The sequence below is a fragment of the Leisingera sp. G5_S3_59_S7 genome (genome assembly GCF_054968485.1).
In genome coordinates this window covers 1-112,584 of sequence record NZ_JBQKUH010000001.1, presented here as the reverse complement: position 1 = coordinate 112,584, position 112,584 = coordinate 1, and the positions used below count along the sequence as shown (strand labels likewise).

General features: G+C 61.3%; 104 protein-coding genes, 2 tRNA genes and 1 pseudogene (1 of these 107 only partly in view). 51 read left to right on the top strand and 56 right to left on the bottom strand.

The features are described 5' to 3' along the window. The 3 genes in view from ACTRWG_RS00535 to ACTRWG_RS00525 are tightly spaced (at most 23 nt apart) and all read left to right on the top strand, a layout consistent with a single transcriptional unit that may run on beyond the window. Window positions 1–113, top strand: partial view of a branched-chain amino acid ABC transporter permease gene (locus ACTRWG_RS00535; protein WP_027237603.1) — the end only. 898 nt of this gene lie to the left of the window's left edge; only the last 113 of its 1,011 coding nucleotides appear in the window; the start codon falls outside the window, past its left edge; it ends in the stop codon at window positions 111–113. Continuing rightward, a complete protein-coding gene (locus ACTRWG_RS00530; protein ID WP_462828820.1) occupies window positions 110–1,432 on the top strand; it encodes a branched-chain amino acid ABC transporter permease in 1,323 nt (440 codons plus the stop codon). The genes ACTRWG_RS00535 and ACTRWG_RS00530 overlap by 4 nt, the downstream gene beginning before the upstream one ends. Before the next feature lie 23 nt (window positions 1,433–1,455). Next, on the top strand, window positions 1,456–2,133 hold the full coding sequence (locus tag ACTRWG_RS00525) for a DUF2306 domain-containing protein (protein ID WP_027237601.1): 678 nt from the start codon (window positions 1,456–1,458) through the stop codon (window positions 2,131–2,133). Here ACTRWG_RS00525 and ACTRWG_RS00520 read toward each other — a convergent pair. Beyond that, window positions 2,120–3,664, bottom strand: coding sequence for a helicase HerA-like domain-containing protein (locus tag ACTRWG_RS00520; protein WP_027237600.1), 1,545 nt, complete (start codon window positions 3,662–3,664; stop codon window positions 2,120–2,122). The genes ACTRWG_RS00525 and ACTRWG_RS00520 overlap by 14 nt on opposite strands. Window positions 3,665–4,160: 496 nt before the next feature. On the opposite strand from ACTRWG_RS00520, the gene ACTRWG_RS00515 reads away from it, so the two are divergent. Beyond that, entirely contained in the window at window positions 4,161–4,811 is a 651-nt protein-coding gene (locus ACTRWG_RS00515) for an invasion associated locus B family protein (RefSeq protein WP_027237599.1), read from the top strand. A gap of 71 nt (window positions 4,812–4,882) precedes the next feature. On the opposite strand, the gene ACTRWG_RS00510 is transcribed toward ACTRWG_RS00515, so the two are convergent. From ACTRWG_RS00510 to ACTRWG_RS00495, 4 genes are read right to left on the bottom strand one after another with little or no spacing between them, the layout of a single operon-like run. Next, window positions 4,883–6,091 (bottom strand): beta-ketoacyl-[acyl-carrier-protein] synthase family protein, encoded by a 1,209-nt coding sequence (locus ACTRWG_RS00510; RefSeq protein WP_259969526.1) that lies wholly within the window; start codon window positions 6,089–6,091, stop codon window positions 4,883–4,885. A gap of 8 nt (window positions 6,092–6,099) precedes the next feature. Then, the gene (locus ACTRWG_RS00505) at window positions 6,100–6,357 is read right to left on the bottom strand and encodes an acyl carrier protein (RefSeq protein WP_027237597.1); all 258 of its coding nucleotides are present in this window, start codon (window positions 6,355–6,357) and stop codon (window positions 6,100–6,102) included. Window positions 6,358–6,405: 48 nt separating this feature from the next. Further along, complete coding sequence (gene lpxD, locus ACTRWG_RS00500) at window positions 6,406–7,479, bottom strand: UDP-3-O-(3-hydroxymyristoyl)glucosamine N-acyltransferase (protein ID WP_462828818.1); 1,074 nt, start codon at window positions 7,477–7,479, stop codon at window positions 6,406–6,408. A gap of 39 nt (window positions 7,480–7,518) precedes the next feature. Then, window positions 7,519–9,147, bottom strand: a complete 1,629-nt coding sequence (locus ACTRWG_RS00495) for a L,D-transpeptidase family protein (protein ID WP_027237595.1) — start codon at window positions 9,145–9,147, stop codon at window positions 7,519–7,521. A gap of 347 nt (window positions 9,148–9,494) precedes the next feature. On the opposite strand from ACTRWG_RS00495, the gene ACTRWG_RS00490 reads away from it, so the two are divergent. Together ACTRWG_RS00490 and ACTRWG_RS00485 are read left to right on the top strand one after the other, a co-directional pair. Next, window positions 9,495–10,064 carry a YcbK family protein gene (locus ACTRWG_RS00490; protein ID WP_027237594.1) on the top strand — a complete coding sequence of 190 codons (570 nt, stop codon included), beginning with the start codon at window positions 9,495–9,497 and terminating at the stop codon, window positions 10,062–10,064. 157 nt (window positions 10,065–10,221) lie between these two features. Beyond that, window positions 10,222–10,298 (top strand) — tRNA-Arg (locus tag ACTRWG_RS00485). Window positions 10,299–10,836: 538 nt separating this feature from the next. On the opposite strand, the pseudogene ACTRWG_RS00480 reads toward ACTRWG_RS00485, so the two are convergent. The 5 genes and pseudogenes from ACTRWG_RS00480 to ACTRWG_RS00460 form a co-directional block, all read right to left on the bottom strand. Further along, a pseudogene (locus ACTRWG_RS00480) lies at window positions 10,837–11,835 on the bottom strand (recombinase family protein); the annotation flags it as partial. 2 nt (window positions 11,836–11,837) lie between these two features. Beyond that, window positions 11,838–12,143: a hypothetical protein gene (locus ACTRWG_RS00475; protein WP_462828817.1), complete on the bottom strand. Its 306-nt coding sequence runs from the start codon at window positions 12,141–12,143 to the stop codon at window positions 11,838–11,840. A gap of 306 nt (window positions 12,144–12,449) precedes the next feature. Continuing rightward, window positions 12,450–14,000 carry a type IV secretory system conjugative DNA transfer family protein gene (locus tag ACTRWG_RS00470; RefSeq protein WP_462828850.1) on the bottom strand — a complete coding sequence of 517 codons (1,551 nt, stop codon included), beginning with the start codon at window positions 13,998–14,000 and terminating at the stop codon, window positions 12,450–12,452. Window positions 14,001–14,159: 159 nt separating this feature from the next. Continuing rightward, window positions 14,160–14,315, bottom strand: a complete 156-nt coding sequence (locus ACTRWG_RS00465) for a hypothetical protein (RefSeq protein ID WP_462828816.1) — start codon at window positions 14,313–14,315, stop codon at window positions 14,160–14,162. A gap of 28 nt (window positions 14,316–14,343) precedes the next feature. Then, window positions 14,344–14,649, bottom strand: coding sequence for a hypothetical protein (locus ACTRWG_RS00460; RefSeq protein ID WP_462828815.1), 306 nt, complete (start codon window positions 14,647–14,649; stop codon window positions 14,344–14,346). Window positions 14,650–15,311: 662 nt separating this feature from the next. Between ACTRWG_RS00460 and ACTRWG_RS00455 the strand changes: the two genes are divergently transcribed. After that, on the top strand, window positions 15,312–16,010 hold the full coding sequence (locus ACTRWG_RS00455; protein WP_462828814.1) for a hypothetical protein: 699 nt from the start codon (window positions 15,312–15,314) through the stop codon (window positions 16,008–16,010). Window positions 16,011–16,012: 2 nt separating this feature from the next. On the opposite strand, the gene ACTRWG_RS00450 is transcribed toward ACTRWG_RS00455, so the two are convergent. Continuing rightward, window positions 16,013–16,471, bottom strand: a complete 459-nt coding sequence (locus ACTRWG_RS00450) for a hypothetical protein (RefSeq protein ID WP_462828813.1) — start codon at window positions 16,469–16,471, stop codon at window positions 16,013–16,015. A gap of 153 nt (window positions 16,472–16,624) precedes the next feature. Between ACTRWG_RS00450 and ACTRWG_RS00445 the strand changes: the two genes are divergently transcribed. Next, window positions 16,625–17,194 carry a recombinase family protein gene (locus tag ACTRWG_RS00445; RefSeq protein WP_462828812.1) on the top strand — a complete coding sequence of 190 codons (570 nt, stop codon included), beginning with the start codon at window positions 16,625–16,627 and terminating at the stop codon, window positions 17,192–17,194. A gap of 31 nt (window positions 17,195–17,225) precedes the next feature. Continuing rightward, a complete protein-coding gene (locus tag ACTRWG_RS00440) occupies window positions 17,226–17,375 on the top strand; it encodes a hypothetical protein (RefSeq protein ID WP_462828811.1) in 150 nt (49 codons plus the stop codon). A gap of 22 nt (window positions 17,376–17,397) precedes the next feature. Here ACTRWG_RS00440 and ACTRWG_RS00435 read toward each other — a convergent pair whose 3' ends face one another. Then, window positions 17,398–17,772 (bottom strand): hypothetical protein, encoded by a 375-nt coding sequence (locus tag ACTRWG_RS00435; RefSeq protein ID WP_462828810.1) that lies wholly within the window; start codon window positions 17,770–17,772, stop codon window positions 17,398–17,400. Beyond that, window positions 17,769–18,326, bottom strand: a complete 558-nt coding sequence (locus ACTRWG_RS00430; RefSeq protein ID WP_462828809.1) for a hypothetical protein — start codon at window positions 18,324–18,326, stop codon at window positions 17,769–17,771. Before ACTRWG_RS00430 ends, ACTRWG_RS00435 begins: the two co-directional genes overlap by 4 nt. 1,075 nt (window positions 18,327–19,401) lie before the next feature. Here ACTRWG_RS00430 and ACTRWG_RS00425 point away from each other — a divergent pair. From ACTRWG_RS00425 to ACTRWG_RS00405, 5 genes are all read left to right on the top strand, one after another. Further along, window positions 19,402–20,451, top strand: a complete 1,050-nt coding sequence (locus tag ACTRWG_RS00425; RefSeq protein WP_462828808.1) for a DNA cytosine methyltransferase — start codon at window positions 19,402–19,404, stop codon at window positions 20,449–20,451. Between the two features lie 3 nt (window positions 20,452–20,454). Beyond that, the gene (locus ACTRWG_RS00420) at window positions 20,455–23,424 is read left to right on the top strand and encodes an ATP-binding protein (protein WP_462828807.1); all 2,970 of its coding nucleotides are present in this window, start codon (window positions 20,455–20,457) and stop codon (window positions 23,422–23,424) included. Further along, window positions 23,411–25,099, top strand: coding sequence for a response regulator receiver domain (locus ACTRWG_RS00415; RefSeq protein WP_462828806.1), 1,689 nt, complete (start codon window positions 23,411–23,413; stop codon window positions 25,097–25,099). The genes ACTRWG_RS00420 and ACTRWG_RS00415 overlap by 14 nt, the downstream gene beginning before the upstream one ends. A 322-nt stretch (window positions 25,100–25,421) precedes the next feature. Next, window positions 25,422–25,919 carry an antirestriction protein ArdA gene (locus ACTRWG_RS00410; RefSeq protein WP_462828805.1) on the top strand — a complete coding sequence of 166 codons (498 nt, stop codon included), beginning with the start codon at window positions 25,422–25,424 and terminating at the stop codon, window positions 25,917–25,919. Window positions 25,920–25,933: 14 nt separating this feature from the next. Further along, a complete protein-coding gene (locus tag ACTRWG_RS00405; RefSeq protein WP_462828804.1) occupies window positions 25,934–26,194 on the top strand; it encodes a hypothetical protein in 261 nt (86 codons plus the stop codon). Window positions 26,195–26,431: 237 nt separating this feature from the next. Here ACTRWG_RS00405 and ACTRWG_RS00400 read toward each other — a convergent pair whose 3' ends face one another. Further along, window positions 26,432–27,211: a hypothetical protein gene (locus ACTRWG_RS00400; RefSeq protein ID WP_462828803.1), complete on the bottom strand. Its 780-nt coding sequence runs from the start codon at window positions 27,209–27,211 to the stop codon at window positions 26,432–26,434. A gap of 136 nt (window positions 27,212–27,347) precedes the next feature. Continuing rightward, window positions 27,348–27,533 (bottom strand): hypothetical protein, encoded by a 186-nt coding sequence (locus tag ACTRWG_RS00395; protein ID WP_462828802.1) that lies wholly within the window; start codon window positions 27,531–27,533, stop codon window positions 27,348–27,350. Between the two features lie 231 nt (window positions 27,534–27,764). Between ACTRWG_RS00395 and ACTRWG_RS00390 the strand changes: the two genes are divergently transcribed. After that, complete coding sequence (locus ACTRWG_RS00390; RefSeq protein ID WP_462828801.1) at window positions 27,765–28,088, top strand: H-NS histone family protein; 324 nt, start codon at window positions 27,765–27,767, stop codon at window positions 28,086–28,088. A gap of 95 nt (window positions 28,089–28,183) precedes the next feature. Here ACTRWG_RS00390 and ACTRWG_RS00385 read toward each other — a convergent pair whose 3' ends face one another. Further along, window positions 28,184–28,405, bottom strand: coding sequence for a hypothetical protein (locus ACTRWG_RS00385; protein ID WP_462828800.1), 222 nt, complete (start codon window positions 28,403–28,405; stop codon window positions 28,184–28,186). A 33-nt stretch (window positions 28,406–28,438) separates the two neighbouring features. On the opposite strand from ACTRWG_RS00385, the gene ACTRWG_RS00380 reads away from it, so the two are divergent. After that, window positions 28,439–29,155 carry a hypothetical protein gene (locus ACTRWG_RS00380; protein WP_462828799.1) on the top strand — a complete coding sequence of 239 codons (717 nt, stop codon included), beginning with the start codon at window positions 28,439–28,441 and terminating at the stop codon, window positions 29,153–29,155. 249 nt (window positions 29,156–29,404) lie between these two features. On the opposite strand, the gene ACTRWG_RS00375 is transcribed toward ACTRWG_RS00380, so the two are convergent. The 4 genes from ACTRWG_RS00375 to ACTRWG_RS00360 form a co-directional block, all read right to left on the bottom strand. Beyond that, window positions 29,405–29,626 (bottom strand): hypothetical protein, encoded by a 222-nt coding sequence (locus ACTRWG_RS00375; protein ID WP_462828798.1) that lies wholly within the window; start codon window positions 29,624–29,626, stop codon window positions 29,405–29,407. A gap of 15 nt (window positions 29,627–29,641) precedes the next feature. Then, window positions 29,642–30,961 (bottom strand): relaxase/mobilization nuclease domain-containing protein, encoded by a 1,320-nt coding sequence (locus ACTRWG_RS00370; RefSeq protein ID WP_462828797.1) that lies wholly within the window; start codon window positions 30,959–30,961, stop codon window positions 29,642–29,644. Then, window positions 30,958–31,380: a hypothetical protein gene (locus ACTRWG_RS00365; RefSeq protein WP_462828796.1), complete on the bottom strand. Its 423-nt coding sequence runs from the start codon at window positions 31,378–31,380 to the stop codon at window positions 30,958–30,960. The genes ACTRWG_RS00370 and ACTRWG_RS00365 overlap by 4 nt, the downstream gene beginning before the upstream one ends. 149 nt (window positions 31,381–31,529) lie before the next feature. Then, the gene (locus ACTRWG_RS00360; protein WP_027237575.1) at window positions 31,530–32,399 is read right to left on the bottom strand and encodes a LysR family transcriptional regulator; all 870 of its coding nucleotides are present in this window, start codon (window positions 32,397–32,399) and stop codon (window positions 31,530–31,532) included. Between the two features lie 98 nt (window positions 32,400–32,497). Here ACTRWG_RS00360 and tmpA point away from each other — a divergent pair, with 98 nt between their 5' ends. From tmpA to ACTRWG_RS00345, 3 genes are read left to right on the top strand one after another with little or no spacing between them, the layout of a single operon-like run. Next, window positions 32,498–33,631, top strand: coding sequence for a 2-trimethylaminoethylphosphonate dioxygenase (gene tmpA / locus ACTRWG_RS00355; RefSeq protein WP_027237574.1), 1,134 nt, complete (start codon window positions 32,498–32,500; stop codon window positions 33,629–33,631). 3 nt (window positions 33,632–33,634) lie between these two features. Then, window positions 33,635–34,225, top strand: a complete 591-nt coding sequence (tmpB, locus tag ACTRWG_RS00350; protein WP_027237573.1) for a (R)-1-hydroxy-2-trimethylaminoethylphosphonate oxygenase — start codon at window positions 33,635–33,637, stop codon at window positions 34,223–34,225. Between the two features lie 11 nt (window positions 34,226–34,236). Then, window positions 34,237–34,902, top strand: coding sequence for an ureidoglycolate lyase (locus tag ACTRWG_RS00345; protein ID WP_027237572.1), 666 nt, complete (start codon window positions 34,237–34,239; stop codon window positions 34,900–34,902). A 66-nt stretch (window positions 34,903–34,968) separates the two neighbouring features. On the opposite strand, the gene ACTRWG_RS00340 is transcribed toward ACTRWG_RS00345, so the two are convergent. The 10 genes from ACTRWG_RS00340 to iscR all read right to left on the bottom strand — a co-directional run bounded on the left by ACTRWG_RS00340 (window position 34,969) and on the right by iscR (window position 43,468). Continuing rightward, window positions 34,969–36,189: a cysteine desulfurase gene (locus ACTRWG_RS00340; protein WP_259959261.1), complete on the bottom strand. Its 1,221-nt coding sequence runs from the start codon at window positions 36,187–36,189 to the stop codon at window positions 34,969–34,971. Continuing rightward, entirely contained in the window at window positions 36,182–36,766 is a 585-nt protein-coding gene (locus ACTRWG_RS00335) for a YIP1 family protein (protein WP_027237570.1), read from the bottom strand. Before ACTRWG_RS00335 ends, ACTRWG_RS00340 begins: the two co-directional genes overlap by 8 nt. Continuing rightward, a complete protein-coding gene (locus ACTRWG_RS00330) occupies window positions 36,763–37,248 on the bottom strand; it encodes a YIP1 family protein (protein WP_027237569.1) in 486 nt (161 codons plus the stop codon). Before ACTRWG_RS00330 ends, ACTRWG_RS00335 begins: the two co-directional genes overlap by 4 nt. Continuing rightward, complete coding sequence (gene sufD, locus ACTRWG_RS00325; RefSeq protein WP_259972550.1) at window positions 37,248–38,528, bottom strand: Fe-S cluster assembly protein SufD; 1,281 nt, start codon at window positions 38,526–38,528, stop codon at window positions 37,248–37,250. Before sufD ends, ACTRWG_RS00330 begins: the two co-directional genes overlap by 1 nt. Then, the gene (gene sufC / locus ACTRWG_RS00320) at window positions 38,529–39,284 is read right to left on the bottom strand and encodes a Fe-S cluster assembly ATPase SufC (RefSeq protein WP_462828795.1); all 756 of its coding nucleotides are present in this window, start codon (window positions 39,282–39,284) and stop codon (window positions 38,529–38,531) included. Window positions 39,285–39,325: 41 nt separating this feature from the next. Next, the gene (locus tag ACTRWG_RS00315; RefSeq protein ID WP_036797543.1) at window positions 39,326–39,928 is read right to left on the bottom strand and encodes a hypothetical protein; all 603 of its coding nucleotides are present in this window, start codon (window positions 39,926–39,928) and stop codon (window positions 39,326–39,328) included. A gap of 17 nt (window positions 39,929–39,945) precedes the next feature. Continuing rightward, window positions 39,946–40,260: a YbjQ family protein gene (locus tag ACTRWG_RS00310; RefSeq protein WP_027237565.1), complete on the bottom strand. Its 315-nt coding sequence runs from the start codon at window positions 40,258–40,260 to the stop codon at window positions 39,946–39,948. A gap of 38 nt (window positions 40,261–40,298) precedes the next feature. Further along, the gene (sufB, locus tag ACTRWG_RS00305; RefSeq protein WP_027237564.1) at window positions 40,299–41,822 is read right to left on the bottom strand and encodes a Fe-S cluster assembly protein SufB; all 1,524 of its coding nucleotides are present in this window, start codon (window positions 41,820–41,822) and stop codon (window positions 40,299–40,301) included. A 14-nt stretch (window positions 41,823–41,836) separates the two neighbouring features. Beyond that, a complete protein-coding gene (locus tag ACTRWG_RS00300; RefSeq protein WP_462828794.1) occupies window positions 41,837–42,880 on the bottom strand; it encodes a cysteine desulfurase family protein in 1,044 nt (347 codons plus the stop codon). Window positions 42,881–43,009: 129 nt separating this feature from the next. Then, entirely contained in the window at window positions 43,010–43,468 is a 459-nt protein-coding gene (gene iscR, locus ACTRWG_RS00295; RefSeq protein WP_027237562.1) for a Fe-S cluster assembly transcriptional regulator IscR, read from the bottom strand. Between the two features lie 187 nt (window positions 43,469–43,655). Between iscR and ACTRWG_RS00290 the strand changes: the two genes are divergently transcribed. Genes ACTRWG_RS00290 through ACTRWG_RS00280 form a run of 3 tightly spaced genes read left to right on the top strand, consistent with a single transcriptional unit; the run spans window position 43,656 to window position 45,717 of the window. Beyond that, complete coding sequence (locus ACTRWG_RS00290; protein ID WP_027237561.1) at window positions 43,656–44,309, top strand: alpha/beta hydrolase; 654 nt, start codon at window positions 43,656–43,658, stop codon at window positions 44,307–44,309. Beyond that, window positions 44,309–44,551 carry a hypothetical protein gene (locus ACTRWG_RS00285; protein ID WP_027237560.1) on the top strand — a complete coding sequence of 81 codons (243 nt, stop codon included), beginning with the start codon at window positions 44,309–44,311 and terminating at the stop codon, window positions 44,549–44,551. Before ACTRWG_RS00290 ends, ACTRWG_RS00285 begins: the two co-directional genes overlap by 1 nt. Continuing rightward, a complete protein-coding gene (locus ACTRWG_RS00280) occupies window positions 44,548–45,717 on the top strand; it encodes an HD domain-containing protein (RefSeq protein ID WP_027237559.1) in 1,170 nt (389 codons plus the stop codon). The genes ACTRWG_RS00285 and ACTRWG_RS00280 overlap by 4 nt, the downstream gene beginning before the upstream one ends. Before the next feature lie 24 nt (window positions 45,718–45,741). Here ACTRWG_RS00280 and ACTRWG_RS00275 read toward each other — a convergent pair whose 3' ends face one another. Continuing rightward, window positions 45,742–46,524, bottom strand: a complete 783-nt coding sequence (locus ACTRWG_RS00275; protein WP_027237558.1) for a class II glutamine amidotransferase — start codon at window positions 46,522–46,524, stop codon at window positions 45,742–45,744. Window positions 46,525–46,773: 249 nt separating this feature from the next. Here ACTRWG_RS00275 and ACTRWG_RS00270 point away from each other — a divergent pair, with 249 nt between their 5' ends. Together ACTRWG_RS00270 and typA are read left to right on the top strand one after the other, a co-directional pair. Beyond that, window positions 46,774–47,109 (top strand): DMT family transporter, encoded by a 336-nt coding sequence (locus ACTRWG_RS00270; protein WP_027237557.1) that lies wholly within the window; start codon window positions 46,774–46,776, stop codon window positions 47,107–47,109. Between the two features lie 94 nt (window positions 47,110–47,203). Continuing rightward, entirely contained in the window at window positions 47,204–49,024 is a 1,821-nt protein-coding gene (gene typA, locus ACTRWG_RS00265) for a translational GTPase TypA (protein WP_027237556.1), read from the top strand. Between the two features lie 145 nt (window positions 49,025–49,169). Here the strand turns inward: typA and ACTRWG_RS00260 are convergent, their stop codons facing one another. From ACTRWG_RS00260 to recA, 3 genes are all read right to left on the bottom strand, one after another. Further along, the gene (locus tag ACTRWG_RS00260) at window positions 49,170–49,457 is read right to left on the bottom strand and encodes a DUF1330 domain-containing protein (protein ID WP_027237555.1); all 288 of its coding nucleotides are present in this window, start codon (window positions 49,455–49,457) and stop codon (window positions 49,170–49,172) included. Window positions 49,458–49,535: 78 nt separating this feature from the next. Next, window positions 49,536–52,187, bottom strand: a complete 2,652-nt coding sequence (alaS, locus tag ACTRWG_RS00255) for an alanine--tRNA ligase (RefSeq protein WP_027237554.1) — start codon at window positions 52,185–52,187, stop codon at window positions 49,536–49,538. 157 nt (window positions 52,188–52,344) lie between these two features. Then, window positions 52,345–53,412: a recombinase RecA gene (gene recA, locus ACTRWG_RS00250; protein WP_027237553.1), complete on the bottom strand. Its 1,068-nt coding sequence runs from the start codon at window positions 53,410–53,412 to the stop codon at window positions 52,345–52,347. 193 nt (window positions 53,413–53,605) lie between these two features. Here recA and ACTRWG_RS00245 point away from each other — a divergent pair, with 193 nt between their 5' ends. Further along, complete coding sequence (locus ACTRWG_RS00245) at window positions 53,606–54,205, top strand: gamma-glutamyl kinase (protein WP_259972557.1); 600 nt, start codon at window positions 53,606–53,608, stop codon at window positions 54,203–54,205. Window positions 54,206–54,259: 54 nt separating this feature from the next. On the opposite strand, the gene ACTRWG_RS00240 is transcribed toward ACTRWG_RS00245, so the two are convergent. The 3 genes from ACTRWG_RS00240 to guaB form a co-directional block, all read right to left on the bottom strand. Further along, window positions 54,260–56,575 carry an ATP-binding response regulator gene (locus ACTRWG_RS00240; RefSeq protein WP_462828793.1) on the bottom strand — a complete coding sequence of 772 codons (2,316 nt, stop codon included), beginning with the start codon at window positions 56,573–56,575 and terminating at the stop codon, window positions 54,260–54,262. A 96-nt stretch (window positions 56,576–56,671) separates the two neighbouring features. After that, window positions 56,672–57,844, bottom strand: coding sequence for an RsmB/NOP family class I SAM-dependent RNA methyltransferase (locus ACTRWG_RS00235; RefSeq protein WP_462828792.1), 1,173 nt, complete (start codon window positions 57,842–57,844; stop codon window positions 56,672–56,674). A 36-nt stretch (window positions 57,845–57,880) separates the two neighbouring features. Beyond that, complete coding sequence (guaB, locus tag ACTRWG_RS00230) at window positions 57,881–59,329, bottom strand: IMP dehydrogenase (protein WP_027237549.1); 1,449 nt, start codon at window positions 59,327–59,329, stop codon at window positions 57,881–57,883. A gap of 184 nt (window positions 59,330–59,513) precedes the next feature. On the opposite strand from guaB, the gene ACTRWG_RS00225 reads away from it, so the two are divergent. From ACTRWG_RS00225 to ACTRWG_RS00210, 4 genes are all read left to right on the top strand, one after another. Beyond that, window positions 59,514–60,680, top strand: coding sequence for a CaiB/BaiF CoA transferase family protein (locus ACTRWG_RS00225; RefSeq protein WP_027237548.1), 1,167 nt, complete (start codon window positions 59,514–59,516; stop codon window positions 60,678–60,680). A gap of 142 nt (window positions 60,681–60,822) precedes the next feature. Then, window positions 60,823–62,871, top strand: coding sequence for an ASKHA domain-containing protein (locus ACTRWG_RS00220; RefSeq protein ID WP_462828791.1), 2,049 nt, complete (start codon window positions 60,823–60,825; stop codon window positions 62,869–62,871). 76 nt (window positions 62,872–62,947) lie between these two features. After that, a tRNA-Gly gene (locus ACTRWG_RS00215) sits at window positions 62,948–63,021 on the top strand. A gap of 160 nt (window positions 63,022–63,181) precedes the next feature. Next, window positions 63,182–63,664 (top strand): hypothetical protein, encoded by a 483-nt coding sequence (locus ACTRWG_RS00210; protein ID WP_462828790.1) that lies wholly within the window; start codon window positions 63,182–63,184, stop codon window positions 63,662–63,664. 57 nt (window positions 63,665–63,721) lie between these two features. Here ACTRWG_RS00210 and pgi read toward each other — a convergent pair whose 3' ends face one another. The 3 genes from pgi to zwf are packed head-to-tail and all read right to left on the bottom strand — an operon-like array spanning window position 63,722 to window position 67,487. After that, window positions 63,722–65,326, bottom strand: a complete 1,605-nt coding sequence (gene pgi, locus ACTRWG_RS00205) for a glucose-6-phosphate isomerase (protein WP_462828789.1) — start codon at window positions 65,324–65,326, stop codon at window positions 63,722–63,724. A gap of 17 nt (window positions 65,327–65,343) precedes the next feature. Continuing rightward, entirely contained in the window at window positions 65,344–66,015 is a 672-nt protein-coding gene (pgl, locus tag ACTRWG_RS00200) for a 6-phosphogluconolactonase (protein WP_027237544.1), read from the bottom strand. Beyond that, a complete protein-coding gene (gene zwf, locus ACTRWG_RS00195) occupies window positions 66,012–67,487 on the bottom strand; it encodes a glucose-6-phosphate dehydrogenase (protein WP_027237543.1) in 1,476 nt (491 codons plus the stop codon). The genes pgl and zwf overlap by 4 nt, the downstream gene beginning before the upstream one ends. A 140-nt stretch (window positions 67,488–67,627) precedes the next feature. Between zwf and ACTRWG_RS00190 the strand changes: the two genes are divergently transcribed. After that, window positions 67,628–68,581 (top strand): radical SAM protein, encoded by a 954-nt coding sequence (locus ACTRWG_RS00190; protein ID WP_027237542.1) that lies wholly within the window; start codon window positions 67,628–67,630, stop codon window positions 68,579–68,581. A 7-nt stretch (window positions 68,582–68,588) separates the two neighbouring features. Here ACTRWG_RS00190 and ACTRWG_RS00185 read toward each other — a convergent pair whose 3' ends face one another. Both ACTRWG_RS00185 and ACTRWG_RS00180 read right to left on the bottom strand, forming a co-directional pair. Next, window positions 68,589–69,716 carry a hypothetical protein gene (locus ACTRWG_RS00185; RefSeq protein WP_027237541.1) on the bottom strand — a complete coding sequence of 376 codons (1,128 nt, stop codon included), beginning with the start codon at window positions 69,714–69,716 and terminating at the stop codon, window positions 68,589–68,591. Window positions 69,717–69,897: 181 nt separating this feature from the next. After that, entirely contained in the window at window positions 69,898–70,167 is a 270-nt protein-coding gene (locus ACTRWG_RS00180; RefSeq protein WP_027237540.1) for an usg protein, read from the bottom strand. A 223-nt stretch (window positions 70,168–70,390) separates the two neighbouring features. Between ACTRWG_RS00180 and gyrA the strand changes: the two genes are divergently transcribed. After that, on the top strand, window positions 70,391–73,099 hold the full coding sequence (gyrA, locus tag ACTRWG_RS00175; protein WP_036797538.1) for a DNA gyrase subunit A: 2,709 nt from the start codon (window positions 70,391–70,393) through the stop codon (window positions 73,097–73,099). 128 nt (window positions 73,100–73,227) lie between these two features. Continuing rightward, window positions 73,228–73,578 carry a DUF6614 family protein gene (locus ACTRWG_RS00170; protein ID WP_027237538.1) on the top strand — a complete coding sequence of 117 codons (351 nt, stop codon included), beginning with the start codon at window positions 73,228–73,230 and terminating at the stop codon, window positions 73,576–73,578. A gap of 191 nt (window positions 73,579–73,769) precedes the next feature. Here the strand turns inward: ACTRWG_RS00170 and ACTRWG_RS00165 are convergent, their stop codons facing one another. From ACTRWG_RS00165 to ACTRWG_RS00155, 3 genes are read right to left on the bottom strand one after another with little or no spacing between them, the layout of a single operon-like run. Then, a complete protein-coding gene (locus ACTRWG_RS00165) occupies window positions 73,770–75,239 on the bottom strand; it encodes a carboxypeptidase M32 (protein WP_462828788.1) in 1,470 nt (489 codons plus the stop codon). 3 nt (window positions 75,240–75,242) lie between these two features. Then, the gene (gene ctaA / locus ACTRWG_RS00160; protein ID WP_462828787.1) at window positions 75,243–76,388 is read right to left on the bottom strand and encodes a heme A synthase; all 1,146 of its coding nucleotides are present in this window, start codon (window positions 76,386–76,388) and stop codon (window positions 75,243–75,245) included. Window positions 76,389–76,448: 60 nt separating this feature from the next. Then, window positions 76,449–77,201, bottom strand: a complete 753-nt coding sequence (locus ACTRWG_RS00155) for an RNA methyltransferase (protein WP_027237535.1) — start codon at window positions 77,199–77,201, stop codon at window positions 76,449–76,451. Window positions 77,202–77,367: 166 nt separating this feature from the next. On the opposite strand from ACTRWG_RS00155, the gene ACTRWG_RS00150 reads away from it, so the two are divergent. After that, on the top strand, window positions 77,368–78,000 hold the full coding sequence (locus tag ACTRWG_RS00150; RefSeq protein ID WP_027237534.1) for a thiamine phosphate synthase: 633 nt from the start codon (window positions 77,368–77,370) through the stop codon (window positions 77,998–78,000). A gap of 20 nt (window positions 78,001–78,020) precedes the next feature. Here ACTRWG_RS00150 and ACTRWG_RS00145 read toward each other — a convergent pair whose 3' ends face one another. Then, window positions 78,021–79,172, bottom strand: a complete 1,152-nt coding sequence (locus ACTRWG_RS00145; protein ID WP_027237533.1) for a HupE/UreJ family protein — start codon at window positions 79,170–79,172, stop codon at window positions 78,021–78,023. Here ACTRWG_RS00145 and ACTRWG_RS00140 point away from each other — a divergent pair. The 4 genes from ACTRWG_RS00140 to ACTRWG_RS00125 all read left to right on the top strand — a co-directional run bounded on the left by ACTRWG_RS00140 (window position 79,171) and on the right by ACTRWG_RS00125 (window position 82,639). Beyond that, window positions 79,171–79,980, top strand: a complete 810-nt coding sequence (locus ACTRWG_RS00140; RefSeq protein WP_036797535.1) for a DUF4198 domain-containing protein — start codon at window positions 79,171–79,173, stop codon at window positions 79,978–79,980. The genes ACTRWG_RS00145 and ACTRWG_RS00140 overlap by 2 nt on opposite strands. Before the next feature lie 41 nt (window positions 79,981–80,021). Beyond that, window positions 80,022–80,930, top strand: a complete 909-nt coding sequence (locus ACTRWG_RS00135) for a PfkB family carbohydrate kinase (protein ID WP_027237531.1) — start codon at window positions 80,022–80,024, stop codon at window positions 80,928–80,930. Then, window positions 80,927–81,841 carry a pseudouridine-5'-phosphate glycosidase gene (locus tag ACTRWG_RS00130; protein WP_027237530.1) on the top strand — a complete coding sequence of 305 codons (915 nt, stop codon included), beginning with the start codon at window positions 80,927–80,929 and terminating at the stop codon, window positions 81,839–81,841. The genes ACTRWG_RS00135 and ACTRWG_RS00130 overlap by 4 nt, the downstream gene beginning before the upstream one ends. 81 nt (window positions 81,842–81,922) lie before the next feature. Then, window positions 81,923–82,639: a DUF502 domain-containing protein gene (locus ACTRWG_RS00125; RefSeq protein WP_027237529.1), complete on the top strand. Its 717-nt coding sequence runs from the start codon at window positions 81,923–81,925 to the stop codon at window positions 82,637–82,639. Here the strand turns inward: ACTRWG_RS00125 and ACTRWG_RS00120 are convergent. Together ACTRWG_RS00120 and ACTRWG_RS00115 are read right to left on the bottom strand one after the other, a co-directional pair. After that, window positions 82,636–83,664: a patatin-like phospholipase family protein gene (locus ACTRWG_RS00120; protein ID WP_462828786.1), complete on the bottom strand. Its 1,029-nt coding sequence runs from the start codon at window positions 83,662–83,664 to the stop codon at window positions 82,636–82,638. The genes ACTRWG_RS00125 and ACTRWG_RS00120 overlap by 4 nt on opposite strands. Window positions 83,665–83,764: 100 nt before the next feature. Then, window positions 83,765–84,538, bottom strand: a complete 774-nt coding sequence (locus ACTRWG_RS00115; protein ID WP_027237527.1) for a 3-hydroxybutyrate dehydrogenase — start codon at window positions 84,536–84,538, stop codon at window positions 83,765–83,767. A gap of 356 nt (window positions 84,539–84,894) precedes the next feature. On the opposite strand from ACTRWG_RS00115, the gene ACTRWG_RS00110 reads away from it, so the two are divergent. The 5 genes from ACTRWG_RS00110 to ACTRWG_RS00090 all read left to right on the top strand — a co-directional run bounded on the left by ACTRWG_RS00110 (window position 84,895) and on the right by ACTRWG_RS00090 (window position 89,101). Further along, window positions 84,895–86,682 carry an extracellular solute-binding protein gene (locus ACTRWG_RS00110; RefSeq protein ID WP_462828785.1) on the top strand — a complete coding sequence of 596 codons (1,788 nt, stop codon included), beginning with the start codon at window positions 84,895–84,897 and terminating at the stop codon, window positions 86,680–86,682. Between the two features lie 71 nt (window positions 86,683–86,753). Beyond that, window positions 86,754–87,587: an arsenate reductase/protein-tyrosine-phosphatase family protein gene (locus ACTRWG_RS00105; RefSeq protein WP_462828784.1), complete on the top strand. Its 834-nt coding sequence runs from the start codon at window positions 86,754–86,756 to the stop codon at window positions 87,585–87,587. A 22-nt stretch (window positions 87,588–87,609) separates the two neighbouring features. Further along, window positions 87,610–88,086 carry an arsenate reductase ArsC gene (locus ACTRWG_RS00100; protein ID WP_027237524.1) on the top strand — a complete coding sequence of 159 codons (477 nt, stop codon included), beginning with the start codon at window positions 87,610–87,612 and terminating at the stop codon, window positions 88,084–88,086. After that, window positions 88,083–88,775, top strand: a complete 693-nt coding sequence (locus ACTRWG_RS00095) for an aquaporin (protein WP_027237523.1) — start codon at window positions 88,083–88,085, stop codon at window positions 88,773–88,775. The genes ACTRWG_RS00100 and ACTRWG_RS00095 overlap by 4 nt, the downstream gene beginning before the upstream one ends. 95 nt (window positions 88,776–88,870) lie before the next feature. After that, window positions 88,871–89,101 carry a hypothetical protein gene (locus ACTRWG_RS00090; protein WP_008556657.1) on the top strand — a complete coding sequence of 77 codons (231 nt, stop codon included), beginning with the start codon at window positions 88,871–88,873 and terminating at the stop codon, window positions 89,099–89,101. A 10-nt stretch (window positions 89,102–89,111) separates the two neighbouring features. Here the strand turns inward: ACTRWG_RS00090 and ACTRWG_RS00085 are convergent, their stop codons facing one another. Continuing rightward, entirely contained in the window at window positions 89,112–89,735 is a 624-nt protein-coding gene (locus ACTRWG_RS00085; RefSeq protein ID WP_027237522.1) for a helix-turn-helix domain-containing protein, read from the bottom strand. 64 nt (window positions 89,736–89,799) lie between these two features. Here ACTRWG_RS00085 and ACTRWG_RS00080 point away from each other — a divergent pair, with 64 nt between their 5' ends. From ACTRWG_RS00080 to ACTRWG_RS00065, 4 genes are all read left to right on the top strand, one after another. Further along, window positions 89,800–91,305 carry a class I adenylate-forming enzyme family protein gene (locus tag ACTRWG_RS00080; protein ID WP_462828783.1) on the top strand — a complete coding sequence of 502 codons (1,506 nt, stop codon included), beginning with the start codon at window positions 89,800–89,802 and terminating at the stop codon, window positions 91,303–91,305. 5 nt (window positions 91,306–91,310) lie between these two features. Beyond that, window positions 91,311–91,967, top strand: a complete 657-nt coding sequence (locus ACTRWG_RS00075; protein ID WP_154667821.1) for a DsbA family oxidoreductase — start codon at window positions 91,311–91,313, stop codon at window positions 91,965–91,967. Window positions 91,968–92,120: 153 nt separating this feature from the next. Beyond that, on the top strand, window positions 92,121–93,344 hold the full coding sequence (locus ACTRWG_RS00070; RefSeq protein WP_462828782.1) for an MFS transporter: 1,224 nt from the start codon (window positions 92,121–92,123) through the stop codon (window positions 93,342–93,344). 61 nt (window positions 93,345–93,405) lie between these two features. Continuing rightward, complete coding sequence (locus tag ACTRWG_RS00065) at window positions 93,406–95,079, top strand: tetratricopeptide repeat protein (protein WP_027237518.1); 1,674 nt, start codon at window positions 93,406–93,408, stop codon at window positions 95,077–95,079. 54 nt (window positions 95,080–95,133) lie between these two features. Here ACTRWG_RS00065 and mfd read toward each other — a convergent pair whose 3' ends face one another. Continuing rightward, on the bottom strand, window positions 95,134–98,589 hold the full coding sequence (mfd, locus tag ACTRWG_RS00060; RefSeq protein ID WP_027237517.1) for a transcription-repair coupling factor: 3,456 nt from the start codon (window positions 98,587–98,589) through the stop codon (window positions 95,134–95,136). A 71-nt stretch (window positions 98,590–98,660) separates the two neighbouring features. Beyond that, window positions 98,661–99,182 (bottom strand): component of SufBCD complex, encoded by a 522-nt coding sequence (locus ACTRWG_RS00055; protein WP_259959301.1) that lies wholly within the window; start codon window positions 99,180–99,182, stop codon window positions 98,661–98,663. A gap of 185 nt (window positions 99,183–99,367) precedes the next feature. On the opposite strand from ACTRWG_RS00055, the gene hemB reads away from it, so the two are divergent. After that, on the top strand, window positions 99,368–100,366 hold the full coding sequence (hemB, locus tag ACTRWG_RS00050) for a porphobilinogen synthase (protein WP_462828781.1): 999 nt from the start codon (window positions 99,368–99,370) through the stop codon (window positions 100,364–100,366). 139 nt (window positions 100,367–100,505) lie between these two features. Further along, window positions 100,506–101,081: a lipid-binding SYLF domain-containing protein gene (locus tag ACTRWG_RS00045; RefSeq protein ID WP_462828780.1), complete on the top strand. Its 576-nt coding sequence runs from the start codon at window positions 100,506–100,508 to the stop codon at window positions 101,079–101,081. A 99-nt stretch (window positions 101,082–101,180) separates the two neighbouring features. Here the strand turns inward: ACTRWG_RS00045 and ACTRWG_RS00040 are convergent, their stop codons facing one another. Further along, window positions 101,181–102,053, bottom strand: a complete 873-nt coding sequence (locus ACTRWG_RS00040) for an NAD(P)-dependent oxidoreductase (RefSeq protein ID WP_462828778.1) — start codon at window positions 102,051–102,053, stop codon at window positions 101,181–101,183. 116 nt (window positions 102,054–102,169) lie between these two features. Between ACTRWG_RS00040 and ACTRWG_RS00035 the strand changes: the two genes are divergently transcribed. Continuing rightward, window positions 102,170–104,644, top strand: coding sequence for a penicillin acylase family protein (locus ACTRWG_RS00035; protein ID WP_462828777.1), 2,475 nt, complete (start codon window positions 102,170–102,172; stop codon window positions 104,642–104,644). A gap of 67 nt (window positions 104,645–104,711) precedes the next feature. On the opposite strand, the gene hflX is transcribed toward ACTRWG_RS00035, so the two are convergent. The 4 genes from hflX to trkA form a co-directional block, all read right to left on the bottom strand. Continuing rightward, window positions 104,712–105,983, bottom strand: coding sequence for a GTPase HflX (hflX, locus tag ACTRWG_RS00030; protein ID WP_462828776.1), 1,272 nt, complete (start codon window positions 105,981–105,983; stop codon window positions 104,712–104,714). After that, complete coding sequence (gene hfq / locus ACTRWG_RS00025; protein WP_005611588.1) at window positions 105,983–106,222, bottom strand: RNA chaperone Hfq; 240 nt, start codon at window positions 106,220–106,222, stop codon at window positions 105,983–105,985. Before hfq ends, hflX begins: the two co-directional genes overlap by 1 nt. A 122-nt stretch (window positions 106,223–106,344) precedes the next feature. Beyond that, the gene (locus tag ACTRWG_RS00020; RefSeq protein ID WP_027237510.1) at window positions 106,345–107,880 is read right to left on the bottom strand and encodes a TrkH family potassium uptake protein; all 1,536 of its coding nucleotides are present in this window, start codon (window positions 107,878–107,880) and stop codon (window positions 106,345–106,347) included. A gap of 1 nt (window position 107,881) precedes the next feature. Next, complete coding sequence (gene trkA / locus ACTRWG_RS00015) at window positions 107,882–109,258, bottom strand: Trk system potassium transporter TrkA (protein ID WP_027237509.1); 1,377 nt, start codon at window positions 109,256–109,258, stop codon at window positions 107,882–107,884. A gap of 113 nt (window positions 109,259–109,371) precedes the next feature. Between trkA and ACTRWG_RS00010 the strand changes: the two genes are divergently transcribed. Further along, complete coding sequence (locus tag ACTRWG_RS00010; RefSeq protein ID WP_260004147.1) at window positions 109,372–109,842, top strand: hypothetical protein; 471 nt, start codon at window positions 109,372–109,374, stop codon at window positions 109,840–109,842. Window positions 109,843–110,287: 445 nt separating this feature from the next. Further along, window positions 110,288–112,584: caspase family protein (locus ACTRWG_RS00005; protein WP_462828775.1), on the top strand; the 2,297-nt coding region annotated here is incomplete at its 3' end.

The following is a 112,584-nucleotide window of genomic DNA, read 5'->3' as shown; positions in this document are numbered from 1 at the left end:
ACGGGCTGGTTCAGCTCCTCAGCACAGACTACAAGTTCGCGGTTTCCTTCGCGATCCTGATTGTTGTCCTCCTGTTCAAGCCCACCGGCCTTTTCAAAGGGAAAGCGGTATGACCGACACCATGAAACATACCCTTCTTTTCGTCTTTGTCGGCGTGATGATCCTGGCTGAAGGCATGACCGACTTCCTGTTCTTCTCCGGCTCTTGGAACTCGGCGCTGGTGATCCTCAACATGGGGCTGATCTCGGCCATCATGGCCATCGGGGTGAACATCCAGTGGGGCTTTGCCGGGTTGTTCAACGTCGGCATCATGGGCTTTACCGCGCTTGGCGGGCTGGCGGTGGTACTGACCTCGACGCCGGTGATCCCGGCGGCCTGGTCGTCGGGCGGCGTCAGCATCGTAATGGCCTTGGTCATGGGTGCGATGACAATCGTGGCCGCGGTGATGATCACCAAGAATATGCCAGCGGGCAAATTCAGAACGCTGGTGCTGCTGGCTGTCCTGGTCGCCGGCTTCTTCTTTTACCGGGCCATCTTCGATCCGGCGGTGAGCTCGGTCGAGGCGATCAACCCGGCGCTGCAGGGTAATATCGGCGGCCTGGGCCTGCCGGTGCTGCTGGCCTGGCCCGCTGGTGGCCTGCTGGCGGCTGGTGCCGCCTGGCTGATCGGCAAGACCGCCCTGGGCCTGCGCTCGGATTATCTGGCGATTGCCACACTGGGTATTGCCGAGATCATCATCGCGGTGCTCAAGAACGAAGACTGGCTGTCGCGGGGCGTCAAGAACGTGGTCGGCCTGCCCCGCCCGCTGCCCTATGAGGTGGATCTGCAGAACGATCCGTCCTTTGTTGAACGGGCCGCCAGCTGGGGCATGGACCCGGTCACCGCGTCGACCGTTTACGTCAAGGCAGGCTATGCGCTGATGTTCACCGTGGTGCTGCTGGCGCTGCTGTGGATGGCGCAGATGGCGCTCAAAAGCCCCTGGGGCCGGATGATGCGCGCGATCCGCGACAATGAAACCGCGGCCGAGGCGATGGGCAAGGATGTGACCCGCCGCCACCTGCAGATCTTCGTGCTGGGCTCCGCCATCTGCGGCATCGCCGGTGCCATGATGACCACCCTGGACAGCCAGCTGACGCCGGGCACCTACAACCCGCTGCGGTTCACCTTCCTAATCTGGGTGATGGTGATCGTCGGCGGCTCCGGCAACAACTTTGGCGCGGTTCTGGGCGGCATGCTGATCTGGTTCTTCTGGATCAAGGTGGAGCCGATGGGTATCCTGCTGATGGAGCTGGTGACCTCTGGCATGGCCGAGGGCAGCGCGCTGAAGGCGCACCTGATGGAAAGCGCTTCGCACATGCGGCTGTTCACAATGGGCCTGATCCTGCTTCTGGTGCTGAGGTTCAGCCCGCGGGGCCTGATCCCGGAGAAATAGGCAACGGCTTTGGGATAGCTCTCGTGCAACACAGCCTGCAAAAGAAAACAGCAAAAGGGGCCGCGGCGAAAGCTGCGGCCCTTGTTGTATTGGCGCTGCTGGCTGCGCCTTTCAGCTATTATGCCGCTGTGTTCGGGATCGAGGGCCTGGGCGGCAGTGCGAAGAGAGATACCTACCTGTTCATTCCGGGCGCGGTTTGGTCCAATGCGGCCATCTCTGTGCACATGCTGATCGGGGCCGTGCTGCCTGTCCTGGTGCCGCTGCAGCTGGGGTTGGGCCTCAGCGGGCGCCTGCCCGGGCTGCACAGATGGCTTGGCCGCCTGCTTGTCCTGGCCGCCTGCGTGACGGCGGCGGGCGGGCTTGCGTTCACAGCCTGGCAGGGCACGATTGGCGGCTGGCCGATGGACGCAGGGTTTGCGGTCTATGGCCTGTTGCTGCTGGCCGCGGCCATTCAAACCGCACGGCTGGCGCGGCAGGGGCAAACCGTCCGCCACCGGCGGTGGGCGCTGCGGCTGCTGGTCCTTGCGATGGGGTCCTGGCTGTACCGTGTTCAATACGGCCTGTGGGTGCTGGCCACCGGCGGCGCGGCATCAAACCCGCAGTTCACCGGCGGGTTTGATCTCTTTATGAATGCAGGCTTTTACCTGCCCTGGCTGTTGCTGCTGGAGCTTATGCTGAGACGGCGCCCTAGCGCCCCCTGAACAAGCTGCCAAGGATGCCGCGAACAATGCGGCGGCCGGTGGTGCCCTTCAGCTCCTTGATCACCACTTCGGACATCGCCGAGGTAAAGGTGTCTTTCTGGCGGGACGTGCGCGACGTGGAGCGGCTGACCCGGGACCCTGAATAACGGCGGGCGGCGTTGAATTCCCGTGCCATCGGTTGCGGCGACTCTTCGGCCTCGGCTTCTGAGGTTTCGGCCTCCTGCGCGGCTGTTTGCGCCCGCTGGGCCAGGATCTCATAGGCCGAGCGGCGGTCCAGGGGCGTGTCGTATTTACCCGCCATATCGGACGCTTTCAGAATGGCCGCCCGCTCTTGTTGCGTGATCGGGCCCAGCTGGGAACTGGGCGGCCGGATCAGCGTCCGCTCCACCACGCCGGGCACCCCCTTCTTTTGCAGCATCGAGGTGACTGCCTCGCCCACGCCCACCTCGCGGATGGCCTCCTCGGTCGGGAAGCGCGGGTTCTCGCGGTAGGTTTCGGCGGCCAGCCGAAGGTTCTTGCGGTCCTTGGCGGTAAAGGCACGCAAGGCGTGCTGTATGCGGTTGCCAAGCTGGCCCAGGATATCCTCCGGCACGTCAGCCGGGTTCTGGGTGATGAAATAGACCCCCACGCCTTTGGAGCGGATCAGCCGGGCCACCTGCTCCACCTTGTCGATCAATGCCTTGGGGGCGTCATCGAACAGCAAATGCGCCTCGTCAAAGAAGAAGACCAGCCGCGGCTTGTCCGGGTCGCCGACCTCCGGCAGTTCTTCGAACAGCTCGCTGAGGAGCCAGAGCAGAAACGTCGAATAAAGCCCCGGCGCCGCCATCAGCTTATCCGCGGCCAGGATGTTGACCATGCCCTTACCGGATGCATCGCAGCGCATCAGGTCGCTCAGCGCCAGGGCTGGCTCCCCGAACAGGCCCGCGCCGCCCTGGTTCTCCAGCACCAGCAGGCGGCGCTGAATCGCCCCGATCGACGCCGTGGAGACGTTGCCGTAACGCAGGGACAGCTCGCTGCGGTTTTCCCCGATCCAGACCAGCAGCGCCTGCAGGTCCTTTAGATCCAACAGCGGCAGCCCTTCTTCGTCGGCCAGCCGGAACGCAATGTTCAGGATGCCCTCCTGCGCCTCGCTCAGCTCCAGCAGGCGCGCCAGCAGCAACGGGCCCATTTCGGCCACCGTCGTGCGCACCGGGTGGCCCTGCTCGCCATAAAGGTCCCAAAAGGCAACCGGACAGGCGTGATAGCCGTAATCAGCAAAGCCGATCTTGTCCGCACGGGCGGTGAAGGCGCCGTGCAGTTTGTGGCTGTCCGAACCTGGTTTGGCCAGACCTGACAGGTCCCCTTTCACATCCGAGAGGATCACCGGCACGCCGGCATTGGAAAACCCTTCCGCAAGGATTTGCAGTGTCACCGTCTTGCCGGTGCCGGTCGCGCCGGCGATCAGCCCGTGGCGGTTGGCATATTTTAAGGCCAGCCCCTGCGGCGTGCCGTAATCCTCGCCGCCGCCGCCCAGAAACACCTGTTCAGTCATACCTGTCCCCTGTCCGCTTTTTTGCCTGTGGATAACAATACAAACTTAACTTTTCGGTGCGATAGTCAATCTTGCCCGCCCCTGCACTTGCGGTTGCCGTGGCGGACATTTCCTCCCTGTCAGACTGGCCGTGCCTTGTGCACGGCCTTCTTTTTGGCGTAACTGCCTGGAAATCAGGCAGCCGGCTCCGCAAGGTCCCGCAATTCCGGGCTATTTCCGTCAAACCAGGGCCGAACTGCATTTTTTTGAACTTGCATGTTGACCGATGGCCAGCCCTTTCGTAACGTCCTACGCAATAACTAAGTCGGCCAGTCCGACGGGGAGACGCAAATACGAAAAAGGGAACCAGCGGGTTCCCTTTTTTGTTCTTATTCAGCAACTTCCACGGTTGAAACGGTCTGGGCGGAATTCCCCGCTGATCGTTTGATATTGACCTGACACTGCCCGGGCAGCGTGTTACACGCGAAAGCAGCGTCTGTAGAAAAATGAGGCATTCATGTTGAAGTCCCTGACCCCGATCACGCTGGCCGCACTGCTGGCCATGACCGCACCGCTGGCAGCGCAGGAAACGGCGGCGGAAGAGGAGACCGCCGGGGCGGAAACCGCAGAACAGGCTGAGCAAGGCGAGAAGGCGGAATCGACCGCGGACGATATTCTTGATCTTGGCGAACCGGTCAACACAGACCCGCAGCTGGGCCAGCGCTATTCCAAAGAGAAGCACGGCGATTGGGATCTGGCCTGCATTAAGACCGAAGGCGAGACCGACCCTTGCTCGCTGCTGCAAATTCTGTCCGGCCCGCAGGGCAACCCGATTGCCGAGGTGTCACTGTTCCGGATTGATCAGCAGGGCGGCCAGGCTGTTGCCGGCGCCACCGTGATCGTGCCGCTGGAAACCCTGCTGCCGGCGGCGCTGACCATCTCGATCGACGGCGCACCGGCCAAGCGCTACAATTATTCCTTCTGCAACCAGCTGGGCTGCGTGGCGCAAATCGGCCTGACCCAAGGCGATATCGACGCCTTTAAAAAGGGTAAGGCAGCGACCCTGTCGCTGCGCCCGGCGCCGGCCCCGGATCAGGTGGTGGAAATGAAGCTGTCGCTGAGCGGCTTCACCGCCGGTTATGACGTGGTGGACGTGGTCAAGCAGTAACGCCTGACACCCGCCTGAAAAACGGAAACGCCGCGTGCCCCCCAGGGCCGCGGCGTTTTCGTTTGCGGGCCTCAGACCCTGCGCAGGGCCAGCACCGCGTTCAGCCCGCCAAACGCAAAGGCATTCGACAGAGCCACCTCAACCCGTGCCTCGCGCGCCTCGTTCGGGACCACATCCAGATTGCATTCAGGATCCGGTTCCTCATAGCCGATGGTCGGAGCAATCACCCCGTCGCGCAGTGCCATGATGCAGGCCAGCAGTTCCACCGCGCCGGTGCCGCCGATCAGGTGGCCGTGCATGGATTTGGTGGAGGAGATCATCAGATTGTCCGCCTGGGGGCCGAACACATCCGCCACCGCGGCGCATTCGGTTTTGTCATTGGCCGCCGTTCCGGTGCCATGCGCGTTGATATAGCCAACCTCGGACGCGCTGACGCGGGCATCCTGCAGCGCCCCCGAAATGGCCCGCGCGGCGCCCTGCTTGCTGGGCATGACAATGTCGGCAGCGTCAGAGGACATTGCGAAACCGATAACCTCGCACAGGATCTCCGCTCCGCGCGCTTTGGCGTGGTCATATTCCTCGAACACGAAAACACCGGCGCCTTCGCCCTGCACCATGCCGTTGCGGTTGGCGCTGAACGGGCGGCAGGCGTCCTTGGACATCACCCGCAACCCCTCCCAGGCCTTAACACCGCCAAAACACAGCATCGATTCCGAGCCGCCGGTGATCATCACCGGGCTCATACCCGAACGCACCATCTGAAACGCCTGCGCCATCGCATGGTTAGAGGACGCGCAGGCGGTGGAGACGGTAAAGCTGGGCCCCTTGAGGTTGAACTGCATCGACACATGGCCGGCCGCAGCATTGTTCATCAGCTTGGGCACCACAAAGGGATGCACCCGGTTCTTGCCGTCCTCGTAAACGCTGCGGTAGTTCTCATCCAGCGTCTGCATGCCGCCGCCGGAGTTGCCCAGAACGACGCCGGCCTTGGCCGACAGCTCGCCATGAAACTCCAGCCCGGACTGCTCAATCGCTTCCTTGGCCGCGGTCAGAGTAAATTGGGTAAAGCGGTCATAAAGGCTCATCTGCTGGCGGTTGAACCGGCCTTCGGCCTCGAACCCGCGAACCTGGCCGCCGATCCGGATCGACAGCCGCTCCACATCGCGGAATTCCAGCTCCCCGATGCCGCAGCGGCCTTCGCGCATGGCCTCCAGCGTGGCGGGCACCGAGTGACCCAATGCATTGATGGTCCCGGCCCCGGTAATGACAACGCGCTTCATAAGAGGGCTTACGCCTTTTCCAGTATCAGCTTGTCGATGCCCGCGACGATGGCCGCCACATTGGAGATGTCGAAATCGCTTTTCCCAGGCTCATTGGCGTTGAAGGGAATCGAAATGTCGAACTCCTCCTCGATCGCAAAGATGCTTTCAACCAGCCCCAGGCTGTCGATGCCAAGATCCTCCAGGGTGCTGTCGAGGGTCACATCCGAAGGCTCCAGAACCGCCTGTTCGGCAATGATTGCAATGACCTTGTCCTGCGTGCTCATGTAGGGATCCCTGATATTCTGCCTGAGGCTGATGTAGGTATTCGGCCGTTACTTGAAAACAGCCTTTTTTAACAATTCGATGTCACGCATCAGCCGCGGCAGGCGGCGCTGTGCCTTATACATCTCAGTGTGGGTCTCCATCTTGACGCCGGGGTAGCCCATGATCACCCGGCCTGCGGGCACATTCGACAGAATCTTGGTGCCGCCGCCGGCGATCACGCCGTCGCCGATAAAGATATTGTCGACCACACCGGCCTGGCCGCCCAGCACAACATTGTTGCCAATGTCCACCGACCCGGAGATCCCGGTCTGGCCGCACAACAGGCAGTCGTTGCCGACGCGGGTGTTGTGGCCGACGTGAACCAGGTTGTCGAGCTTGGTGCCGTTGCCGATCACGGTGTCGCGGATGGTGCCGTTGTCGATGGTGCAGTTGGAGCCGAGCTCCACATCATCGCCGATGGTGACAGCGCCCAGCGAATGAATGCGTGCCCAGGATTGCGCCTTGGCCTCGCCCTGATCGCCCAGCGTCTTGCGGACGTTTTCGGCGCCCGACACTTCCGGTGTCACATAGGAGAACCCGTCACCGCCGACCCGCGCGCCTGGCTGGGCGCGGAAGCGGTCGCCGATCGCGGCGCGGGCGCCGATGGAGACCATCTCGCGCAGCTGGGCATCCGCGCCAATCACCGCATCCGCACCGATATAGCAGTGCGGGCCGATGACCGAGCGCGCGCCGATCTTCGCTCCGGCTGCAACAACCGTCAGCGGCCCCACAGAGACGCCCTCGCCCAGCTCGGCGCTGGGATCGACGACGGCGGAGGGGTGGATGCCGGAGGGGAACCCCTGCCCGCAGTCCAGCATGGCGGTCACCCCCGCCATGGTCATCCGCGGGCGCGGGGCAAAGATCGCAGCCTTGAGACCGTAGGACTGCCAGTCCGCGCCTTCCCACAGCACGGCGGCCTGCGCATTGCCTGCCTGCAGGCCGTCCGCGTATTTCGGCGCCATCGCCATGGCAATCTGGCCGGCTTCGGCATCCTGCGGTTCAGCCGCGCCTGCGATCTGCAGGTCCAGGTCGCCCTGGGCTTCAGCGCCCAGGGACTCGGCGATCTGGCGGATTGTGAACATGGCAGGCCCTTTCAGAATAATCCTGTATGGGCCCGGTATTTACCCTTGAACGCTGGGCAGCACCACCCCTGCCCGTTCCAGTGCCGCCCAGATCTTGGCGTCGCGGCCATAGACATCGCGGCGGAATTCCGCACGGCCTTTGCTCGACACGACCGCTGTCCGGTAGATGATGTGCACCGGCACCTTCTGCTCCAGATCGACCTTGGTTTCCCGGCCGCTGTTCAGGATGCGGTGGAAGAAGGCCTTTGGATCCTCAGTCTGGCGCGCCAGCAGCGCATAGGCAAACTCAAACGGCTGCGCCAGACGGATACAGCCATGCGAGAAGGCGCGCACTTCGCGTGCAAACAGGCTCTTCTGCGGGGTGTCGTGCAGATAGATGTTGTATTTGTTCGGGAACATGAACTTGACCAGACCCAGCGCATTGCTGCGGCTGGGAGGCTGGCGCATGGAATAGGGGAAGTTCCGCGCGGTATACTGCGAGAAGTCGGCCGAGCCGCGGTTCACCACCCGGCCGCGGCGGTCGGTGATCTGGATATGGCCGACAGCGTTGGGGTTGTTCCGCAGCTTGGGCAGGTATTCCTTGGTGATGATCGAGCGCGGCACGTACCAGCTCGGATTGATCACCATATGCTCCATCTCGTCGGAGAATTCTGGGCTGCGGCGGTCGTGGGTGTTCTTGCCGATCACCGAGCGGGTTTCAAAGGTCACGTCGCCATTGTCGACGATCTTGGCGGTGAAATCGGTCTGGTTGACCAGGATATGGCGCTCGCCCCGGTCCGGGGTCAGCCAGCGCTCCCGCTCCATCGCGACGATCACCGATTTAAGGCGGCTGCTGACCGGCTTGTTGACTTCTGCCAGGGTGCCGGCGCCAGCCACACCGTCGGTTTCCAGCCCGTGATCGGCCTGGAAGCGCTGCACCGCCTGCTCCAGCGCGGCGTCATAGCTGCGCGCGGCGCTGCGCTGCAGATAGCCCATCGCCATCAGCCTGTTGCGCAGGGCGATGACTGCCGGGCCCTGATCGCCCGGTTCCAGCTTCTTGGCCTGCACCGCAGGTCCCCAGCCGCCGGCAGCCAGAACCTGTTCTAGACGCAGTTTTTCGCGCATCAAACCACGGTATTGCGGAGACGCCGGAACCAGGCTGCGCATAAAGGCATAGGGCTGGGTGTCACGGATCCCGGCCAGGAAACTGGCGCCATCCACGGTATGTTTCTTGCGCACCAAGCCGTCATCAATCCGCGAGGGCACCAGCAGCCCGGTTTGCAGATCGGTGGCATAGTCCACCAGCGCCTTGCTCAGCGCCGCCTCGGCCATGCCGAAATCGCGGGTGGTGCGGGCCTGCCGCATCAGCTGCACCAGCCTGCTGACTTCTGCGGAGCGGTCCGGCAGCCCGTGGGCGCGGGTTTCGTTCAATGCGGCCAGCAGCGCGCTGCGGCGCTGGCGCGATGCCTCATCCGGGCCGGTCCAGATCGCCTGGTAGCCGCTCTCCCGGTAGAATCTGGCAACCGCGTCATCGGTGGAGGCCGCCTCTGCCACAGCCTGACGGAATGCCGCCGGTATGTCTGCCTGCGCGGCGCCGGCAATGGTTCCGGCGGCCAGGCCTCCCAGCGCCAGGGCGAAAAGCCCTGCCTTGAGCCCCGGCAAAAAATATCCAGCGGATGCGCGCGTCATAAATTTCCGGTCCTTGTGCCGTTTTTCCAATTTTGGCAGTGCCTATCTGAAATTCTGGTAAATGCCAGCCTGCGTTGTCCACTCACAATCGCGAAAAGTTAACCCTGATGCACCGTTGCCGCGTCTATGAAACCCGCCTGCAACAGTCGCGGGGAAAAGTTCCATGCCCCTCCCCTTTTGCGCAAGAAATCGCCGAAAACCCGGTCATACGTTACAGTGCGGCAAAGAAATGTTGGAACAGGATTCTCACTGTGCCATACATGCCGCACGTTAACTACGAGCGTTGACGAGCCCGTAACATCGGGCAATTAGGCAGGACTAACAGCGTACGGGACGGCGCAGTATCAATGGCAGAAACCACGGGCACGGGGATCTCCCGGCGTTCTCTTTTGGGTGTATTTGCTGCAACCGCAGTGGCAGCAGCCCCAACTTTCTCAAATGCAGCAGGCTTTTTGCGCGGCGGCGGCGATATCCGGCGCATCCGCATGTATTCTGGCCGCACCGGCGAGCGTGTGGACATGGTGTATTGGATCGACGGCCAGTACATCAAAGACGCCGTCAAGGAGATCAACCACTTCATGCGCGACTGGCGCACCGATGATGTGAAGGAAATCGACCTGCGCACCATCGACATCATGGCAGCCTCGCACAATCTTCTGGATGTGAACGAGCCCTACATGCTGCTGTCCGGTTACCGCAGCCCCAAGACCAATGCGATGCTGCGCAGCCGCTCCCGCGGGGTGGCCAAGAACTCGCTGCACATGCGCGGCCAGGCTGCTGACCTGCGGCTGGCGTCGCGCTCGGTGTCGCAGATGGCCAAAGCCGCCGAAGCCTGCCGTGCCGGTGGTGTCGGCAAGTATCAGCGTTCGAATTTTGTGCATATGGATTGCGGTGTTGTCCGCACCTGGCGCGGCTGACCGTAGCTCGCATTGCAAGAATGCAAGCCTGCCCGTCCCGGGGCAGGCTTTTTTGTTTTCAGCGCCCGCCGCTGCGGCTTATCCTCATGAAATTGGAAACAGGCAGTTTTTCCCGTTGCAGAGGTGGCAAAGCACGGGTATACCCCGCCGTAACGACGCACCTGTAGCTCAGCTGGATAGAGCGCTGCCCTCCGAAGGCAGAGGCCAGAGGTTCGAATCCTCTCAGGTGCGCCATCTCACATCTTCCCATGTTTACATCCCCTAACACCTTGAACGGAAAGGTGATTTTTGGGGTTCGAACACCTTCATTCCGGCAGTACGAAATCGGCTCCACAAAAGCCAATCTGAGCACTGTTTTCTTGAGCGCCAAACTACCGTTTTTGTAAATATTCCAAGGGCTTGACAGGAACTCAAAGGCGAGTTCGAACAACTCCTCTCGGGTGTATCTTGGCTTCGTCACCGTAGAGGCCTTCTCAGCCAGCAACATTTTCTCCCGCTCCAACGTCGCAATCTTGGATTCGTAGGCACTCACAACGCTCAGATTGTCTGTCTCCACGATGCGGTCCAGAAGTGCGGCGATCTTCTTCTCAGCGTCCTTGACCTTACTGTCATAGGCCTTGGCGTTCTCCTCAGCCTTCGCAAGCCGCGCATCCCACAGATCGTGGAACATCGCCTTAGCAACGGCGAACAAGGCCTTGCCAGGCTGCATTTTTTTGAGAACGTCTTCGACATCGCCTTCGAGCTGGTCACGGCGAATGGACTTTCGGTAACTAACGCACCCTTTCGTCTTACACATATAATAAGGGTGCTTCTTTCCGGTCTTGCTTTTCGACCAGCAGGACGTCAGCGGCTTGTCGCAGTCGGAACAAACGACGGCTCCGCGCACCGGGAAATCTTCACTGATGTCTTTACGAGCCGGAGCCTTGGCTGTGCCTTTCAAGCGAGCCTGAATACGCTCAAAAGTCTCAAAGCTGATCAAGCCTTCGTGCTGGGCTTTGCGCAAAGATATACCCCAACTGGGCATTTCGATGTACCCGGCGTAGAGCGGCTGGGTCAGAATATCATGAATGCGCTGATTGCGGATTGTGCCATCAGGCAGGTCTTTGGGGTAATCGGGCTGGCCTTCCAGGAAGCGCTTCACCTCAACTTGGGCTTGGAAGCGACCGCATGCATACCCCTCCAAAGCCTCCTGAAGAATTGAGGCAAGAGGTTCATCACGCACAAGCAGTTTGTTGTGCCCTGGCACACTCTTATAGACGAACCCTTTCGGCGGCACGGATGTAACGCAATATCCATTGAGAACCCGCGCCCGCATGCGGTTACGCGTCTGTTCAGCATTCTTCTGGCGCTGGTGCTGGGATACCGAGGCGAGCATGTTTTCTACAAGGATCGAGTCCGAGTCTTCCCCGAACTCAATAGATGGGCTCTGGAGCACCCCGCCCGCCTCAGAAATCGCGGTACGCAGCGCAAGGTGCGCATCAAGTCCCCGCGCGAGGCGGGACACGTCATCGATGATTACGACATACCCGTCTTTGCGGTGCTTGCGGATGAAACGCAGCATGGCCTGAATACCCGGTCGATCAATCAAACCGCCAGATGCATCGTCCTGAAACACATCAACGACTTCCAGCCCCTTGTACCGCGCAAACTCCCGGCACCTTGTTTCCTGGCTCGCAAGCCCGTCACCCTGCTTCTTCTGCTTGGATGAGGAAACCCGGCAGTAAATCAAAGCCTTGGTGTGTGTTGCTGATGCGAATTCACCTGTCTTCATGCTTACTCTCTTTCCTGATGAAAAGAGTTTAGCGCACCCGAATCGGTCTGTGCAGATGCCGAGTCAGCATCAATCGCTTTTCCACAGCTTTCTTCAGAAAAAACAATTTGGTAGCCGCAATCCATCAACCCAACCAACAACATCCAGACGGCCTCCAGAGCTTCTTGCTCCTGATCTTCCGTCAAACCCATCCCTTCGACGTGGTGACGGTACTTCTCCAAATCAACCGTTACGGTCTTCTCGCCAGTTCCAGAAGCCATCAACTCGTTGAACTTCCGGGTAATGTTCTCGCCTGCATTTCCGTCCATTGAAATTCCCTTTCAGCGTTTCATCAGGCCGCAGCAATTGGTTCACGCAGGAACCCCGCGCGGCCAGGACGTGTCTTGATCTGGTGCTTGTCTGTTGGCGCAGTTGCCGCCTTACGCGGTCATGCGCTCTGGCTTCTTACATCGGCGGATCAGACCCCGATGTAAGGCCATTGGCGTCTACCCGGCGCTCAGCGCGGGAGTTACGCCTTTTGTATATTTTCATAATAACATCCATAGGTTGCATTATGCAAATAAACCTCGCGTTCGCTTGTTGTGGGCTCGTAAGGCGCAAAGCCTGCGCCAGCGTTACGGTTTGGGGCGGTAGCCCTTGATGAAGCTCCATTCACCGGAGCGGTATTGCGGGAAGTCCCGGTAGCGTGCTGGCACAGCCTCGCAGATCACGCGGCGATAGCGCGCACCCCAGAAACCGCGCACCCTCACGCGCTCCATGTCCCGATCAAAATACGGGTTCGGGAAATACCGCCCCGCATAACGGCGGATCGTGTAATACGGCACCTTGTCCGCCAGAAACGGGCGGATGCCGTAGCCGGACGCCCAGATGAGCGCCTTGTTTGCGGGCATGGTCAGGATTTCATCGGGGCTCATCAGGGCGCGGGCTTGTTTGCGCTTATGCGCCATCTCCATATCCAGATGCCGCAAGGCGATGCCCGTCTTGAGCGCGTCCTGCCCCTCGAACAGAATGCCGTGCAACGCCTCGCGCCTGGCTTTGGCTGCGCGGGCCTGTGTCAGAGGATCATCAACGGCCAGCGTCTGCTGACCCAGCTTGCGGCTGAGATGCTGCGCGGTCTCCAGATCAGACAGCCCGCCCCCGAGATAGATTTCTACATCGGCATTGGCTTGCAGGGTCATCGCCCCTGTTGGGCCGAGGTTTTGGCGGATTTGTCCCAAGTCCTGATAGACACAGAGTGGACACAGACCAAAGCCCCGGCCAATGGCATAGAACTCGGACAGCTCCGGGAAGCGGCCAAGCTGCGCGGCCTCATCGATCACGAGATTGACGGTCGGCGCGCCGGGCTTGCGCTGTTTTAAGGTGCGCAAGGTCGAGAAACACTGCCGGATGAGCGGCGCGTTCTGCTCGATGAGTTCAGCAGGCATCATCAGGAAAACAAACACCGGGCGCTGGCTGTCTTCGGTCAGCACATCCAGCGTGAAATCCGCCTCATCCTCACCGACAAAGCTTTGCTGCAACGCCGGATCGTTCATGAACGCGACTGCGTTGGTAATCTCGCTGAGAACGGAGTCATAGGTCTTGCGGCTGTGCTTCGCCATGTCGAGCATTTCGCGGAAGGCTGTGTCCAAATCCGGCTCACCCAGTGCGGCCATGGTTTCGGCCATCTGCGCCCAGCCTTCGGGTTCGGCACGGATCATGCTGATCAGTTCATAAAGGCTGCGCGGTGAAACGCTGCCATCCCGATGCACAAGCCCCCGGGTCAAGGGATCAGCCCAGTTCTGCGCCTTCTGCTCAAAGAACCTGGCATCACCGCCGCCACTTTCCGGCAACAATGTCCGCGCCGCGCGCCGTGTATCCGCCACCAGCGTCGGAGAGTCCGGTTTCAAATGGCTATAGATGTTCAAACTATGGTTCGGCAGGCCGTGCAGGTGATACGGGTTCACGTAGTAGACATGCGCCCCCATGTGTACGAGGCCGGGGCCGATCACCGCTGCCATCTCCCCCTTGGGGTCAACCGCCAGCACACGCTGCGGCTCTCCCTTGCGCCCAGGTGCAGCCATCAGGTGGGAAAGCACAGTAGTAAACTTGCCCGAGCCAGCGCCGCCGATCAGAAGCGCGCCTGCTTGCTGATCATGAAAAAGCTGGCGGTCATGGTGGAACCCCATCGGCAAGCCGCCCTTGCCGCGAAATACTCCCCGCACCTCCTGCGGCGTGGCAAAGCGGGCTGAGCCGAAAGGGTTTTCCTGATAGTGGTTCATCACACGTCACTCCTTGAAGGGATGGAGGGCTTGGCGCTTCGATAAAACCGGGAGCGCCTATGGTCATTAGCCAGTTAGCAGGCCGATCAGGAACATGATCCAGATGACGCCCAAAATGGATTTGGCAACCATTTTCAGGACCTTAATGATCTTATCGCTGAAGGTTTCGACTTTTCGGATATGGTGGATTTCACCGATTTTATCCTTGATATAACGAGGCATATTTCTCTCCTTTTCAGTTGGTGGGTGGTTAGCCGTAATTAGACAACAGGAAGCGGTAGCCGATATTGGTGATGATCATGATCAGCGCCCAATACACCGCGATCCGCGTGGCACCGAAAATCACCAGATGCAGCAGAACCCAATAGGCCGTCTCAAATAGCTTGAGATAGCTATATCCGTAGTTCTGCACAGCGATTTCGCGGAACCATTCAATGGACATTTTGTAGGCGGGATGTGCCCACAGGAATGCCGCCGCAAGGGCGCAGAGAATGGCGAAGAAATCTCGCCTCTCATCGTCACCGCCCCCTTTGCCGTTCTGGGGGTTCATCATCATGAGTTTCTCCTTTCATTTCTTCAGACAAAGCTCCGCCATTGCTGAACACGGACGGTTCAGCCCAAGGGCATTCGCTTTTTTGGTTTGATTTTGACGCTGTTTCAGCCCAGCGTTTCTGTCTGTGTTACCCAAGTCTTAGTGTCGTCAGTGCCTCACCTACAAGGAACGCACAAAATTTTTCTCTCAACCCTCTGTAAATGTAGGGTAATTTTTTTATTTTTTGCTGTGACAGAACCGGGACGACAATATTTCAGCGTGGATCACCGCCGCCCCCTTGCCGTGTCGGGGGTAATTCACCATGAGCTTCTCCTGTCATTTCTTCAGGCATACCTCAGCCATTGCCGAACACGATGTTTCGGAGGGCGGTTTTCACCGCAAACACGTCAGGTTTTGCTAAGGTCTTGGATAGCCTTTTTGTGATCCAAGGAAACTCCGAGGGGGAGGTAACATTCAAGTTGAGATTGGGTCACAACGAGGTCATCAACGCTTTAGTGCCTGAATTTTTCCAGCTATCGCGGAGCGGACGGCTGAAAACGAAGACGCGCCTGTTAACCAATCTTAACGTCGAATTAACCTAATATCTTTATGATATTGCTATGAATTCTGGCAGCGGCGGCGAGGATGTAAGGCAGGCTGAGCGGGACAAACGGCGCGCTCAGGATATGGACGATTTCAACAATGAAATGGCCGGGCGCGATGTTGGCCGCATGGGGCGCTTCCTCCCCAGTGGAGACCGCGATCCCAAAAAAGTTGCCAAGCAACGTGAAGAACGCGCCACCATGCTCACCAATCTCCAGCTCCTCATGCAGAACGACCCGGAATACGCTGCGCTCTACCGTGAGACCGAAGAAAAGCTACGCGATACGCAAACCCGTTTGGATGGCGCGCTGGAAAAAGTACAGAACCTCAAGGCCGAAGCTGACGAGGCCATGCTGGACATCATGACCAGCGCTGCCCGCCTGCCGGATGGCGCTGCCGTGTTTCAGGATCAGGACGGCAATATCCGCTACGAGGACGGCACAGCCGTGGATGCCGACCTGGCGGAAAGCATCGTCTGGCGCGGTGACGAGCCAACATACGATGATATGCGCGCCGCTGCCGACCTCATGAACGGTCTGTCAGAACTGGAAAATGACATTCACGCCGGACAGGCCGAGATTGGCGATATGCAGGAACGCTTGGCCGATGAGGACGACCCGTTAAGTGCAGACGAACTGCGTGTACTCCCGGTTGAAGCAGAGGATTTGCTGTCTGGCATCGAGAACGAACTTCAAGCTCTGCAAGGCTTTGATCAGTCTACTGACCTCTCGCAGCAACGGACGCAGACTACCGCACCTGAAATCGGCACTCCCAAGCAGTAATCTTATCTGGCCTTGGCCGCAGCTTCCGCTGATACTTCATTACCGTTTATGTCAACGTAACGCCCGTCCTGACCACGAAAGATTGGCCGTCCATCCGGCAATTTTGGCGCACGCTCGATCATGAACTGGATGGCTTCGCTTTCCTTGTCTATCTGGCTGCCCACTTGAGCCAGCTTTTCTGCGAGAACCCATTCGACGCGGGTTAGCTTATCGTAAGTTTCTAGCCAAAGGTCCCTGTAGTCAGGCTCGTTGAGGAGTTTTATGCAGAGCTTGCTTTTGGCTCGGTTCCCGCAAATCAGCTCCGCGCGCTCAGGAGCTGGCATCCCAATGGTCGCAACTACGCATTCCTTAATTTCGGTAGCGTGAGTTACGCAAACCCCATCATCGGCGGCAGAAAGCTGTGGACAGAGCGCAAGCGCGGTTAGAATTCCTTTTGCAAACAATCTCTTGCGAGTGATCATAATCGAAGGATTTTGACCAACACAGATTTACGGGATTCAATGAATTTGGTATTAAGGGAGAGCCCAGCAATACGGGCAAAAACAGCCGGAAAACGCCACTCAGCGCCGAGTATTCGGCCATGCTCAAAAAGGTTCCTATTTGAGCAACACGCCATGCCTGAACCCCGCACTATCGCTTATCTGCGCGTGTCCACGCGCGAGCAATCCACTGACCGTCAGGCTTATGGCCTGCGCGATCTTTGCGATGAATTTCATATCGAGTATTTATCCGCAGGTGCGCGCCACCGTCCGGTGTTCGAGGCCGCGATTTCCCGCCTGAAACCCGGTGACACGTTTCTGGTCTGGGATTTGGACCGCGCGTTCCGCTCCACAATTGACGCGCTGATCACAGCGGATCAATTGCGGGAGCGCGGCATTCACCTGCGCATCGCCCAGATGAGCTTTGATACGGCCACGGAGGAAGGGGAGCTGTTCTACACGCTCATCGCGGCCTTCGCGCGGTTTGAGCGGCGTATTCTGGCGCGGCGCACCCGTGAGGGGCTGGCGGCGGCCAGAGCCAATGGCAAACGCCTGGGCAGGCCGCCCAAGCTGGATAAGGAAACCGTGCATCAGGCGCATGAGGACATCGCGGAGAACGGCTATCCCTGCCGCTATGTCGCCCATCTGCTGGGCGTTTCACGCATCACCCTGCAACGCGCCATAAGGCGCGAGGGGCTGGCATGAACGAATTCACATCAAACGAAAGGAAAACCCAATGATACAATCATCTTACGACGTCACGCCGGAGGAACTGTTCCGCCTCGTTCTGTCCTACACGGCCATTCGCAAACCGGAAAGACGCGCGGAAGTCCTCACCGCCGTGGAAAAACTCACCATGGATCAATGGATGAATGAGGGGCGGTAAGGCGTAACCTCAAAGACAATTTTCACTCAATAGCTCTACCTAAAAAACTCACGACAACGCTTCTGATCGCTGAAATCTGTTCAACACCACAAGCGGCAAATCCCATGGTCGGAGTTTGTTGTGGAATATTCAAAAACTTAACCACCCCCTTGTAAATACGAATTTCAGCCTGACGGGCCTTATTTTCCTTCCTCGCGTCACCAATTCCGCCCAATAGCGTACAATTCACATGTACGACAATCGGCTTGCGGCGGTTACACCTTACTACATCCACATGGAACTCTATTCCCGTAATGGGAAAGTATCTAACCCAAATCTTAATTAGATAATCGTCGCCCTCAAAATACTCTGGCTCGGATTCAACTGGGGCATTTACTAGTTTGTTTGGCAGCGTCATGGAGTAGTATCAAGCATCCCGTTAAAAAGTTTTGCGAAAGGGTTTTCGATCAAACCCAATAGTGCCAGGAATATACCAAAGGCCACGCTTGAAACTATTCCGTTGAGGATGTTGCTGCGAATAGAGCCAGACTTTTTGGTCATCTCGACGACCCTATTCATTTTCTCATGAAGAGATGACATATCCGAGTTGCTGGCCGCGCGATAGTCGTTGAGCGTTGTGCGCAAGCCGTTTTGCATAGCCGATATCCAAAGCGTATCCTCTTTCGATCCGGACCTTTCGCAAATTTCTTTCTTTATCTCGTCTTCAAAAATGTTCTCAGCCAAGGATAGAACCGACTTTTTCTTCTCTCCTTTTATTGAGCGAAATGTTTCCCAAGCAACATCACTGCTCCCGCCTTCGAGGAGGTCTACGAAAATCGATCCCAGCGCGATGTAACCCTCAGCCCCCCTTTCCTTATATTCGCCTAGCTCAAGCAGGTCATCACTGAGGCTCTCGAGATGCGGTGCCAAGCTCTGTTTCACCCCTCTCGCGGGAAGATTTTCGTCGCTCATCAGCCTCCACCCCTTCTAAAGTGTGCTCGACCACTCGTCGGAATAATTGCTTATATTTATCGCCATTCCGATCAATAAACAATTGATCTTTTCCCTCCTCATCGACGAGGACGCGCTTCTGTAAAGTCATAATCTCACTGCCTGCATGTTGTTGTTTGTGATAAAGAAATAACAATATTTAGCCTCACGGTCAACATTTGGTAGCCTATCTGACATACTCATAGGAAAAGGTGATTGAAACGTCGCGTCTGGAGGAAGTAAATTTCCAGGGCATGGAGCGGATCCGCAAACTAGCCTTAACTGGAGGGAAGCCCAAAGGCTGCGTTCCTTTCTAGCTGTGTTAGAGGGCTACTGCGATATGCTGGCCGAAAACGCCGATGGCGTGCCCATTGACGAATGGATTCGCTGGGCGCAGGAAAAGGTTAGGCGGCCAGATCCGCTGTCAAAGCCCTGAAAATCGGCTGTTTTTCTCCGAAATTGGGGTTAAGAGCCACGGCAAGATGTTGGTGGTAGTACCACCACCTCTTGGCAAGGGAGCCCGCTGCGCGCTCCCGTTGCATCCCTCCGGCGGCTGGCTCATCCAGGGTATGCAAACCCATTCCAAAGCCAGGAGAACGTGTGGCCGTTCAATCACCACCATTTCATGGAGACCAGGAAGGGAGCATTTCATTGCTACCCTTGCCTTGGAACCATCCCATCGATCAAAGGGTCTATCGCGCCCCTTGAAACCACTCGCAGAGCTTGGAGATGTGCCTCTCCACCTGCACCGAACCATGCACAAACGACTGGCCGTTCGATCACCAATCAGGGGAGCGTTCCTGCTACCCCCCGATACCCCCATGACGATTTCATCGAGACCAAAGGGCGTTCCTGCCCCTGTGGAACCCTGCTAGACTTGATATTTGGTTGCCGCGCCTAGATAACGCGCTTACAGTCGCGCATACCCTCGTGGCATTCTCACACCGGCTCAACCACTGTATTTCATCGCAGAAACGATGAACTCCCCAAACGAAAAAAAAGAAAAAACATTGAAAACACCGGAGCGAATTGGCAGAATGCAAAAAAGAATACAATCATGAATATTGGCGTTTTCGATTTCTTCTCCGGCTGTGGCGGAACCAGTAAAGGATTTTTGAGCGCAGGCATGAAGCCTGTATTCGCTCTTGATTTTGATTCTGATGCTGCCAAGACTTACCAGAGGAACTTCCCAAGCACCGTGTTTTCCAATTCAGATATAACAAAGTTTGACGATTCTGCACTTAGCGATCTCACAAGAGAACAAACGCTCACTCTATTTTGCGGTTGTGCTCCCTGTCAGCCTTTTACGCGCCAAAACACACAGAAGCCTGACAAAAAGAAGGACGCTAGAAGGTCTCTGCTATCCCATTTTGGGGACTTAATAGAAAAATATACTCCCGATTACATTTTTGTGGAGAATGTTCCTGGCCTGCAGCGGGTTTCGGGCAACAGCACCCTTAAGAGATTTCAGAAGAAACTAGAATCTTTGGGTTACTACACGACTGTAGACATTCTTTCATCTCAGCAATATGGCGTACCCCAGAGACGGAAGCGGCTTGTTCTACTTGCATCTAAACTTGGCAAGATCGATTTTCCGGATGCCACCCATGATCCATCGAAGGGTAAACCCTATAGCACGGTTAGAGAATGGATCTCCCATTACCCAGCAATCGAAGCAGGGCAGACGCATCCGACTATTCCGAACCACCGTGCGGCCAATCTCTCAGAATTAAACCTGCTTAGAATTAGATCTACCCCCTCTGAGTCCACTAGAGTACACTGGCCATCCGACCTGCAGCTGGAATGCCATACAAAGGCGGGCTATAGTGGACATACTGACGTTTATGGACGCATGAGGTGGGATGGACCGGCTACAGGATTAACTACCCGGTGCATTAGTCTTTCAAATGGTAGATACGGCCATCCTGACCAGAATCGGGCGATTAGTGTCAGAGAGGCCGCAGCCTTGCAGACTTTTCCTGATGACTTCCTTTTTGAGGGTTCTCTTAACTCGCAAGCGAAACAAATTGGAAATGCAGTTCCGGTACGATTAGCGCAAGTATTCGGTGAGCATATCGTGGCTCACGCAAGAGAAATGCTAGGTTAATACATGGCCAAGTTTAAAACACGAGCACGCACTGTTGACATGCTGGGACGCCAGCAAATTGCAAATATATCTACAGCCATCAGTGAACTGTATAAAAATGCTCATGATGCATACGCCGATCATGCCGAGATTGACTATTTCCTGTCCGACAATCTTCTAGTTATTCGCGACGATGGCGTAGGCATGACTCCCCAGGAGTTTGAGGATAGATGGTTAGTTCTCGGAACAGAAAGCAAATTTGCCCGCCAAGGCCAGAAAGCCAAATCCTATCGGCCCACGGACAAACCAGAACGTGCTATTATGGGCGAGAAGGGAATTGGTCGCCTTGCTATTGCCCTACTTGGCCGCCAAGTTCTTATTTTAACCAGGGCAGAAAGAGGTGATGAGCAGCATGACTTGGTTATGTGCTTCATTCATTGGACTCTCTTTGAAATACCCGGATTGAACTTGGATGAAATCGAGCTTCCGATAAAGTTAATTCCGAATGGATCTCTTCCAACCTCTGATGATGTGGAAGAAGTAATTGAAAACCTCAAGATGACAGTAGAGACTCTTTCTCAACATCATGAAGCACCTGAGCTAGCGACAATTTTAGAGGATCTATCTGATTTTCAGCTTGATCCGCAGGATATGGAGGAGTTTCTTGGCGGATTGAGTTTACGTCACGGGGGGTCGGGCACGCATTTCTACATTGCACCCGCCGATGAGAGTATCGCGCTAGAAATTGAGAGAGAGCGACACGAAGGCACAAAAGACTTCACGAAATTTCTTCTTGGATTTTCCAACTCTGTTTTTAGAGAAGATCCTCCCCCTCCAATTGAAACCGCATTTCGATACTGGCCTACAGACGTAGAAGGCGAAGACCTTATTGGACAAGGGGAGTTCTTCACACACGAGGAACTTGAATCCGCCGATCATAAAATTACTGGACGCTTTGATGCTTATGGCCAGTTTAAGGGTGACATCCGAATTTATGATGAAACTATATCAGACTATGTAATTCCATGGACGTCCGGTCAAGGTCAGGCAACTAGGTGCGGACCTTTTGAGATTGAATTTGGCTATGTCATGGGAGCACAGCGGGAAACTCGCCTCGCCCCTGATGATTGGAAGAGAATAACTGCTAAGCTTGATCAGATTGGCGGGGTATACGTTTTTAGGGACCGGATACGAATACTCCCATACGGAAACTCTGATGTAGACTGGCTGAATATTGAGGAAAGACGCACCAAAGGGGCTGCATACTATTTCTTTTCCCACAGAAGAATTTTTGGCGCTGTAAAGCTAAGCCGTGATGAAAACGGCCTACTGCATGAAAAGGCAGGTCGCGAAGGATTTCAGCAGGACAAAGCCTATCGTCAACTAAAGAACATTCTCGAAAACTTGTTCATTCAACTGGCCGCCGATTTTTTTCGAGAGACAGGAGATTTTTCGGAGCACTACAGCGAACAACGCGCTGAACTCGAACGCTTGGAGTTAGCGCGCAGAAAACGTGAAAAACAAGTATCGACCAAGCGCAAGAATATTGCAGCCTCGCTTGATGGATTTTTCGAAAGAGTCAATTCAAACTTACCGGAAACAGAGTTGGCAAGTTTGAAAGATACGATTAGCCATCGCATGGATGCAGCGGCCAAGATGAAAGATCCAGATTTAGCATCCGCTGCATTGTTAGACGCGGAGCGAGAGGCAAACAGACGTCTCCACGAGATTCGTGAAAGCTATCGGTTAGCAAAGCCGCGTGGCGTTGGCTTGTCAAAGACACTGCAGAGGGAATGGAATGCATATACCTCAGAACTTCAAAGGCTTGACCAAAAAGTTTTTGACCCTTTTTCTGCGGAGGTAGCACAGACACTCGGAGCAGTCGCGCAAGAAGCGAAGTTGTACGTCGATCAACGAAAGCGGCTTAGCGCATTGATCCAACAGCAGGCTGAGAGCGGGAAAAAGATCGTTTCGCAAGAAGCGGGAGCGGTGCGTAGTTCTGCGGACGAGACACGCTCGTCTGCATTAAAATTTGCTCGTGAAGCCATCCGGGACATGCAGGAAACCATTGCAGGTGTCGAAGTGGATTTTGCTCAAAGCGATTTAGTTGGTTTGTCTGAAGAAGAGATAGAGCGGATTAGGGAAGACTACGAGGGGCGTATCGAGGCAGTCGGCCGAAAAAACCGAGAAACCCTTGGAAAAGTCCGAGACATGCTGACTGCTATCTCCAGCAACATCTCGCAAGGTGCCGACATAACGGAGACTGACATAGTTGAAGCAATGGATCAGGAGTTGCAGGAGCTTCGTGAGCAGGCTGATACTGATGCGGAAATGGTTCAGCTTGGGCTTGCTGTTGCAGTCATAAATCATGAGTTTGAAGCCGCAATAAAAGGTGTGCGAAGTGCACTGAGGGAATTACGTCCTTGGGCAAGCTCAAACAACGAATTGCAAGGCTTGTACCAAGATATCCGGAACAACTTCGATCACCTTGACGGTCACTTAAACCTATTTACTCCCCTACAGCGCCGCTTGTACCGCAAGGCTATTTCAATAAAAGGGTCGGACATAAATCATTACCTTCGAACACTCTTTGAGGTTCGATTAAAAAGACACAGTGTCCAGATGTCTGTGAGCGACAGTTTCTTGGCCTCAGAGATCATCGCTTTCCCGTCTACGATATACCCAGTCTTCGTAAACATCATTGATAACGCCCTGTTTTGGTTGAAGGACATTAGTGGTGAAAAGAAAATATCCATCGACTCAGACGGTGAAGGATTCATTATTTCTAACAATGGTCCCTCAATCAAACAGAGGGACTACGACGCAATTTTTGAACAAGGCTTCACAAGAAAGCCTGGAGGTCGAGGCTTAGGGTTATTTATTTCCAAAAAAGCTCTAAAGCGCGAAGGTATGGACATCGAAATTTTGCCGAACTCAGAAAAGAGCGGCGTCTCACTGAAGATAAAATGGGCAGACACGAATGAAACTTCCTGAAAGCGTTGAGGAATACTCGAAGCAAGCCGCACAATCCTTTATACAAACGGCGGTTTTTGTAGATGATAGAATTTACAGCAAAAAATCAGGGGAATCGGATTCAACCAAGACGATATTGAAGCCACGAACGCGCAAGAAAGCAACTAAAAGTGCTGCGACTGAATCCCAAGACAAACCAAGCGCAGCACAAAATTCAGAAGCTGAGGTGGAATCTCAAGCAGCGGAGCAGGAAGATTCGTCACCAGACACCTATGACATTGTAAACAGCTTTGCAAAAAAGCAAATCGTTTGTTCACTGTATCAGCCGAAGAAGGGTGCGAAAGTCTCGCCGGAATCGGCTATTTTTCCGCTGTGTAAATCAGCGGATGTCGTGATCGTAGACTGGGACTTGTACGGTGACCGTGGAGAGCGGGCGTTGGAGCTGGTTGATGGGCTTATTTCCCAGGCTGTCCATGATGTCCCTGAGCAACTTCGGCTTATTCTTGTGTACACTCAAGAATTAAATCTTTTTGAGATTGGCAATCAACTATACGAGAAAATCTCAAAAACTCTGGGAGAAGGCTTTGAACCGCGCGAGGAAGAGGGCGGTCTTGCGTTTCACACTGAAAATAGCCGTGTTGTTGTGCTGGGCAAGCCTGGTCGAGCTCGAGCAGAAACTGATGAAAAGTTTGTTGTTAAAGAAGAAGACCTTGCGGATGTGACAGTTCGCGAGTTTGCACAGCTCGCCTCTGGATTACTACATGCTGCAAGCTTACTCGGGCTGGCTGAAATTCGTAAGAATAGCCGGAAAATTCTCTCGAAGTTCAATTCCGATCTAGATCCTGCGTTTTTAACACATCTTGCCATGTGCCTACCGCATGAAGATGCATCCGAGCATATTATCCCGCTTTTGGTTTCAGAAATAGAATCAGTTCTGGAAGATGCTTTGCCACGACCTTTGCTACCAAAGAAAACACTCGGCGACTGGTGTGATAATGTTTGGAAACCAGGCAACCATCTTGCTGAACTTCTCAATCAGGGGAATATCAACAATAGAGAGGTCGCAAAAACGATATGTGTTGAAGGGTTTGATGAGGCTGCGGCGAAATTTAATGGTGCGGTTCCCAAGCCCAAGGACGTAAAGAAGGCAAGAAAAGCCTCAAAAATACTTCTCCCTTCTGAAACGTCAGACGCGAATCAACGTTTCTCCCACTTAATGGCAAGTCGCACCTTTTATGGCGCCAAAGAAAAGACCCTAAAGTTAGGAAGTGTAGTTTTTCGAGAAGATGGCAATCAGTTTTTTCTTTGCATTCAACCAATTTGCGATAGCGTTCGCCTAAAGGAAGATCGAACTTTTGTGTTTATTCGCATGGAAAAAGGTGGAGGCGGAGATGGGGATGAAGCTTCTCACGTCATCATAAAGCCAGATAACACAATACATGAGCTAATTCTCCTTCCGAAATCCTACCAGTGTTTTGCAGCTACCTTCACTCCTGATAAATCACTTCTGGAGGTAGTGGCTCAAAAGGATCAGAACGAAAATCTATTCTTTGAGTGCTCTGCGGGTAAGAAGTATTTCTGGGTGGATCAACTCAGAACACCACACGCACAACGGGCTGTTGAGCAGTTTGCGAGTGACTTGTCACGAGTTGGCTTGACCGAGGCCGAATGGTTGAGACGTCTAACAAAGTCTTGATGGTTTAGGCAGCTAAAATTTGGCTTTTGTGAGGCGGCAGGAATGCCGCCACTCTTTCCTGACGCGTGCCCTGGCACGCTTGGAACCTGTTCTTTCAGCTTGCATCAAATCCGGTGACGCCTAACGGCTGTGGGTCAATCATCTTGCCGCCGCTATTGCGGTCTCCCGAGAAGATGTTGACCCATCACCGGAGGGTTTGATCGAGACGTCCCGAAGCCGCGCATGCGCGGCTTTTTTATTGGGACGCTCGCCGCTGGGCAGAGGTTCAAGCGCGGGGTCATCAGGACGGCTTCGCCTTCAACCTAATGAAAGCGAGGACGTTATGACACTCCTGTTTGCCCAGCCCTACGACATCTCCGCTACTGGCTTCTATTTCGAGGACTTGGCTGATTACGAAACCAAGGCCGCAGCTCTGCGGAACGACTACGGCCAGAAGGTCGAGGAATTTGAAATCCAGTTTATCGACGGTGAGGCCATTGATTGCGCACTGGCCGCCGCCATCGGCATCAACCAAGCCAACATGCCGCAGTATTTCGAGTTGGTGGAAGAACTGGACGATCACGACAAGCAGGTGATTATCATTGCCGTGGGTGAGTGCGGGTACGACTTCGATCCAGATCCGCGCCGTTTTGACGTGGATATCTACTCCGCGACCAGTACCCGCGAGCTGGCGGAAATGTTTGTGAATGAGGGGCTATACGGCGATATCCCCGAGCCCCTGCGGTTCTATATCGACTATGACGCCATCGCCCGTGATTTGGCCGTGGACTTCACCGAAACCGAGATCGCAGGCGAAACCTTCGTCTACGCGTGCCGATGATGGAGGGGCGAGACATGGAAGTTCACAACATCACATGGCGCGGAATCGACATCGAAATTGTCTATGAGCACGCGCAATTCGGGCTGGTCGATCACGTTCAGCTCTACACGCATCCGCGTACGCCGCTGCCGATGACCGAGACAGGGTACAGATCGCACTTTGTCGATGCTGGAAGCGTGGCCGAGTATGGCGGAGCGCTGGCCTATGTCACGGACTGGCTGGACACTGAGGCCGAGCGTGTCGGCTGGAACGGCGCGCAGATGGCATTGTTCTAGCCCTCAATTAAACGCTCTATGGCTCCGGCTGGTCATTGGCCTTCAGCTTATTAATCCGCTCCAAAGCTATTGCGGCGCACGGTACTACCAAAATGCCAGCAGGCTCCCCTTTCGCGACCAAATAAAATGCACACGCAAGACTGGAAACGCCTACTGCTGCAGAGAATACTTTTCGTGTGTTCGATGTTCCTTTTCTTTCTTCCTTCATGAAGCTGCCCCTTTCAGAAGATTAACTTATCAATTTTTTGAAAGTTCAACAACTCCAAATAAGCCATTACCATCTATTCCCCCACTGATTTTGTACTTCCCATCAATACCTTCTCCAGAAACTCGCAAGTCCGGGGAAACTGCTACCCACAAATTACCATCATCCTTATTCAATGGCTCTTCGCGATTAGGCCTATCATCGTTAGGAAAAGTCGGCTCAAGCTCTTCTTTGAAATTCTCCTCACCTTCGGACTTACCATCCTCATCATCAAGAAGTGTCTTTGCAGCGACGCTGACAGTAAGTGCCGGGACTAGTCCAATTTCCGCAGATGCCAAACCCGCTAAAACCTCCACTCCAAAAACAAAGTGCCAGATAGAGTTTGATCCAAACTTTGAGTTAAATCGAAAATCCATGTCGACATACTCACCGTCTGGATCAACAGGAAATGAAGCAAGGGAATTAAATACGATTGGATCAGAGCTATTTTCAGCGTTACCGCTCATAGACACGGTAATACTGCCATCTTGCCCGTACCATGTATAACCGTCCATTCGGAAATCAAACTTAATCTCCTCATCTTCGACGCTTCCAATTAATATCCACCCCGACCCTTTGCTGAACGTTGTTTCAAATCTCACTTGGTTAACATCAATTTCATATCTGTCACTCACAGCTTCGGCGACAGCGATAGCAAACTCCGAAATGGAAAGAGTAGTTGCCAGTTTCTTTGCTTCAGGACTAGCAATAACGGGAGTGAGTGACGTTAGAAGTACTAGTGCCGAAACTGTAGCGGTTCTAAGGTAGGTCATCTGGGTACTCCAGGCTGCGGGAAAGCATCACGGATCGCCATACAGTGCATTATCCTTTTGATTGAATCAATGCTGATGACTGCGCGTTATCAGCGTCCAGATCCCGAGATTGCATTTGATTAGAGCAGTCAACGGCTTAAACGCTTGGACTGAATACCCTGGCATTCAGCTCCGCCTGCAAAGTTTCCAGTGTGGCCAGAGCATTCCGGCGTTCTGGTGTGTTTGGGACGCTGGCGGCCAGAGCGTTGAAGGTTTTGCGCAGCAGGCCGCGCAGTTCGTTATCGCTGAGCTTTGCGGCTTCAAATCGTGTGGTGAGTTTCATTCTCTCCTCCTTTGGATCAAGGAGGCCCCGACCATCAGGGCCTTTCGGCCCCGTTCCTCATCATCCTCGGCTCATAAAGGCCTGATGGTGGGTGGCTGCTTCTGATTGGAAGGAAGGGGAGAGAAATCACCTGTGCGATTTACCGCACGCATTATTAGCTTCGATCCGGCAAGCGCTTGCTTTAAAACCTGTTATCTGCTTTGACCGAGCAAACAAAAACGCGAGGAACACATGGGAATTGATCTGACTGGACTGAGCCCGGCGGAACTGGACGCACTGGCCAAAGACATTGAAGCCCGAAAGGTGGAAGTGGAAAAAGAAGCCAAGCAAAACGCCTATTCCGAGATGCTGGCCGTTGCCGAAAAACATGGCGTGTCATTCGAGGACGTGATTGCCCTGCATGGCGGCAAAGGACGTAAATCTGGCACGAAAGCTGCCGCCAAATACGCCAATCCAGAAGATACCTCCCAAACCTGGAGCGGACGCGGGCGTAAACCCGCATGGGTTCACACCGCTCTGGAAGCCGGAAAATCCATCGAAGACCTGGAAATCTAGAACGGGATCAGATCGTCCGCAAAAGGGTCGCCTTGTGGCTCCCAATAGTCCACGAGAACCATGATTTGGGAGTCAGTCAGGGTCACGATCTCTGCTCACTTACCAACTTGCTCCCACATCATGGCTTCCTCTTCTGTACAGGCGGCATCCATCTCAAAATTGCTTGGTTTCTTAGTTTTGCGAGCGTATGCTTCTTCTGGCGAGAAGGTGGGGATTTTCCACTCGCCCTTCAGTGCGTTATGCGTGAGGCGGTTGTGAAAGAGAAAAGATGCTGGGCTTGCAACGAACCGCTGGATCCTAAATTCGCCAAGTGCCACAATTGCAAAGAATGGCAAAACTGGCGGCGATTTATGGGATTGCCAGCATTGTTTACTGCTGCGGCTGCGGCAGTTACGGTGGCACTGACCGGCGTCTTGAATTTTTACAAATTGGTAGGACCTGAAGAAGAGTTAAGGGTTTCAGTTGCAGGGAAGTTGACCCGCTTTGAAGCCCCACACTGCGGGCCTTATTTTGACCTTCCCGGAACACTTCACCTTCGTGTCGCAAACCTTACAGGTGACACGATTGCGATGGGCGAAAGTATTCGATGCTTTAAGATATCCGGATCCTGGCTCACTCCGGACATAAGTTATCCGGATGATTTTGACGAGGATTCAGAATCTTACTACGGAAGGCTTATTGACTTTAAACGCACGGGGAGAGCAATTATTTCAAAAGACACTGAGGCGTCATTGGAGTACTTCCCAGTATTGCAACCTAACAGTGGACACGGGAGGGACTACGCATACACCGACTTGGCGCCAAGTGAGCTTTGTGAAATTGATGTCGGTGTTTTTAACCTACTTGGCATTTCACAAGACACCGCCTGCGCTATTAAGGTGGAGCCAGGAAAGAGTAAGTATATAATCTTTAATGGAAACTTGGAAAGCAACATCGACCAAATGTTCATTATTGAAAGTTCCTTTGAAAATCTCTCAGATGCCATATTGAAAATGGAAACTTCTGAAAGAAAGCGAAAAGAAAAAATGGAGCTACTAGATCAGACCATTTCTGCTGGAGGGGAATGAGTTAGCCAGCTAACACGGGATGGGAACATATGGGTACGAATAGATTCCTGAGAGGAAGGTTTGTTACTGAGGCCTTTAATCCTCCCCCCACACACAAGAAGCCTGTGCATTTTTACAACGCTTATAACCAAGTTAGACAAGACCCGTTGCGTCAGCACTCCCTACGAGAAAGTTGCCGAAGTCTACTCGGCTTCGTTTTGTCAATTTGTTCCACCTCTAAGTACGCTATGTGTCGACATGACACAGTGCTTAAAACGGGATCAAATCGTCGTCTTCCGGTTTTTTGCGGGCTGCATCGTTGAAGTCAAAGCACTCCTGCAAGGCTTCCAGCTCGTCCTTACGGAAGACGACATACGCCCATTCGATGGCAAGACGCAGCATGTCTTCGGGCGTATCACAGTAAAAGCCACTCATCTCATCGAGCATGGCAGCGTGCTTTTCTTTCAGGTTCAGCATTATTGTATGTCTCATGACAGTCTCCTTTCTCTAGCTGGGTGAATAATCATCATCGCGGCCACGGGAGCGTTCACGGCTGCGCATATGATCAGAACTGCGCTCCCGCCCGCGTTTGGGCTCTGGCCGGGTTTCCGGTACCTTGCGAAGCTTTTTGGCTTCCGCCACATCGCGGTTCAGCTCTTGCAGCTTGACCTGCTGTTTTTCCCGTGCCAGCTTCAATTGCCGCTGCAATGTGCGCCGTTCGGCCAGTTGCTTGCGGATGATGTCTTGCTTTTCGGCGCGGTCACGGGTTTGCGCGCGGGCAATCTCGGCCTCGTTCTCTTGGCGGATTTTGCGGTTCTTGCCCGTGATCCAGCCCCAGAGCCCGCGAATGCCTGTTGGCGTTCGGGCCGCGCGTGCCTTTTCCTCAGTAAGCCAGCGCTCCTGCTGCTTGCGTTTCAGATCATCTCGGATTTTGCGCTGGCGTTGCACCATCTGGTCGCGCTGGAACTTGGCTGCGAGATTGGCTTTCTCAGCTCTGGCGCGCTCTTCCTTCGCCCAGGCCTTGAGTTTGGGCGTAAGCTGCGCCGCCACATGCGCTCTTGCCATATCCGTTGACAGCAATTCTTTCGGATCACCAAGACGGGTTTTGAGCTCTTTGGTCTTTGCCCCTGTCATGCGGCTGAGGGAATACACCTCACCGCGCCAATCCACGGCCACAAAGCCGCGCTTGTCACCACGGGCAAGCCAATAGCCATTCTCTTTGAGCGCCGCCTCAAAGGCCTTGCGGTCATCCGATCCGGCCCAGCATTCCCGGATCAGGGATTTGGCCTCTCTCGGGTCTTGCTTGGTGCGTCCCGCTTGCTGCCATTCCGCCAGCGTGAAGGATAGCGGATCACGGTTTTTCTTGTCCTTGAACCCGTCCGGCATGCGCCAGCCATGTTCCAGATACAGCTCCCGTGAGACTTCATTCAGGCGGGTCTTGTAGTAAGGAAGCTCAATCGCTTTCATCCGTTCGCCATCTATTCGCGACCAAACAGCATGGGCGTGCCTGCGGCCTTCTTTTTCATGGAAGACAATGGCGCGGGGCTGATTTTCCAGTCCAAGGCGGGTTTCTGCGCGAGCAATGGCCGCCTCAAACGCCTCCACTGGCACATCTTCATGCTCCGGCGGGTTAAGGCTGAGGGAGAACAGATGCTTTTTACAACGCGTGCCGCGCGCCACTGCTTCGCATTCCTGCATCGCACCGGTCAGGTCATCAGCCGCAAAGCCGCGCAGATCGAACAGCTCCACATGATCATTGTCGCGATCATTCAGCAAATGCCGCGCCAGTTCCTTGCCATGTGCCCGCTGGTTGCCTTTAAGGATCATGCGCCGCCTCCATTGAGGCCAAGCGCTTCAATCAGCGCCACCCGCATTTTGGCGATGTCAGAACAGGCCTCACGCAGTTCGGATTCGATTTCCGGGTGAACAGGCAGCGTGCCCGTATTTACGGCGCGGGCGAGCTGGTTGAGGTTACTGGAGAGATGTGATTGCCCCAGAGCCGCCAGAACGCGCCCCAGAGCCTCATGGTCAGCAACAGGGTTGGTATTCCTGCGCCGCACCTTCTGAAGGTCCTGGGCGAACAGAACGGCCTTGATATACGCACCCAGAGGCACGCCATTCGCCGCTTCTTCAAGCTTCGCGCGTTCCTCAAAGGTCAAACGCAGTGAAAACGGCGCTTCGCGCTTCTTGCGCTCTTTGGCGGGATTTGCCGCTATATCATTGAAATTATGGTGCGAATTCGTCATCGTCGCACCTCAGATCACTACGATCAAAAGATGCGAGATGGCGCTCCCAGTCCTCTAAAACCTCGAAGAGAGTGTTCGAACTTTCTCTCTCCAGGCGCGCCATTTACCAAATCCAGACAAAAAAATTGCCCCCGCGGCGTGCAGGCAGGTCAAGCTTGCAGGGCGGACGTCAACGCAGCCAGCACTTCGCTTTGCCGTTTCGACTTGCCCAGGCTGGGCGGCCAAGTCAGCCAGTAACCGTCAATCGTCGCCAGGTCCGGTGCCGGGGCGCATTCCAGTTGACCGGTCTGCAACAGGTTCGCAGCCAGCACCCTGGACCCCAGCACGACACCCAGGCCAAGGCGCGCCGCCCGAAGGGCATGCGCCATGGAATCGACGGAAACCGGCCCGGCCTCCGGCGGAGCCTCGCCCGTCACCCGCGACCATTCCGCCCAGCCCGGCCGCTCACCCCGCAGCTCGATCGCCGGCAACTGCCGCCAGTGCTCGACCCGGCCCGGCGCGGTCATCGGCTGCAGCACCTCACTGGCCAGCAGCGCCTCCTGCCGCCCCTCCCAGCCGCCGCGGCCATAGCGGATCTGCAAGGCGCCGTCCGCGGCCTCGAAATCCAGCCGCTTGGGCACGGTTTCGGTCACCAGCCGCAGGTCCGGGCAGGCTTCAGAAAAGGCCGCAAGCCTCGGCAGCAAAAGCATTTCCAGGTGCGACGGCAAGCCCGCGATCCGCAGCTCGCGAACCGTTTGGCCAAACAGATTTTCGGTTCCCTGCTCCAGCGCACGCAGGGAATCATGCACCAGCGGCAGGTAGCTTTCGCCGTCCACAGTCAACGATACACCGCGCGCCGACCGGATGAACAGCTGGCGGCCCAGCCAGGATTCCAGGTTACGGATCCGCTGGCTGACCGCAGCCTGGGTGGCGCCGAATTCCTCCGCCGCGGCGGTGAAACTGCCGTGCCGGCCCGCCGCTTCAAACACCTTGAGCCAGTCAAGCGGCGGCAGCCCCTGTTTGGTGACCTTTTTCGCCATTAGAAAACCTAACTCTCAAACCCCGATTTCCGTCGTTCTCTTGATGGCTCAGCCGCGGTAGCAGCACAAGAGAGAACAAGGCCAACCGGAGAAACCCCATGCCCCGTTCCGTGACCGCTGACGCATCCGGCAGCTTTTTGACCCTGACTTTCGAAGACGGCAGCGAGAGCCGGTTCCACGCGATCTGGCTGCGCGACAATGCGCTGGATCCCGAGACCCGTTCGCCTGGCAACGGCCAGCGCCTGATCACCATCGGCGACATTCCAGCTGACACCAGGATCAGCACGGCGCTGGTGGACGACGGGGCCCTGACTGTCACTTTCGCCCCTGAAGGCAAAACCGTGACTTTCCCCGGCAAGTGGTTGAAGTCCAACGCCTATGACACTGATCAGTCATCAGAAGTCGGCCGCACCTCCCCGGATGTTGAGACCTGGGACAGCAGCCAGCCTGCCCCCGCGTTCGACTGGAACGAGGTACAGTCGGATCCCAAGGCAAAACGCGACTGGCTGGACGCCATTGCCCGGCTTGGGTTTGCCAAGCTGGTGAACGGCCCGGTGCGCGAGGGGGCGCTGATTGAGTGCGCCAGCATGTTCGGTTTTGTTCGCGAAACCAATTACGGCAAGTATTTTGAGGTCCGGACCGAAGTGAACCCGACCAACTTGGCGTATACCGGCCTGGGCCTGCAGGCGCATACCGACAACCCCTACCGCGATCCGGTGCCCAGCTTGCAGATCCTCTATTGCCTGGAAAACTCGGCTGAGGGCGGCGACAGCATCGTGGTGGACGGTTTCCGCGCCGCCGAACGCCTCCGCGACGAAGACCCGGAGGGCTTTGCCCTGCTGGCTGGAAATCCGGCCCGGTTTGAATACAAGGGTTCTGACGGGGTGCATCTGCGCGCACGCCGGCCGATGATTGAACTGTCCCCCGATGGCGAGATGATTGCGATACGGTTCAACAACCGCTCCTCGGCGCCGTTTGTCGACATTCCGTTTGAGAAGATGGAGGCCTATTACGCCGCCTACCGCCGCCTGGGTGAATTCATTGATGATCCCGAAATGGGCGTTTCCTTCAAGCTGGAGCCAGGGGAAAGCTTTATAGTCGACAACACCCGCGTGCTGCACGCACGGCTTGGCTATTCCGGCTCCGGCTCGCGCTGGCTGCAGGGGTGTTACGCCGACAAGGACGGGCTGTTTTCGACCTTGAACGTTCTGAATGCGCAACTTGGGGGCTGAGTGATGAGCAAGCCAGACGTCAGCAAGCTGAACCGCGGCAATATCGTTGAATTCATTGGCGGTATCTTCGACCGCCGCGGCGATGAGGAATATCTGGGCGAGCCAGTCACCATGGCCGAACACATGCTGCAAGGCGCCACAATCGCCGAGCAGAACGGCCAGCCGGAAGAGATTATCGTGGGGGCCCTCCTTCACGACATCGGCCATTTTACCAGTGAATTCGGAATGTTCTCCATGGATGACACCGAGGACCGTTATCACGAGGAGGCCGGCGCCGAGGTTCTGGAACAATTCTTCCCGTCGGTGATCACCGACTGCGTGCGTTACCATGTGGCGGCCAAACGCTATCTCTGCGCCACCAAGCCGGAGTATTTCAACCGGTTGTCAGAGGCTTCCATCCATTCGCTGAAGCTGCAAGGCGGGCCGATGGATGCCGAAGAAGTGGCGGAGTTCGAGAAGAACCCGAACCTCAAGCAGATCATCGCTGTTCGTTATCTGGATGAGGCCGGCAAGCGGGCGGATATGGAGACGCCGGACTACTGGCATTTTGCACCGATGGTCCAACGGATGGTCGACAAACACATGGGGGCCTGAGATTCCGCAAAATGAGTGCGCCCGAGTATATCTTTGAGGCCAGCACCAAACCCTCGCTGCCCTGGCATGAGGTGCCGCTGATCCGGGCGACAGAGGAAAGCGTCAAGGGTTATGGCTGCATGGTGGATGATCCCGAAACCATTGAGATCGAAATTGTAAAGTGGCCGGCCCAGGGCTGGTGTCCGGTTGACGAGGGCACCGGCGATGAGGCCGGCTGGGTCGAGGGCACCTTCCGCGGCGACTGGCGCGGCGATGTGCTTTATGGCGAGAACGAAGCCGTTAACGGCAGCTATGTTCTCGGCTGGTCCACTGATCCGCAGCAGGCGCAGGCAGACAAGCAGACCGCGCCACGAAATCAGGTGCTGCTGTGGCACATGAATTACCACCCCGACGGCGGGCAATTATTCTTTCCATTGGACAACAAGCCCTTCATCATTCCTGCCGCACTGCCTGGTGATGACCTGAAACCGGAAATGGTTGTGGCTTTCTGGTGCGATGGCTCCAGGGGGCTCTATATCCACCCTAACATCTGGCACGAAGGGATTTTCCCGGTGGACAACAGCCAGCGCTTCCTGGACCGGCAGGGCAAGGTTCACGCGCGGGTCAGCTGTGATGTCGGCAAGGAGTTCCGGGTTTACCTTTCGTGCCCGCTGCAGGCGGACAAGATCCAAGGGTAAAGCACTGGACAGAAACACAAAACGGCGCCTCAACGGGCGCCGTCTTTCTTTGGTCAGTGGCTGGGTTCAGGCAAACAGCTCATGCGCCAGCTCCAGCGCATTGATCAACGTGTCGACCTCTTCCTTAGTGTTGTAGAGGCCAAAGGACGCGCGGCAGGTCGCAGAAACACCCAGGTGATCCATCAGCGGCCCGGCGCAGTGATGGCCTGCACGCACCGCGACGCCTTTCTTGTCGAGAATGGTCGAGATGTCGTGGGCATGCGCGGCACCTTCCATGGTGAAGCTGAAAATCGCAGCCTTGCCAGGGGTTTGCCCCTGGACATTGATCCAATTCAACCCGGTCAGCCGCTCCATCGCATAGTCGCGCAGGCCGCCTTCGTGCCTGGCAATGTTCTCCATGCCGAGGTCCATCATGTATTCCAGTGCCACACCCAGCCCGATGGTCTGCACGATACCCGGCGTGCCGGCTTCGAACTTCATCGGCGGATCATTGTAGATGACCTGCTCCTTGGAGACTTCCTTGATCATGTCGCCGCCGCCAATGAACGGGCGCATTTCAGCCATGCGTTCGGGCTTGATGTAAATCGCGCCGGACGCGGACGGGCCATAGAGCTTGTGGCCAGTGATCGCATAGAAATCGCAGCCGATATCCTGCACGTCGACCGGCATATGCACCGCGCCTTGCGAGCCGTCGACCAGCACCGGCACGCCCTTGGCATGGGCGCCTTGGCTGATCGCCTTGACGTCTACAACGGTGCCCAGCACGTTGGAGCACTGGGTGACCGCCACCAGCTTGGTCCTGGGGGTGATGGCGTCGATCACCTTCTGCGGGTCCAGGCTGCCGTCGGCCTCAGTATCGACCCATTTCAGCACCACGCCCTGACGCTCGCGCAGGAAATGCCAGGGCACGATGTTGGCATGGTGCTCCATCACAGACAGGATGATCTCGTCTCCCGCCTCAAGCCGCGGCATCGCCCAGCCATAGGCCACCAGATTGATGCCCTCGGTAGTGCCGGAGTTCAGCACGATGGTGTTTTCGTCGCCCGCATTCAGAAACCGCGCAATGATGCCGCGGACGGCCTCATACTTCTCCGTCGCGAGATTGGAAAGGAAGTGCAAGCCACGGTGAACGTTGGAATATTCCTCCGCATACGCCTTGGTCACAGCGTCAATCACAACCTGCGGCTTCTGGGCTGAGGCACCGTTGTCGAGATAGGTCAGCGGTTTGCCGTTCACCTCACGTGAGAGGATCGGGAAATCGGCACGGATTTTTGCGACGTCATACATTTTCGGGCAGTCCCAGATTGGCTGGGCCGATCAGACCCACGATGAAGAGAAGGGCAAACACCAGGATCAGGCTGGCCATCAATACCACCCCAAGCGAGCGCCAGACGGAGCCGAACCTGTGCGCCGCGTTCACGAAATGCAAGAGAATAAAGAACACAACGATATTGGCGGCAATGTTCAGCAGCGCCCCCAGCGCCGGCAGGACCAGGAACACCACGACAATGGCACCGTTCAGTGCGGCCTGCAGCAGTTGCAGCCAGGTGATCAGCGCCAGCAGAGATGGCAGGTCACCCTGCCCGCCCAGCCAGCGGCCGGTGGTTGCCAGCATCGCAATGAAGCTCAGCTGCAAGACCAGAATGACCGCAAAATAGGCGCCGGGCGCAAACCGCGGCAGCAGAACTTCCGGCGGCAACGGGAACAGGACCTGCTGCAGAGTATAGACGCAGGTGTTCAGCACCACGGACAGCAGGAACGCTGTCCACAGCGCCTCGCGCGGCCAATCGCGCGCCAGGATCTGCATCGCGGCGTCGCGCGGCGACTTGATTGTCAGCAGGGCAAAGGCGGCCAGCGTATTCATGGTTTTGTCCAGTACCCTTGGATCATTCCGGATACCCAAAACCAAAGGAACACCGCGCACCACAGTGCGCCCACCAGGTTCAGCGCCGCACCGGCGCCGATGAAGCCTGCCACAAGGCCATTCAGCAGGATCAGCGGGCTGGAGGCCAGAAACGCCCAGAACAGCGCCAGCCGGGCGCGGTAGGCATCACCCTGCCCGCCTGCAGCCCGAGCAATCCAATGCGCCACCAGCGCCAGAACATACAGAAGCAGTGGCGCGATGAACACGATGCCCAGCAGCGCGCCGCCCAGCAGCATGTTGAGCTCCTGTCCGGTCAGATGCGCCTCGCGGGCCAGTTTCGGCATCTGCGCCACAAAGGTCAGCACGCAGCCGGCGAGCAGAAACACCAGCAGCCGGTCTTCGCGGGCGCCCATGCTCAGAAGCCGCGCAAAAACCTTGCGCGGCCCCTTGTAGGTTGCGGGGATATCCGTGGTGACGGACATCAGCGGCGCCGGGCCAGCCAGCCTTCGAGGCGGGAGACGATGTCGGCCGCGATCTCCGCGTCTTCGATCTCATCCACCGCTTCTGCCAGGAAAGCCAGCGTCATCAGGTCGGTGGCTTCGGCATGCGGCACACCGCGGGAGCGCAGGTAGAACAGGCCTTCCTCGTCGATCGCACCAGAGGTCGAGCCATGCGAGCAGGCCACGTCGTCGGCATAGATCTCCAGTTCCGGCTTAGCCAGGAACTGGCTGTCTTCGTCCAGCAGCAAAGACTGGGAAATCTGATATCCGTCAGTCTTTTGCGCGCCTTCCTTCACCAGGATTTTTCCCTGGAACACGCCGGTGGCACCGTTGCGCAGCACCTTCTTGAACACCTGGCGGCTTTCGCAGTTCACCGCGTCATGGGTGATGAACACGGTGTCGTCGTGGTGGAAGTCGCCATCGCCCACGCAGGCGCCGGCGATATGGGCCACTGCGTCGTCACCGGTCAGCTCGATCACCGCTTCATTGCGGGTCAGCACGCCGTTCACGGTCAGGGTGAAGGACTTGAACACCGACTCCGTTCCCAGGCGGGCGAACAGATGGGTCGCGGCGCGGCGCTCATGGTCGCGGCCCTGGGCACGCACCAGATGCAGCTTGCCGCCGTCGGCGATGTCGATCTCCATGCACTTGTTAAAGCGCGATGCCGCCGGGCCGTTTTCCAGGATCGTCACCTCGGCGCCGGTCTCAACGCGGATCACATGGTGCAGGATCGCGTCGGAGTTTTCGTCCGAATGCACATAGGTGAAGTTGATCGGCTTGGAGACTTTGCCGGTCACCCGGATCGCCACGCCATCTGTGGCAAAGGCAGTGTTCAGGGCTGCCAGAGGGCGCTCCACCGGAGTCTGGCCGCGGGCTTCAAGAACACCGTACAAGTCCTTGGCCCAATGGATATCTTTGCAGCAGATATCCTCGATCCGGTCAATGGCAACACCTTCCAAAGACAGGTCATCGGACGCCTCAGCATCGAACACGCCATCGACAAACACGATGTTCAGACGCTCAAAGGCGTTGAACATCGGGGATTCGTCCGCGTGGAACACTGCCGCCTTGGGCGCCTCTGCCTGCACCAGCGTGTCCGGCTTGGTGTATTTCCAGTACTCGTCGCGGCGGCTGGGCAGGCCCATGGTCTGGACCCGCGACAGAGCTGCCTCGCGGGCCGCCTTGAGGCAGCCGCTTTCCGGCAGGCTCAGCGCCGACAGCCGCGCCTCGGTTGCGCTTTGCTTGACTTCGGGCAGGGCCATTTACGCCTCCTCTGCCAGGATGCCGGCGTAACCGTTGTTTTCCACTTCCAGCGCCAGCTCGGGGCCGCCGGTCTTAACGATACGGCCGTTTGCCAGGATGTGCACCACGTCGGGTTTGATGTGGTCCAGCAGGCGCTGATAGTGGGTGATCACCAGGAAGCCGCGGCCTTCGTCACGCAGGGCGTTGACGCCTTCCGCCACCAGCTTCATCGCGTCGACGTCGAGGCCGGAGTCGGTCTCGTCCAGGATGCACAGCTTCGGCTCCAGCATCGCCATCTGCAGAATCTCGTTGCGTTTCTTCTCACCGCCGGAGAAGCCGACGTTGACCGGACGCTTCAGCATCTCGGCGTCGATCTTCAGGGTCTTCGCCTTGGCACGGATGATTTTCAGGAAATCGGAGGCCGACAGCTCTTCTTCGCCGCGGGCCTTGCGCTGTGCGTTCACGGCGGTGCGCAGGAAGGTCATGTTGCCGACGCCGGGGATTTCCACCGGGTACTGGAACGCCAGGAACATGCCGGCAGCGGCGCGCTCTTCCGGCTCCAGCTCCAGGATGTCCTCGCCCTCCAGCTCGGCAGAGCCTTCGGTCACTTCATAGCCATCGCGGCCCGACAGGACATAGGACAGGGTGGATTTTCCCGAACCGTTCGGCCCCATGATGGCATGAACTTTGCCAGCCTCGACCTTCAGGTCGACGCCTTTCAGGATTTGCTTGTCTTCATCTTCAAGCTTGACGTGCAAGTTTTTGATTTCGAGCATTTTTGCCTCTCGCATAGTACTGTTCCGGCAGCCGTCGGCGCCTAGAAGGTTTTGGTGTAAAGCGTCAGGATCTGGGTCAGATCCCGGCGCGGAAGTTCATCGGGGAGCAGCTCAAACCGGGCCATGCGGCCGCGGATTTCAACCGGCTTCACCCATTTTTCGACCTGCTTGTACAGCGCCCGCCCCGCGTAGTCGTCAAACAGCACAGTGACAGGCTGCTCCGTCCGCAGCATGACGGTCAGAAAGCAAGCCGCCCGGAAGCGGCCGTCTATCAGAACCAGATCCGGCGCCTCGAAGGTGTCGAGATCCCAGACGGAATTCGGATACTGGTGGAACCGCCGCCACATATCATTGTTCAGCGGCCGCCCCCACTTGCCGGTTTTGCCGACATTGGCGTGGTGCAGATGCACCTCGGACTTGGCCCCGGCCTGACGCAGGTACCGCTTCATCATGCGGTACCACATCTTGTCGGACTCGACGGAAAAGACCTTCTTCCCGCTCAGCTCAGACGCCAGCACGGTCGATCCGCCGCTGCCATACTCCAGGATGACCTTTGCATCCTGGTAATGGCTGCACACCCACTCCGCCTCTTCCGGCGGCAGGGTAAGCGCCGGGCGCTCAATCAGCTGCTCGTCCTTTGCCATGTCCAACTCCCGGCCGCCTAGCCCAGCACCACTGCGGTGCCGCTGGCCGAAACCATCAGCATGGATTGCCCGACCACTTCGTAATCCAGATCAACTCCGACCACGGCGTTGGCGCCTTTGGCCCGGGCGCGGTCTTCCAGCTCTGCCAGCGCGGTTTCGCGCGCGTCCTGCAGCTTGCTTTCATAGGCGCCGGAACGGCCGCCGACAATGTCGGTAATCTGGGCAAAAACATCCCGCACCACATTGGCGCCCATAATCGCCTCGCCCACCACGATGCCCTTGTATTCGGAAATCTGGTAGCCTTCGACGGAGTTTGTAGTGGTGACGATCATGCTCTTGCCTCCTTGCGGTGATGCCCAAGGGCCTGCCATCAGCCGACAGACCCTTCCAGCGAGATCGCAACCAGTTGCTGCGCTTCCATGGCGAACTCCATCGGCAGCGCCTGCAGCACGTCCTTGCAGAAGCCGTTGACCACCAGGGCCACTGCCTCTTCCTCATCCATGCCGCGCTGGCGGCAGTAGAACAGCTGGTCGTCGTCCACCTTGGAGGTGGTCGCCTCATGCTCCACGCGGGAGGAGTTGTTCTTGACCTCGATGTAAGGAACCGTGTGCGCCCCGCACTTGTCGCCGATCAGCAGCGAGTCGCACTGGGTGTAGTTTCGGCTGTCCTTGGCTTTCGGGTGCATCGACACCAGACCGCGGTAGGTGTTCTGCGCCTTGCCCGCCGAAATCCCCTTGGACACGATGCGCGACTTGGTGCGCTTGCCCAGGTGCACCATCTTGGTGCCGGTGTCGGCCTGCTGCATGTTGTTGGTGATCGCGATCGAGTAGAACTCGCCCTGGCTGTCGTCGCCGCGCAGGATGCAGGAGGGGTATTTCCAAGTCACGGCAGAGCCGGTTTCCACCTGGGTCCACATCACCTTGGCACGGTCGCCGCGGCAGTCGGCGCGTTTGGTCACGAAGTTGTAGATGCCGCCCTTGCCGTTCTCATCGCCCGGGTACCAGTTCTGGACGGTGGAGTATTTTACCTCGGCGTCTTCCTCGATGATGATTTCCACCACTGCGGCGTGAAGCTGCGCGGTGTCGCGCTGCGGCGCGGTGCAGCCTTCGAGGTAGGAGACGTAGGAGCCCTTGTCCGCGATGATCAGGGTGCGTTCGAACTGGCCGGTGTTTTCCGCGTTGATACGGAAATACGTCGACAGTTCCATCGGGCAGCGCACGCCCGGCGGCACATAGACAAACGAACCGTCAGAGAACACGGCGGAGTTCAGGGTCGCATAGAAGTTGTCGGAAACCGGAACCACCGAGCCCAGGTATTTCTTCACCAGCTCAGGGTGTTCGCGGATCGCCTCGGAGATCGAGCAGAAAATGACACCCGCTTCCTTAAGCTCTTTCTGGAAGGTGGTGCCAACGGAGACGGAGTCGAAAACCGCATCCACGGCGACCTTGCGGCCTTCCTCCGGGGTCTCGCCTGCGCCCTCGACGCCGGCCAGAATCATTTGTTCTTTCAGCGGGATACCCAGCTTTTCGTAGGTCGCCAGCAGCTTGGGATCGACCTCATCCAGCGATTTGGGCTTGGTTTCCATCGACTTGGGCCGGGCATAGTAATACTGGTCCTGAAAGTCGATTTCAGGGTAATCGACCATCGCCCAGTCGGGCTCTTCCTTTTGCAGCCAGCGTTCATAGGCCGCCAGCCGCCAGTCGGTCATCCACTCCGGCTCTTCGTTTTTCTCCGAGATCAGCCGGACGATATCCGGGGTCAGCCCCTTGGGGGCGTATTCCATCTCGATATCGGTCTCCCAGCCGTATTTGTAAGCGCCGCCTACCTCGCGGACTGCGTCCACGGTTTCCTGGTCAACACCTTCCTTGACTTGGGTCTGGTCCAAAGCGGCCATTGTCATCTCCTCACTCACGCTGCACGGGCGCGATGTTTCTTTTCTTTTTGCAGCCACGCATCGGCAAAGCGCAGCACGTCGTCTTCCGTTGTCTGAGGCCCCAGCGACACGCGCACTGCGCCTTGTGCCGTGGCCTCGTCGTATCCCATGGCGGTCAGAACCGCGCTGGCGCGCACCTTGCCGCTGGAACAGGCGCTGCCGGCGCTGATGGCAAATCCCGCCAGGTCCATTTGCATGACCTGGGTCTCGCCCTTCCAGCCCGGCGTTGCGAAACACAGGGTGTTCGGCAGCCGCTTCTGATCCTTCCCGACAAAAATAGTATGGCTTGCGCCAGACACAAGCGCCTTTTCTAGAATATTTCTAAGTTCCGCAACCCTGTCCCAGACGCCATTGGCCAGATCTTTGCCAGCCGCTTCAGCTGCGGCGCCGAAGCCCGCGATTCCAATGACATTTTCGGTGCCGGAGCGGCGCCCCATTTCCTGGCCGCCGCCCTTGATCTGCGCAGGCAGTTCTGTGCCGCGCTTCATCACCACGGCACCTATGCCCTTGGGGCCGCCCAGTTTATGCGCCGAAATCAGCGCCATCCGGGCACCCAGCCAGTTGAACGCCACCGGCAGTTTACCGAAGGCTTGGGTCGCATCCGTGACGGCCAACCCTTCCGGCAGGCGCTGCACAATCCCCGTTTCCGAGTTGGCCAACTGCAAGGTTGACGCGGCGGGATCAGTGATGCCCACCGCACCGTCTGAACCTACAGTCAGATCCTCGACCGTCCAGGCGCGCACCGCGTCATGCTCCACCGGCGCACCATGCAGGCCGCGGCCGGCCAGCGCCAGCGCCGCGCCTTCGGTCGAGCCGGAGGTGAACACGATATCCGCCCCATCCGCGCCAAAAGCGGCCGCCACCTGCGCCCGCGCCTTTTCCACCAGCGCCTTGGCAGCCCGGCCCTCGGCATGGACCGAAGACGGGTTGCCGCAGACATCCATCGCCGCAATCATCGCAGCCCGTGCTTCGGGACGCAGAATGGCGGTGGCGTTATGATCGAGATAAACACGTTTCATGGATGCATCTTTTTGCGGATCGCTGCCGTCTCATACGCTGCGCAGATCCGTTTCGCAAAGCCTTCCCGCCGCTTCCGCGCGCAATATACGCTTTTTGAAGAAAGAACTCTGAGCGGTTTCCGCTCCGCCTCAGTCATCGACAACCGCGAACAGGCTTGGCACCGCCGGGCACGGCGCCAGATCATTCTTGATCACATCCGACAGGCGGGTCTGGTGCAGGAACACATAAACATGCGCGCTGAGGCCCTCCCACAGGCGGTTGGTCAGCGACTGCGCCCGGCTGCCGGACAGCGCCCCGGAGGCGCCTGCCCCTTTGTGCATGGCATCCACTGTTTCATCTACGGCGGACAGCACATCGACAACCCGGATTTCCGAGGCCGGCTTGGCCAGCCGGTAGCCGCCGCCGGGGCCGCGCACGGATTCAACCAGCCCGGCGCGGCGCAATTTGACAAATAACTGCTCAAGATACGGCAAGGAGATATCCTGACGCTTGGAGATATCGCCCAATGGCACCAGATCGCTCTGCGTCTGCAGCGCAATGTCGGCCAGCGCGACCATGGCATAGCGCCCCTTGGTGGAAAGCTTCATCTATGTCTCCTCGAAATCAGGACAGCCACGCGAAAACATTGACCTTGCCCGCGTCTGTGCGTATCTCAGCCTGACGGTGTTCGGCCCCGGCCTGCGCCCTTGATTAGAACCGTTCTAAGATGCCTGACGGAACCCGTCAAGTATTCTGCCGGCAGACCCGAAAACGAGATTAGGATTTAAACCGCCCATGCCCGAGGTCATCTTTCCCGGACCCGAAGGCCGCCTCGAAGGCCGCTATCACCCGCAAAAAGAAAAAGACGCCCCGATCGCCATCGTGCTGCACCCGCATCCGCAGTTCGGCGGCACCATGAACAATAAGGTGGTCTACAACCTCCACTATGCGTTCTACAACATGGGCTTCACCGTACTGCGGTTCAACTTCCGCGGCGTCGGCCGCAGCCAGGGCGAATACGACCAGGGCGTGGGCGAGCTGTCCGATGCCGCCTCGGCGCTGGATTACCTGCAGTCGATGAACTCCAACTCCAAGCATTGCTGGGTTGCGGGCTTCTCCTTTGGCGCCTGGATCGGCATGCAGCTCCTGATGCGCCGCCCGGAGATCACCGGATTCATCTCGGTCGCGCCGCCCGCCAACATGTACGACTTCTCGTTCCTGGCGCCCTGCCCGTCCTCCGGCCTGATCATCAACGGCACCGCCGACCGCGTGGCCCCGCCCGCCGATACCGCCAACCTGGTCAGCAAGCTGCACGAGCAGAAGGGCATCACCATCACCCACACCGAGATCGAGGGCGCGGACCACTTCTTCCAGGATCCGTATATGGACACGATGATCGGCAACGTGACCGATTACGTTAAGCGCCGCCTGACGGAGACCTCCCGCTGATGAGCACAATCGAGACGCTGGCCCAAAAACTGGCGGTCGATACACTCAAAGTTCAGGACGCCAGCGGCGAGGACCGGCTGTATGTGGAGGTGGGCCAGGTGCTTGGCGCCGCCTCCCAGTCGCTCGAAGAAGCCTTCCTCACGGAAATCCGGGTGCGCCTGGCGGAACGCAAGGCGCGCGAGTTTCTCAATCAGAAAGTCGCCGCGCTGCAAGCGCAGCTGGAAACAAGGGCTGAGACATGAGCGACCGGCTGCACGCGCAATTTGCCTTCCTGCTGGAAGCTGACAAGCTGCGCCGGGTCGAGCGCCAGAACCTGATCCTGGACTGCAGCCGCCGCGAAAACTCAGCCGAGCACAGCTGGCATCTGGCGCTTTATGCGCTGGTGCTGGCCCCCTTCGCAGAGCCGGAGGTGAACATTTTCCGCGCCATCCGGATGCTTCTGCTGCATGATCTGGTGGAAATCGACGCGGGCGACCACCCGATCACCGATGAGGTGGACTGGGACGCCGTCGCCCGGTCGGAACAGGCCGCGGCGGACCGGCTGTTCGGAATGCTGCCGGCGGAACAGGGCGCAGAATTCCTGACGCTGTGGCAGGAGTTCGAAGCGGCGCAAACCGCGGATGCGCGGTTTGCCAAGCGGGTCGATCACTGCCAGCCGGTGTTTCAGACGCTTTACGGTGCTGAGCCTCTGGACTGGCATGTCGATGTGGTGCGCCAGAACCTTTACGGCGGCCGCGCCGCCGCGCTGGAGCACGACCTGCCGGAAGCCTTCCATCATGCGCTGGCCCTGCTGGGCGAAGACACCGGATATGACTGCAGCCGCCTGACGGAACGCCTGCAGTTCCTGAATGAGGCCGACAAGCTGAAGCTGATAATCCGCGCGTCCAAGCTGGGCGACGGCTCGCGGCATGAAAACTCGGCAGAACACAGCTGGCACATCATGCTTTACGCGTGGGTACTGTCAGAACACAGCGCCAATGCGGCCGATGTGGACCGGGTACTGCAAATGCTGCTGCTGCACGATCTGGTGGAAATCGACGCAGGCGATGCACCGATCCACGGTGTGGTGGATCCCGCCGCGCTCGCGGCGCTGGCAGCCGAGGAGCAAGCCGCAGCTGACCGTCTGTTTGGTCTGCTGCCCTTAGATCAGGGCGGGCCGATGCGCGCCATCTGGGAGGAGTTCGAGGCCGCCGAAAGCGCCGATGCTGTCTATGCCAAGTCCATCGACCGGGTGCAGCCGGTGCTGCTCAACCTGCTGAACGGCGGCGGCAGCTGGGTCGATTACGACGTGACCCTGCCGCAGCTTGAGGCCCGTGTCGGCACAAAGGTCAGCCGCGGCACGCCCGGGGTCTGGAACCACGTGCGGTCACAGATTGAACCTTGGTTCCGGCAGGCCGGGCGCCTGTAACAGCAGCCGCCCGCGCGCTGAACATCACTCCAGAAACGGCTGAAAAGGCAGTATTTCCGCCCCCTCGCCGGTCAGCGTCAGAAAGGCGCCCGGCTTCAGCTCGTTCCAGGCTTCCCCGGTCTGCTCCAGCGGCTCCGACACCACGGCCCAGCCGTTCATGCTGCTGCTCCAGCGGTAATAGACCGAGGGCGCAATGCTGTCTGAGGAATAGCGCGCCGCATAGAGCCTCTGCCCGTCCGACATCGCCACGGACAGGCGCATGTGCGGCGTGCTTCCTCTCGCGCGGGACAAGGCCTCCATCCGCGCAACCGCCCGCTCCAGCGCCGCCTTCGGATCTCCATCCAGGCCTTGCTGCAAGGCGAGAAGAAACAGCACCTCGCTGTCGGTCGCCCCTTTGCGGTGCTCATACAGCTCATCCGGTATGCACATGTCGGCGTGGCGGCGGAACTTCTCAAAGCCGCCGACCTGTCCGTTATGCATGAAACTCCACCGGCCTGCGGTGAACGGGTGGCAGTTGTTACGGCTGGTTGCGGACCCCGTCGAGGCCCGCACATGCGCCAGAAACAGACCCGATTTCACCTGCCGCACCAGCGCCCGGAGATTGCAGTCCGACCAGGCCGGATACACGTCGCGGTACAGGCCCGGCTCCGGGCGCTGGCCGTACCAGGCGATGCCGAACCCGTCGCCATTGGTTGCCGTCTTGCACTCTGCCGCTTTCTGGCTTTGGGCAATCAGAGAATGCGCGGGTATCGAAATGATGTCTTCCAGGAACACATCGGTACCCGAATAGGCAGCCCAGCGGCACATGTGGCAGTCCCTCCGCTCTCATTTGGGAATCGGATCAGCGTTTTATCTTTCGCTGGAAAATCGGAATAATCTCCTAAGTATTGCCCAGCTGATAGTCCAGTGTATCCGCGCACAGTCCTCTGTTCACCGCCGCAGCAGGCGTAAAAGCGTCAGCCGGTGACGCATCGGGACTTCCTTGAAGGCTGCGGATACGGTACCGGGGAAACAGGCCCGCCGCCGCGGGAGCCAGCGCGCAGAACGGAGGCAGGGATGCCGGTACATTATTTCTACCTGATCATTGCGGTAGCAGCAGAGACCATCGGCACCACAGCGCTGCAGGCCAGCCAGCAGTTTTCCCGGCTTGGGCCGTCGCTGATCGTGCTGGTGGCCTATGCCTTCTCCTTCTACATGATGGGGCTGACGCTCAAATTCATGCCGGTGGGGGTTGTCTATGCCATCTGGTCCGGTCTCGGCATCCTGCTGATTGCGGTGATTGCGTTTTTTGTCTTCGGGCAAAAGCTGGACCTGCCCGCGGTCATCGGAATGGTGCTGATCATGTCCGGGATCGTCATCATCCATCTGTTTTCCAAGTCCTCCGGCCACTGATCCGCGCTAGAAAACGCCTCAGGGCGGTTTTCCTCTGGCCTTTGCGCGGGGTTCGGGCTATGCGCGGCCCAACTTCCTTACAAAGGCGAACGTCATGGACTTGCGCAACATTGCGATCATTGCTCACGTTGACCACGGCAAAACCACCCTGGTTGATGAGCTGCTGAAACAATCCGGCGCCTTCCGCGAAAATCAGGCTGTGGCGGAACGCGCCATGGACAGCAACGATCTTGAGCGCGAGCGCGGCATCACTATTTTTGCCAAACCCACCTCGGTCGAGTGGAACGGCACCCGGATCAACATCGTTGACACCCCCGGCCACGCCGATTTCGGCGGCGAGGTGGAGCGGATCCTGTCGATGGTCGACGGCGTGGTGCTGCTTGTGGACGCTGCCGAAGGCCCGATGCCGCAGACCAAATTCGTGACCTCCAAGGCGCTGGCCCTGGGCCTGCGCCCGATTGTGGTGCTGAACAAGGTCGACAAGCCCGATGCCGAACCCGACCGCGCGCTGGACGAATGCTTTGACCTCTTTGCGTCTCTGGATGCAAATGAGGACCAGCTGGACTTCCCGCACATGTACGCCTCCGGCCGCAACGGCTGGGCCGACGCGGAGCTGGACGGCCCCCGCAAGGATCTGCACGCGCTGTTCAACCTGATTGTGAACCACGTGCCGGAACCCAAGCAGATCAAGCGTCAGAACGACGACTTCCGGATGCTGGCGACCACGCTTGGCAGCGACCCGTTTGTGGGCCGCCTTCTGACCGGCCGCGTCGAATCCGGCACCCTCAAAGTAGGTGCCACCGTGCAGGCGCTGACCCGCATGGGCCAGAAAATCGAGCAGTTCCGCGTCACCCGGATTCAGGCTTTCCGCGGCCTGGCCCAGCAGGACATCGAAGAAGCCCAGGCAGGCGACATCGTGTCCATCGCCGGAATGGCCAAGGCCACTGTGGCTGACACCATCTGTGCTCTGGCCGTGGACGAACCGCTGGACGCCCAGCCGATCGACCCGCCCACCATCACCGTGACCTTCGGCATCAATGACAGCCCCCTGGCCGGCCGTGACGGCAAAAAGGTTCAGTCCCGCGTCATCCGCGACCGTCTGATGAAAGAGGCTGAATCCAACGTCGCCATCAAGATCGCCGATACCCCCGGCGGCGAGGCGTTTGAGGTTTCGGGCCGTGGCGAACTGCAGATGGGTGTTTTGATCGAAAACATGCGCCGCGAAGGGTTCGAGCTGTCGATCTCCCGCCCGCAGGTGATCATGAAGGAAGTCGACGGCGTCCGCATGGAGCCGATCGAAGAAGCCACCATCGACGTGGACGACGAATACTCCGGCGCGGTGATCGAAAAGCTGACCGGCGCCCGCAAGGGTGAGCTGGTGGAGATGAAACCGGCAGGCGCAGGCAAGACCCGCATCATTGCACATGTGCCGTCGCGCGGCCTCATCGGCTATCACGGCGAGTTTCTGACCGACACCCGCGGCACCGGCGTGCTGAACCGCGTGTTCCACGGCTGGGCACCGCACAAGGGTTCGATCCCGGGCCGCCGTGCCGGCGTGCTGATCTCGATGGAAAACGGCCAGTCGGTTGCTTACGCGCTGTGGAACCTGGAAGAGCGCGGCAAGATGATGATCGGTGCCCAGGCTGACGTCTACACCGGCATGATCATCGGGGAACACTCCCGTGACAACGATCTGGAAGTGAACCCGCTGAAGGGCAAGAAGCTGACCAACGTGCGCGCCTCCGGCACTGACGAGGCCGTGCGCCTGACCACGCCGATGACGCTCTCTCTGGAAGAAGCGATTGCCTACATCAACGACGACGAACTGGTTGAGGTGACACCGAACAGCGTGCGCCTGCGCAAGCGCTATCTGGACCCGCATGAGCGCAAGCGGATGTCCAAGGCCGCAAGCTGACCCAAACCGGAAAAGGCGCCTTCGGGCGCCTTTTTCTTGCGGCGGGCCTGCACTGCCGCACAGCAAAAAGGGGCACCCAAGGCGCCCCTTCATCTTTCCCGAAAATACTCAAAAAAGGCGGCAGAGCCGCCACGAGCACCAGCCTTTACTCGCTGGTCTCCACCACCATCAGCTCCCGCTCGGAGGCGCCGCGCGCGTGGTCCAGCGCTTCCTGGTATTCCGGGCTGTGATAACAATCGACAGCCGCCTCGACGCTCGGGAACCGGGCCACCACGTTGCGCGGGCGCTCCGTGCCCTCCAGCTGCACGAACCGGCCGCCGCGGGCGATGAACTCGCCGCCATGCTTGGCAATGGCCGGGCCTGCCAGTTCAGCGTATTTGCCATAGGCATCGGCATCGGTGACGGTCACATGTGCAATCCAAAGCGCGGGCATCGGAGCCTCCCAGTATTATGATCTTTCCGGCAGCTTAGGCAGCTTGCCGGAAAGACCAAGTGTTTTTTGACCAAATGGTCAGCCAGCCAGCACGGCCTCCGCGGCCTTGATGGCTTCCTCAGCGCCGGAGAAGTCCTTGCCGCCGCCCTGGGCCATGTCCGGACGGCCGCCGCCGCCCTTGCCGCCAACAGCCGGAACCGCGGCTTTCAGTACGTCCACGGCAGAGACTTCGCCGGTCAGATCGTCGGTCACGCCGGCGGCCACGGCCACCTTTCCATCATCCTCGGCGATCAGCAGGATTACACCGGACCCGATGTTCTGTTTGTGCTTGTCGATGAGACCGCGCAGGTCCTTGCCGGAAACGCCCTGCAGCGCTTGGGCCAGGAACTTCTTGCCATTCACCTCCTTAGCCTCGGCACCGCCGCCGGAACCACCGCCCATGGCGATCTGCTGCTTGAGATTGGAAATCTCATTCTGCAGCGCCTTTCGCTCATCCATCATCGCCTTGAGGCGGTCCAGAACTTCTGCAGGCTGCGCCTTCAGCGCGCCAGCAACCTCAGCCATGCGGCCCGCTTCGCGCTCCAGATGCTCAACAGCTGCCGCACCGGTCAGCGCCTCAATCCGGCGGACGCCGGCCGAAGACGCGCTGTCGCCCAGAATCACGAAGGTGCCGATGTCGCCGGTCTGCTTCACATGGGTGCCGCCGCACAGCTCAATCGAGTAGGTGTCGCCGTCATGGCCCTTGCCGGTTGGCGCACGGCCCATGGAGACCACGCGGACCTCGTCGCCGTATTTCTCGCCGAACAGCGCCTGGGCGCCCAGATCGCGCGCATCATCCGGGGTCATGATCCGGGTGGAGACCGGCGTGTTCTGGCGGATGAAATCATTCACTTCCGCACCGACTTTGGCCAGCTCATCAGCACTCATCGCCTTGTTGTGGCTGAAGTCAAAGCGCAGACGGTCAGCAGCATTCAGCGAGCCCTTCTGCGCCACATGTTCACCCAATGCGTTGCGCAGCGCTTCGTGCAGCAGGTGCGTGGCGGAGTGGTTGGCACGGATCTTGCTGCGGCGGTCGTGGTCCACTTCCATCGTCGCGCCCTGCCCGGCGGCTACCTCGCCCTCGGTCACCTCGGCGATGTGCAGGAACAGCCCCTCCACCTTCTTGGTGTCGGTGATGCGGGCTGCGCCGCCTTCCACGGTCAGCACCCCGGTGTCGCCCACCTGGCCGCCGGCTTCGCCATAGAACGGCGTCTGGTTCAGGATGATCTGAACCGTCTCGCCCTTGGACGCGGATTGCAGCTGTGCACCGTCCTTGACGATGGCCGCGATCTGGCCTTCGGCCTTCTCGGTCTCATAGCCCAGGAAATCAGTCGGACCCACGGCGTCCAGAATGTCGAAGTAGACCTTCACGTCCGCGGCTTCACCCAGCCCGATGCCGCCAGCGCGGGACTGCTCCTTCTGCGCTTTCATGGCAGCGTCAAAGCCGTCGGTGTCGACTTCAATTTCCTTGACCCGCAGCGCGTCCTGCGTCAGGTCGAGCGGGAAGCCGTAGGTGTCATACAGTTTGAAAGCGGTCTCGCCCGGCAGCACGTCGCCCTGCCCCAGATCGGCAGAGGCTTCGTCCAGCAGTTTCAAGCCACGGTCCAGGGTCTTGAGGAAACGGGTTTCCTCCTGCTCAAAGGTCTCTTCGATCAGCGCCTGGCCCTGACCAAGCTCCGGATAGGCCGCGCCCATCTTCTGAACCAGCGACGGCACCAGCTTGTGCATCACCGGATCGGTGGCGCCCAGCAGCGATGCGTGGCGCATCGCGCGGCGCATGATCCGGCGCAGAACGTAGCCGCGGCCCTCGTTCGACGGCAGCACGCCCTCGGCAATCAGGAACGAGCAGGACCGCAGGTGATCGGCGATCACCCGGTGATGCACATTCTGGTCGCCGAACGGATCGGTGTTCGTGACATTCGCCGAGGCTTCGATCAGCGCCTTGAACAGGTCGGTTTCGTAGTTGTCGTGGGTGCCCTGCAGCAGTGCCGCAATCCGCTCCAGCCCCATGCCGGTGTCGATGGACTGCATGTCCAGGTCCACCATGGTGCCGTCGGCGAAGCGCTCGTTCTGCATGAAGACGAGGTTCCAGATCTCGATAAAGCGGTCGCCGTCTTCCTCGGGCGAGCCCGGAGGGCCGCCCCAGATGTGGTCGCCGTGGTCATAGAAGATCTCGGTGCAGGGTCCGCAGGGGCCGGTGTCGCCCATCTGCCAGAAGTTGTCGGAGGTTGCGATCCGGATGATCCGGTCCTCCGGCACGCCCATCTTCTTCCAGATTTCAAAGGCCTCGTCATCAGTGTGATAGACGGTGGTGTACAGCCGGTCCTTCGGAATATCGAATTCCTTGGTGATCAGCTCCCAGGCAAAGGGGATCGCCTCTTCCTTGAAGTAATCGCCAAAGGAGAAGTTGCCGAGCATCTCAAAGAACGTGTGGTGGCGCGCGGTATAGCCCACGTTGTCTAGGTCGTTGTGCTTGCCGCCTGCGCGGACGCATTTCTGCGACGATGTCGCGCGTTTGTAGTCGCGCGTTTCCACCCCGGTGAAGCAGTTTTTGAACTGCACCATGCCGGAGTTGGTGAACATCAGCGTCGGATCGTTGCGCGGCACCAGCGGGCTGGAGTCGACGACCTCATGCCCCTGTTTGGCAAAGTAGTTCAGAAAGGTAGAGCGGATATCGTTGAGCGTCGGCATATGCGGGATCTCTTGCGGGCTTAAAAACAAGCGTTCCGGGCAGGTTTACCCGCCTGCCGGGGCACTGTCTACAGCGGGAAGCGGCGGCGCCCATGAAAAAGGGCGCGGCCTGCGCCACGCCCTCATGTTCTTGAGATTTGATCAGATTATCCGGCGCTTAGGCCTCAAGGATATCGTCGGCGCCGTCCAGATCCGGGCGTTCGAATTCCAGCCCGTGCGACGCGCGGATCTTGTCCTCGATATCATAGGCAATGGCAGGGTTTTCGCGCAGGAACACCTTGGCGTTCTCCCGCCCTTGCCCGATCCGCTCATCCCCGTAAGAGAACCAGGCGCCGGACTTGTTGACGACACCGGCCGCCACGCCCAGGTCCAGCAGTTCGCCCATCTTGGAGATGCCCTCGCCATACATGATGTCGAATTCCACCTGCTTGAACGGCGGCGCCACCTTGTTCTTGACGACCTTGACGCGGGTGGAGTTGCCGACCACCTCGTCCCGGTCCTTGATCGCGCCGATGCGGCGGATATCCAGGCGGACGGAGGAGTAGAATTTCAGCGCGTTGCCGCCGGTGGTGGTTTCGGGGGAGCCGAACATCACGCCGATCTTCATGCGGATCTGGTTGATGAAGATCACCATGCACTTGGAGCGGCTGATGGAGCCGGTCAGCTTGCGCATCGCCTGGCTCATCAGGCGGGCCTGCACGCCGACGCTGCTGTCGCCCATATCGCCCTCAAGCTCCGACTTGGGGGTCAATGCCGCCACCGAGTCGACAATCACCATGTTGACCGCGCCGGAACGCACCAGCGTGTCAGTGATTTCCAGCGCCTGCTCACCGGTATCTGGCTGCGAGATCAACAGCTCATCCAGATCGACGCCCAGCTTGGCCGCATACTGCGGGTCCAGCGCGTGTTCCGCGTCGACAAAGGCGCAGACACCGCCCTTTTTCTGCTGTTCCGCAATGCAATGCAGCGTCAGCGTGGTCTTGCCCGAGCTTTCGGGCCCGTAAATTTCGATGATCCGGCCCATCGGCAGGCCGCCGATCCCCAGCGCGATGTCAAGCCCCAGGGAGCCGGTCGAACTGGCCTCGATCTCCTGCAGGGCTGTGCCATCGCCGAGCTTCATGATGGAGCCCTTGCCGAACTGCCGCTCAATCTGGGCAAGCGCGCTGTCGAGCGCCTTTTGCTTGTCACCGCTTACTTTATTTTTCATGGTCAAAAGATCCGCCATAGTCCCTTGTCCCTTTCTATCTGTCACACACCGGGGCGTGCGGCAATCACTGCTTTGTTCACCTCTTGTTCCTTATGAGATCAAACCGGGAACATTGCAACAGTAAAACTGATGTACCCACATCAGGGGCAGGATGTTAAAGAGAGGTTTATGGATAAGGCCGAGCAAGAATTTTTACCGGGCAGTTAACGGAATGATGATATTTTTCAAGGAACGGCTGGCGCTTCTGTCCGTTCCCAAGACCGGCACCACCGCTTTTCAGGCGGCATTGCGCGACCGGGCCGATCTGGTGATTTCCGGCCCGCCGGAGCTGAAGCACGCGCCGCTCTACCGTTACAACCGCTGGATCCGGCCGATGTATGAAAAGGTTTGCGGCGCGGAACTGGAGGTTGCAGCTGTGATGCGGGAGCCGGTCAGCTGGCTGGGCAGCTGGTACCGCTACCGCCAGCGGCCCGCGCTGGACGGCAAGCCGAACTCGACCAAGGGTGTAAGCTTCGACGACTTCCTGCACGCCTGCTGCAAGGGCAAGCCCCCCGCCTATGCCAATGTCGGCAGCCAGGCAAAGTTCCTGGAAGCGCAGCCAAACGGCTGCAAAGTCAGCCATCTGTTCCGGTATGAGGACCAGAACGGGCTGAAAACTTTCCTGGAACAGCGGCTGGACATAGAACTGCACCTGGAGCGCAAGAACGTCAGCCCGGCGGCGGAGCTGCCGGTGTGTCCCGAGTCAGAGGCGCGGCTGCGGCGCAAACGGGCGGCGGAGTTCGAGATGTACCAGTCGATCCCGGTTAGCTGAAAGACACAAGCCGCCGGACCCAGCGGCTTGTTTTTTCCAGCTGCTGCCCGCGGCTCAGTGCAGCTGGGCGTGCACCGTTTCGGTCAGCTGGTTCAAAGAGAAAGGCTTGGGCAGGAAGACCGAGTTCGGCACCTCCGGCTGCGCCTCGCCAAAGGCGCCTTCGGCATAACCGGACACAAAGACCACACGGGTATCGGGCCGCTCCTTCAGCGCTTCACGCACCCAGCTGGGGCCATCCATGCCAGGCATCACCACGTCGGTGACAAACACATCCACCGTCAGGCCGGGATCCTCCAGCGTGCGCAGCGCATCCTCGGCGGACTCTGCCTCCAGCACGGTATAGCCGCGCATCCGCAGCGCGCGGGAGGCAAAGGCCCGCACCGGCGCCTCGTCCTCGACCAGCAGCACCACACCCTCGCCATGCTGGTTGGCAGCGGTCTTGTCCTCCGCCTCGGCAGGCTTTTCGACGGCCAGCGCATCCGCCTGCTGCTTGAAGACCGGGAAGAACAGCGTGAACTGGGTGCCGTGCCCCTTGACCGAGTCGACAAAGATATAGCCGCCGGTCTGTTTGATGATGCCGTAAGCGGTGGACAGGCCCAGGCCGGTGCCCTCGCCCGTGCGCTTGGTGGTGTAGAACGGTTCAAACACCTTCTGCAGCTTGTCGGGCGCGATCCCGACACCTTCGTCCGAAACCTTCACAGTGACCCAATCGCCGGCAGGCACGGTGGCGCGGTCCCGCTCCAGCGGCTTGTCCAGCGACAGCACCTCGGTCTCCACCCGGATTTCACCGCCCTGCGGCATCGCATCGCGCGCGTTCACCACAAGGTTCATCAGCACCTGTTCCAGCTGCCGCTTGTCGGCGCGGATGGATTTCATCACCGGATCGTGGCTGAGGGTCAGCGTGACCTTCTCGCCCACCAGGCGGTTCAGCAGATGGGTCAGATCCGACAGCGTGTCGCGCACATCCAGGATCTCCGGCTGCAGCGTCTGCTTGCGCGAGAACGCCAGCAGCTGGCTGACCAGCGAGGCCGCACGGTTGGCATTCTCATGGATCTGGATCAAGTCGCCATAATCCTGATCACCTTGATCGTGGCGCAGCAGCAGCAGGTCGCAATGGCCGGAAATCGCCGTCAGCAGGTTGTTGAAGTCATGCGCCACACCGCCCGCCAGCTGGCCGATCGCCTGCATCTTCTGGCTTTGCACGAACTGCGCTTCCAGCGTCTTCAGCTCGGTCGCGTCGTTCAGCACCGCAATCAGCACCGGGGTGCCTTCTTCGACCACGCGTGTCAGGGTGACCTGGACAAAAACCTCCTTGTCCGAGCGCGACAGGCGCAGGAATTCGGATTTGTTGGGCGCCAGCCCGTCAGCGGTATCCCGCAGCCAATCGGACATCGGGCGGCCAAGGCCCTCCATCAGCTGCCCGAGTTTCAGGTTGGCGCAGCTTTCCACCCCCAGCAGGCGCAGGGCCATCCGGTTGGTGGTCAGGATTTCACCGGTCGGCGCCACCTTCAGGAAAGGCACCGGCAACGCCTCCAGCCCGGCCTGCGCCGCGTCCAGCCCGCCTTCGTCCACTTCCATCAGGAACAGCTCGCTGCGGCCCTGGGTGCGGTTGTTTTCGCTGACCAGAACCTGCACCGGACCGTTCTTGGTGCTGAGCGTGTTGATCCGCCCCGGCAGAACCGGCAGCGCAGGGAACAGGCGGTCGGTGGATTTCACCCGTTCGCCGATCAGCTTGCGGGCCGCCTCGTTCATGAACAGGACAGCGCCGGTGCGGCCTACGGTAATCATCGGCACCGGCATCGACTCCGCGCCGCGGCTATTGCCGCCACGGTCCTGAATATCTTCAACCCGCCACAGGAAACTGCCGCCAGTCATCTGGTGCACCGCCAGCCGGACATGGCCGCGCCGGGTCACGATATCCTCGCGCGCGGCACCATCGACGCGGGCGCGGCTTTGCAGCCGGTACAGCACGGCAGAGGGGTTCGCCAGGATCGAGCGCAACGTGCCCGACAGCGTGTCCCGGCTGCAATCCTGAAACCGCTTTGCCGCGGCGCCGTTGCAGGCGTGGATCACCCCGTCGTCATCGGTGACAAAGCTGGGGGTGGCATCTTTTTCGATGAAGCCGGTCAGCAGCTCTGCCGCCATCGCCCGCGCGTTCAGCCGCATCCGGGTCTGGACCACCATCAGTCCCGCCACCGCCGCCAGCGTCAGCCCCACCATGATAAACCCGCGGCTCATCCAGTCGGGCAGCGCAAGCAGCCAGGGGCCGGACATCAGCATCAAGGCCAGCAGCAGCGTCGCGGCCAGCCGGGCATGCTCGGGCGCGTAAACGCGCAGTTCCGGAACGGAAGTCTCTTGGCGACCGGACATTACGGCTCCATGGTCAGTGCTTGGTGACGCCATAACGCGGCGGCTTTGGTTAAAACCACGTTAAGAAAAACAAAGGGTTTCCCGGCCGCGACCCTATCAACCGCCTTTTGCGCGCGTCAACACGGCAACATAAAAGCCATCGGTGCCATCCTGTACCCTCCAGCTTTGTTCTGCCGCCAGCGACCACTCAGGGTTATTCGCGGTAAAGGCTTGAACCTGCTGAGTGTTTTCCACCTGCAGCATAGAGCATGTCGCATAGGCCAGCGTGCCGCCCGGCGCGGTGAGGTCGGCCGCCCTGCGCAAAATTTCCGATTGGGTTTCCTGCAACGCGCGCAAGCCCTCCGGCGTCAGCCGCCATTTACCCTCAGGTGCCCGCCGCCAGGATCCCGACCCGGAACAGGGCACATCGCACAGCACCAGATCAAAGGGGGCTTTGCGCTCAACATCCGCAGAGGAGAGCAGTGTCACCGGGGCGCCTGCCCGCGCAGCCCGCTCCGGCAGGTCCTTCATCCGCCTGGGATCGGCGTCATGGGCGTTCAGGCGGATCCGGGCGCGGGCCGCCATGGCAAGGCTTTTGCCGCCGCCGCCGGCACAGTAATCGAGGACGGACATGCCATCCTCCAGCGGCAGCTGCTCAACCACTGCCTGGCTAGCGGCGTCCTGGAGCTCCACCAGGCCGTCCGAATAGGCCTTGGCATTGCGCAGCTTCCGGGCGCCTTCGGTGATTTCCAGCGCGGTGGACGCCGCGGGATGCGGCCGGGTGGCAATGCCGTCCGCGGCCAAAGCGTCCTGCGCCTGCTGCAAGGTGCCCTTGGGCGTGTTCACCCGCAGATGCACCGGCGCCCGGCTGCGCAAGGCACTCGCGGCGGCTTCGGCGTCCTGGCCGAGGCTGGCACGAAACTTAGGCCAAAGCCAATCGGGGATATCCAGCGCCTCCGCCCCTTCCGCTGGCGGCGGCAGCTGCCGTTCCGCCGCGCTCAGCGGTGCAGGCGCGTGGCCCTGGCCGGTGAACACTTCATCCGGGTCCTCCCCGGCCTCGCGCAGGGCGCCAAGGATCAGCCCCCGCCCGCTGCGAGCGCCGCCCAGGGCGGCATGGGACCGCAAGCAGCGCACCGCGGTGAACACATGATCCCGCACCGCGGCACGGTCCTTGGAGCCCGCGAAACGGCTGCGCCGCCCCCAGGAGGTCAGCGCCTTTTCCGCAGGCTCCCCCGCCAGCACCTGGTCGAGGATTTCAATGGCCGCCTGCAGGCGGGCGGCGGGGGTCATGCCCCTGCCCCAATTTCACATGCGGCCATCATCAGCTTATCCCGCCCGGTAGTTCGGCGCTTCGCGGGTGATCTGCACGTCGTGGACGTGGCTTTCCTTCAGACCGGCGCCAGTGATGCGGACAAAGTTGCAGTTCTTGCGCATTTCATCAACGGTGGCACAACCGGTATAGCCCATCGCGGCACGCAGGCCGCCAACCAGCTGGTGCACCACCGGACCGGCGCCGCCCTTATACGGCACCTGGCCCTCGATCCCTTCCGGCACCAGCTTGTCGCTGGCGGCGTCTTTCTGGAAATAGCGGTCGGCAGAGCCGCGCGCCATCGCGCCCATCGACCCCATGCCGCGGTAGGATTTGAACGAGCGGCCTTGATACAGGATCACCTCGCCAGGGGACTCATCCGTGCCGGCAATCATCGAGCCGACCATGGCACAGGAAGCACCCGCCGCGATGGCCTTGGCAAAGTCGCCGGAGAACTTGATGCCGCCATCGGCAATAACCGGGATGTCTCCTGCAGCACCTGCACAATCCATGATCGCGGTCAGCTGCGGCACCCCGACACCTGCCACCATGCGGGTGGTGCAGATCGAGCCCGGGCCGATGCCGACCTTGACCGCGTCCGCGCCCGCGTCGATCAGCGCGCGGGTGGCTTCTGCGGTGGCAACATTGCCAGCGATCACCTGCACGCCGCTGTATTGCGCCTTGATCCGCTTCACCGCGTCGATCACACCCGCCGAATGGCCATGGGCAGTATCGACCACAACGATATCAACACCCGCGTCAATCAGCGCCTCGGAGCGGGCAAAGCCGCTGTCGCCGACCGAGCTGGCAGCAGCCACGCGCAGGCGGCCCAGTTCATCCTTGCACGCGGTGGGGTTCAGCACCGCCTGTTCGGTGTCCTTCAGGGTCAGAAGACCGGTCAGCTTGCCATCCTTGTCGGAGACCAGCAGCTTTTCGATCCGGCGCGCCTTCATCAGTGATTTGGCTTCTTCCAGATCCGCAGGCTCCTGCAGCATCGCCAGATTGTCAGAGGTCATCATGACCGAAACCGGCGTGCTGTCATCAGAGGCAAACCGCATGTCGCGGTTGGTGACGATGCCGACAACGCGGCCGGAGCCGTCCACCACCGGAAAGCCGGTGACCCGGTAGCGCTCTTGCAGCGCCTTGGCGTCGGCCAGGGTTTGATCGGCGGTCAGGGTAATCGGGTTGTAAACAATGCCGGAGACAAAGCGTTTCACCCGGCGCACTTCGCGGGCCTGCTCTTCGGTGTTCAGGTTCTTGTGGATCACCCCCATGCCGCCGGCCTGCGCCATGGCGATCGCCATGCGGGATTCGGTCACAGTGTCCATCGCCGAGCTGAGCAGCGGGATGTTCAGAGACACCGACTGCGTCACCCGCGTGCGGGTGTCGGCGGTGTTGGGCAGAACGCTGGACGCGCCCGGCACCAAAAGAACATCATCAAAGGTGAGAGCCTCACGAATCTGCATTTGTCATCCCCATGCATAACCCCGTTTGGCGGTGACCCTATGGCACAGAACCGGCCGGGGGAAAAGAGGCAGAGGGCAAGAATTCCTGCAGTGCAGAAAACCCGGCTTTTCCTGACTTGCATCAAGGACCTGTTTCACAGGAACGTTAGGACTGTGCCGCACCGGACCGCGAACAGGACTGCTCATGACCCGACCGTTGGAAAACACTACCATCCTGGACCTCACCCATGTGCTGGCCGGCCCCTACTGCTCCATGATCCTGTCGGACCTGGGCGCCCGGGTCATCAAGGTGGAGCGCCCCGGAGGCGGTGACGACACCCGCGCCTTCCCGCCGTTCAAAGACGGCGAAAGCGCGTACTTCGCCACCATCAACCACGGCAAGGAAAGCATCGCGCTGGACCTTAAGGCGCCGCAGGACCGCGCCATATTCGAGCGGCTGCTGGCCCAGGCTGACGTGCTGCTGGAAAACTTCCGACCCGGGGTGATGCAGCGGCTGGGTTACGGCTGGGATGCGCTGCACGCGCAGTTTCCGCGGCTGATCTACGGTGCCGTCTCCGGTTTCGGCCACAGCGGGCCGGATGCCCTGAAACCAGCCTATGACATGGTGGTCCAGGCCCGCGGCGGGGTGATGTCGATCACCGGCGAAAAGAACCGGGAGCCGGTGCGGGTCGGCGCCTCGATCGGCGACATCGTGGCGGGCATGTTCCTGGGGCACGGCATCCTGGCGGCACTTCTTGACGTGCAGAAAACCGGTGAAGGCAAATTCGTCGACGTGGCCATGCTCGACAGCCAGCTGGCGCTGCTGGAACACGCCATCGCCATCACCTCGGTGACCGGCGAAGCGCCGCAGCCTTCCGGCGCGCGGCATCCCTCGATCACCCCGTTTGAGACCTTTCACGCCTCCGACGGGCTGTTTGTGATTGCGGCTGGTAATGACGCGCTGTTCACCCGGCTGTGCGATGTGCTGCAGCTGCCGCTGGCCGGGGACGCCCGCTTTGCCACCAACCCCGCCCGCTGCGACAACGCCCGCCTTTTGAAACGGTTGATCGAGGCGGTAACCCTTGAGCAGTCAAAGGCTCATTGGATCGCGCTGCTGACAGAGGCCGGCATTCCCACCGGGCCGATCCAGACCGTCGATCAGGTGCTTCAGGATCCCCAGATCCTGGCCCGCAACATGGTCGTGGATGTTCTGGGCAATGATGGCCGCCCCGAATATTTGTCAGCTGGCAATCCGATTAAGATGAGCGGCCTGCCGGACCCCGCAACCCGCCCCCCTGCGCCTCAACTCGACGGCAGCCGGGCGCAGATTCTGGCGTGGCTGGAGAAGGTTGAGCGGCAGCAGGCCACCTGACGGGCGCTCCCAAACCCGCATCCTAAAGTCATCAAATATCCAAAAATGGCGCCAGCAGACGGGAAAATGCCGCCCATTGCCTTTCGCTTGCCGCAAAAGCCCATATGCTCCGCCTAAATTGCGGAATGAGAAGGCCACAGGCATGACTGACGAACCCCTCGTTGTGTTTACCCCCTCCGGAAAGCGCGGGCGTTTCCCCGCCGGCACGCCGATCCTGACCGCCGCCCGGCAGCTGGGGGTCGACCTCGACTCGGTCTGCGGCGGCCGCGGCATCTGTTCCAAGTGCCAGATCACGCCCTCCTATGGCGAGTTTCCCAAGCACGGCGTCACCGTGCAGGAGGGCGCGCTGAGCGAATGGAACAAGGTCGAGCAGCGCTATAAGGACAAGCGCGGCCTTATCGACGGACGCCGCTTGGGCTGCCAGGCCACCGTGCAGGGCGACGTCGTGATCGACGTGCCGCCGGAAAGCCAGGTCCACCGCCAGGTGGTGCGCAAGCGCGCCGAGGCCCGCGACATCACCATGAACCCCTCCACCCGGCTGTATTATGTCGAGGTGGAAGAACCCGACATGCACAAGCCCACCGGCGATATGGAGCGGCTGATTGAGGCCCTGGAAGCGCAGTGGAACTTAAAGGGGGTTAAGACCGACCTGCACATCCTGAGCGTGCTGCAGCCTGCCCTGCGCAAAGGCGGCTGGAAGGTGACCGTCGCCGTGCACCTGGGCGATGCAAACCACCCGCCCAAGATCATGCACATCTGGCCCGGCTTCTACGAAGGCTCGATCTACGGCCTGGCGGTCGACCTCGGCTCCACCACCATCGCCGCGCATCTCTGCGATCTGCAAACCGGCGAGGTCGTGGCCTCCTCCGGCATCATGAACCCGCAGATCCGCTTTGGCGAAGACCTGATGAGCCGGGTGTCCTATTCGATGATGAACAAGGGCGGCGACCAGGAAATGACCCGCGCGGTGCGCGAGGGCATGAACGCGCTGTTCACCCAGATCGCGGCTGAGGCGGAGATCGACAAGGCGCTGATCGTGGATGCGGTCTTTGTCTGCAACCCGGTGATGCACCACCTGTTCCTGGGCATCGACCCGTTTGAGCTGGGCCAGGCGCCCTTTGCCCTGGCGACGTCCAATTCGCTGGCACTGCGCGCAGCGGAGCTGGATCTGAACATCCACCCCGCCGCCCGTGTCTACTTGCTGCCCTGTATCGCGGGCCACGTCGGCGCAGATGCCGCCGCGGTGGCGCTGTCGGAGGCGCCCGACAAATCCGAGGATCTGGTGCTGGTCGTCGACGTCGGCACCAACGCCGAGATTCTGCTGGGCAACAAGGAAAAGGTTCTCGCCTGCTCTTCCCCCACCGGCCCCGCGTTCGAGGGCGCGCAGATCTCCAGCGGCCAGCGCGCCGCGCCCGGCGCGATTGAGCGGGTCGAGATCAGCCCGGAAACCAAGGAACCGCGCTTCCGGGTGATCGGCTCTGATGTCTGGTCGGACGAGGACGGCTTTGCCGAATCCATCGCCACCACCGGCATTACCGGCATCTGCGGCTCCGGCATCATCGAGGCGATTGCCGAAATGCGCCTGGCCGGTGTGCTGGATGCCTCCGGCCTGATCGGCTCGGCGGAGCAGACCGGTTCTGCCCGCTGCATTCAGGACGGGCGCACCAACGCCTATATGCTGTGGGATGGCTCTGCTGAGGGCGGGCCGACCATCACCGTCACCAACCCCGACATCCGGGCGATCCAGATGGCCAAGGCGGCGCTCTACTCCGGCGCGCGCCTGCTGATGGACAAGTTCGGCGTCGACACCGTGGACCGCGTCGTGCTGGCCGGGGCCTTCGGGGCGCACATCTCTGCCAAGCACGCGATGGTGCTGGGCATGATCCCCGACTGCGTGCTGGAGAAAGTCACATCGGCTGGCAACGCCGCAGGCACCGGCGCCCGCATCGCGCTCTTGAACACCGAAGCGCGCAGCGAGATCGAGGAAACCGTGCGGCGGATTGAGAAGATCGAAACTGCCGTCGAGCCCCGCTTCCAGGAGCATTTCGTGAACGCCTCGGCGATCCCGAACTCGGCAGAACCCTTCCCGATCCTGGAAACCGTGGTGACCCTGCCGCAGGTGAACTTCAACACCGGCGGCGGAGACAGCGAAGGTGCTGGCGGAGGCCGCCGCCGCCGCCGCCGCGGCTGATCCGCAAAGGCCCGGAAATTTCCGCTGCAGCGCCCTTGACCTCTTTGGCGCTGCAGCATAATTCTGCACTTCACAGGCGGGTATGATGTAATGGTAGCCTGTCAGCTTCCCAAGCTGAACGCGCGGGTTCGATTCCCGCTACCCGCTCCAAAATCTTCCGACATATCAATAGCTTAACCACAGCCTGCCTGACCGTGCGCCAGTCCTCGCCCGGCCGCGGGATTGCTCGCCGCGCGGCGCAGGCCGAAGTGTGCTAAACTGATATCGCACGCCAGCAAGGTGCAGGCGGCATGGTTTGGAGGGTATCAGTATGACACGTTATTGTTTGACCGCGGCACTGCTATGTGGATTCGGCGCAGGAGCCGCACTGGCCGGCACGACCTGGGATCAGCCGGGCCAAGGCACCGGCATCTCCACCAGTTCCGTCAACCAGATCGCCGAAGGCCATATGGTGATGCAGATCAGCAGTTCCTATGAGAATGTGGAAATGGAAGACGCTGAGCATCCGATGAACGGCGCCGCGGGCCCCTGCTTCGGAGCGGTTGAGGTCGCCTCTGGCGAGGTCGAGGGCGGCGGCATCTGCGCCTTTACTGACGGTGCAGGTGAAAAGGTCGTGCTGCACTGGGACGCCGAAGGCATGGACCAATCAGGCGCGCTGACAGGCAGCTGGACCCTGAGCGGCGGCAGCGGCCCGTGGGCTGATGCAAAGGGCGGCGGCTCGTTTTCGTCCCTGACCGACCCGGAAACAGGCAAGTTCGTGAACACCATCACCAGCAACGTGACGATGCCCTGAGGGGCTGCGCGGGCTGTATTTCCCAGCGCTGACCGGGGCGGCTTCCCGGGCAGCGCCTTATTGCGCGTCCTGAATAAATTTGAGGAGGGCACGGGTTGACCCGTCCTTCCCGTCCGCAGACCTCTGGCCGCGCAGCAGCGGCAGCAGGGAATCGGCCAGTTCCTTGCCCAGCTCCACGCCCCATTGGTCAAAGGAGTTGATGCCCAGAATCACGCCCTCGACGAACACCCGGTGTTCATACAGCGCGATGATCTGGCCCAGCACATGAGGCGTCAGCTGCGGGTAGACCAGCGTGGTGGAGGGCCGGTTGCCCGGGAACACCCGGTGCCGCGCCTGCCGCTCCAGCTCTGCGCCCTCATAGCCTTCAGCCTTCATCAGCGCGCAGGCTTCTTCCAGGCTGCGGCCGCGCATCAGCGCCTCGGATTGCGCCAGGCAGTTCACCACAAGCAGCTGGTGATGCTGGTCCAGTTCCGGTTCATGCCCCTTGGCCGCGACCAGAAATTCCGCCGGCACCACCGTGGTGCCCTGATGCAGCAGCTGGTAAAAGGCGTGCTGGCCGTTGGTTCCGGGCTCCCCCCAGACAACCGGGCCGGAATTGTAAGGCAGCGGCGTGCCGTCCATGGCAACGGATTTGCCGTTTGATTCCATCTCCAGCTGCTGCAGGTACGCCGGCAGGCGCCGCAGCCGCTGGTCATAGGGCAGCACGGCGCGGGTCGGGAAACCGCAGACCTGATGGTGCCAGATCCCGGTCAGCGCCAGCATCACCGGCATGTTCTGTTCCCAGGGCGCCACGCGGAAATGGTCGTCCATCGACTTGCCGCCCGCCAGAAAATCCCGGAAATGCTCCGGCCCGACCGCCAGCATCAGGCTCAGCCCTATCGGCCCCCAGACTGAATAGCGGCCGCCAACCCAATCCTCAAAGCCAAACACATGCTTGCGCGGAATGCCGAAGGCGGCTGTCTCTTCCTCGGAGGTCGACAGCGCCAGAAACTGGCGCGCCGGGTCGCCGCCGCCGTCCTCTACCCAGCGCCGCGCCGTGGCGGCATTGGTCATGGTTTCAACGGTAGTAAATGTCTTGGAGGCGACGATCACCAAAGTTGTTTTGGGATCAATCCGTTGCAGGATGTCATGAATGTGGGCGCCGTCGACGTTGGACACAAAATGGCAGCGCGGGCCGTCATGATAGGGCGCCAGCGCCAGCGTTGCCATCACCGGCCCCAGGTCGGATCCGCCAATGCCGATGTTGACCACATCGGTGAAGGTGCCGCCCGGTCCGGCCAAGGCGCCGGAGCGCACCCGGCGCGCCAGGTCCTCCATCCGCTCCAGCGTTTTCCGCAAGGGCGCGCGCACGTCCTCTCCATCGACCAGCATCTCCGGCCCGTCCGGATCGCGCAAAGCGGTATGCAGCACAGCGCGCTGTTCGGTCTCGTTGATCAGACCGCCGCCGAACATCGCCGCGCGCCGCCCGGCGACGTCCTGCGCCTCGCACAGTGCGACCAGGCCCTCGCGCACCTTCGCAGTGATCCGGGTCTTGGAATAATCGAACAGCAGCGTTTCGAACCGCACGCTGAAGGCGCTGGCACGCTGCGGGTCGTTTTCAAACAGCTCAGGAATTTTCCCGCCGCATTTCTCGGCATGCAGCGTCTTCAAGGCATCGAACATAGTTAACTTTCCTGAAATCAAGGTGCCCAATGAACGGAGACCTCGGACAACACAGCCTGGACTGGCGCAGTTTCCGGCGGCAGCGACACGGCCCGTTCAAGCGCCCGCCGTTTGGCATCGCCAAAAATCACCAGGTGTTTCGCGATCGCGCCATCCAGCACACGGGCGGTCAGACTGACCCGGGCTTCCGGCTGGCTGTCCGGACGCATGACGGTGAGTGCAGGCGCATCCGGCTCCAGCGCTGCCACAATTCCTGCGGCGCCGGGAAACAGGGACGCGGTGTGCATATCCTCGCCCATACCCAGCAGCAGCACCGACAGCGGCAGCTCCGGAACCACCCGGCTTTCGAGTTCCGCCAGCACATCCTCCGGTTCGCGTTCCGGGATGTGGAACGGCATGAATTGGGCCACAGATGCCCGGTCCTGCAGCAGCCGGCTGCGGATCATCGCCGCGTTTGAGCGCGCATGCTCCTGCGGCACCCAGCGTTCATCGGTCGCCATCACATGCACCCGGTCCCATTCGATATCCGCCGCACAAAGATCGTCAAAGATGAGCCCGGGCGTGGTGCCGCCGGCGACCGCAAAGGAGGCTGTGTCATGGTGCAGAAGATGTGTTTTCAGGTCTCCGGCAATTTCATTCGCGACTTCAATCGCCAGCATGTCCTGGTCAGGGTATTCGTTGAATTTCATGGGTTTATCCCCCTCCATTCACGCCCGTCGCGGCGCATAAGCAAATCGGCATCCCCCGGTCCGGTACTGCCGCTTTCATAAGGTTTAGGCACATCTCCCCGGGACTTCCAGCCCGCAATCAGCGGATCGGTCCAGGCCCAGGCGGCCTCCACCTCGTCGCCTCTCATGAACAACGTCTGGTTGCCGCGCACAACATCCATGATCAGCCGTTCGTAGGCATCTGGCGGATCGCCGCCTTCCGGCCCCAGCGCCTCGGCAAAGCTCATGTCCAGAGGCACATCAATCAGCCGCATCCCGCCCTGCCCCGGCTCCTTGATGGTCACGCTCAGGGTAATGCCTTCATTCGGCTGCAGGCGGATCTTCAGATGGTTGGCATGGCGGCCTGCCTCGGCGCCGAAAATCGAATGCGGCGCGTCCTTGAACATCACGTTGATCACCGAGGACCGGTTCACCAGCCGCTTGCCGGTGCGCAGGTAGAACGGCGTGCCCGCCCACCGCCAGTTGCTGATATGCGCCTTCAGCGCCACATAGCTTTCGGTCGTGCTGCGCGGGTTGTTGACCAGCCCGCGGTAGGACGGATGCGGCGCCTCCGGGTCCAGGCTGGCCTGGTACTGGCCGCGCACAATATGGTGCGGTTCAACCGGGTCCAGCGCCCGGATCACCTTGAGCTTTTCGTCGCGCACCGCGTCCGGGTCGAATTTGGCCGGCGGCTCCATCGCGATCAGGCACAACAGCTGCATCAGATGGTTCTGCATCATGTCCCGCATGGCGCCGGCGCGCTCATAATACTCCTCGCGCCCTTCAACACCGACGGTTTCGGCCACAGTGATCTGAATGTGGTCGACATACTGGCTGTTCCACAGCGGTTCGAACAGCATGTTGCCGAACCGGACCGCCATCAGGTTCTGCACGGTCTCTTTGCCCAGGTAATGGTCGATCCGGTAGATCTGGCCTTCGTCGAAATGGCTGGCGAGCGTCCGGTTCAGCTCCCGCGCGGAGGCCAGATCGCGGCCAAAGGGTTTCTCCACCACGATCCGGGTGTGCGCCGTAGCCAGGCCATACCGGTGCAGCCGTTCCGCCAGCGGCCCGAACAGGCCCGGCCCGACGGAGAAATAGAACATGCGGACCCGCTCATCCCCCGCCCCCTCCAGCGCGCGGCAAAGCTGCTGCCAGCCCGCCTCGCCCAAGGCATCCAGCGCGACGTAACTGACCCGTTCCAGGAACGACTCCAGCGCACCGCCGCCGCAGGCCTTGGGGCCCGCGTGCTCGCGGATCGATTCTGCCACGACGGTGCGGTAATCCGCGCTGCTCATGGCGGTCCGCGCGGCGCCGATTATCCGCTCGCCGCCGGGCAGCTGCCCGGCGCAGTGGCGGCGGAACAGCGCCGGCAGGATCTTGCGCTGCGCCAGATCGCCAGTGCCGCCAAAAACCACCAGGTCAAACGGGTCGACCGGTATGACACGCGAAACCATTATTGTTCTTCCTGTCTAAGCCGGTGCAGGCGCGGCACACTGCCGCTCACATCCCTGTCATGTGCCCGCCCGGCTGCTTTCATTTCGGGCCCAGTATAAGGTAGCTTCCGGCGAAAGGAACTGCCCCAGAGGACATCTGCATGAAAGACCTGCAAAAACCCGTCGCGAACCTAGGCAAGTTTCAAGACGCTTACGTGACGGCAGATGGTCAGCAACGCGCCTCTGTGCCGCTCAGCCGCCCGGAAACCCTGTGGTTCAACACCGGCACGCTGTGCAATATCGAATGCAGCAACTGCTATATCCTGAGCTCCCCCACCAACGATGCGCTGGTCTATCTGACCGAGGCCGAGGTGCAAGGCTATCTGGATCAGATTGCGGAGCGCAGCTGGCCGGTCCGGGAAATCGGGTTCACCGGCGGCGAACCCTTCATGAACCCCGAGATGACCGGCATGGCCCGCGCCGCGCTGGAGCGCGGTTTTGAGGTGCTCATCCTGACCAACGCCATGCGCCCGATGATGCGCAAGACAGTGAAAGCCGGACTGTTGGACCTGCATGAGCAATTTGCCGGCAAGCTGACCCTGCGGATCTCCGTCGACCACCACAGCGCCGAACTGCACGACAAGGAACGCGGCAGCGGCAGCTTTGCCAAGACCATCGAAGGCATGGAATGGCTGCGCGACAATGGCTTCCGGATGGCCGTGGCCGGCCGCACCGTCTGGTCGGAAAGCGAAGCGCAGGCCCGCGCCGGGTATGCCGCACTGTTTGCCGCGCATGGCTTTGCCATCGACGCGCAGGATCCGGGCCAGACAGTGCTGTTCCCGGAGATGGACGAAACCGTGGAAGTTCCCGAAATCACAAGTGCTTGCTGGGGTATCCTTAACAAGTCGCCGGACAGCGTCATGTGCGCCTCGTCGCGGATGGTGGTCAAGCGCAAAGGCGCAGAGACACCCGCCGTTCTGGCCTGCACGCTGCTGCCCTACGCGCCTGAGTTCGAATTGGGCACGACCCTGGCCGAGGCCGAGCATCCGGTGCAGCTGAACCACCCCCATTGCGCCAAGTTCTGTGTCCTTGGGGGGGCCAGCTGCTCCTCCTGAGGGGTCTTCAGTACTCCCAGTCGCCGGTGGTGAAATTGGCGGCGCTCAACGTCACGTCGGTGGTGAAGTCCACCAGCACGTTATCTCCGTAATACAGCTTGTTCTCGGCGTTGCTCATGTACAGCCGGTCTTCGCTGGCGTTCTCCCACTCCGACCTGTCAAAGGTCACGTCAGTGTTGCGGGAGATGGTTCCGCCGGCTTCGTCAGCGTCAAACACGAACACATCGTCCTGGGCCGAGAAATCATCCAGAACCGCAACCGTGGAATAGGCGTCCAGCTCGATGAACAGCTCGTCCTTGCCCGCCCCGGTCGAAATCGTGTCGGCCGCATTGCTGAAGCTCCCGGTCAGAACGTAGATGTCATCGTCCCCCCCGCCCGATTTCAGACGCTCTGAGTGCATCCCTTCCAGAACGATCGTATCGGCGCCGCCACCGGTACGGATGTTCGCAGTCAAGCCGTCGGGATAGGAGATGGTGGTTCCGTTGATGACCACCGTGTCATTACCTTTGCCGGTGGAGACGCGAACGCTAGCGGTGACGTTCCAGAAACCGTTGAACTCAAAATAGTCGTTGCCTGCACCAGTGTTCACACGCAGATCGCTGACGTTCTTGACGGTGGAGTATTCAACATGGTCGTTCCCGGCCAGGGTCTTGACCGTGACGCGCGCGTCCTCCGCCGCTTCCCGCTGGCGGATGTCCAGCGTGTCATCCTGCCGGCCGGAGCGGATAACGAAATCCCCGTCGCCGGTGCTGGTGCCCAAATCAATGCCGTAATCCCAATGTTCGACCGACCGCACGCTTGTCGCAATCTGCGACAGATCCAGGGTGAAGCCGCCGGTAATCTGCACGTCGATCTGCGAAGAAACGGTGTCATACCCGGCCCCGCCATGAAAGCTGAGCTGGCTGTAATCGCGCAGCGTGCTGTCCGCCGTCAGGTCGAAATTGAGCGAACTGATCTTATCATCGCCGGCGCCGCCGAAAAACCGGTCCGACAGATCGGGATACACATAGGTGCCATTGTCATAATGATAGATCGAAAACGTGTCGTCACCATCCCGGCCATACAGGCTCTCGCGGATGGTTGACGTGGCCACCAGTGCGTTCTCGAACTGGTTTCCCAAAATATATGTGCGCATGAATTCCTGCCGTATTGCCTGCTTATTGACTGCCCGCCACCGTCTGGCGCTGTCCGGCGCTGCCATGCGGCACCAGACTTTTTAACACGCATAGGAGTAAGGCCGCGCTTTGGTTCCCGCAATAGCCAAGGAACAGCCCGGCGGTTCGGGGGCTTGCCTGTTGCCTTCCGGACAGGATGGCCTAGTGGATCTGGAATTCCCCGACCACGTTGCGCCATTCGCCGGGGCTGATCATTTTGCGGTGATTGAACCGCACCGAATGCAGCGGCCCCTCAATCTCGCGCTGCCAGAATTCGATGAACTCAAACAGCCGCGGGTGGTCCGGCGCAAGGTCGTACTGCTGCCAGACAAACGTGTTCAGGACATGGATATGGTCCGGCATATGATAGGTGAATTCCGCTGTGGTCAGCCCGTATCCTTTCAGCATCAGCTCGGTTTCGCTGGTCTCCATTTTCAGCCTCCAATCTTTGCCCCCTCTTGTTGATGCTAGGCTGGAAATGGTTAATTTCCCCAAAAACAGTGCGTTACCATCGCGTGAACGGACTGATTGCGGCTTTCCGGGCTGTTTGCTTGCGCCGCATATACGGTATCTGATAGGGTGCGAACACAATATATAGAGCCATAAGAAAGAGCGGGCAGCCAACGTGAGCGATACGCCGGAAACTCCTGAAAATATGGAAGAAAACATGCCGGAACGCCCGGCATATGATGGGCCGACCGTTTCCATCGAAGCCGAGATGCGCAACTCCTATCTCGACTATGCGATGTCGGTCATTGTCAGCCGTGCCATCCCGGACCTGCGGGACGGCCTGAAACCGGTTCACCGCCGCATTCTCTATGCGATGCACGAATCCGGCAACACCCATGACAAGGCCTACCGCAAGTCGGCCCGTCCCGTGGGCGACGTGATGGGTAAATACCACCCGCACGGCGACTCTGCGATCTATGACGCGCTGGTGCGGATGGCGCAGGACTTCTCGATGTCGCTGCCGCTTCTGGACGGCCAGGGCAACTTCGGCTCGATGGACGGCGACAACCCGGCGGCCATGCGCTACACCGAGGTCCGCATGGACAAGCCCGCCGCGGCGATCCTGGCGGACATCGAGAAAGAGACCGTCGATTTCCAGGACAACTACGACGGCAAGGACCGCGAGCCGACCGTGCTCCCGGCCCGTTTCCCGAACATGCTGGTCAACGGCGCCGGCGGTATCGCGGTTGGCATGGCCACCAACATCCCGCCGCACAACCTGGGCGAAGTGGTCGATGCAACCCTGGCGCTGATCGAGGACCCGGACCTGACCAGCGAGCAGCTGATCGACTACATCCCCGGCCCCGACTTCCCGACCGGCGCGCTGATGCTGGGCCGCTCCGGCGCGCGCAAGGCGTACCTGGAGGGCCGCGGCAGCGTGATCATCCGCGCCAAGACCCGCGTGGAGGAGATCCGCAAGGACCGCTATGCCATTGTCGTGGACGAGATTCCCTATCAGGTGAACAAGGCCGCGATGATCGAAAAGATCGCCGAGCAGGTCCGCGAGAAAAAGATCGAGGGCGTCTCCCACGTTCAGGATGAATCCGACCGCAACGGCGTGCGGGTGGTGGTCGAGCTGAAGCGCGACGCGACGCCCGAAGTGGTGCTGAACCAGCTTTACCGTTTCTCCCCGATGCAGACCTCGTTCGGCTGCAACATGCTGGCGCTGAACGGCGGCCGGCCGGAGCAGCTGACGCTGCGCAGGTTTCTGACCTCCTTCATTGATTTCCGGGAGGATGTTGTCGCCCGCCGCACCGCGCACCTGCTGCGCAAAGCGCGTGAGCGCAGCCACATCCTGTGCGGCCTGGCTGTTGCGGTCTCCAATGTCGATGAAATCGTGGCAACCATCCGCTCTTCGGCGGACGCGGCAGAAGCGCGCGAAAAACTGATGACCCGGCGCTGGCCGGCCGCCGAGATTGCGGACTACATCCGCCTGATCGACGACCCGACCCACAAGATGAACGACGACGGTACCTATAACCTGTCCGAGACCCAGGCCCGTGCCATCCTGGAACTGCGCCTGCAGCGTCTGACCCAGATCGGCGTCAAGGAAGTCACCGACGAACTGGAAGAACTGGCATCAAAGATCAAGGAATACCTTGAGATTCTGTCGTCGCGCGAACGTATTATGGGCATCATTTCGGACGAACTGCGCGAGGTGCGCGACAACTTCGCCGTGCCGCGCCGCACCCAGATCGTCGACTGGTCCGGCGACATGGAGGACGAGGACCTGATCGAGCGCGAGGACATGGTGGTGACCGTGACCTCCGGCGGCTACATCAAGCGGACCCCGCTGGCCGACTTCCGCGCCCAGAAACGCGGCGGCAAGGGCCTCAGCGGCATGCAGACCAAGGAAGAGGACGTGGTGACCACGCTGTTTGTGGCCAACACCCACACCCAGCTTTTGTTCTTCACCACTGACGGCATGGTCTACAAGCTCAAGACCTGGCGCCTGCCGCAGGGCGGCCGCACCTCCAAGGGCAAGGCGATCGTCAATATCCTGCCGATCCCGACCGGGGTGTCCATCGCCGCCATCATGCCGGTCGATGTGCCGGATGAGGAGTGGGAAAACCTGCAGGTGGTCTTTGCGACCTCCGGCGGCGACGTGCGCCGCAACCGGCTGTCCGACTTCACCAACGTCCGCCGCAACGGCAAGATCGCGATGAAACTGCCGGAAGACGGCTCCGTCAAACTGGTGAACGTGCGCATTTGCTCGGAAGATGACGATGTGATGCTGTTCACCAACTCGGGCCGCGCCATCCGCTTCCGCTCCACCGACGTGCGGGTGTTCAACTCGCGCGAATCCACCGGTGTCCGCGGCATCAGGCTGACCGGCGAGGACAGCGTGGTCTCCATGTCGGTGATCCGCCACTCCAAGTACACGCCGGAGCAGCGCACCGCCTACCTCAAGATGCGCCGGGCGATGGCCGGTCTGACCGACGATGCGGAAACCACCGATGAGGACGCGCCCGAGGATCCGAACTTCTCGACTGAGCTTTATGCAGAGATGTCGGCCGCTGAGAACCTGATCCTGACCATCACCACCGGCGGCTCGGGCAAGCTGTCCTCGTCGCATGACTATCCGGTGCGCGGCCGCGGCGGCATGGGTGTCACCGCGATGGACAAGGCCATGCGGGGCGGTGAAATCGTCGCCTCCTTCCCGGTTGAGATGGATGACCAGATCATGCTGGCCACGTCCAAGGGACAGTCGATCCGGGTGCCGGTCGATGGCATCTCCTTCCGGTCGCGTTCGGCCGGCGGCGTGCGGGTGTTCAACACCGGCAAGGGCGAAGAAGTGGTCTCTGTCGCCTGGATTGCCGAAAACGGCGAGGAAGAGGACGGCGGCGAGGAATAAGCCCCGTCCGCCTTGAAACAATGAGCGCCGTCCTGTTGCCAGGGCGGCGTTCGCTTTGTTAACGGCCCCCTAACGGGTTTCTGGCATCCTTGCGGGCAAGTTCCGTTTTCTCAGCAAGGGGATGCCCCATGAACTTGTATCACTGCTCTATTGACCTGCATCACGAAGCCAAGGCGCTGAGCTTTGCCAGTGCGGTGGACCAGTGGATGAGTTATCTGCAGGAACGCGGCGTCGTGCTGGGTTGGCGGCTTCTGCGGCGCAAGCTGAATCTGGCCAGCGACAATTGCCGGGATTTTCTGCTGGAAATCGAATTCCGGGACATGACGCAGCTGGATCAGGCCTTCCGCGTTCTCGGCGAACACGACGAGGAAGTGGAAAAGCTCTATTCGCATGTCACGGCGCTGATCTCCGGCGCGGAGATCGGCCTCTACCGCCCCTTCCCGGACCCTGAGCGGGCCGAACGCATGGCGCTGATCTGAGGGTGGCCTCAGATCAGGGTTGGTGCCAGCACGAAGCTGGCAAAGATCAGGTAGGCTACGGCTGTATGCATAACTTTACTCTCTTACTCACATCCCCATGTGGCGCTGAGAATAAACGTGGAATGCGGCATTTCCGGGGCAGCTGAATTTCCGCTGCCCCGGATAGGGGTTAGGCCGAAACCCGGCGTGCTTCAGAGATCGTAAAGCAGGCTGAACTTTTCTTCGAGGTAGGCCAGCAGCGGGGCATGGCCCGGCTCCATGCCGGAAGCATGGACGATGGTCTCGCGCGGACCGCGCAAGCCGCCGTGCTGCTGCAGGTTCTCCTTCAGCCATCCGGTCGCGCCGTCGGTATTGCCCTCGGCCAGCTGTGCATCCAGGCCCGGCACATCCCGGCGCAGCGCCTGGTACAGGCAGCCGGCATAGACATTGCCCAGGCTGTACGTCGGGAAATAGCCGAACAGCCCCACCGACCAGTGCACATCCTGCAAACAGCCGTGCGAAGGTTTGTCGACGGCATAGCCAAAGTCCGCCTCGAACCGGTCGTTCCAGGCGGCTTCCAGATCCTTCACCGCCAGGTCGCCGCTCATCAGCGCGCGCTCCAGGCCGAACCGCATCATGATATGGAGGTTGTATTGCAGCTCATCCGCTTCCGTCCGGATATAGCCCTTATGCACCGCGTTGACGGCCGCATAAAAGGCGTCCGCATCGGCAATCCCGAAATCGCCAAAGGCCGCTTTCATCTCCTGGAACAGCCAGCCGGTGAACGCCCGGCTGCGGCCGATCTGGTTCTCATAAATCCGGCTTTGGCTTTCATGCACGCCCATCGAAACGCCGCTGCCCAGCGGGGTCAGCAGGTAGTCGCGGCTGATATTCTGCTCATAGGCGCCGTGGCCGACCTCATGGATGGTCGAATAAAAGCAGTTGAACGGGTCGGTTCCGCTGGTCCGCGTGGTGATCCGCACATCCAGCCCGGAGCCGGAGCTGAACGGGTGCACCGCCTTATCGACCCGGCCATGCGCCATGTCATAGCCGAAGACCCTGGCAATCTTGCGTGTGAGTTTCATCTGCGCGGCTTCGTCGAAGGTTCCCGCCAGCCCCTTTGGCGCGGGCTTGTCCAGCACCTTGGCACGCAGCTCCACCAGGCCGGGGCGCATGGCGTCAAAGATCTCCGCGATCCCGGCGCCGGTCATGCCGTGTTCATAATCCTCGACCATGGCGTCATAGACGTCGCCGCCCGCCGCCAGCGCCTGGCCTTCCTCGCGCTTCAGGGCGACAACTTCCTCCAGCACCGGCACAAAGGCAGCCACATCCTCATCCACGCGCGCAGCAGCCCATTTGCCCTGCGCCTCAGATGTTACCTGGGCGATCTTCTTGGCCAGATCGGCGGGCACCTTGACGGTGCGTTCATAGCTGCGGCGGATCTCGCGCAGCTGGGCTTCACCAGCCTCATCCGGGGCAACCGCCTGCTCCAGCCAGTCCGCCACCCGCGGGTCGCAGCGGCGGGCATGCAGCACCGCCTCGATCGCGGCCATCTCCTCGCCCCGCTGCGGCGCGGCCCCGCGCGGCATCACGGTTTCCTGATCCCAGCCCAGACGGCCCGCAATCTGCCCCAGCGCCTGGGTTTCGCGCTGGAAGGCCATCAGTTCGTCAAATCCGCTCATGGGTCAGTGATCCTTGATCGAGGTTGCAATGGGATAGGCCGACAGGAAGCGGGCGCGCAGGATCAGAACCCAAACGCCGATTGCCACCAGCTGATGCGTGATCGCGGCGTGCAGCGGCGCGGCATAGACCACGGTGATGATCCCCAGCAGCACCTGCACGGACAGCGCCGCAAAGACGGCGTTAAAGGCAAAGCGGGTGCGTGCATGGGCAGAGCTGCGCCCGCGCAGCCAGGCCACCACGGCAAAGGCAAACAGCAGATAGCCCGCCACCCGGTGGATGAACTGCACCAGCCCCGGGTTTTCAAAGAAGTTCTTCCACAGGGGCTCGATCATAAAGGGGTTCGGCGGGATCACCTGCCCGCCCATCAGCGGCCAATCGGTATAGGAGCGCCCGGCGTCAATGCCCGCGACCAGCGCCCCCAGCAGGATTTGCAGGAAGGCAAAATGCATCAGGCCGGTGGACAGGCCGAACAGCTTCGCCTCCTTGGCGCGGCGCGCCTGCATCAGCTCGCGCTCCTCGCGGCCCAGCATCAGCACGTACCAGGCGATGAAACCGAGGATCACAAAGGCCAGCCCCAGATGCACCGCCAGCCGGTAGGAGGCCACCGCAGTCATCCCCTCGCCCTGGGTGACGCCAGAGGCCACCATCCACCAGCCGATGGCGCCCTGCACGCCGCCCAGAAGGCCAGGCAGCAGCAGCCGGCCGGTCCAGCCCGCCGGGATCTTGCGGGCCGCAAAGAAGCCAAGGAAGCCGAGCGCCCAGACTACGCCAATGAAACGTCCCAGCTGGCGGTGGCCCCATTCCCACCAGTAGATCTCTTTGAAATCAGACAGTTCCATCCACTGGTTCTGAATGCGCCACTGGTCGATTTCCTTGTACTTGTCGAATTCAGCCTGCCATTCCGTTTCGGACATCGGCGGGATGGCTCCGGTCACGGGGCGCCATTCTGTGATCGACAGGCCAGAGTCCGTGAGCCGCGTAAGCCCGCCCACCACGATCATCGCAACCACCAGCGCAAACAGCACCATCAGCCAGGCACGGATCGCCTTGCGGGCGCCGCCGCGGCCGCGGTCGATCAGTCCGGGCTGCGCCGCGGGCGCGTCTGTCTTTTCGCCCTCGACCTCTTCGAAAATGCTGCGCTTGCTCATGCTTGCCTCTTTGTCTGTGGTGCCAAGCTAGGGGCGGGAAATCTAAAGGTCCAGAGCGGCTTATTCGCCGCCCCGATCTTTCCAGCGGACCATCTGCCGCATGATCCCGTGCAGCATCTGCACGTCGGAGCGGGTCATCCGCATCCGGGACCACAGGTTGCGCAGGTTGGTCTTCATGCCTTCGGCCTTCTCCGGCGGGTAGAAGAAACCGGCTTCGTCCAGACGCTCCTCGTAGTGCTCCACCAGTTTCTCGACCTCGACGCCGGTGGCCCAGTCGCCCTTGCGGCCCAGGTCGGTGGTTTCATGCACCACATCGCCGGACTGGCGCATCCACTCATAGCCGGTCAGCAGAACGCATTGGCCCAGGTTCAGGGAGGCATAGAGCGGGTTCACCGGCACCGAGATGATGGCGTTGGCCTTGGCGATATCCTCGTTTTCCAGGCCCGCGCGCTCAGGCCCGAACATCACCGCGACCTTCTCGCCCGCCGCGATCTTCTCCGCCGCGATCTGCATGGCGCGCTCGGGGCTGTAGACCGGCTTGGTCAGGCCGCGCTGGCGGGCGGTGGTGGCGAACACATAGGTGCAGTCGCCCAGCGCCTCGGGCACATCCGCGCACAGCTGCGCCTCGTCCAGGAGACGGCCCGCGCCGGAGGACATCGCCACCGCCTTGGGGTTCGGCCAGCCGTCGCGCGGCGCCACGATGCGCATCCGGTCCAGCCCGAAGTTCCACATCGCCCGCGCCGCGGCACCGATATTCTCGCCCATCTGCGGGCGGACAAGGACAAAGGCGGGCTGGGGCGTATCGGTGGGCATCGTGTTCTCCGGCAAAATCGGCACTGCTGTACTGCCCGCGCGGCGGCGGGGCAAGGTCCAGCGCGGGTTTGGGGCGCAATAACCGGGTCTTCACCGCCGCAAATCCTTGCGTCCGGCGGCAAATCGGCTAAACACCGTCCAATCGCCTGAACAATGGAGCACCGCCATGGGAAGCCCTGCTGACGCACCGGAGCAGCCGCAGATCTACCTGATCTCCCCGCCGAGTTTCGAGCTGGGCAAATTCCCTGTTCTGCTGGCGCGGGTTCTGGATGAGGTCGACGTCGCCTGCGTGCGCCTGGATCTGGCCAGCCGTGATCAGGACACCCTCAGCCGCGCGGGCGATGCCCTGCGGGAGGTCACCATGGAGCGTGACGTGGCGCTGGTGATCTCGGACCATCAGATTTTGGCGGAACGGCTGGGGCTGGACGGCGTGCATTTGACCGATGCATCGAAGTCTGTGCGGGCCGCGCGCAAGGCGCTGGGGCCGGATGCGATTGTCGGCTGTTTCTGCGGCGCCTCCCAGCACGACGGCATGGTGGCCGGCGAGGCGGGCGCGGATTACGTGAGCTTTGGCCCCGTGGGCACATCCGGCCTGGGCGACGGCGCGCGGGCAGAGGCCGATCTGTTCGAATGGTGGTCGAAAATGATCGAGGTTCCGGTGGTGGCCGAGGGCGGGCTGACCGAGGATCTGGTGCGCGGCATCGCCCCCTATACCGACTTCTTTGGCATCGGGGATGAGATCTGGCACGCGGAAGATCCTCTGGCGGCGCTCAAGACGCTGATGCGGGCGATGGGCTGACGCCTTGGCGGGCAGTTAAGTTATAGGAACACCCGCTCCACAAACCAGTAGCCGCCGATCATTGCTATGGTGACAGAGGCCGGGATTGCCACCCGGCCGCGGTACTTGGGATGCCGCCCGAACCACAGGCGCACGCCCAGATAGGCGGCCGCGATTACGGCAAGCTGGCCCAGCTCTACCCCAACATTGAACCCGATCAGCGCGGGCAGAAACTGGTTTGCCGGCAGGCCGAACGCCCCCAGCACAGAGGCAAAGCCCAGACCGTGCAGCAGGCCGAAGCCGAAGATCACGAATGTGCGCCAGCTGTGCAGCTTGCGGGCAAAGATGTTCTCAACCGCGACAAAGACAATCGACAGCGCAATCAGCGGTTCGACGATGGCGGCGCTGACAGACACCATGCCCAGCGCGCCCAGCGCCAGGGTGATGGTATGGGCAACGGTAAACACGCTGACCTGCAGCAGCAGCGGCTTTAACCGCGGGCTGAGGAAAAACAGCCCCAGCACAAACAGGATGTGGTCCAGCCCCTTGGGCAGGATGTGGGTAAAGCCGACGGGGATGTATTCCATGAAGGCCTCGACCGGCGTCTTGGCTGCACCGCCCCCCAGCGGGATCGGCGGCGACGTCTCTCCTCCCTGCAGGTAGCCGGTGTAGGGTTCCGCCACCCCGTTCTGCCGCAGCACCACCCCGCCGGACCCCGCAGGCCAGGCTATGCGCAGGCTTTGGGCCTGCGGAGGGGTTTCACCGCCGAACACCAGAACTGAGGCGCGCGGCAGGCTGGCGTCGCCCACCTCCGGGATTGTGATCCGGGTAACGCTCAGTTCCACCGGGCCGCCGGCAAGCAGGGAAAAGGTCTCCAGCCATTCTTCGGCAAAGAGCTGCACCATCGGTTCCAGCTCTTCTGCGCCCAGCGCGCGCAGTTCGTCGTAATCGGCGGCTTGCGCGGTCTGGTTCGTATCCGCCAGCCCGTCCAGATTGATGCCCGCGACGAAGGCCTCGGCGTTCAGCCGCACCTGCAGGGTGATCCGCCCGTCCTCGATGGTGAAATCGGCAATTGCCGGGGTGACCTCATGTGCGCGGGCGCTTGCCGCAGCTATTGCAACCCAGCAGAGCAGCAGCGCAAATAGGATCCGCAGCCAATGAAAGCCGCGACCGACAGCCAAGGATCCGTTCATGCAATACCGCCTGTTCTGCTCAATTCTCTGTTCCGGGCTGGTCTTTGGGGCCATGCCGGTATTATCCCACGAGTTTTGGATCGAGCCGGAGAAATATCAAGAGGTTTCCGGGGCCCCTGTGGTGGCAAGGCTGCACAACGGCCAGGCCTTCAACGGCGCCGAGCAACCTTATCTGGATCACCGGATCGCCCGGTTTGAGGTGATGCAGGGCGGAGCCGCCGCGCCGTACCAGGGGCGCATGGGAGACATGCCCGCCTTTAGCGCAGAAATGGCGCAAGACGGGCTGGCGGTGCTGATCCACCAAACGCAGCCGCAAACGCTGACCTATGACACCTGGGAGGACTTTCAGGCTTTCATCGACCATAAGGCGTTTGGGGATATCCGTACCCGGCACCAGGACCGCGGGCTTCCGGATGCGGGCTTCAGCGAGCAATACACCCGCTACGCCAAATCTCTGGTGGCGATTGGAGACGGCCGCGGGTCGGATGCCGCCACCGGGCTTGAGACTGAGATCATCGCCTTGGCCAACCCCTATACCGACAGCCTGGACGAGGGGCTGCCGGTCCGGGTGCTTTATCAGGGAAAGCCGCGGCCCCAGGCCCAGGTCGAGGTGTTTGCCAAGGCCCCGGATGGCAGCGTTGCTGTCACAACCCGGCTGACGGATGCGAAGGGTGAGACCGTTGTTAGCGTGGCGCCCGGGCACAGCTATCTGCTGGACGCCGTTGTCTTGCGCCCTGCCCCGGACGGCGAAGATTACGTATGGGAAAGCCTGTGGGCCGCCCTGACCTTTGCGGTGCCTGCGCGGTGAAGCCGCTTGCAGAGGTGCGGCAAAGGCGGCAATAGGTCGATATGACACAAGCCTCCGCCTCACAGCCCCCCGCCATTCTGTGCATCGGGTCGGTCCTTTGGGACATCATCGGCCGCTGCACCACGGAAATGCAGCGCGGCTCGGATATGCCCGGCCGCATCACCCGCCTGCCCGGCGGGGTTGCCATGAACATCGCCATGACGCTGGCCCGGTTCGGCGTCCAGCCCGCACTGCTGACCGCCGTCGGCCGCGACCCGGAAGGCGACGAGCTGATCCACGCCTGCGGCCATTTCGGGCTGATCACCGACCATATCTACCGCTCCGAGGACCTGCCCACCGACCGTTACATGGCGGTGGAGGGCGCCAACGGGCTGATCGCCGCCATTGCCGACGCGCATTCGCTGGAGGCCGCGGGCGACAAGATCCTGCGGCCGCTGTCGGACGGCTCGCTCGGCACCGACGATGCGCCCTACCAGGGCCAGGTGGCGCTGGACGGCAACCTGACCCTGTCGCTCTTGGATGACATCGTTGCCAGCCCGGCCTTTGCCAAGGCCGACCTGCGCGTCGCGCCTGCCTCGCCGGGCAAGGCGGAACGGCTGCGCCCGTTCCTGACCCGCACCCGCGGCACGCTTTACGTGAACCTGGAAGAGGCCGGCATCCTGTGCCAGGCGGAGTTCACGGACAGCGAAACCGCGGCACAGGCAATGCTCGACCGCGGCGCAGCACGGGTGCTGGTCACCGATGGCGGCTCCTCTGCCACCGTGGCGGACGCCAAGGGCACCATCACCCTGCACCCGCCCCGCGTAACGGTCGCCCGGGTGACCGGCGCAGGCGATACCTTCATGGCCGCCCATATCGTTGCCGAGGCACGGGGCGAAGACCGCAAAACCGCATTGGCCTCAGCCCTCAAGGCTGCGGCAACCTATGTTTCAGGAGAACCCCCGCTGTGATCGACATTCAGTATTCGTCCGAGGTCCAGGCTGCCAAGGCTGAAGGCCATGCCATTGTAGCGCTGGAAAGCACCATTATCACTCACGGCATGCCCTATCCGCAAAACGTCGAGGTTGCGGCGCAGGTGGAGCAGGACATCCGCGATGCCGGCGCCGTGCCCGCCACCATGGCGGTGATCGGGGGCGTGCTGCATGTGGGACTGGAGCCCGATCAGCTGCAATCGCTGGGCCAGGCCACAGGCGTTGCCAAGATCTCCCGCGCGGATATGCCCGCCTGTATCGCCACCGGCGGCACCGGCGCGACCACGGTTGCGGCGACCATGATTGCGGCGCGGCTGGCAGGCATTTCCGTTTTTGCCACCGGCGGCATCGGCGGCGTTCATAAAGGCGCCGAAACCTCTTTTGACATCTCCGCCGACCTGATGGAGCTGGCGCAGACCCCTGTGACAGTGGTGGCCGCAGGCGCCAAGGCGATCCTGGACCTGCCCAAGACGCTGGAAGTGCTGGAAACCCAGGGCGTGCCGGTGATTGCTTACGGTCAGGACAGCTTCCCGGCCTTCTGGTCTGCCCAATCGGACCTGAAGGCGCCGCTGCGCATGGATGCGCCGGAGGAGATCGCCCGCGCCCACGCCACCCGTCAGGCGATGGGCCTGCCGGGCGGCCAGCTGGTGGCCAACCCGATCCCGGCAGACGACCAGATCGCTGCCGAAGATCTGGCGCCGGTGATCGCTCAGGCCCAATCCGAAGCCGACGCCGAAGGCATTGCCGGCAAGGATGTGACCCCCTTCCTGCTGGCCCGCATTTTCGAGCTGACAGAGGGCCGCTCGCTCACCGCGAACATCGCCCTGGTGCGCAACAATGCCCGCTTGGCGGCAAAGATCGCACAGGAACTCAACAAACTGCCGCAATGAGATGAATTCGGGGGCGGAAACCATTGCTCCGCCCCCGAACAGTGCATAGGTTCCATTCGGAATTTCAGAAAAAGCAGACCTATGACAACGCCTTTCGACGATGAACCTCACCGCCGCCGCGGACTGTTTGCCAGTCTGCGCGCCTCCTTTTTTACCGGGATTGTCGTCATCGCCCCGGTGGGGCTGACCATCTGGCTCTTGTGGTCGGTGATGGGCTGGATCGACAGCGTGGTGCTGCCGCTGGTGCCAACCACTTTCCGGCCCGAGCAGTACATCGGCATCAACCTGCGCGGTGTCGGGCTGATTATCTTTCTGCTGTTCACGATCGTGGTCGGCTGGATCGCCAAGGGCATCCTCGGGCGCTCGCTGATCAGCTTTGCTGAAAGCCTGGTGGACCGGATGCCGGTGGTGCGCACCGTCTATTCGGGCATCAAGCAAATCTCCGAAACCGTCTTTGCCCAATCGGAACGCAGTTTCGAAAAGGCCTGCCTGGTGCAATACCCGCGCAAGGGCATCTGGGCGATCGGTTTTATTTCCACCACCGCCAAGGGTGAGATTGCCAAACGGGCCGAAACCAGCGGCGGGCTGGTGAGCGTCTTCCTCCCGACCACCCCGAACCCGACCTCGGGCTTCCTGCTGTTCGTGCCCGAGGAAGACGTGATCGAGCTCGACATGTCGGTGGAAGATTCCGCCAAGCTGGTGATCTCGGCGGGCCTGGTTTATCCGAACCCCAAGGATCCCGCGAAACCGCTGGACAACGGTAAGAAGACCAAGGCGCTCGAAAAAGAAAACGCCTAGCCGAACATCGCAGGCAAATTGGCAGAAGACTGCACCCCGAGGTTTTCCCGGTCGCGGGCCAAAAACTCCTCTGCCGCGTCCCGCCCCGCCTGTTTCAGCCGCGCCAGGATCTGCGGCACCGGGATCAGCTTGGTTGTGACCGACAGCTGGGTCATCAAGGCGTCGTCCGCGATCATGTGAACCCGCACCTGTTTCATCCGCCCCGGCTGCAGCGTGCCGTCCGCCAGCAGCCGCTGGACAAAGCTGATGGCCCGCAGCTCCCGCAGCAGCGAGGAGTTGAAGCTGATCTCATTCACCCGGTTGCGGATCTGCTGCGGCGTCCTCGGGATGTCCTCACGCTCCAGCGGGTTGATGTTCACGACGACCACATCCCCCGGCAGCGGCACCCGGAACAACGGAAACAGGGCCGGGTTGCCGGTATAGCCGCCGTCCCAATAGGCTTCCATGCGGCCGGTTTCCGGATCTTCGATCTCCACGGCCTGGAACATATCCGGCAGGCAGGCGGAGGCCAGGATTGCGTCCGTGCTGATCTCCTGCCCTTCAAAGATGCGGATCTTGCCGGTGCGAACGCAGGTCGCGCAAACAAACAGCTCCGGACCGTCGTTTGCGCAGACTTCAGAATAGTTGAAGGCTTCCACCACCTCGCGCAGCGGGTTCTGGTAGAACGGCCCATAGTGATAGGGGGAAATCGCCTGGCTCAGGGTCTCCATCGGGGAAAACGGCATGGCGGCCTCCCAGGCGCCAGCCCAGGCAACCGCGTCAAACCGGGTCAGCCAATGGGCAAACCGCATATCCCCCACGGCCCCCATGCGCCGCCACAAGCCGTCCAGCGCCTCCTTGGCGCCCAGGCGGCCGCCATGCACCATGCCAGCCTTAAAGGCAGCCCCGTTGAGCGCACCGGCAGAGGTGCCGGTGATCCCGGCGACCTCGATCCCCTCATCCTCCAGCAGGCGGTCCAGCACCCCCCAGGTAAACGCCCCATGCGCGCCGCCGCCCTGCAAGGCCAGATTAATTCTAACAGTCATGTCCTGATCCGCCTCTTCATCTGGCCGGAAATATCCCGGGGGTGCGTTGCCCCCCAAGGGGCAAGAGGGGGCTGGCCCCCTCCCGCCCTGGCTTTGGCCGTTACAGCGCGGTCCAGCCGCCGTCGACGCTGATCGCGGTGCCGGTGATCTGCGCCGCCGCGTCCGAGCACAGGAACACAGCGGTGCCGCCCAACTGCTCCACGGTGGCAAACTCGCGGCTCGGCTGGCGCTCCAGCATCACCTTCTTGATCACCTCTTCCCGGCCCATGTTGTATTTCTCCATGGTGTCGGGGATCTGCGCCTCCACCAGCGGCGTCAGCACATAACCCGGACAGATCGCGTTGCAGGTGATCGGCTCCTCCGCGGTTTCCAGCGCCACGGTCTTGGTCATGCCCACCACGCCATGCTTGGCCGCCACATAGGCCGATTTATAGGGAGAGGCGGTCAGCCCGTGCGCCGAGGCGATATTGACGATCCGCCCCCAGCCTGCCGCCCGCATCCCGGGCAGGGCTGCGGCCATGGTGTGGAAGTTCGAGGTCATGTTGATGGCGATGATCGCGTCCCACTTGTCCTGCGGGAACTCATCAATCGGCGAGACATGCTGGATGCCTGCGTTGTTGATCAGGATATCGCAGGCGCCGGCCTTTTCAACCAGCGCCCGGCAGTCGGCGCCCTTGGACATGTCGGCCTGAATGTACTGAGCCTTGACGCTGAATTCACGGGCCAGCTCTGCTGCCAGCGCGTGGTCCTCCTCCCGGTCGGTGAAGGAATTCAGCACCACGTTGGCCCCTGCCCGCGCCATTTCGCGTGCAACCCCCAGGCCAATGCCTGAATTCGATCCGGTGACGACGGCAGTCTTCCCTTGCAAGGACATCAGTTTCTCCGCTTTGACTCAATCAAACTGCCGCCACTGTGCCATGCTGCAGATGCAAAGGGAACGCGTAAGACTACGGAGCCGCCCGGCGGAACGCAGGGGCAATTGAGGTCAGCGCAGAAGCAAAACACCGCAAGAAAAAAACGCCCGCACAAGGCGGGCGTTAGTTATTGAGGCAGGTTTCATACAGGCAAGAAACCTATCGAGCAGTGATCTCTTTATAAGCAATTTCCGGCTTTCGTCCAAGCTAAAAGTTTGAAAAGACGAAAAAGCGCACGTAGCGTGCAGAGGCAAGAAAATAAGGGCAGAGCGGGATTGTTGTGAAACTGCGAAAAGAAAATTTCCTGAATCTTCGCATGGCGCTGGCTGGAATCACCTTGGCATTTGCCGCGAATTCCGCCCACGCAGAATCGGCACATGGCATAGCTATGTACGGGGACCCCGCCCTGCCACCGGATTTTGTGTCTTTGCCCTATGCCAACCCCGACGCCCCCAAGGGCGGCAAGGTTGTCTTCGGCAACACCGGCGGCTTTGACTCGCTGAACCCGTTCACCCTGAAAGGCACCTCTCCGTGGCAGCTGAGGTTCTGGAGTTACGAAAGCCTGATGGGCCGTTCGTGGGACGAGCCGTTCACCCTCTACGGCCTTCTGGCCGAATCGGTGGAGACACCTGAAGACCGCTCCTGGGTGGAATTCACCCTGCGGGAGGAGGCGCGATTCTCCGACGGCAGCCCGGTCACCATCGAGGATGTGATCTGGTCCTACGAAACTCTGGGCACCCGCGGGCACCCCCGATACCGCGGGTTTTGGACCAAGGTGGACCGCATTGAACAGACCGGCCCGCGCAGCCTGCGCCTGACCTTCAATGTTGAGGACCGCGAGCTGGCCCTGATCGCCGGCATGCGGCCGATCCTGAAAAAGGCGCAGTGGGAGGGCAAGGAGTTCGGCACGGATGAGGTCGACGGCGCGCCCATCGGCACCGGCGCCTATGTGGTCAGTGCCTATGAGCCGGGCCGCTTTGTCACCCTGCGCCGCAATCCGGACTATTGGGGCAAGGACTTGCCCCTGCAGCGCGGCACCCGGAATTTCGACGAATTGCGCATCGACTTTTTCGGCGACCAAACCGTTCTGTTCGAAGCCTTCAAAGCCGGCGAACTAAGCGCGCTGCGCGAGTTCAATGCCGACAAATGGGACAGTGTCTACAGCTTCCCGGCGGTCACCCGCGGCGATGTGGTCAAAAGCGAGATCCCGCATCAGCGCCCCTCCGGCATGACCGGGCTGGTGATGAATACCCGCCGCGCGCCGCTGGACGACTGGCGCGTACGCGAGGCGCTGCTGCTGGCATTCAATTTCGAGTACATCAACGGAACCGTGACCGGCGGCGTGCAGCCGCGGATCACCTCCTATTTCTCTGGCTCTGCGCTGGGAATGCAGCAGGGGGCGGCCAGCGGCGAGGTCCGGGCGCTGCTGGAGCCGTTCGCGGGCAGCCTGCTGCCCGGCACACTGGAAGGCTATGCGCTGCCCCAGGGCGACGGCAGCAAACGCAACCGCAGTAACCTGCGCAAAGCCATGAAATTGCTGGAAGATGCGGGCTGGACTGTAACCGATGGCGTGCTGCGCAACAGGGATGGACAGGCGCTGGACCTGACCGTCCTGATCCGCCAAGGTGACGGCGAGATGAAGACGGTGACGGAAATCTATGCCCGCGCACTGGAACGCCTGGGCATTTCTCTGACCGCCGAAACCGTCGACAACGCGCAATATGTCGAACGCGAAAACGCCTATGACTTCGACCTCACCCGCTACCGCCGCGAGCTGTCGCTGAGCCCGGGTAACGAGCAGCGTTACTACTGGGGCAGCGACGGCGTGACCCAGCCCGGCAGCCGCAACCTGATGGGGATGGACAGCCCCGCTGCCGAAGCGATGATCGACGCGATGCTGACCGCCAAGGCGCCCGAGGAGTTCGCCGCCGCCGTGCGGGCGCTGGACCGGGTCCTGACCGCGGGGCGTTACGTGATCCCGTTCTGGAGCTTCGATGTGGGGCGGATCGCCCATATCAAAGAGATGCGCTACCCGGACAAGCTGCCGGTCTATGGCGACCGCACCGGTTTCATGCCGGAAGTCTGGTGGTACGAGGCCGACTGACCGCCTGACTCCCGGGTTCAACGGTGCAGAGTGTGTTGACAGATGATCTCTATCTCCTTATTTCGCGAATTATGGAAATAGAGATCGCAGACAAGCTCAGCGCCCTTGCGCATCCCAACCGGCTGGCCCTGTTCCGCCTGCTGATGCGCCGCTATCCGGATGCCGTGCCCGCCGGAGAGATTGCCGCGGCGCTGGCGTTCAAGGCCAATACAGCCTCTGCCTACCTGTCGGTACTGAAGCAGGCGGGGCTGATCAGCCAGCACCGCACCGGCACCTCGCTGATGTATACTGCCGATCTGCCGGGGCTGCGCGGCCTGTTCGATGACCTGCTGTCCGGCTGCTGCCAGAACCGGCCCGACATCTGCGCCACTGCCGGCACTGGGGCGATACCGGTGCCAACCGCTGACCGCCCCTTGAACGTGCTGTTCATCTGCACCGGCAACTCTGCCAGATCGCTGCTGGCCGAAGCCATTCTCAACCGCGAGGGAGGCGGCAGGTTCCGCGCCTATTCCGCGGGCACCAGCCCGTCGCCCGGGCCGCGGCCGGAAGTGACCGCGCTGCTGCAAGCCAAGGGGTATGACACGGCCAGCCTGCGCGCCAAGGATCTGGGCGCGTTTTCCAGCCCGGAGGCGCCGCAAATGGATTTCGTCTTCACTGTCTGCGATCACGCCGCCAACGAGGAATGCCCGGCCTGGCCCGGCCAGCCCATGAGCGCCCACTGGGGCCTGGCCGACCCGGTCAAGTCCACGGGCACCGACGCCGAACGCCGCCTTGCCTTTCAGCAGGCCTATGGTCTGCTGCGCAACCGCATCAAAGCCTTTGTGGCGCTGCCTTTTGAGACCCTCGACCGCATGTCGCTTCAGCACCGGGTTGACGATATCGGCCGCGTGAACTCTTCCAACTAACCTTTTAGAACGGTCCTCATCCATGAACATTCTTGTCCTCTGCACCGGCAACTCCGCACGCTCGATCCTGCTGGAGTCGATCTTCAACACTCTGGGCGCAGGCCGCGTGCGGGCGTATTCGGCAGGCTCCAATCCAACCGGCAAAGTGCATCCGCAGTCGCTGGTGCTGCTTGAGGAACTGGGCCACGACACCTCCGGTGCCCGCTCCAAAAGCTGGGATGAATTTGCCGCCGAAGGCGCGCCGGAGATGGATATGGTGATCACCGTCTGCGCCTCTGCCGCGGGCGAAACCTGCCCGGTCTGGCCCGGCGCACCGGTGCGTGCCCATTGGGGTGTCGAAGATCCGGCAGCGGCTGCGCAGCCGGACTGGGACGCTGCCTTCCGCGCCGCCTATGCCACGCTGGAACAGCGCGCCAAGGCGCTGCTGGAGATGCCGTTCGAAACCATGAGCCCGGCAGACCTGTCGCAGCAGCTCAAGCGGATTGGAGAGATCGCATGACCGCGCAGAAACTTCTGGCCGAGGGCCTGGGCACCGCGATGCTGCTGGTTGGGGTGGTTGGCTCCGGCATCATGGCGGAGACCCTTGCGGACGGCAACGTCGCCTTGGCGCTGCTGGCCAATGCCGTGGCCACGGGCTGTATGCTCTATGTGATCATTACCACCCTGGGCCCGGTCTCCGGCGCCCATTTCAATCCGGCGGTGACCCTCGCCTTTGCTCTGCGCCGCGAGCATCCCTGGAGCGCCGCAGCCCCCTATATGCTGGCGCAGACAGCCGGCGGCATCCTTGGCGTCTGGGCCTGCCATGCGATGTTCGACCTTGCAATTCTGCAAAGCTCAGCCACCATGCACCGCACCGGCAGCGGTCAGTGGTTTTCCGAGATCCTGGCCACCTTCGGGTTGCTGTTCGTGATCTTCGGGGGGCTGCGGTCGCGTCCCGATGCAGTGCCCCCGCTGGTTGGCCTCTACATCACCGGCGCCTATTGGTTCACCTCCTCCACCAGCTTTGCCAATCCGGCGGTGACCATTGCGCGCGGCTTCACCGATACCTTCGCAGGGATCTATCCGGGCCACATTCCGATGTTCATTGCGATGCAGCTGATTGCGGTCGGCATTGGCCACGTTGTCCTGACCCGCCTGTTTGCCGAACCTCCCGCCACGGCGGAAAGCCGCCGAGCCCGGCAGGGCTGATCCGGCGCCCGCGGCGGGCCGTTACAAAATTGCCGGAAAAGTGATAACATGGGGGTCCAAAAAAACATAAACCGTTTGTCAGGGAGTGCCCCCCCATGCCTGTACAAGCAGCAGCTGCCAGCTGGATTGACAGGATGCCCCGCATCAAACAGCGCTTTCCGCATCTGAAAGCCAGCAATGCGCCGTCCATACTGGATGACCGGGACAAATTCGTTGCCTATCTGGCCCGCACCCATCACCTCACCTTGAATGAAGCCAGGGAGGAGGTGGACGATTTCCTGTATATCGAAAGCCTGCTGAGAGAGCTGGACGGGCGCAAGCACTAGTGCCCTGCCGTCAGGCCAGCGACGTCACCCAGAGGATCATTGCATCTTCGGGGCTGACGGAGATGACGTTGTGCCCCATGGCGGCATCGTAATAGGCGCTGTCGCCGCGGCGCATCTCGACCGGCTCATAGAACTCCGTGTAGAGCTTGACCACGCCGGTCAGCACATACAGGAACTCCTCGCCGTCGTGGCGCACCCAACCGTCGAATTCCTCCATCGACCGCGCCCGCACCCGCGCCCGGTACGGCAGCATCTGCTTGCGCGTGAGGCCGTCTGCCAGCAGTTCGTGCTCATAGGTCGCGGTGGCATGCGCGGATCCGTCGCCCGATTTGGTCACCGTCATGCGCCCGTTCACCTGATCCCGCTGCGGCGGCGTGAACAGCTGCGGAATAGTGATCTGCAAGCCTTCGGCCAGCTTCTTCAACGCCTCGTAAGTCGGTGACATCTGGCCGTTTTCGATTTTGGAAAGCGTTGAGCGGGCCAGCCCGGCCTGATTGGCCGCGTGCTCCAGCGTCCAGTCCCGCGCCTTGCGCAGCTCCCGCACCCGGGCGCCCAGATCCAGCGGTTCTGCGTCGTCTTCGCCGCCATTGGCACGGGCGATGGTGATCAGGGATTTCGGGTCACGGCCAGTCATAGGCACTCTATAAGCCGCACCTGCGCGCCTTGCAACGCAGGACAGCGCAGGCTAGCCATTTGCCATGCTGTCTGTTTTTGATCAGGGGCCCTTCGCGCCCTGCCCGTCCCCATTCAACCTGGCCGCCCATGTGCTGCGCCATACCGGGCGCCTGGCGGAAAAGACCGCGCTGTCGGTCCTGACGGGCGATGCATGCGAAGATTGGAGCTCTGCCCGGCTGGAGGCCGCCGTCCGCGGCACCGGAACTGGGCTGCTGGCGGCCGGGCTCAAGCCCGGTGACATCGTGCTGATGCGGCTTGGCAACACGGTCGAGTTTCCGATCGCCTATCTCGGCGCCATTGCTGCCGGGCTGGTGCCGGTGCCCACCTCTGCCCAGCTGACGGAGGCCGAAACCGCCCGCATCATCGCGGATCTGAAGCCCGCGGCGGTTCTGCGGGATCCGGCAGTGGCCTGCGCGAGTCACCCGCACCAGATCACCACCGCAGACCTGCTGACGATGCACAGCCTTCCCTCCTGCGGCTACGCTTCCGGGGACCCGGACCGGCTGGCCTATGTGGTCTATACCTCGGGCACAAGCGGAAATCCGCGCGCCGTGGCGCATGCCCACCGGGCGGTCTGGGCGCGGCAGATGATGATTGACGGCTGGTACGGGCTGACGGAACAGGACCGGCTGCTGCACGCGGGTGCGTTCAACTGGACCTTCACGCTGGGCACCGGCCTGATGGACCCTTGGGCCGCGGGCGCCACGGCGCTGATCCCGGCGCCGGGCACACCGCCCGAAGACCTGCCACAGCTGCTGCGGCACCACCGCGCAACCCTGTTCGCCGCGGCCCCGGGCGTTTACCGCAAGATGCTGCGCGGCGGCCCCCTGGATCTGCCGGACCTGCGGCACGGGCTTTGCGCTGGTGAAAAGCTCTCACGCCACCTTCACGAAGCCTGGGAGGCCGCCGCCGGCCGCGGGCTTTATGAGGCTTTCGGCATGTCGGAATGCTCAACCTTCATTTCCGCGTCACCGTCGCACCCGGCACAGGAGGACGCATTGGGCCAGCCGCAAAAGGGCCGCAAGGTGGCCATTCTGGGCGCGGACGGGCCGGTCCCGATGGGTCAAGAAGGCACTATCGCCATCCACCGCTCCGATCCCGGGCTGATGCTTGGCTATCTGAACGCGCCCGGGGAAACCGCCGCCCGTTACCAGGGCGAGTGGTTCCTGACCGGCGACCAGGGCGTGATGGCGGCGGACGGCCAGATAAGCTATCTGGGGCGTGGCGACGACATGATGAATGCCGGCGGTTACCGCGTTTCGCCAATCGAGGTCGAAACTGCACTCGCCGCCCACCCCGGCATCACCCAGGCCGGGGCCGCCGCGGTGGAGGTGAAGGAAGACACTTATGTCATCGCCGCCTTCTATACCGGTCCCGAAGAGTTGAAGACGGAAGAGCTGCAGGCCTTTGCATCCCGGCGCCTGGCCCGCTACAAGCAGCCCCGCGCCTATGTCCGCCTGGACGCGCTGCCCATCGGCGCCAACGGCAAACTGCTGCGCCGCGCCCTGCCTGCCCTGTTCAAAGGATGACCCACATGGCCACCGTCAAGCTCGACATCCTGTCGGACCCGATCTGCCCCTGGTGCTATATCGGCAAGACCCATCTGGACAAGGCGCTGGCCGAGGTGCCGGATCATCCCTTTGTCATCGAGTGGCACCCGTTCCAGCTGAACCCGGACATGCCGCGCGAGGGCATGGACCGGCGCGACTACCTGGAGCGCAAGTTCGGCGGCAAGGAGGGCGCGGTGAAGGCCTATGCCCCGGTGGTGGAGCACGCGGAGAAGGCCGGGCTGACGATCAATTTCGAAGCGATGAAGCGCACCCCAAACACGCTGGATGCGCACCGGCTGATCCATTGGGCCGGGATTGAGGGCAAGCAGACGCAGGTCGTCGATGCCCTGTTCAAAGCCTATTTCGTGGATGCCAAGGACATTGGCGACCATGCAGTCCTCGCGGAAATCGCACAGGAAGCCGGCATGGAGGCGGACGTCGCCGCCCGTCTGCTGGAAGGCGACAGCGACGTGCAGGAGATCCGCGACCGCGACGCCCATTCCCGCAAGATGGGGGTGACCTCGGTGCCGACCTTCATCGTTGCCAGCCAGCACGCGGTGCCGGGTGCGCAGCCGCCGGAGCTGTGGAAGCAGGTCATTGAGGACATTCTGCAGCAGCTGAAAGCAGCAGACGGCGCATAGCGCGCCGGGAATTTACTTAGCATCGCAACTATGCACAGTGCCCTGTGCAGCCGGGCGCTGGCACGGCTGGCCGGTTTATGGTAGCGGAGCCGGACGGCTCCCAGACCGGCGTCATTTCCCCGGAACCCTCTGAAGAGCTGTTAGAGGTTTCAGATGTCACAGTCCCCCGCTCATGGCATGGCCAAGGCTGAGTTCATTGCGCTGATCGCGATGATGTTTGCCACCATTGCCTTTTCCATCGACGCGATGCTGCCCGCCCTGCCCGAGATCGGCGCAGCGCTGAGCCCGGACGACGTGAACCAAGCGCAGCTGGTGCTGACGTCCTTTGTGCTGGGCATGGGTGTAGGCACCTTTTTCACCGGCCCGCTGTCCGATGCCTTCGGCCGCAAGCGCGTCATTGCCGGCGGTGCGGTGCTGTATATCGTTGCCGCTGCGGTTGCCTGGCAGGCGCAATCGCTGGAGCTGCTGCTGGCCTCCCGCGTGGTGATGGGCCTGGGGGCCGCGGGGCCGCGCATTGTCGGCATCGCCATCGTGCGCGACCTGTATGCGGGCCGGGAAATGGCACGTCTGATGTCGATTGCGATGATGATCTTTACCCTGGTGCCGGCCTTCGCGCCCATGCTGGGCGCGGGTATCATCGCGTTTTCCGGGTGGCGCGGCATCTTCCTGGCCTTCGCCATCTTCGCCGTCATCATCGTGATTTGGATGGGACTGCGGCTGCCGGAAACCCTGGCCCGGGAAAACCGCCGCCCGTTCCGCCTGCCGCTGATGCTGGGCGCAGTGAAGGAGATGCTGGGCCATCCCACTGTGCGCCTGTCGATCATGGTGCAGACCCTGTGCCTGGGGATGCTGTTCACCATGCTGACCATGGTGCAGCCGGTCTATGATGTGATCTTCGGCCGGGCAGACAGCTTCCCGTTCTGGTTCGGCTTTGTGGCGCTGATGGCGGGAACGGCCAGCCTGCTGAACGCCGCTATCGTGGTCCGGGTCGGGATGCGCCGCATCGTGACATGGTCGCTTGCCGTGCAGATCGTCGCCTCTGCCGCTATGCTGTTCCTCAGCTCCAGCCCGCTGCCGGACGGGCTGCTGTTCGGCCTGTTCATCGCCTGGCAGACCAGTGTTTTCTTTCTGGCCGGCACCACCCTGGGCAACCTGAACGCCATCGCGATGGAGCCGATGGGCCATATCGCCGGCATGGCGGCCTCGGTGATCGGGGCGATCTCCACCGTTCTGGCCGCCGCCATTGCCGCCCCGGTCGGACTGTTGTTCGACGGCTCCCTGATGCCGCTGGGCGCCGGGCTGCTGACCATGGCGGCTCTCGGTTTCCTGCTGATGCTGCAGATGGCCAGAGCTGAAGCGCGGCTGCCCGCCGAATAAGCGTCTTGCCCGTTTGGGAGCCAAACCCTAACCTCTCCAATCAGTTGGGGAGGTTTTTTTCATGGGCTACGATTATGATCTCGGCAGCTATTCCTGCCCGGTGACCACCACCTCGCCCGAGGCGCAGCGCTGGTTCGACCGCGGCCTGGTCTGGACCTATGGCTACAATCACGAGGAAGCCATCGCCTGCTTCCAGCGCGCGCTGAAGCATGATCCGCGGTGCGCCATGGCCCATTGGGGCGTGGCCTATGCGGCTGGGCCGAACTACAACCTGCCCTGGGCCTTGCGTGACGATCAGGGCCGCGCCAAGGCGCTGGCCGAAGCCTTTGACGCCGCCAAATCCGCGCTGGCCTGCAGCGAGGGCTGCAGCGAGCCTGAACAGCAGCTGATCCGTGCCCTGCAGGCCCGCTACCCCCAGCGCACGGCAGTGGAGGACATGCACGCCTGGGACTATGCCTTTGCCGATGCCATGCGCGCGGCCTTTGCCGCCTGCCCCGATCACCTGGACCTGCGCACGGTCTATGCCGAGAGCCTCTTGAATCTGACACCTTGGCAGATGTGGGATCTGAAGTCCGGCCAGCCCGCCGAAGGTGCCGCCACGCTGGAGGCACAGGAGGTCTTGGAATGGGCGATGGACAACGCCCCCGGCGCCATGCGGCACCCGGGCCTGCTGCATCTTTATGTGCATCTGATGGAGATGTCGCCTGTGCCGGAAAAGGCGCTGAAGGCCGCCGACGTGCTGCGCACGCTGGTTCCGGATGCCGGCCACCTGGTGCATATGCCAACCCATATCGACGTGCTGTGCGGCGATTACCACAGCGTGGTGCATTGGAACCAGAAAGCGATTGAGGCGGACCTCAAGTATTACCAGCGCGAGGGCGCCTTCAACATCTACACCGGCTACCGCCAGCACAATTACCACTTCGTCATTTTCGGGGCGATGTTCCTGGGCCAGCTTGCGCCCGCGCTGGAGGCCAATCAGGGCATATTGGACACGACGCCGGAGGACATGCTGCGCATCGAAAGCCCGCCGATGGCGGATTATTTCGAAAGCTACATGGCGATGCACCCGCATATACTGGTGCGCTTCGGGCGCTGGGAGGAGGCGATGGCGCTGAAGCTGCCCACGGACCCGGAGCTGTACCGGACCCTCACGGCCAACACCCATTACGCCCGGGCCGTCGCCTATGCCGCAACCGGCCGGGTGGCGGAAGCCGAGGCCGAGGAGCAGAAGTTCCTGGCGGCCAAGGCCCGGGTGCCCGACACCCGTCTCCTGCACAACAACCGGGTGGTGGATCTGCTTGAAATCGCGACAGAAATGCTGCGCGGTGAGATCGAATACCGCAAGGGCAATTACGACGCGGCCTTTGCCCATCTGCGCCGCTCGGCGGATCTGGACGACACCCTGCCGTATGATGAGCCCTGGGGCTGGATGCAGCCAACCCGCCACGCACTGGGGGCGCTGCTGTTTGAGCAGGGCCGCGCGGCAGAGGCCGAAGCGGTCTACCGCGCCGACCTCGGGCTGGATGGCAGCCTGCCGCGCGCGTCGGTCCATCCGGACAATATCTGGAGCCTCAAAGGCCTGCATGACTGCCTGAAGGCCCGCGGCGAAGATATTGAAATCGAACACATAAAACAGAAACTGGATCTGGCGCTGGCACGCGCTGACCGCGCCGTTGCCGCGTCCTGTTTCTGCGCTCAGGCGGCGATGACGCCCAGCTCCTGCTGCGGCTGAGAAAATTTCTTGCGAAGAAGTTTGCCAAGGAAGTTTGAATTTCCTTGGCGTATTTTACCCCGCCTTCGCCTTCTTCTTCTCGGCCACGACTTTCTCTGCCAGATCGCGGGCGATGGCAAAGGCGCCTTTGATCTTGTCGGCGTCCTTCTTCCAGTCCCGGCGCACCACGATCTTGTTGTCTTTCACCTTGGCCAGGCCGTTCTGGCCTTGGATGAACTCCACCAGCCCCTGCGGCGAGGCGAATTTGTCGTTGTGGAACTGGATCGTCGCCCCCTTGGGGCCGCCGTCCATCTTGGCGATGCCTGCGCGCTTGCACATCGCCTTGATCCGCACCACCAGCATCAGCGTGTTCACTTCCTTGGGCAGCTTGCCGAACCGGTCGATCAGCTCCGCGGCAAAGCCTTCCAACTCCACCTTGGTCGACAGCGACGACAGGCGGCGGTAGAGGCCGAGGCGCACATCGAGATCCGGCACGTAATCCTCGGGGATCAGCACCGGAACGCCCAGATTGATTTGCGGCGCCCATTGATCATCGGCCTCCGACAGGCCCTCCATCTCGCCCGCCTTGATCTTGGCAATCGCCTCTTCCAGCATCGACTGGTAGAGTTCGTAGCCCACATCGCGCATCTGGCCGGACTGCTCCTCGCCCAACAGGTTGCCGGCGCCCCGGATATCAAGGTCTTGCGAGGCAAGGGTAAAGCCCGCGCCCAGCGTATCCAGCGAGCCCAGCACCCGCAGACGTTTCTCTGCCGCGGGCGTCAGCCGCTGGCGCGGTTTGGTGGTGAGGTAGGCATAGGCGCGGGTTTTGGAGCGCCCGACCCGGCCGCGGATCTGATAGAGCTGCGACAGGCCGAACATGTCGGCGCGGTGCACCACCATGGTGTTGGCGGTCGGAATATCCAGGCCGCTTTCCACAATCGTGGTGGCCAGCAGCACATCGTATTTGCCGTCATAGAAGGCGTTCATCCGGTCATCGAGCTCCCCAGCCGCCATCTGGCCGTGCGCCACCACGTAAGTCAGCTCCGGCAGCTGCGCCTTCAGGAACTCCTCGACCTCCGGAAGGTCGGTGATCCGCGGCACCACATAGAAGCTCTGGCCGCCACGGTAATGCTCGCGCAGCAGCGCCTCGCGGATGGTGACGCTGTCGAATTCGCTCACATAGGTGCGGATCGCCAGACGGTCCACCGGGGGCGTGCCGATGATCGACAGATCCCGCACGCCGGTGAGGCTGAGCTGCAGCGTGCGCGGGATCGGCGTGGCCGTCAGGGTCAGCACGTGGATATCGCTGCGCAGCTGTTTCAGGCGCTCCTTGTGGGCGACGCCAAAGTGCTGTTCTTCGTCGATGATCAGCAGGCCGAGGTTCTGGAACTTGATGTTCTTGGCCAGCACCGCATGGGTGCCGACCACGATATCGACGGTCCCCTTGCCCAGACCCTCGCGGGTCTTGCTGGCCTCTTTCGTGGAAACAAAGCGCGATAGCTGCCTGACTTCCAAGGGGAAACCGCGGAACCGCTCCTTGAAGGAGGCCGCGTGCTGGCGGGCCAGCAGCGTGGTGGGCGCCACCACCGCCACCTGCAGACCGGACATCGCCGCCACAAAGGCCGCGCGCATCGCCACCTCGGTCTTGCCAAAGCCGACGTCGCCGCAGATCAGCCGGTCCATCGGCTGGCCGGAATGAAGATCCTCCATCACGTCCTCGATGGCGCGCAGCTGGTCGTCGGTCTCCTGATAGGGGAAGCGGGCCGAAAATTCCTCCCAGGCGTGCGGCGGCGGGTCCATCACCGGGGCCTTGCGCAGGGCGCGCTCTGCCGCGATGCGGATCAGCTTGTCCGCCATCTCGCGGATGCGTTCCTTGAGCTTGGCTTTCTTGGCCTGCCAGGCGCCGCCGCCCAGACGGTCCAGCAGCCCTTCCTCGTGGCCGTATTTGGACAAGAGCTCGATGTTCTCGACTGGCAGGTACAGCTTGGACTGTTCAGCGTATTCCAGCAGGATGCATTCATGCGCGGCCCCCGCGGCGGTGACCACCTCCAGCCCCTTGTAGCGGCCGATGCCGTGGTCCACATGCACCACCAGATCGCCGGGACTGAGCGACTGGGTTTCGGTCAGGAAATTCTCTGCCTTGCGGCGCTTCTTCGGCGCCCGGATCAGCCGGTCGCCCAGCACGTCCTGTTCCGAGATCACCGTCAGGCCGGGCGCCTCGAACCCGTGCTCCAGCGCCCAGACCGCCAGATGCAGGCCGGACTTGCCGATGCGGGTGCCGTCCATCACCGGAATCGCTTCCGCCAGTCCCTCGTCCTCGATCAGCCCGGACAGACGCTCCCGCGCGCCCTCGGAGTAGGAGGCGACCAGAACCGGCCCCTCCTGCATCCGCGTTTTAATATGTGCGGCCAACGCCCCGAACAAGCTGACGTTCTCCTGCTGGCGCTCGGGCGCGAAATTGCGGCCGATCCGCCCGCCCGCGTCCACCGTGCCAGGCCCGGACGCCTGAGGCAGCGGGTGGAATTGCACCACGCGCATGTCCGCCACCGCCGTCTCCCAGGCGGCATCGTCCAGATACAGCAGGCCCGGGGGCGCGGGCTTGTAGACCGTGTCGAGGCGGCCCTTCTGCTCCATCGCGTGCTTGCGGGTCTGGTACTGGTCCTCGATGCTGTCCCAGCGCGCCAGCCGCGCCGGCGTCACCTGGTCATCCAGCGTCACCGCCGCCTGCGGCAGGTAGTCGAACAGGGTTTCCAGCTTCTCATGGAAAAACGGCAGCCAGTGCTCGATCCCCTGGTGCTTGCGCCCTGCACTGACAGCTTCATACAGGGGATCGTCGGTTCCAGCGGCGCCGAATTCGATCCGGTAATTCTGCCGGAACCGCGTGATCGCCGCCTCGTCCAGGATCACCTCGGAGACCGGCGCCAGTTCCACCACGTCCAGCTTTTCGGTGGTGCGCTGCGACACCGGATCAAACCGCCGCGCGCCGTCCAGCACGTCGCCGAACAGGTCCAGCCGCACCGGGCCGCTTTCGCCCGGCGGGAAGATGTCGATGATGCCGCCGCGGACCGCATAATCGCCCGGCTCCATCACCGTCGGGCTTTGGGTGAACCCCATGCGGACCAGGAAGCTGCGCAGCGCGCCCTCATCAATCCGCTGGTCAACGCGAGCGGTAAAGGCCGCCTCGCGCAGCACCTCGCGGGCAGGCACCCGCTGGCTGGCGGCGTTGAGCGTGGTCAGCAGCACGAACTGCTTGGGCATTTGGTGCACCAGCGCCGCCAGGGTGGCCATCCGCGCCGCCGAAATGTCGGCGTTGGGCGACACCCGGTCATACGGCAGGCAGTCCCAGCCCGGGAACACAAACACCGGCATGTCCGGCGCAAAGAAGGCCAGCGCGGCCCGCATCGCCTCCATCCGCTTGTCGTCGCGGGCCACATGCAGCACCGGCGCGCCGGAGGATTGAACCTCTTTCAGGATCAGCCGGGCGTCGAACCCTTCGGGCGCGCCGCCCATGGTGATTGCACGCTGTGCCATGCGTTATCCTCTCCAGAAATCCGCCAAGCGCGCCGGCCCGGCACCTGCCCCGCCGCCTGTTGCGCCGCCTGTCACAATGCTCCGATCGTCAGGTTCTGATACATGCCCCAGAACGCGGTGACCACAATGGATATCACGCCGACGAACTGGATATACAGGCGGCAAAAGGCCAGCCGCTTGCGCAGCGCCTCGCCCGTCGCCCCCTCCCGCGCGATGCGGCGGGCGGTGAAATAGCTGATCACCCCGACCACCGCCATCGGGAAGGCCAGCAGAAACACCGCCTGGGCGATTTCCAGCAGATAGACAAAGCCCAGCATCGCCAGGCCGGACAGCAGGAAACACGACAGCGCCACCAGCCAGGGCCCCGACACCTCAGAGATGTACATCAGCCGGTTCACGTTGACCCGGGCGATATCCTCCAGGTCCTGTTCCGCCTGGCCGCCCTTGCGCTGCGCCCGGTAGACCATGTCATAGGGCACCCCCAGGATCCAATGGCTGGCTGAGGACCACAGCACCGCCAGCGAAATCCAGTACCACAGGTTGGAGAATGACCGCAGCTCAATCATCTCATAGATAATATGAAGCAGATCCACGCCAGCCCCCATCTTGCGCCCGCAGGTTTCCGGGCCGGAATATCGTCAACCGGACCTATATCAACCGGGAAGCGCGCGCAGGCAAGCCCCGCAGGACGCACAAGTTTTCCGGCGCGGCGAATGTGCCTCTTGTTCCCGGGGCCGCTTCCATGCCACCCATGGGCCAGCCAAAACGAGAGACCGCCATGAAGCCCACCGTCGCGCCCTTTCCCGCCGCCCGCCTGCGCCGCACCCGTGCCAGCCAGGCGATCCGCAACCTGGTGCAGGAAAACACCCTGACCCCGTCCGATTTCATCTGGCCGGTGTTTGTCCGCGACGGTGATGGCGTTGAGGAACCGGTCGCCTCCATGCCCGGCGTGATGCGGCGCTCGGTGGACAAGATCGCCGAAGCCGCGGTTGAGGCGCAGGCGCTGGGGATCCCGGCCATCTGCCTGTTTCCCTACACCGACGCCTCGCTCAAGACCGAGGACTGCGCAGAGGCCTGGAATCCGGACAATCTCACCAACCGCGCCATCCGCGCTATCAAGGACGCGGCGCCGGAAATTGCGGTGATGACCGACGTGGCGCTGGACCCCTACAATATCAACGGCCACGACGGCTATGTGGTGGACGGCGAGATCGTCAATGACGCCACGGTCGAGGCGCTGGTCAAGATGACGCTCGCGCAAGCGGACGCCGGCGCGGACATCATCGGCCCCTCCGACATGATGGACGGCCGCATCGGCGCCATGCGCAACGCGCTGGAAAACGCGGGCCACCACAACGTGGCAATCCTGTCCTATGCGGCCAAATACGCCTCTGCCTACTACGGGCCGTTCCGCGATGCGGTCGGGGCCTCCGGGGCGCTGAAGGGCGACAAGATGACATATCAGATGGACCCGGCCAACAGCGAAGAGGCGCTGCGGCTGATTGAGCGCGACCTGATGGAAGGCGCCGACATGGTGATGGTCAAGCCCGGCATCGCCTATCTGGACATCTGCCACCGCGTGAAATCCGCCTTTGGCGTGCCGACCTATGCCTATCAGGTCTCCGGCGAATACGCGATGATCCAGGCGGCGGCGCAAAACGGCTGGATCGACGGCGAAGAGGTGATGATGGAAAGCCTGATGGCCTTCAAGCGGGCTGGCTGCAACGGCATCCTGACCTATTTCGCCCCGGCGGCGGCCAAGCTGCTGAACGGCTGACGGCTGCGCCGGATCACTTCAGCGGGAAGCCGCCAACAACCGCTTTGCAATTGATGACAGGCAGCGGTTTTCCGCGTATACACAACCCCAGAGCCGGGCCAAACCGGCCTTGCAGCAAATCATTACAGGCACCTGAGAAATGAGCAGTTTTTCCTCTTCCCGCATGACCCGCCGCGGCTTTGCCCTGGCCGCCCTGGCCGGTGCCGGGGTTACCGCCGCCTGCGGCAACGGCGTCGGCAACGGCAACGCCGCCACCATCGACGCCCGCGTTGATGCGACGCTGAACCAGATGTACAGCCAGTACCCCAACACCCGCACCCTGGCCGAAAAGGCAACCGGCATGCTGGTGATGCCGCTGGTGACCGAGGCCGGCTTTGTCTTCGGCGGCGCCTACGGACGCGGTGCGCTGCGGATCGACGGCGTGACTGTCGACTACTATTCCACCGTCAAAGGCAACGCAGGGCTGCAGATCGGCGCCCAGCAATATGCCCATGTGCTGTTCTTCATGACCCAGGACGCGCTGGCCGGCTTCCGCCGCTCCTCCGGCTGGGCCGCAGGCGCCGACGTGGAATATGTGATCAAGGACGAGGGCAACTCGCTGACCGCCGACACCAATACCCTGACCTCGCCGGTGCTTGCCGCCGTCTTCGGACAGGCCGGCCTGCGAGTGGGCGCCACCCTGGAAGGCACCAAATACACCCGCATCATCCCCTGAACGGGAACCGGCCGGCAAGGATCCGCTCCTTCATCTGGCCCGAAATATCCCCGCCGGTGGCATGGCCTTTCCAACCGGAAAGGCCATTTTCATTTCCGCTCAGCCCGACTGGCGCAGGCGTTTGAACAGCGACGAGGTATCCCAGCGCCCGCCGCCCATCTTCTGCACGTCCTTGTAGAACTGATCGACCAGAGCCGTCACCGGCAGGCTGGCGCCGGTTTCATCCGCTGCGTCCAGGCAGATGCCCAGATCCTTGCGCATCCAATCCACCGCAAAGCCGTGCTCGAAGTGGTCGTCCAGCATGGTCTCGTAACGGTTGGCCATCTGCCAGCTTCCCGCCGCGCCCTGGCTGATCACCTCGACCACCGCGCGCCCGTCCAGCTCTGCCTTTTCGGCGAAATGCAGCGCCTCGCTCAAGCCCTGCACCAGCCCGGCGATGGCGATCTGGTTGCACATCTTGGTCATCTGCCCGGCGCCGCTCTCGCCGATGCGGCGGCAGATGCGGGCATAGGCGCTGATCACCGGCTCCGCCCGCGCATAGGCATCCTCATCACCGCCGCACATGACTGACAGCGCGCCGTTCTCCGCCCCGGCCTGACCGCCGGAAATCGGCGCATCCACAAAGGCGGCGCCGTGGTCCTGTGCCGCCGCATACAGCTCTCGCGTCACCTTGGCCGATACTGTGGTGTGGTCGACAAACACCGTGCCCTTGGCCATGCCCGCAAAGGCGCCATCCGCCCCCAGGCACACCGACCGCAGGTCATCGTCGTTGCCGACGCAGGCCATGACGAACTCCGCGCCCGCGGCCGCGGCGCGCGGGGTGGCGGCGAAATGGCCGCCATACTCTTTGGCCCAGGCTTTGGCCTTGGCCTCGGTGCGGTTATAGACGGTGACCTCATGGCCCGCGGCCTGCAGGTGGCCGGCCATCGGATACCCCATGACGCCGAGCCCCAGAAACGCGATTTTTGCCATTTGCTTTTCCCTTGATCTGTCTTCGCTTATGTTGGCGCCAACCCTAACACCGCCGCCGCAGGGCGCAATCTTCCGGCCGGTGGAAATGACAAAAACCCAATGGGAAACAACCGCTGATGGGACATCTCTTCCGCTGGCTTCTGCGCATTGCTGCGGGGCTGATTCTGCTGAGCGTTCTGGCCGCCCTTCTGGTCTATTACCTCGCCTCGCAATCGCTGCCCGAATATGACAAGGACCTCGCCCTGCCCGGCCTGTCCTCACCGGTCGAAATTGTCCGCGACAACGCCAACGTGCCGCATATCTTCGGCAGCTATGGCGCCAGTGACGAGGATGTCTATTTCGGCCTCGGCTATGCCCACGCCCAGGACCGGCTATGGCAGATGGCAGTGATGCGCCGCACCGCCCAGGGCCGCCTGTCGGAGATCTTCGGCACCCGCACAGTGGAGACCGACACCTACCTGCGGCGCCTGGACATCTACAATCTGGCGCGGCAGTCGGTGGAGGTGCAATCGCCTGAGACGATGGCCGCACTCGAGTCTTATGCCGCCGGCGTCAACGCCCGGCTGCTGGAGATCAACGAAGACGCGCTTGGCCGCGGCGCGCCGGAGATGTTCCTTTTCAACATGCCTGTGGCCCCCTGGCAGCCCGCCGACAGCATCGCCATCATGAAGCTGATGGCGCTGCAGCTGTCGGGCCACATGCGCGAAGAAATTCTGCGCGCCCGCACCTCGCTGGCGCTGAATGACCAAACCCGGATCAAGGATATCCTGCCGGATGCGCCGGGGACCGGCATCACAGCGCTGCCCGAATACGCCGAGCTTGTGCCCGGCGCCCGCCGTTTCGCCTCCACCGACAGCGCTGAGGAGGACAGCCTGCTGTTCCCGGTGGCGCCGCGCGGGCTGGCCGGCGCCTCGAACGCCTGGGCCGCCGCGCCCAGCCGGTCGGCCGCGGGCGGCACGCTGCTGGCCAATGACCCGCATCTGGGCCTCAGCGCCCCCGGCGTCTGGTACCTGGCGCGGCTGGAGCTGGGCACCGGCGGCGTGATCGGCGGCACCATCCCCGGCATCCCGGCCGTCATCACCGGGCGCTCCGACGCCTTGGGTTGGGGGGTCACCTCGTCCTACCTGGATGATCAGGACCTGTTCATCGAAAAGCTGAACCCGGAAAACCCCCAGGAATACCTGAGCGTTGACGGCTACAAGGATTTCATCTCCCGCCCCTCGATCATCAAGATCAAGGACGAGGCCCCGGTCACCCTGACCCTGCGCTGGACCGACAATGGCCCGGTCCTGCCCGGCTCCATGTTCAACCTGGCGGATATCACCCCGCCCGGCCACGTGGTGTCGCTCAGCTGGACTGTGCTCAGCCCCAAGGACACCTCGATGAGTGCGGCCATCAACCTGATGCGCAGCACTTCGGTGCAGGAAGCCATCGCCGCGGGCGAGGATTTCATCGCGCCGTCTCAGAACCTGACGCTGGCGGACGCTGATACCATCGCGCTCAAGACCGTCGGCGCCTTCCCGGCACGCGACAGCAAGCACCAGAGCAAAGGCCGGATGCCCAGCCAGGGCTGGCACCCGGAGAACCGCTGGCAGGGCCGTGCGCCCTATGCGGATAACCCTGAGTTCCTGAGCCCCGCCGGCGGCATTCTGGGCAACACCAACAACAAGATCCTGGACCGCACCTTCCCGGCCCACGTCTCCTTTGACTGGGGCGACACGCAGCGCATCCACCGCTGGCAGAAGCTTATGCAGAACCGCGAGGTGCATACCCGAGACAGCTTTATCGAGGCGCAGCTGGACACGGTGTCCTATACCGCGCGCACCCTGCTGCCGCTGATCGGCGCCGACCTGTGGTTCACCGGTGAAGCCGCACCTGCCGGCACCCGCGAGCGCCAGCGCCAGATTGCCCTGACCCTGCTGTCGGAGTGGAACGGCGAGATGAACGAGCACCTGCCGGAGCCGCTGATCTATGCCGCCTGGGTGCGGGCGCTGCAGGCCCGGCTGATCACAGATGAGCTGGGACCGGTGGCCAAATCCTTCCGCCATGTGGAGCCGCTGTTCATCGAGCGGGTCTACCGCAATGTCGATAACGCGTCGGCGTGGTGCGACGTAATCCAAAGCGCGCCGAAGGAAAGCTGCACCGACATGGCCCGGCTGGCGCTGGACGACGCGCTGATCTGGATTGAGGAGCGCTATGGCAGCGCGCTGGAATCCCTGCGCTGGGGTGATGCCCACCAGGCGGCGCAGGACCACGCCGTTCTGGGCAAGGTGCCGCTTTTGCGCTATTTCGTGAACATCCGCCAATCCACCAGCGGCAGCGACAACACCCTTCAGCGCGGCAAAAGCTCCGGCAAGGACCCGCATCCGTTCCAGAACATCCACGCCGCCGGGTACCGCGGGGTTTATGATTTCGCTGACCCGGACAGCTCTGTCTTCATCGTGTCCACCGGCCAGTCCGGCCACCCGCTGTCGCGCTATTACGACGACATGGCCCAGCTATGGCGCCGCGGCGAGTATATCCCGATGTCGCTGGACGAGGATCTGGCCCGCGCCGCTGCGGTCGGCATCACCCGGATCACCCCGCGGTAACCGGATTGGGACAATAAAAAAAACGGGCGCTGCGGCGCCCGTTTTCTTTTGTGCATCAAGGTCCGTTTCAAAGCCTGTCGAACTTGGCCTTCTGCCGGTCGGTCCACAGCACGGTGATGTCAAAACCGGTCTCGGTCTGCTCCTCCTGCTGCACCAGGTCCTCCTTGAACAGCCAGGCGCGCTGCTTGCCCTGGGCAAAGGTCAGGGTCAGGGTTTCCTCGTGGCGGACGCCTTGCAGCTTTTCGGCAATGTCGGCCAAAAGTCCGTCCAGCCCCTCGCCCGTCAGAGCCGATATCGCGTGGATGCCATCCTCGCGCTCAGCCCGCTGGCGGCGGGCTTCGGCCTCTTCCTCCGGCAACTGGTCGAGCTTGTTCCAGACCTCGATCCGGGCGCGGTTTTCATCCACCCCCAGAGAGGCCAGGATCGCCTCCACGTCCTCTGCCTGCTGCTTGCTGTCCTCGTGACTGATATCGCGCACATGCAGGATCACATCCGCCGCCAGCACCTCTTCCAGGGTGGCGCGGAAGGCGGCGACCAGTTCCGTCGGCAGGTTTGAGATGAAGCCCACCGTGTCGGACAGGATCACCTCCGGCCCGTCCGGGATCTCCACCTGCCGCATGGTCGGGTCCAGCGTCGCAAAGAGCATGTTCTTGGCCATCACCTCAGCCCCCGTCAGGCGGTTGAACAGGGTCGACTTGCCCGCGTTGGTATAGCCCACCAGCGCCACAATCGGATAGGGCACCTTGGCGCGCGAGGCGCGGTGCAAGGTCCGGGTTTTCACCACCTTGTCCAGTTGGCGGCGCAGGCGCACCAGCTGATCGTCGATGGCACGGCGGTCCGCCTCGATCTGGGTTTCGCCGGGTCCGCCGACAAAGCCCAGGCCGCCGCGCTGGCGTTCCAGGTGGGTCCAGGCCCGCACCAGACGCGTGCGCTGATAGCTGAGCGCCGCCATCTCGACCTGCAGCACGCCTTCGCGGGTGGCCGCACGGTCCGAGAAGATCTCCAGGATCAGCCCGGTCCGGTCCAGGATCTTGACCTTCCATGCCTTTTCCAGGTTGCGCTGCTGAACGGGGGAAACCGGCCCGTCAATCAGGACCAGTTCAATCTCCTCCGCCTTCAGGATGCTCCCCAGCTCCTCGATCTTGCCGGAGCCGAACAGCATCCCCGGATGCGCCTTGGGCAGGCGCACCACGTTGGAGCCGATCACATCAAGATCGGGCAAGGCCGCTGCCAGCGCGACGGCCTCCTCAAGTGCGGGGGCTGCGTCGCGGCGCCCGCTGTCGGATTTGATTTCCGGATGCAGCACCCAGGCGCGGGTGCGCTTCCTTTCATGCTCCATCAATTGGAGTCTTCACCCTCATAGAGACTGATCGGCTGGGCCGGCATGATGGTCGAAATCGCGTGTTTGTAGACCAGCTGCGACTGTCCGTCGCGGCGCAGCAGCACGCAGAAATTGTCGAACCAGGTGATCACACCCTGCAGTTTAACCCCGTTGATCAGAAAGATTGTAACCGGAACCTTGGTTTTGCGAACGTGATTCAGGAAGGCATCCTGAAGATTCTGTCTGTCCGAAGCCATTTTTTATTATCTCGCCTTTGTTCTTGCCACGCGCTGCGGACCAGCACGCACGTTAAAAACCACTATGAACGGAGAAAAAATAAGTTTCCACCCGAAAAACACGTCTTAACGGCAAGCGGCCGTCAGCTGCGCCAAAGGTTCGGCGACAACAGCGCGATGAACGCCAGCGTCTCCAGCCGCCCCAGCACCATCGCAATGCACAGGATCAATTTCGCCGGTGTGGCCAGCAGGTTCAGCACGATCGGCTCGCTGGCGGCGCTTTCAGTCAGCGGCCCGGTGGTCGCAAGCGAAGCAATCGCCAGCACGATGGACTGCTCGAAGTCGGTGCCGACGGCGGCCAGCGCCGTGCTGATCAGCGCCAGGGACAGGGCAAACAGCATGAAGAAGATCCAGGCGACAAAGGCGCCGTTCTTCTGCAGCCGCTTGGTGCGGTCGCCTTCGCCGCTTACGGAACTGGGATGCACCAGCCGTTCCATCTCGCGCAGCCCGTTGAGATAGAGCGCATAGACCCGCAGCAGCTTGACCCCGCCCGCGGTGGTGGCAACGCCGCCGCCGAACACCGCCAGCCCCAGCAGGATCATGCCGGGCGTCTCCAGCCCCGACCAGGAGCGCGCGGCCTCCCAGTGGACGCTTTCAAATCCGGTGGTCGACAGGAAGGACATCACCGTGAACAGCGTCCCCCACAGCGCGTGCAGCGCCCGCGGCAGGTCCTCGCCGGCGTCCACCTCATAGGCGGCCACCCAATGGCGCAGAAACAGAAGCAGCGGCACGCCAAAGACAATCAGCAGCCCGGTGCGGAATTCAGGGTCCTTGTCCAGGCGCCCCTGGCCCGCCGTCACCGTGTCGCTGGAAAACGTCAGCCGGGACAGGGCGAAGAACATAAACAGGAACATCACCATCTCGCCGGCAATGCCGCTGGCGGCATTTTCGACCCCGCCGGTTGCCGATATGCCCGAGGTTGCCATCACCGACATCGCGTGGCTCAGGCCCGCCAGCGCCTCCTCGCCGGTGATGATCAGCAGCATCCACAGCACCAGCGTCAGCCCTGCATAAACCGGCGCCAGCGTGCTGGTGACCAGCACCAGCTGGCGGCGCGGGTCGGCCCTTTCCATGTGCATGGGCGCGGCGGTGCCGCCGCCCGGCTCGCCCTTGGCCGTGACCTCGAAACCGCCAAGCGACATCGGCGCCAGCACCGCCGAGGCGGCAATCCACATCAGCAACCCGCCCAGCCAGCCGACAATCGCCCGCCACAGATGCACGCTGGGCGGCAGCCGGCCCGGATCGGCCCAGATATCAGCGCCGGTGGTGGTGATCGCGCTGACCATATCGAAATAGGCGTTCAGGTAATGGGCGCTGACCAGCGCATCCTGCACCGGCACCGCCAGGAACAAGGGCAGCACCGTAAAGGTCGCCAGCAGCGACAAGAGCTGACCCGGCATGCTGTAGCGCGGCACCCGGTTGCCCATCGACAGGGCAATCAGCACCACCAGGATCATCCCGGCAAGCCCGGCATAGAAGAAACTGCGCGAGGTTTGGTGGTCATCCAGCACCAGCGCGTGCACGGCCGGCAGCCACATCGCAAGCGATGCAATGCCGCAGATCAGCAGGAACAGCGGCAGGCGCAGCACGCCGATTGGGGCTTGGACCGTGCGGCGCATTCTAGAAATAGTCGATCGACACCTGCAGCAGGCGTTCGACCTCCGGCACGTCATCCGCCATAGCAAAGAGCGCGATCACGTCGCCCTCCTCGATCCGCATCTGGCCGGAGGGACGCAGCATCTCGCCGTTCTTCAGCACCCCGCCCACCAGAACGCCTTCAGGAAAGTCCGTGTCGCGGATCATCTGCCCGGTAATCGGCGAGGTCGACAGCACCTCGGCCTCGATCATCTCCGCCTCGGCGTCGCCCAGGGAATAGACCTGCCGCACCCGGCCATAACGGATATGGCGCAGGATAGAGCTCACAGTGGTGGAGCGCGGGTTGATATAGGCGTCGATTCCGAGGTGCGGCAGCAGCGGCACCAGGGTTGGATCGTTGATCAGCGCAATTGCCAGCGGGCAGCCTTCAGCCTTGGCGCGCACCGCGGCCAGCATGTTGGTCTTGTCGTCATCTGTCACCGCCAGCATCGCATCCGCCTTGTCGATGCCAGCCTCGATCATCAGCGACCGGTCCAGCCCGTCGCCATTCAGCACGATGGTGCGCTCCAGCTCTTCCGCGGCGCGCTCCGCGCATTTGCGGTCGCGTTCGATCACCTTGGCGCGGATCCGGGAGGTGCTGCTCTCCAGCGCTTTAGCGACCTCCAGCCCGACGTTGCCGCCGCCGACCACAACCACCCGGTCCTGGCGTTTTTCGTGCTTGCCGAACACCTCGATGGTGCGGGGCACGTCGTCCACGTGGCAGAAGACATAACAGCTGTCGCCGACAAACAGCTGATCGCCCGGCTCCGGCGCGAACAGGGTGCCGTCGCGGCGCACACCGACGACCAGCGCCCGCAGCGTCGAGAACAGGTCGGTGAGCTGGCGCAGCGGCGTGTTCACCACCGGGCAATCGGCATCGATCTGGATGCCCAGAAGCTGCGCCATCCCGCCCATGAACGTCTCGGTATCAAACGCCGCCGGCGCCGACAGCCGCTGCATCGCTGCGGCGGCGACCTCCCGCTCCGGGCTGATCACCACGTCGATCGGCAAATGCTCGCGCTGGTACAGGTCGGAATAAATCGCCGTCAGATAGCTTTTGGCCCGCAGGCGGGCAATCTTGCGCTGAACCTTGAATACCGAATGCGCCACCTGGCAGGTCACCATGTTGACCTCGTCCGAGTGGGTGGCGGCAATGATCATATCTGCATCCCGCGCCCCGGCCCGCTCCAGCACATCCGGGTAGGAGGCGAAGCCGTGAATGCCCTGCACGTCCAGCGTATCGGTGGCGCGGCGCACCAGTTCCGCATTGTTATCGACAACCGTCACGTCATTGTGCTCGCCGGACAAATGCCGGGCGATCTGCCAGCCGACCTGGCCCGCACCGCAGATAATGACTTTCATTTGCGTATCCCTTGGCGGAAATTCCGGCGGAGTTTTGCCCGACGTGAATGACAGAAGCCGCTTTCACGGTCAAATTAATTGTAACTTGCTCTGATTGCAGCCATTATTTCCCCATGCGCAGCGATCTGTCCATCCTGGCGGGCCTCGCCCTGCTGCTGGGCGCCGCGGCCTGCGGCCCGCTACCGGTCTACTACCGGCAGGGGGCGGAGGTGTCCCGCCTGCGCTCCGATGAGCTGATCTGCCAGGCCCAGGCCCTGAAAGACGCGCCGGTCGCCAATGAAATCCGCCAGCACCCGCCCGTTTTCTACCCCGGGCGCAAGGTCTGCCACAGCGGCGACTGCTATTACCACCCCGGCTATTGGGTGGAGGGCAGCATCTACACGGTGGATGTGAACAAGCCGCTGCGCAAGCGGCTGGAAAGATCCTGCATGGCCGCCAAGGGCTATCAGCAGATCGCCCTGAAACGCTGCACACGGCGGACCGCCCCGGCGGTTGCGCCCGGCGCGCGGCTGGCACCGCTGACCGAAGCCGCCTGCGCGCAGCGCAACAGGGATGGCAGTGTCATTATCCGTCCCGGCGGCTGATCTTCCATCTGCGGCCCGGACTGTGGCGGGTGAAGGGTGGCGGGATAACTTTGATTTGCACCGCCGGATCAAGTAAGCTGTTCACCGGATTGTTTGTTGACCAGTATTTCCAAAGAGAAAGGTACCCGATGCGGATACATTTCCTGTTTGCCGCGCTGCCTTTGGCTGCTGTCACAGCAGCCTGCGAGCCGACAGCGCCCATTGCCCCGCCCCCAACTGCTGCAACCGCCCCGGCGTCCGCGCCCGCAACATACAGCGCGCCCACGACATACCGCGCACCCGCACCGGCCCCAGTTCCGGCACAAGCGCCCGCCCCGGAACCTGAACCGATCGGTCCGCCTGGCGGCGGCGGTGCCGGAAGCGGCGGCGGTGGCGGAGGCGGCTCCGGCGGCGGTGGCGGCGGCTCAGGCGGCGGAGGAGGCTGGGGTTAACCCGGGACATTGCCATGACAGCGCTGTCTTTCAGACCGTCCTCTCTTGCAGCCGCAGTGCTGGCCTGCTCTGCGCTGCTGCCCGCGGCACCTGCAAGGGCCGCCTATGAAACCAGCGAGCGGGCGTCTGCACCCGAAACCGCTATCGTGATCGGCATTCAGAACTATGACCACGTCACAGACCTGACCAACACCCGCAACGATGCCAAGGCGATGGCAGAAATGCTCAGATCCTTTGGCTATACGGTTTTTGAAGGCTATGATCTGGACAAGCGCGGGTTCGAGGCACTGCTGCGCCAGGCCGCCCTCAATATCCGCGACGGCAGCCAGGTGTTTTTCTACTACGCAGGTCACGGTATCCAGCTGGGGCGGCGCAACTACCTGCTGACCAGCGATGCAGAGCTGTCGGGCATTCACGACCTGCCCTTCCAATCGGTCACCCTGGACCGGGTGTCCGCCATTCTCGGCGGCAAGGCGGGCAGCCAGATCCTGATGCTGGATTCCTGCCGCGACAACCCGGTGCCCGATGTCAAGCTGAACGCCGAGGTCGGCGCCCAGCTGTATGAGGCGCGCGAGGGGTTTGACGTGTTCCGCCCGCCGCTGAACACGCTGGTCGCCTTCTCCACCTCGCCCGGCGCCACCGCGCTGGATGGCGAGCCGGGCGGCAACAGCCCCTATACCTCCTCCGTCGTGCGCCACTTCCCCGACCGACCGGAGGAGGACGCGATGACGGTGCTGGCGGCGATCCGCGGCGATGTCTACAGCGCAACCGGCAACACCCAGGTGCCCTGGGAAAGCTCGACGCTGACACAGAAGATCTACCTGCGTCCGGCGGAGCGGTCGCTGAACGTCGCCCAGGCACAGCCCGAAACCGCTCCGGCCAGCCTTGACCAGCTGCCGGATCAGCTGTCGGTGAAAATCCCGCTCGGCCGCTCGCTGGAGCTGGCGCCGGAAATCAGCCCCTATGTCCGGGCCGGCACCACGGTGACAATTGTGGAATCCCCCTCCTCCGGCGTCACCTCGCTGCAAGCGGGGGACGGAAGTGCGCTCAGCCTCAGCTATGCGCCCAAGCTGGCGGAACTGCCCGCGCGTCAGGACGGCGGCCAGGTGCGCAAGGACCGGATGGTTCTGCGGCTGGCCCAAGCTGACACGGTGCGGGACGTGACCGTGAACCTGGAGATGATTGCCCGCCAATGCGACCTCGAAGCCGGGGATTTACTGGATCTCCAAGGAGTCGGGCTCTACCGCTATCCGAATGAGATTGATCTGAAAGCGGCAGAGGCCGCCTGCCGCGAGGCGGTGCAGGCCGCACCCGAACTGGGCCGCTTGCATTACCAGCTGGGCCGTGCGCTGCAGGGCCAGGGCCGCCTGATCGAAGCCTATGAAGCCTTTGAAAAGGCCGCGGAACTGGGCCATTTCCGCGCCTATAACGCGGTCGCCTATCTGCATGTCACCCCGAACGTCGACCGCGAAACCGTGCCGATCCCCTATGACCCGGACAAGGCCTTTGCCCTGTGGGACAAGGGGATCGAGGCAGGCGACCCCTTCTCGATGCACGCCCGCGGCAAGCGGCTTTTGCGCAAAAGCAGCACGCCTGACGAAAAGCAGCGCGGCTTCGATCTGCTGAGCCGCGCGGTGGAGCTTGGCCACACCTATTCAATGAACGAGCTGGGCGTGTTCTTCCTGTGGAGCGGTGATGAGCTGGCGCAGCCGGAACGCGGGCTGTCCTATCTGGAGGCCTCTGCCGGCCGCGGCGACATCTACGGCACCGCCAACCTCGGCTATGTCTACCGCGATGGCGGCGCGGGCAAGCCGGTCGACAAGGAAAAGGCCCGGGCGCTGTTTGCCGAAGCGGCGCAGCTGGGCCACCCGCACGCCCCGGCAGAGATCGGCCGCATGATCATGGGCGGCGACCTGCCCGGCCGGGACGCGGCTGAGGCACTGGAATGGTATGACATGGGATTGTCGCGCGGCGATGCCTGGGGCGGCGCCAATGGCGCCTGGGTTGCCCTCAACAGGCTTGCGGACCGCGTTCCCGCCCACGCTGCCGCCGCGCGGGCCGGCAAGGCAATGGCGCTGAATGACCCCGACGCCCGCGCTGCCGCGCGCGAGCTGCTCTCCGGCATGTCTGAGCGGGACATAGCCGCAGGCACCCAGTATATCCTGCGTCAGCTGGGTTCTGGCATTGCCGTTGACGGCCAGTTCGGCCCTGCCTCGCGCAAGCAGCTTGAGAACCACGCGCGGGAGGCGGGCCTGCCCGCCATCGTTCCCGACGATCCGGTCAGCCGGCTTCAGCTGGCCGCGCAGATCCA

Bases quoted from the DNA above. Each gene is read 5' to 3' on its own strand.
- ACTRWG_RS00455 (WP_462828814.1), top strand. From the start codon at position 15,312: ATGGACGATTTCAACAATGAAATGGCCGGGCGCGATGTTGGCCGCATG.
- hemB (WP_462828781.1), top strand. From the start codon at position 99,368: ATGAAGCCCACCGTCGCGCCCTTTCCCGCCGCCCGCCTGCGCCGCACC.
- ACTRWG_RS00360 (WP_027237575.1), bottom strand. From the start codon at position 32,399: ATGGCGAAAAAGGTCACCAAACAGGGGCTGCCGCCGCTTGACTGGCTC.
- ACTRWG_RS00285 (WP_027237560.1), top strand. From the start codon at position 44,309: ATGAGCACAATCGAGACGCTGGCCCAAAAACTGGCGGTCGATACACTC.
- ACTRWG_RS00510 (WP_259969526.1), bottom strand. From the start codon at position 6,091: ATGAAGCGCGTTGTCATTACCGGGGCCGGGACCATCAATGCATTGGGT.
- ACTRWG_RS00345 (WP_027237572.1), top strand. From the start codon at position 34,237: ATGAGTGCGCCCGAGTATATCTTTGAGGCCAGCACCAAACCCTCGCTG.
- ACTRWG_RS00375 (WP_462828798.1), bottom strand. From the start codon at position 29,626: ATGAGACATACAATAATGCTGAACCTGAAAGAAAAGCACGCTGCCATG.
- pgl (WP_027237544.1), bottom strand. From the start codon at position 66,015: ATGAAATTCAACGAATACCCTGACCAGGACATGCTGGCGATTGAAGTC.
- ACTRWG_RS00460 (WP_462828815.1), bottom strand. From the start codon at position 14,649: ATGATGATGAACCCCCAGAACGGCAAAGGGGGCGGTGACGATGAGAGG.
- ACTRWG_RS00180 (WP_027237540.1), bottom strand. From the start codon at position 70,167: ATGGAGACCAGCGAAACCGAGCTGATGCTGAAAGGATACGGGCTGACC.
- recA (WP_027237553.1), bottom strand. From the start codon at position 53,412: ATGGCGGATCTTTTGACCATGAAAAATAAAGTAAGCGGTGACAAGCAA.
- ACTRWG_RS00210 (WP_462828790.1), top strand. From the start codon at position 63,182: ATGACACGTTATTGTTTGACCGCGGCACTGCTATGTGGATTCGGCGCA.
- ACTRWG_RS00065 (WP_027237518.1), top strand. From the start codon at position 93,406: ATGGGCTACGATTATGATCTCGGCAGCTATTCCTGCCCGGTGACCACC.
- mfd (WP_027237517.1), bottom strand. From the start codon at position 98,589: ATGGCACAGCGTGCAATCACCATGGGCGGCGCGCCCGAAGGGTTCGAC.
- ACTRWG_RS00225 (WP_027237548.1), top strand. From the start codon at position 59,514: ATGACCCGACCGTTGGAAAACACTACCATCCTGGACCTCACCCATGTG.
- ACTRWG_RS00020 (WP_027237510.1), bottom strand. From the start codon at position 107,880: ATGCGCCGCACGGTCCAAGCCCCAATCGGCGTGCTGCGCCTGCCGCTG.
- ACTRWG_RS00470 (WP_462828850.1), bottom strand. From the start codon at position 14,000: ATGGGGTTCCACCATGACCGCCAGCTTTTTCATGATCAGCAAGCAGGC.
- ACTRWG_RS00415 (WP_462828806.1), top strand. From the start codon at position 23,411: ATGAAACTTCCTGAAAGCGTTGAGGAATACTCGAAGCAAGCCGCACAA.
- ACTRWG_RS00100 (WP_027237524.1), top strand. From the start codon at position 87,610: ATGAACATTCTTGTCCTCTGCACCGGCAACTCCGCACGCTCGATCCTG.
- ACTRWG_RS00220 (WP_462828791.1), top strand. From the start codon at position 60,823: ATGACTGACGAACCCCTCGTTGTGTTTACCCCCTCCGGAAAGCGCGGG.
- ACTRWG_RS00440 (WP_462828811.1), top strand. From the start codon at position 17,226: ATGATACAATCATCTTACGACGTCACGCCGGAGGAACTGTTCCGCCTC.
- ACTRWG_RS00300 (WP_462828794.1), bottom strand. From the start codon at position 42,880: ATGAAACGTGTTTATCTCGATCATAACGCCACCGCCATTCTGCGTCCC.
- ACTRWG_RS00330 (WP_027237569.1), bottom strand. From the start codon at position 37,248: ATGTCCGTCACCACGGATATCCCCGCAACCTACAAGGGGCCGCGCAAG.
- sufD (WP_259972550.1), bottom strand. From the start codon at position 38,528: ATGGCCCTGCCCGAAGTCAAGCAAAGCGCAACCGAGGCGCGGCTGTCG.
- ACTRWG_RS00120 (WP_462828786.1), bottom strand. From the start codon at position 83,664: ATGACTGTTAGAATTAATCTGGCCTTGCAGGGCGGCGGCGCGCATGGG.
- ACTRWG_RS00425 (WP_462828808.1), top strand. From the start codon at position 19,402: ATGAATATTGGCGTTTTCGATTTCTTCTCCGGCTGTGGCGGAACCAGT.
- pgi (WP_462828789.1), bottom strand. From the start codon at position 65,326: ATGTTCGATGCCTTGAAGACGCTGCATGCCGAGAAATGCGGCGGGAAA.
- ACTRWG_RS00085 (WP_027237522.1), bottom strand. From the start codon at position 89,735: ATGACTGGCCGTGACCCGAAATCCCTGATCACCATCGCCCGTGCCAAT.
- gyrA (WP_036797538.1), top strand. From the start codon at position 70,391: ATGGAAGAAAACATGCCGGAACGCCCGGCATATGATGGGCCGACCGTT.
- sufB (WP_027237564.1), bottom strand. From the start codon at position 41,822: ATGGCCGCTTTGGACCAGACCCAAGTCAAGGAAGGTGTTGACCAGGAA.
- ACTRWG_RS00135 (WP_027237531.1), top strand. From the start codon at position 80,022: ATGACACAAGCCTCCGCCTCACAGCCCCCCGCCATTCTGTGCATCGGG.
- ACTRWG_RS00170 (WP_027237538.1), top strand. From the start codon at position 73,228: ATGAACTTGTATCACTGCTCTATTGACCTGCATCACGAAGCCAAGGCG.
- ACTRWG_RS00080 (WP_462828783.1), top strand. From the start codon at position 89,800: ATGCTGTCTGTTTTTGATCAGGGGCCCTTCGCGCCCTGCCCGTCCCCA.
- ACTRWG_RS00410 (WP_462828805.1), top strand. From the start codon at position 25,422: ATGACACTCCTGTTTGCCCAGCCCTACGACATCTCCGCTACTGGCTTC.
- ACTRWG_RS00435 (WP_462828810.1), bottom strand. From the start codon at position 17,772: ATGACGCTGCCAAACAAACTAGTAAATGCCCCAGTTGAATCCGAGCCA.
- ACTRWG_RS00070 (WP_462828782.1), top strand. From the start codon at position 92,121: ATGTCACAGTCCCCCGCTCATGGCATGGCCAAGGCTGAGTTCATTGCG.
- ACTRWG_RS00340 (WP_259959261.1), bottom strand. From the start codon at position 36,189: ATGTATGACGTCGCAAAAATCCGTGCCGATTTCCCGATCCTCTCACGT.
- ACTRWG_RS00090 (WP_008556657.1), top strand. From the start codon at position 88,871: ATGCCTGTACAAGCAGCAGCTGCCAGCTGGATTGACAGGATGCCCCGC.
- ACTRWG_RS00045 (WP_462828780.1), top strand. From the start codon at position 100,506: ATGAGCAGTTTTTCCTCTTCCCGCATGACCCGCCGCGGCTTTGCCCTG.
- sufC (WP_462828795.1), bottom strand. From the start codon at position 39,284: ATGCTCGAAATCAAAAACTTGCACGTCAAGCTTGAAGATGAAGACAAG.
- guaB (WP_027237549.1), bottom strand. From the start codon at position 59,329: ATGCAGATTCGTGAGGCTCTCACCTTTGATGATGTTCTTTTGGTGCCG.
- trkA (WP_027237509.1), bottom strand. From the start codon at position 109,258: ATGAAAGTCATTATCTGCGGTGCGGGCCAGGTCGGCTGGCAGATCGCC.
- hflX (WP_462828776.1), bottom strand. From the start codon at position 105,983: ATGGAGCATGAAAGGAAGCGCACCCGCGCCTGGGTGCTGCATCCGGAA.
- ACTRWG_RS00465 (WP_462828816.1), bottom strand. From the start codon at position 14,315: ATGCCTCGTTATATCAAGGATAAAATCGGTGAAATCCACCATATCCGA.
- ACTRWG_RS00035 (WP_462828777.1), top strand. From the start codon at position 102,170: ATGGGACATCTCTTCCGCTGGCTTCTGCGCATTGCTGCGGGGCTGATT.
- ACTRWG_RS00380 (WP_462828799.1), top strand. From the start codon at position 28,439: ATGGGATTGCCAGCATTGTTTACTGCTGCGGCTGCGGCAGTTACGGTG.
- zwf (WP_027237543.1), bottom strand. From the start codon at position 67,487: ATGGTTTCGCGTGTCATACCGGTCGACCCGTTTGACCTGGTGGTTTTT.
- alaS (WP_027237554.1), bottom strand. From the start codon at position 52,187: ATGCCGACGCTCAACGATATCCGCTCTACCTTTCTGAACTACTTTGCC.
- ACTRWG_RS00235 (WP_462828792.1), bottom strand. From the start codon at position 57,844: ATGACCCCCGCCGCCCGCCTGCAGGCGGCCATTGAAATCCTCGACCAG.
- ACTRWG_RS00185 (WP_027237541.1), bottom strand. From the start codon at position 69,716: ATGCGCACATATATTTTGGGAAACCAGTTCGAGAACGCACTGGTGGCC.
- lpxD (WP_462828818.1), bottom strand. From the start codon at position 7,479: ATGTTCACAATCCGCCAGATCGCCGAGTCCCTGGGCGCTGAAGCCCAG.
- ACTRWG_RS00390 (WP_462828801.1), top strand. From the start codon at position 27,765: ATGGGAATTGATCTGACTGGACTGAGCCCGGCGGAACTGGACGCACTG.
- ACTRWG_RS00245 (WP_259972557.1), top strand. From the start codon at position 53,606: ATGATGATATTTTTCAAGGAACGGCTGGCGCTTCTGTCCGTTCCCAAG.
- ACTRWG_RS00240 (WP_462828793.1), bottom strand. From the start codon at position 56,575: ATGTCCGGTCGCCAAGAGACTTCCGTTCCGGAACTGCGCGTTTACGCG.
- tmpB (WP_027237573.1), top strand. From the start codon at position 33,635: ATGAGCAAGCCAGACGTCAGCAAGCTGAACCGCGGCAATATCGTTGAA.
- ACTRWG_RS00400 (WP_462828803.1), bottom strand. From the start codon at position 27,211: ATGACCTACCTTAGAACCGCTACAGTTTCGGCACTAGTACTTCTAACG.
- ACTRWG_RS00260 (WP_027237555.1), bottom strand. From the start codon at position 49,457: ATGCCCGCGCTTTGGATTGCACATGTGACCGTCACCGATGCCGATGCC.
- ACTRWG_RS00140 (WP_036797535.1), top strand. From the start codon at position 79,171: ATGCAATACCGCCTGTTCTGCTCAATTCTCTGTTCCGGGCTGGTCTTT.
- ACTRWG_RS00310 (WP_027237565.1), bottom strand. From the start codon at position 40,260: ATGATCGTCACCACTACAAACTCCGTCGAAGGCTACCAGATTTCCGAA.
- ACTRWG_RS00110 (WP_462828785.1), top strand. From the start codon at position 84,895: ATGGCGCTGGCTGGAATCACCTTGGCATTTGCCGCGAATTCCGCCCAC.
- ACTRWG_RS00335 (WP_027237570.1), bottom strand. From the start codon at position 36,766: ATGAATACGCTGGCCGCCTTTGCCCTGCTGACAATCAAGTCGCCGCGC.
- ACTRWG_RS00275 (WP_027237558.1), bottom strand. From the start codon at position 46,524: ATGTGCCGCTGGGCTGCCTATTCGGGTACCGATGTGTTCCTGGAAGAC.
- ACTRWG_RS00530 (WP_462828820.1), top strand. From the start codon at position 110: ATGACCGACACCATGAAACATACCCTTCTTTTCGTCTTTGTCGGCGTG.
- ACTRWG_RS00270 (WP_027237557.1), top strand. From the start codon at position 46,774: ATGCCGGTACATTATTTCTACCTGATCATTGCGGTAGCAGCAGAGACC.
- ACTRWG_RS00155 (WP_027237535.1), bottom strand. From the start codon at position 77,201: ATGCCCACCGATACGCCCCAGCCCGCCTTTGTCCTTGTCCGCCCGCAG.
- typA (WP_027237556.1), top strand. From the start codon at position 47,204: ATGGACTTGCGCAACATTGCGATCATTGCTCACGTTGACCACGGCAAA.
- ACTRWG_RS00165 (WP_462828788.1), bottom strand. From the start codon at position 75,239: ATGAGCGGATTTGACGAACTGATGGCCTTCCAGCGCGAAACCCAGGCG.
- ACTRWG_RS00290 (WP_027237561.1), top strand. From the start codon at position 43,656: ATGCCCGAGGTCATCTTTCCCGGACCCGAAGGCCGCCTCGAAGGCCGC.
- ACTRWG_RS00520 (WP_027237600.1), bottom strand. From the start codon at position 3,664: ATGACTGAACAGGTGTTTCTGGGCGGCGGCGGCGAGGATTACGGCACG.
- ACTRWG_RS00420 (WP_462828807.1), top strand. From the start codon at position 20,455: ATGGCCAAGTTTAAAACACGAGCACGCACTGTTGACATGCTGGGACGC.
- ACTRWG_RS00370 (WP_462828797.1), bottom strand. From the start codon at position 30,961: ATGATCCTTAAAGGCAACCAGCGGGCACATGGCAAGGAACTGGCGCGG.
- ACTRWG_RS00105 (WP_462828784.1), top strand. From the start codon at position 86,754: ATGGAAATAGAGATCGCAGACAAGCTCAGCGCCCTTGCGCATCCCAAC.
- ACTRWG_RS00095 (WP_027237523.1), top strand. From the start codon at position 88,083: ATGACCGCGCAGAAACTTCTGGCCGAGGGCCTGGGCACCGCGATGCTG.
- ACTRWG_RS00190 (WP_027237542.1), top strand. From the start codon at position 67,628: ATGAAAGACCTGCAAAAACCCGTCGCGAACCTAGGCAAGTTTCAAGAC.
- ACTRWG_RS00280 (WP_027237559.1), top strand. From the start codon at position 44,548: ATGAGCGACCGGCTGCACGCGCAATTTGCCTTCCTGCTGGAAGCTGAC.
- ACTRWG_RS00445 (WP_462828812.1), top strand. From the start codon at position 16,625: ATGCCTGAACCCCGCACTATCGCTTATCTGCGCGTGTCCACGCGCGAG.
- ACTRWG_RS00490 (WP_027237594.1), top strand. From the start codon at position 9,495: ATGGCAGAAACCACGGGCACGGGGATCTCCCGGCGTTCTCTTTTGGGT.
- ACTRWG_RS00145 (WP_027237533.1), bottom strand. From the start codon at position 79,172: ATGAACGGATCCTTGGCTGTCGGTCGCGGCTTTCATTGGCTGCGGATC.
- ACTRWG_RS00125 (WP_027237529.1), top strand. From the start codon at position 81,923: ATGACAACGCCTTTCGACGATGAACCTCACCGCCGCCGCGGACTGTTT.
- ACTRWG_RS00075 (WP_154667821.1), top strand. From the start codon at position 91,311: ATGGCCACCGTCAAGCTCGACATCCTGTCGGACCCGATCTGCCCCTGG.
- ACTRWG_RS00040 (WP_462828778.1), bottom strand. From the start codon at position 102,053: ATGGCAAAAATCGCGTTTCTGGGGCTCGGCGTCATGGGGTATCCGATG.
- tmpA (WP_027237574.1), top strand. From the start codon at position 32,498: ATGCCCCGTTCCGTGACCGCTGACGCATCCGGCAGCTTTTTGACCCTG.
- ACTRWG_RS00475 (WP_462828817.1), bottom strand. From the start codon at position 12,143: ATGGACGGAAATGCAGGCGAGAACATTACCCGGAAGTTCAACGAGTTG.
- ctaA (WP_462828787.1), bottom strand. From the start codon at position 76,388: ATGAGCAAGCGCAGCATTTTCGAAGAGGTCGAGGGCGAAAAGACAGAC.
- ACTRWG_RS00365 (WP_462828796.1), bottom strand. From the start codon at position 31,380: ATGACGAATTCGCACCATAATTTCAATGATATAGCGGCAAATCCCGCC.
- ACTRWG_RS00515 (WP_027237599.1), top strand. From the start codon at position 4,161: ATGTTGAAGTCCCTGACCCCGATCACGCTGGCCGCACTGCTGGCCATG.
- ACTRWG_RS00430 (WP_462828809.1), bottom strand. From the start codon at position 18,326: ATGAGCGACGAAAATCTTCCCGCGAGAGGGGTGAAACAGAGCTTGGCA.
- ACTRWG_RS00495 (WP_027237595.1), bottom strand. From the start codon at position 9,147: ATGACGCGCGCATCCGCTGGATATTTTTTGCCGGGGCTCAAGGCAGGG.
- hfq (WP_005611588.1), bottom strand. From the start codon at position 106,222: ATGGCTTCGGACAGACAGAATCTTCAGGATGCCTTCCTGAATCACGTT.
- ACTRWG_RS00450 (WP_462828813.1), bottom strand. From the start codon at position 16,471: ATGATCACTCGCAAGAGATTGTTTGCAAAAGGAATTCTAACCGCGCTT.
- ACTRWG_RS00010 (WP_260004147.1), top strand. From the start codon at position 109,372: ATGCGCAGCGATCTGTCCATCCTGGCGGGCCTCGCCCTGCTGCTGGGC.
- ACTRWG_RS00115 (WP_027237527.1), bottom strand. From the start codon at position 84,538: ATGTCCTTGCAAGGGAAGACTGCCGTCGTCACCGGATCGAATTCAGGC.
- iscR (WP_027237562.1), bottom strand. From the start codon at position 43,468: ATGAAGCTTTCCACCAAGGGGCGCTATGCCATGGTCGCGCTGGCCGAC.
- ACTRWG_RS00395 (WP_462828802.1), bottom strand. From the start codon at position 27,533: ATGAAACTCACCACACGATTTGAAGCCGCAAAGCTCAGCGATAACGAA.
- ACTRWG_RS00315 (WP_036797543.1), bottom strand. From the start codon at position 39,928: ATGGCAAAGGACGAGCAGCTGATTGAGCGCCCGGCGCTTACCCTGCCG.
- ACTRWG_RS00505 (WP_027237597.1), bottom strand. From the start codon at position 6,357: ATGAGCACGCAGGACAAGGTCATTGCAATCATTGCCGAACAGGCGGTT.
- ACTRWG_RS00150 (WP_027237534.1), top strand. From the start codon at position 77,368: ATGGGAAGCCCTGCTGACGCACCGGAGCAGCCGCAGATCTACCTGATC.
- ACTRWG_RS00405 (WP_462828804.1), top strand. From the start codon at position 25,934: ATGGAAGTTCACAACATCACATGGCGCGGAATCGACATCGAAATTGTC.